The organism is Synechococcus sp. CB0101 (assembly GCF_000179235.2).
Classification (GTDB): domain Bacteria; phylum Cyanobacteriota; class Cyanobacteriia; order PCC-6307; family Cyanobiaceae; genus Vulcanococcus.
Genome location: NZ_CP039373.1, coordinates 2,080,877 through 2,190,731, shown reverse-complemented (window position 1 = coordinate 2,190,731; position 109,855 = coordinate 2,080,877). Strand labels below are relative to the sequence as shown.

General features: G+C 62.2%; 118 protein-coding genes, 5 tRNA genes, 3 rRNA genes and 1 pseudogene (1 of these 127 only partly in view). 54 read left to right on the top strand and 73 right to left on the bottom strand.

Translation table 11 applies throughout. The features are described from left to right. Positions 1 to 484: the 3' portion of a glutathione S-transferase C-terminal domain-containing protein gene (locus CB0101_RS11760; protein ID WP_029553108.1), read on the top strand. The gene continues 482 nt to the left of window position 1, outside the view; only the last 484 of its 966 coding nucleotides appear in the window; the start codon falls outside the window, past its left edge; the stop codon is at positions 482 to 484. After that, a complete protein-coding gene (locus CB0101_RS11755) occupies positions 481 to 1,122 on the top strand; it encodes a DUF2301 domain-containing membrane protein (RefSeq protein WP_010311173.1) in 642 nt (213 codons plus the stop codon). Before CB0101_RS11760 ends, CB0101_RS11755 begins: the two co-directional genes overlap by 4 nt. A gap of 965 nt (positions 1,123 to 2,087) precedes the next feature. On the opposite strand, the gene CB0101_RS11750 is transcribed toward CB0101_RS11755, so the two are convergent. Next, positions 2,088 to 3,068 (bottom strand): IS5 family transposase, encoded by a 981-nt coding sequence (locus CB0101_RS11750; protein ID WP_136643901.1) that lies wholly within the window; start codon positions 3,066 to 3,068, stop codon positions 2,088 to 2,090. Positions 3,069 to 3,701: 633 nt separating this feature from the next. Here CB0101_RS11750 and CB0101_RS11745 point away from each other — a divergent pair. After that, positions 3,702 to 3,902 carry a hypothetical protein gene (locus tag CB0101_RS11745; protein ID WP_010312797.1) on the top strand — a complete coding sequence of 67 codons (201 nt, stop codon included), beginning with the start codon at positions 3,702 to 3,704 and terminating at the stop codon, positions 3,900 to 3,902. Positions 3,903 to 3,977: 75 nt separating this feature from the next. Here CB0101_RS11745 and CB0101_RS11740 read toward each other — a convergent pair whose 3' ends face one another. Then, a complete protein-coding gene (locus CB0101_RS11740; RefSeq protein WP_136644115.1) occupies positions 3,978 to 4,154 on the bottom strand; it encodes a ribbon-helix-helix protein, CopG family in 177 nt (58 codons plus the stop codon). 295 nt (positions 4,155 to 4,449) lie between these two features. Next, positions 4,450 to 5,223 (bottom strand): site-specific integrase, encoded by a 774-nt coding sequence (locus tag CB0101_RS11735; protein WP_168187979.1) that lies wholly within the window; start codon positions 5,221 to 5,223, stop codon positions 4,450 to 4,452. 162 nt (positions 5,224 to 5,385) lie between these two features. Here CB0101_RS11735 and CB0101_RS11730 point away from each other — a divergent pair, with 162 nt between their 5' ends. Both CB0101_RS11730 and CB0101_RS11725 read left to right on the top strand, forming a co-directional pair. Beyond that, positions 5,386 to 6,933 carry a transposase family protein gene (locus CB0101_RS11730; protein ID WP_246833756.1) on the top strand — a complete coding sequence of 516 codons (1,548 nt, stop codon included), beginning with the start codon at positions 5,386 to 5,388 and terminating at the stop codon, positions 6,931 to 6,933. Between the two features lie 537 nt (positions 6,934 to 7,470). Beyond that, on the top strand, positions 7,471 to 9,429 hold the full coding sequence (locus CB0101_RS11725) for an ABC-F family ATP-binding cassette domain-containing protein (protein ID WP_010311184.1): 1,959 nt from the start codon (positions 7,471 to 7,473) through the stop codon (positions 9,427 to 9,429). Here CB0101_RS11725 and CB0101_RS11720 read toward each other — a convergent pair. Beyond that, on the bottom strand, positions 9,410 to 9,904 hold the full coding sequence (locus tag CB0101_RS11720; protein ID WP_010311187.1) for a hypothetical protein: 495 nt from the start codon (positions 9,902 to 9,904) through the stop codon (positions 9,410 to 9,412). The two genes, CB0101_RS11725 and CB0101_RS11720, sit on opposite strands and share 20 nt — an antisense overlap. Before the next feature lie 165 nt (positions 9,905 to 10,069). Here CB0101_RS11720 and CB0101_RS11715 point away from each other — a divergent pair, with 165 nt between their 5' ends. Next, on the top strand, positions 10,070 to 10,288 hold the full coding sequence (locus CB0101_RS11715) for a Calvin cycle protein CP12 (protein ID WP_010311189.1): 219 nt from the start codon (positions 10,070 to 10,072) through the stop codon (positions 10,286 to 10,288). 35 nt (positions 10,289 to 10,323) lie between these two features. Here CB0101_RS11715 and cgtA read toward each other — a convergent pair whose 3' ends face one another. After that, positions 10,324 to 11,313, bottom strand: a complete 990-nt coding sequence (cgtA, locus tag CB0101_RS11710) for an Obg family GTPase CgtA (protein WP_010311191.1) — start codon at positions 11,311 to 11,313, stop codon at positions 10,324 to 10,326. 39 nt (positions 11,314 to 11,352) lie between these two features. Between cgtA and CB0101_RS11705 the strand changes: the two genes are divergently transcribed. Beyond that, positions 11,353 to 12,597 carry an ABC transporter ATP-binding protein gene (locus CB0101_RS11705; RefSeq protein WP_010311193.1) on the top strand — a complete coding sequence of 415 codons (1,245 nt, stop codon included), beginning with the start codon at positions 11,353 to 11,355 and terminating at the stop codon, positions 12,595 to 12,597. A gap of 27 nt (positions 12,598 to 12,624) precedes the next feature. Here the strand turns inward: CB0101_RS11705 and CB0101_RS11700 are convergent, their stop codons facing one another. Together CB0101_RS11700 and CB0101_RS11695 are read right to left on the bottom strand one after the other, a co-directional pair. After that, positions 12,625 to 15,054 carry an endonuclease MutS2 gene (locus CB0101_RS11700; RefSeq protein WP_029553109.1) on the bottom strand — a complete coding sequence of 810 codons (2,430 nt, stop codon included), beginning with the start codon at positions 15,052 to 15,054 and terminating at the stop codon, positions 12,625 to 12,627. Positions 15,055 to 15,206: 152 nt separating this feature from the next. Beyond that, entirely contained in the window at positions 15,207 to 15,614 is a 408-nt protein-coding gene (locus tag CB0101_RS11695) for a VOC family protein (RefSeq protein ID WP_043718066.1), read from the bottom strand. Between the two features lie 78 nt (positions 15,615 to 15,692). On the opposite strand from CB0101_RS11695, the gene CB0101_RS11690 reads away from it, so the two are divergent. Both CB0101_RS11690 and CB0101_RS11685 read left to right on the top strand, forming a co-directional pair. After that, positions 15,693 to 17,024 carry an NHLP bacteriocin system secretion protein gene (locus tag CB0101_RS11690; RefSeq protein WP_010311200.1) on the top strand — a complete coding sequence of 444 codons (1,332 nt, stop codon included), beginning with the start codon at positions 15,693 to 15,695 and terminating at the stop codon, positions 17,022 to 17,024. Then, on the top strand, positions 17,021 to 17,224 hold the full coding sequence (locus CB0101_RS11685; protein WP_010311202.1) for a hypothetical protein: 204 nt from the start codon (positions 17,021 to 17,023) through the stop codon (positions 17,222 to 17,224). The genes CB0101_RS11690 and CB0101_RS11685 overlap by 4 nt, the downstream gene beginning before the upstream one ends. On the opposite strand, the gene CB0101_RS11680 is transcribed toward CB0101_RS11685, so the two are convergent. The 5 genes from CB0101_RS11680 to CB0101_RS11660 all read right to left on the bottom strand — a co-directional run bounded on the left by CB0101_RS11680 (position 17,178) and on the right by CB0101_RS11660 (position 20,800). After that, complete coding sequence (locus CB0101_RS11680; RefSeq protein ID WP_010311204.1) at positions 17,178 to 18,878, bottom strand: TolC family protein; 1,701 nt, start codon at positions 18,876 to 18,878, stop codon at positions 17,178 to 17,180. The genes CB0101_RS11685 and CB0101_RS11680 overlap by 47 nt on opposite strands. Next, the gene (locus tag CB0101_RS11675) at positions 18,878 to 19,120 is read right to left on the bottom strand and encodes a hypothetical protein (RefSeq protein WP_010311207.1); all 243 of its coding nucleotides are present in this window, start codon (positions 19,118 to 19,120) and stop codon (positions 18,878 to 18,880) included. The genes CB0101_RS11680 and CB0101_RS11675 overlap by 1 nt, the downstream gene beginning before the upstream one ends. Positions 19,121 to 19,131: 11 nt before the next feature. Continuing rightward, positions 19,132 to 19,377: a hypothetical protein gene (locus CB0101_RS11670; protein ID WP_010311209.1), complete on the bottom strand. Its 246-nt coding sequence runs from the start codon at positions 19,375 to 19,377 to the stop codon at positions 19,132 to 19,134. 81 nt (positions 19,378 to 19,458) lie between these two features. Further along, positions 19,459 to 20,460, bottom strand: a complete 1,002-nt coding sequence (gene hemB, locus CB0101_RS11665; RefSeq protein WP_010311211.1) for a porphobilinogen synthase — start codon at positions 20,458 to 20,460, stop codon at positions 19,459 to 19,461. 52 nt (positions 20,461 to 20,512) lie between these two features. After that, positions 20,513 to 20,800 carry a hypothetical protein gene (locus CB0101_RS11660; protein WP_136644113.1) on the bottom strand — a complete coding sequence of 96 codons (288 nt, stop codon included), beginning with the start codon at positions 20,798 to 20,800 and terminating at the stop codon, positions 20,513 to 20,515. Between the two features lie 78 nt (positions 20,801 to 20,878). Here CB0101_RS11660 and CB0101_RS11655 point away from each other — a divergent pair, with 78 nt between their 5' ends. Next, complete coding sequence (locus CB0101_RS11655) at positions 20,879 to 21,112, top strand: FeoA family protein (RefSeq protein ID WP_010311216.1); 234 nt, start codon at positions 20,879 to 20,881, stop codon at positions 21,110 to 21,112. Beyond that, entirely contained in the window at positions 21,109 to 22,908 is a 1,800-nt protein-coding gene (feoB, locus tag CB0101_RS11650) for a ferrous iron transport protein B (RefSeq protein ID WP_010311218.1), read from the top strand. The genes CB0101_RS11655 and feoB overlap by 4 nt, the downstream gene beginning before the upstream one ends. Before the next feature lie 21 nt (positions 22,909 to 22,929). Here the strand turns inward: feoB and CB0101_RS11645 are convergent, their stop codons facing one another. After that, positions 22,930 to 23,175, bottom strand: coding sequence for a hypothetical protein (locus tag CB0101_RS11645; protein WP_010311220.1), 246 nt, complete (start codon positions 23,173 to 23,175; stop codon positions 22,930 to 22,932). Between the two features lie 39 nt (positions 23,176 to 23,214). On the opposite strand from CB0101_RS11645, the gene CB0101_RS15770 reads away from it, so the two are divergent. Beyond that, entirely contained in the window at positions 23,215 to 23,340 is a 126-nt protein-coding gene (locus CB0101_RS15770) for a hypothetical protein (RefSeq protein WP_256360120.1), read from the top strand. Here the strand turns inward: CB0101_RS15770 and CB0101_RS11640 are convergent. The 4 genes from CB0101_RS11640 to CB0101_RS11625 form a co-directional block, all read right to left on the bottom strand. Next, positions 23,312 to 23,563: a hypothetical protein gene (locus CB0101_RS11640; RefSeq protein ID WP_136644112.1), complete on the bottom strand. Its 252-nt coding sequence runs from the start codon at positions 23,561 to 23,563 to the stop codon at positions 23,312 to 23,314. The genes CB0101_RS15770 and CB0101_RS11640 overlap by 29 nt on opposite strands. 71 nt (positions 23,564 to 23,634) lie before the next feature. Then, positions 23,635 to 24,606 carry a tRNA glutamyl-Q(34) synthetase GluQRS gene (gene gluQRS, locus CB0101_RS11635; RefSeq protein WP_010311226.1) on the bottom strand — a complete coding sequence of 324 codons (972 nt, stop codon included), beginning with the start codon at positions 24,604 to 24,606 and terminating at the stop codon, positions 23,635 to 23,637. 58 nt (positions 24,607 to 24,664) lie between these two features. Continuing rightward, the gene (locus CB0101_RS11630) at positions 24,665 to 24,940 is read right to left on the bottom strand and encodes an HU family DNA-binding protein (protein WP_010311229.1); all 276 of its coding nucleotides are present in this window, start codon (positions 24,938 to 24,940) and stop codon (positions 24,665 to 24,667) included. Positions 24,941 to 25,123: 183 nt separating this feature from the next. Further along, positions 25,124 to 25,813: an MBL fold metallo-hydrolase gene (locus CB0101_RS11625; RefSeq protein WP_010311231.1), complete on the bottom strand. Its 690-nt coding sequence runs from the start codon at positions 25,811 to 25,813 to the stop codon at positions 25,124 to 25,126. Positions 25,814 to 25,869: 56 nt separating this feature from the next. Here CB0101_RS11625 and CB0101_RS11620 point away from each other — a divergent pair, with 56 nt between their 5' ends. Next, entirely contained in the window at positions 25,870 to 27,948 is a 2,079-nt protein-coding gene (locus CB0101_RS11620) for a glycogen-debranching protein (protein ID WP_029553111.1), read from the top strand. Here the strand turns inward: CB0101_RS11620 and CB0101_RS11615 are convergent. Then, positions 27,948 to 28,018, bottom strand: a tRNA-Gly gene (locus tag CB0101_RS11615). The genes CB0101_RS11620 and CB0101_RS11615 overlap by 1 nt on opposite strands. A gap of 96 nt (positions 28,019 to 28,114) precedes the next feature. Here CB0101_RS11615 and CB0101_RS11610 point away from each other — a divergent pair. The 5 genes from CB0101_RS11610 to plsY are packed head-to-tail and all read left to right on the top strand — an operon-like array spanning position 28,115 to position 32,272. Further along, the gene (locus CB0101_RS11610) at positions 28,115 to 29,527 is read left to right on the top strand and encodes an MFS transporter (protein WP_010311234.1); all 1,413 of its coding nucleotides are present in this window, start codon (positions 28,115 to 28,117) and stop codon (positions 29,525 to 29,527) included. A gap of 9 nt (positions 29,528 to 29,536) precedes the next feature. Continuing rightward, positions 29,537 to 30,322, top strand: coding sequence for an ABC transporter permease (locus CB0101_RS11605; RefSeq protein ID WP_010311236.1), 786 nt, complete (start codon positions 29,537 to 29,539; stop codon positions 30,320 to 30,322). Further along, positions 30,319 to 30,714, top strand: a complete 396-nt coding sequence (locus CB0101_RS11600; protein ID WP_010311238.1) for a DUF3119 family protein — start codon at positions 30,319 to 30,321, stop codon at positions 30,712 to 30,714. Before CB0101_RS11605 ends, CB0101_RS11600 begins: the two co-directional genes overlap by 4 nt. Next, a complete protein-coding gene (locus CB0101_RS11595) occupies positions 30,711 to 31,631 on the top strand; it encodes a DUF3086 domain-containing protein (RefSeq protein WP_010311239.1) in 921 nt (306 codons plus the stop codon). The genes CB0101_RS11600 and CB0101_RS11595 overlap by 4 nt, the downstream gene beginning before the upstream one ends. After that, positions 31,628 to 32,272, top strand: a complete 645-nt coding sequence (gene plsY / locus CB0101_RS11590; protein WP_010311242.1) for a glycerol-3-phosphate 1-O-acyltransferase PlsY — start codon at positions 31,628 to 31,630, stop codon at positions 32,270 to 32,272. The genes CB0101_RS11595 and plsY overlap by 4 nt, the downstream gene beginning before the upstream one ends. Before the next feature lie 11 nt (positions 32,273 to 32,283). Here plsY and proC read toward each other — a convergent pair whose 3' ends face one another. The 6 genes from proC to der are packed head-to-tail and all read right to left on the bottom strand — an operon-like array spanning position 32,284 to position 36,993. Further along, the gene (gene proC / locus CB0101_RS11585; protein ID WP_010311245.1) at positions 32,284 to 33,099 is read right to left on the bottom strand and encodes a pyrroline-5-carboxylate reductase; all 816 of its coding nucleotides are present in this window, start codon (positions 33,097 to 33,099) and stop codon (positions 32,284 to 32,286) included. A gap of 17 nt (positions 33,100 to 33,116) precedes the next feature. Beyond that, entirely contained in the window at positions 33,117 to 33,671 is a 555-nt protein-coding gene (locus tag CB0101_RS11580; RefSeq protein ID WP_010311247.1) for a cell division protein SepF, read from the bottom strand. Between the two features lie 28 nt (positions 33,672 to 33,699). Further along, complete coding sequence (locus CB0101_RS11575; RefSeq protein WP_010311249.1) at positions 33,700 to 34,374, bottom strand: YggS family pyridoxal phosphate-dependent enzyme; 675 nt, start codon at positions 34,372 to 34,374, stop codon at positions 33,700 to 33,702. A gap of 6 nt (positions 34,375 to 34,380) precedes the next feature. Beyond that, entirely contained in the window at positions 34,381 to 34,647 is a 267-nt protein-coding gene (locus tag CB0101_RS11570; protein ID WP_010311251.1) for a PipX family protein, read from the bottom strand. Positions 34,648 to 34,683: 36 nt separating this feature from the next. Further along, positions 34,684 to 35,592 (bottom strand): CbiQ family ECF transporter T component, encoded by a 909-nt coding sequence (locus tag CB0101_RS11565; RefSeq protein WP_010311252.1) that lies wholly within the window; start codon positions 35,590 to 35,592, stop codon positions 34,684 to 34,686. A 36-nt stretch (positions 35,593 to 35,628) separates the two neighbouring features. Then, the gene (gene der, locus CB0101_RS11560; protein ID WP_010311254.1) at positions 35,629 to 36,993 is read right to left on the bottom strand and encodes a ribosome biogenesis GTPase Der; all 1,365 of its coding nucleotides are present in this window, start codon (positions 36,991 to 36,993) and stop codon (positions 35,629 to 35,631) included. A gap of 140 nt (positions 36,994 to 37,133) precedes the next feature. Between der and CB0101_RS11555 the strand changes: the two genes are divergently transcribed. Further along, the gene (locus CB0101_RS11555; RefSeq protein WP_010311256.1) at positions 37,134 to 37,517 is read left to right on the top strand and encodes a L,D-transpeptidase; all 384 of its coding nucleotides are present in this window, start codon (positions 37,134 to 37,136) and stop codon (positions 37,515 to 37,517) included. Positions 37,518 to 37,523: 6 nt separating this feature from the next. On the opposite strand, the gene CB0101_RS11550 is transcribed toward CB0101_RS11555, so the two are convergent. Further along, a complete protein-coding gene (locus CB0101_RS11550; RefSeq protein WP_010311259.1) occupies positions 37,524 to 38,003 on the bottom strand; it encodes a DUF1823 family protein in 480 nt (159 codons plus the stop codon). 28 nt (positions 38,004 to 38,031) lie between these two features. Between CB0101_RS11550 and dusB the strand changes: the two genes are divergently transcribed. Together dusB and CB0101_RS11540 are read left to right on the top strand one after the other, a co-directional pair. Beyond that, a complete protein-coding gene (gene dusB, locus CB0101_RS11545) occupies positions 38,032 to 39,027 on the top strand; it encodes a tRNA dihydrouridine synthase DusB (protein ID WP_010311261.1) in 996 nt (331 codons plus the stop codon). Beyond that, positions 39,024 to 41,105 carry a glycosyltransferase gene (locus CB0101_RS11540; RefSeq protein ID WP_010311263.1) on the top strand — a complete coding sequence of 694 codons (2,082 nt, stop codon included), beginning with the start codon at positions 39,024 to 39,026 and terminating at the stop codon, positions 41,103 to 41,105. Before dusB ends, CB0101_RS11540 begins: the two co-directional genes overlap by 4 nt. Here CB0101_RS11540 and CB0101_RS11535 read toward each other — a convergent pair. Continuing rightward, positions 40,987 to 41,739: a DUF4079 domain-containing protein gene (locus CB0101_RS11535; protein WP_029553113.1), complete on the bottom strand. Its 753-nt coding sequence runs from the start codon at positions 41,737 to 41,739 to the stop codon at positions 40,987 to 40,989. The genes CB0101_RS11540 and CB0101_RS11535 overlap by 119 nt on opposite strands. 13 nt (positions 41,740 to 41,752) lie before the next feature. Next, complete coding sequence (locus CB0101_RS11530) at positions 41,753 to 42,478, bottom strand: precorrin-2 C(20)-methyltransferase (RefSeq protein ID WP_010311265.1); 726 nt, start codon at positions 42,476 to 42,478, stop codon at positions 41,753 to 41,755. A gap of 106 nt (positions 42,479 to 42,584) precedes the next feature. Between CB0101_RS11530 and CB0101_RS11525 the strand changes: the two genes are divergently transcribed. The 6 genes from CB0101_RS11525 to CB0101_RS11500 all read left to right on the top strand — a co-directional run bounded on the left by CB0101_RS11525 (position 42,585) and on the right by CB0101_RS11500 (position 47,218). Beyond that, entirely contained in the window at positions 42,585 to 43,130 is a 546-nt protein-coding gene (locus CB0101_RS11525) for an acireductone dioxygenase (RefSeq protein WP_010311267.1), read from the top strand. A gap of 151 nt (positions 43,131 to 43,281) precedes the next feature. Continuing rightward, positions 43,282 to 43,500: a hypothetical protein gene (locus tag CB0101_RS11520; protein WP_136644111.1), complete on the top strand. Its 219-nt coding sequence runs from the start codon at positions 43,282 to 43,284 to the stop codon at positions 43,498 to 43,500. 191 nt (positions 43,501 to 43,691) lie between these two features. Further along, positions 43,692 to 43,943 (top strand): hypothetical protein, encoded by a 252-nt coding sequence (locus tag CB0101_RS11515; RefSeq protein ID WP_010311270.1) that lies wholly within the window; start codon positions 43,692 to 43,694, stop codon positions 43,941 to 43,943. Between the two features lie 126 nt (positions 43,944 to 44,069). Further along, the gene (locus CB0101_RS11510) at positions 44,070 to 44,588 is read left to right on the top strand and encodes an NAD(P)/FAD-dependent oxidoreductase (protein ID WP_010311272.1); all 519 of its coding nucleotides are present in this window, start codon (positions 44,070 to 44,072) and stop codon (positions 44,586 to 44,588) included. A 203-nt stretch (positions 44,589 to 44,791) separates the two neighbouring features. Continuing rightward, positions 44,792 to 46,135 carry an IS110 family transposase gene (locus CB0101_RS11505; protein ID WP_071778158.1) on the top strand — a complete coding sequence of 448 codons (1,344 nt, stop codon included), beginning with the start codon at positions 44,792 to 44,794 and terminating at the stop codon, positions 46,133 to 46,135. A gap of 42 nt (positions 46,136 to 46,177) precedes the next feature. Further along, positions 46,178 to 47,218, top strand: a complete 1,041-nt coding sequence (locus CB0101_RS11500; RefSeq protein ID WP_010311276.1) for an FAD-dependent monooxygenase — start codon at positions 46,178 to 46,180, stop codon at positions 47,216 to 47,218. Between the two features lie 352 nt (positions 47,219 to 47,570). On the opposite strand, the gene CB0101_RS11490 is transcribed toward CB0101_RS11500, so the two are convergent. From CB0101_RS11490 to CB0101_RS11455, 9 genes are all read right to left on the bottom strand, one after another. Then, on the bottom strand, positions 47,571 to 48,119 hold the full coding sequence (locus CB0101_RS11490) for a hypothetical protein (protein ID WP_010311279.1): 549 nt from the start codon (positions 48,117 to 48,119) through the stop codon (positions 47,571 to 47,573). A gap of 408 nt (positions 48,120 to 48,527) precedes the next feature. After that, positions 48,528 to 48,695 (bottom strand): hypothetical protein, encoded by a 168-nt coding sequence (locus tag CB0101_RS15450; RefSeq protein WP_010311280.1) that lies wholly within the window; start codon positions 48,693 to 48,695, stop codon positions 48,528 to 48,530. Beyond that, complete coding sequence (locus CB0101_RS11485; RefSeq protein ID WP_029553116.1) at positions 48,692 to 49,342, bottom strand: hypothetical protein; 651 nt, start codon at positions 49,340 to 49,342, stop codon at positions 48,692 to 48,694. Before CB0101_RS11485 ends, CB0101_RS15450 begins: the two co-directional genes overlap by 4 nt. A 17-nt stretch (positions 49,343 to 49,359) precedes the next feature. Then, positions 49,360 to 49,641, bottom strand: a complete 282-nt coding sequence (locus CB0101_RS11480) for a hypothetical protein (protein WP_010311286.1) — start codon at positions 49,639 to 49,641, stop codon at positions 49,360 to 49,362. Positions 49,642 to 50,795: 1,154 nt separating this feature from the next. Beyond that, positions 50,796 to 51,260, bottom strand: a complete 465-nt coding sequence (locus CB0101_RS11475; protein ID WP_010311294.1) for a hypothetical protein — start codon at positions 51,258 to 51,260, stop codon at positions 50,796 to 50,798. Beyond that, positions 51,257 to 51,493, bottom strand: a complete 237-nt coding sequence (locus CB0101_RS11470; RefSeq protein ID WP_010311295.1) for a hypothetical protein — start codon at positions 51,491 to 51,493, stop codon at positions 51,257 to 51,259. The genes CB0101_RS11475 and CB0101_RS11470 overlap by 4 nt, the downstream gene beginning before the upstream one ends. Before the next feature lie 179 nt (positions 51,494 to 51,672). Next, entirely contained in the window at positions 51,673 to 51,930 is a 258-nt protein-coding gene (locus CB0101_RS11465) for a hypothetical protein (protein ID WP_010311297.1), read from the bottom strand. A gap of 1,382 nt (positions 51,931 to 53,312) precedes the next feature. After that, positions 53,313 to 54,107, bottom strand: a complete 795-nt coding sequence (locus tag CB0101_RS11460) for a hypothetical protein (protein ID WP_136644110.1) — start codon at positions 54,105 to 54,107, stop codon at positions 53,313 to 53,315. A gap of 544 nt (positions 54,108 to 54,651) precedes the next feature. Further along, positions 54,652 to 55,332, bottom strand: coding sequence for a hypothetical protein (locus tag CB0101_RS11455; protein WP_010311308.1), 681 nt, complete (start codon positions 55,330 to 55,332; stop codon positions 54,652 to 54,654). Positions 55,333 to 55,812: 480 nt separating this feature from the next. On the opposite strand from CB0101_RS11455, the gene CB0101_RS11450 reads away from it, so the two are divergent. Further along, positions 55,813 to 56,166 carry a hypothetical protein gene (locus tag CB0101_RS11450; protein WP_010311310.1) on the top strand — a complete coding sequence of 118 codons (354 nt, stop codon included), beginning with the start codon at positions 55,813 to 55,815 and terminating at the stop codon, positions 56,164 to 56,166. 9 nt (positions 56,167 to 56,175) lie between these two features. On the opposite strand, the gene CB0101_RS11445 is transcribed toward CB0101_RS11450, so the two are convergent. From CB0101_RS11445 to CB0101_RS11420, 6 genes are all read right to left on the bottom strand, one after another. Beyond that, on the bottom strand, positions 56,176 to 56,955 hold the full coding sequence (locus CB0101_RS11445; RefSeq protein WP_136644109.1) for a hypothetical protein: 780 nt from the start codon (positions 56,953 to 56,955) through the stop codon (positions 56,176 to 56,178). A 105-nt stretch (positions 56,956 to 57,060) separates the two neighbouring features. Beyond that, positions 57,061 to 57,534: a hypothetical protein gene (locus tag CB0101_RS11440; protein ID WP_168187978.1), complete on the bottom strand. Its 474-nt coding sequence runs from the start codon at positions 57,532 to 57,534 to the stop codon at positions 57,061 to 57,063. Positions 57,535 to 57,842: 308 nt separating this feature from the next. After that, entirely contained in the window at positions 57,843 to 58,202 is a 360-nt protein-coding gene (locus tag CB0101_RS11435; RefSeq protein ID WP_029553120.1) for a hypothetical protein, read from the bottom strand. Positions 58,203 to 58,565: 363 nt separating this feature from the next. Beyond that, on the bottom strand, positions 58,566 to 59,300 hold the full coding sequence (locus tag CB0101_RS11430) for a hypothetical protein (protein ID WP_010311321.1): 735 nt from the start codon (positions 59,298 to 59,300) through the stop codon (positions 58,566 to 58,568). Between the two features lie 389 nt (positions 59,301 to 59,689). Next, the gene (locus CB0101_RS11425; protein WP_136644108.1) at positions 59,690 to 60,316 is read right to left on the bottom strand and encodes a hypothetical protein; all 627 of its coding nucleotides are present in this window, start codon (positions 60,314 to 60,316) and stop codon (positions 59,690 to 59,692) included. 95 nt (positions 60,317 to 60,411) lie between these two features. Continuing rightward, positions 60,412 to 61,107, bottom strand: a complete 696-nt coding sequence (locus CB0101_RS11420) for a response regulator transcription factor (protein ID WP_136644107.1) — start codon at positions 61,105 to 61,107, stop codon at positions 60,412 to 60,414. Positions 61,108 to 61,189: 82 nt separating this feature from the next. Between CB0101_RS11420 and CB0101_RS15445 the strand changes: the two genes are divergently transcribed. After that, complete coding sequence (locus tag CB0101_RS15445; RefSeq protein WP_010311326.1) at positions 61,190 to 61,363, top strand: hypothetical protein; 174 nt, start codon at positions 61,190 to 61,192, stop codon at positions 61,361 to 61,363. A gap of 360 nt (positions 61,364 to 61,723) precedes the next feature. Here the strand turns inward: CB0101_RS15445 and CB0101_RS11410 are convergent, their stop codons facing one another. Next, a complete protein-coding gene (locus tag CB0101_RS11410; RefSeq protein WP_136644106.1) occupies positions 61,724 to 62,371 on the bottom strand; it encodes an HD domain-containing protein in 648 nt (215 codons plus the stop codon). A 171-nt stretch (positions 62,372 to 62,542) separates the two neighbouring features. Between CB0101_RS11410 and mscL the strand changes: the two genes are divergently transcribed. The 6 genes and pseudogenes from mscL (at position 62,543) to CB0101_RS15765 (ending at position 68,948) form a co-directional block, all read left to right on the top strand. After that, positions 62,543 to 62,920, top strand: a complete 378-nt coding sequence (gene mscL, locus CB0101_RS11405) for a large conductance mechanosensitive channel protein MscL (RefSeq protein ID WP_010302940.1) — start codon at positions 62,543 to 62,545, stop codon at positions 62,918 to 62,920. 118 nt (positions 62,921 to 63,038) lie between these two features. After that, positions 63,039 to 63,857 carry a class D beta-lactamase gene (gene blaOXA / locus CB0101_RS11400; protein WP_371413629.1) on the top strand — a complete coding sequence of 273 codons (819 nt, stop codon included), beginning with the start codon at positions 63,039 to 63,041 and terminating at the stop codon, positions 63,855 to 63,857. 364 nt (positions 63,858 to 64,221) lie between these two features. Beyond that, positions 64,222 to 66,456, top strand: a complete 2,235-nt coding sequence (locus CB0101_RS11390) for an HAD-IC family P-type ATPase (protein WP_246833753.1) — start codon at positions 64,222 to 64,224, stop codon at positions 66,454 to 66,456. Positions 66,457 to 66,498: 42 nt separating this feature from the next. Continuing rightward, a pseudogene (locus tag CB0101_RS11385) lies at positions 66,499 to 67,606 on the top strand (IS3 family transposase). A 27-nt stretch (positions 67,607 to 67,633) separates the two neighbouring features. Continuing rightward, positions 67,634 to 68,134 carry a cation transporting ATPase C-terminal domain-containing protein gene (locus tag CB0101_RS11380; RefSeq protein ID WP_136644104.1) on the top strand — a complete coding sequence of 167 codons (501 nt, stop codon included), beginning with the start codon at positions 67,634 to 67,636 and terminating at the stop codon, positions 68,132 to 68,134. Positions 68,135 to 68,750: 616 nt separating this feature from the next. Beyond that, positions 68,751 to 68,948: a hypothetical protein gene (locus CB0101_RS15765; RefSeq protein WP_010311358.1), complete on the top strand. Its 198-nt coding sequence runs from the start codon at positions 68,751 to 68,753 to the stop codon at positions 68,946 to 68,948. Between the two features lie 67 nt (positions 68,949 to 69,015). On the opposite strand, the gene CB0101_RS11370 is transcribed toward CB0101_RS15765, so the two are convergent. The 7 genes from CB0101_RS11370 to CB0101_RS11350 form a co-directional block, all read right to left on the bottom strand. Continuing rightward, positions 69,016 to 69,198, bottom strand: a complete 183-nt coding sequence (locus tag CB0101_RS11370; RefSeq protein ID WP_010311360.1) for a ribbon-helix-helix protein, CopG family — start codon at positions 69,196 to 69,198, stop codon at positions 69,016 to 69,018. Between the two features lie 799 nt (positions 69,199 to 69,997). Then, positions 69,998 to 70,141 carry a hypothetical protein gene (locus CB0101_RS15440; protein ID WP_010311362.1) on the bottom strand — a complete coding sequence of 48 codons (144 nt, stop codon included), beginning with the start codon at positions 70,139 to 70,141 and terminating at the stop codon, positions 69,998 to 70,000. A gap of 31 nt (positions 70,142 to 70,172) precedes the next feature. Then, entirely contained in the window at positions 70,173 to 70,358 is a 186-nt protein-coding gene (locus CB0101_RS11365; RefSeq protein WP_010311365.1) for a hypothetical protein, read from the bottom strand. Positions 70,359 to 71,112: 754 nt separating this feature from the next. Continuing rightward, positions 71,113 to 71,478 (bottom strand): AbrB family transcriptional regulator, encoded by a 366-nt coding sequence (locus tag CB0101_RS11360; RefSeq protein ID WP_010311368.1) that lies wholly within the window; start codon positions 71,476 to 71,478, stop codon positions 71,113 to 71,115. A gap of 171 nt (positions 71,479 to 71,649) precedes the next feature. Beyond that, the gene (locus tag CB0101_RS15435) at positions 71,650 to 71,817 is read right to left on the bottom strand and encodes a hypothetical protein (protein WP_010311370.1); all 168 of its coding nucleotides are present in this window, start codon (positions 71,815 to 71,817) and stop codon (positions 71,650 to 71,652) included. A gap of 45 nt (positions 71,818 to 71,862) precedes the next feature. After that, the gene (locus CB0101_RS11355) at positions 71,863 to 72,063 is read right to left on the bottom strand and encodes a hypothetical protein (RefSeq protein ID WP_010311372.1); all 201 of its coding nucleotides are present in this window, start codon (positions 72,061 to 72,063) and stop codon (positions 71,863 to 71,865) included. A gap of 89 nt (positions 72,064 to 72,152) precedes the next feature. Beyond that, entirely contained in the window at positions 72,153 to 72,719 is a 567-nt protein-coding gene (locus tag CB0101_RS11350; RefSeq protein ID WP_010311374.1) for a recombinase family protein, read from the bottom strand. Positions 72,720 to 72,846: 127 nt separating this feature from the next. Here CB0101_RS11350 and CB0101_RS15430 point away from each other — a divergent pair, with 127 nt between their 5' ends. Continuing rightward, entirely contained in the window at positions 72,847 to 73,008 is a 162-nt protein-coding gene (locus tag CB0101_RS15430; RefSeq protein WP_010311376.1) for a hypothetical protein, read from the top strand. 128 nt (positions 73,009 to 73,136) lie between these two features. Continuing rightward, complete coding sequence (locus tag CB0101_RS15425) at positions 73,137 to 73,295, top strand: hypothetical protein (RefSeq protein ID WP_010311379.1); 159 nt, start codon at positions 73,137 to 73,139, stop codon at positions 73,293 to 73,295. 364 nt (positions 73,296 to 73,659) lie between these two features. Here CB0101_RS15425 and CB0101_RS11345 read toward each other — a convergent pair whose 3' ends face one another. The 3 genes from CB0101_RS11345 to CB0101_RS11335 are packed head-to-tail and all read right to left on the bottom strand — an operon-like array spanning position 73,660 to position 74,887. Beyond that, positions 73,660 to 73,944, bottom strand: a complete 285-nt coding sequence (locus CB0101_RS11345; protein WP_010311381.1) for a hypothetical protein — start codon at positions 73,942 to 73,944, stop codon at positions 73,660 to 73,662. A 5-nt stretch (positions 73,945 to 73,949) separates the two neighbouring features. After that, on the bottom strand, positions 73,950 to 74,168 hold the full coding sequence (locus CB0101_RS11340; protein ID WP_010311383.1) for a DUF3721 domain-containing protein: 219 nt from the start codon (positions 74,166 to 74,168) through the stop codon (positions 73,950 to 73,952). A gap of 8 nt (positions 74,169 to 74,176) precedes the next feature. Further along, the gene (locus tag CB0101_RS11335; RefSeq protein ID WP_010311385.1) at positions 74,177 to 74,887 is read right to left on the bottom strand and encodes a DUF305 domain-containing protein; all 711 of its coding nucleotides are present in this window, start codon (positions 74,885 to 74,887) and stop codon (positions 74,177 to 74,179) included. Positions 74,888 to 74,946: 59 nt separating this feature from the next. On the opposite strand from CB0101_RS11335, the gene CB0101_RS11330 reads away from it, so the two are divergent. Beyond that, positions 74,947 to 75,330 (top strand): MerR family transcriptional regulator, encoded by a 384-nt coding sequence (locus tag CB0101_RS11330; RefSeq protein ID WP_010311388.1) that lies wholly within the window; start codon positions 74,947 to 74,949, stop codon positions 75,328 to 75,330. 68 nt (positions 75,331 to 75,398) lie between these two features. On the opposite strand, the gene CB0101_RS11325 is transcribed toward CB0101_RS11330, so the two are convergent. The 4 genes from CB0101_RS11325 to rppA form a co-directional block, all read right to left on the bottom strand. Next, a complete protein-coding gene (locus CB0101_RS11325; RefSeq protein ID WP_010311390.1) occupies positions 75,399 to 76,145 on the bottom strand; it encodes a MauE/DoxX family redox-associated membrane protein in 747 nt (248 codons plus the stop codon). After that, the gene (locus CB0101_RS11320; protein WP_043718101.1) at positions 76,145 to 76,591 is read right to left on the bottom strand and encodes a DUF411 domain-containing protein; all 447 of its coding nucleotides are present in this window, start codon (positions 76,589 to 76,591) and stop codon (positions 76,145 to 76,147) included. Before CB0101_RS11320 ends, CB0101_RS11325 begins: the two co-directional genes overlap by 1 nt. 69 nt (positions 76,592 to 76,660) lie before the next feature. Continuing rightward, positions 76,661 to 77,941: a cell wall metabolism sensor histidine kinase WalK gene (locus CB0101_RS11315; RefSeq protein ID WP_010311396.1), complete on the bottom strand. Its 1,281-nt coding sequence runs from the start codon at positions 77,939 to 77,941 to the stop codon at positions 76,661 to 76,663. After that, on the bottom strand, positions 77,941 to 78,663 hold the full coding sequence (rppA, locus tag CB0101_RS11310) for a two-component system response regulator RppA (protein ID WP_010311397.1): 723 nt from the start codon (positions 78,661 to 78,663) through the stop codon (positions 77,941 to 77,943). Before rppA ends, CB0101_RS11315 begins: the two co-directional genes overlap by 1 nt. Before the next feature lie 102 nt (positions 78,664 to 78,765). Here rppA and CB0101_RS11305 point away from each other — a divergent pair, with 102 nt between their 5' ends. The 4 genes from CB0101_RS11305 to CB0101_RS11290 are packed head-to-tail and all read left to right on the top strand — an operon-like array spanning position 78,766 to position 84,735. Continuing rightward, complete coding sequence (locus CB0101_RS11305; protein ID WP_136644103.1) at positions 78,766 to 79,323, top strand: hypothetical protein; 558 nt, start codon at positions 78,766 to 78,768, stop codon at positions 79,321 to 79,323. Further along, positions 79,320 to 82,442: an efflux RND transporter permease subunit gene (locus tag CB0101_RS11300; RefSeq protein WP_010311402.1), complete on the top strand. Its 3,123-nt coding sequence runs from the start codon at positions 79,320 to 79,322 to the stop codon at positions 82,440 to 82,442. The genes CB0101_RS11305 and CB0101_RS11300 overlap by 4 nt, the downstream gene beginning before the upstream one ends. Before the next feature lie 6 nt (positions 82,443 to 82,448). Continuing rightward, complete coding sequence (locus CB0101_RS11295) at positions 82,449 to 83,648, top strand: efflux RND transporter periplasmic adaptor subunit (protein WP_010311404.1); 1,200 nt, start codon at positions 82,449 to 82,451, stop codon at positions 83,646 to 83,648. Then, complete coding sequence (locus tag CB0101_RS11290) at positions 83,632 to 84,735, top strand: DMT family transporter (RefSeq protein ID WP_010311406.1); 1,104 nt, start codon at positions 83,632 to 83,634, stop codon at positions 84,733 to 84,735. Before CB0101_RS11295 ends, CB0101_RS11290 begins: the two co-directional genes overlap by 17 nt. A 551-nt stretch (positions 84,736 to 85,286) precedes the next feature. Here CB0101_RS11290 and CB0101_RS11285 read toward each other — a convergent pair. The 9 genes from CB0101_RS11285 to aroQ all read right to left on the bottom strand — a co-directional run bounded on the left by CB0101_RS11285 (position 85,287) and on the right by aroQ (position 91,524). After that, positions 85,287 to 85,466, bottom strand: a complete 180-nt coding sequence (locus CB0101_RS11285; RefSeq protein ID WP_168187977.1) for a hypothetical protein — start codon at positions 85,464 to 85,466, stop codon at positions 85,287 to 85,289. A gap of 159 nt (positions 85,467 to 85,625) precedes the next feature. Then, positions 85,626 to 85,883 carry a hypothetical protein gene (locus tag CB0101_RS11280; protein WP_136644101.1) on the bottom strand — a complete coding sequence of 86 codons (258 nt, stop codon included), beginning with the start codon at positions 85,881 to 85,883 and terminating at the stop codon, positions 85,626 to 85,628. A gap of 141 nt (positions 85,884 to 86,024) precedes the next feature. Next, positions 86,025 to 86,318 carry a DUF1651 domain-containing protein gene (locus CB0101_RS11275; RefSeq protein ID WP_136644100.1) on the bottom strand — a complete coding sequence of 98 codons (294 nt, stop codon included), beginning with the start codon at positions 86,316 to 86,318 and terminating at the stop codon, positions 86,025 to 86,027. Positions 86,319 to 86,321: 3 nt separating this feature from the next. Next, complete coding sequence (locus CB0101_RS11270) at positions 86,322 to 86,570, bottom strand: galactose oxidase (RefSeq protein ID WP_246833752.1); 249 nt, start codon at positions 86,568 to 86,570, stop codon at positions 86,322 to 86,324. A gap of 248 nt (positions 86,571 to 86,818) precedes the next feature. Beyond that, the gene (locus CB0101_RS11260) at positions 86,819 to 87,505 is read right to left on the bottom strand and encodes a hypothetical protein (RefSeq protein ID WP_010311416.1); all 687 of its coding nucleotides are present in this window, start codon (positions 87,503 to 87,505) and stop codon (positions 86,819 to 86,821) included. 659 nt (positions 87,506 to 88,164) lie between these two features. Continuing rightward, a complete protein-coding gene (locus CB0101_RS11255; protein ID WP_136644097.1) occupies positions 88,165 to 88,920 on the bottom strand; it encodes a hypothetical protein in 756 nt (251 codons plus the stop codon). 41 nt (positions 88,921 to 88,961) lie between these two features. Next, a complete protein-coding gene (locus CB0101_RS11250; RefSeq protein WP_136644096.1) occupies positions 88,962 to 90,302 on the bottom strand; it encodes a site-specific integrase in 1,341 nt (446 codons plus the stop codon). 143 nt (positions 90,303 to 90,445) lie between these two features. Beyond that, a complete protein-coding gene (locus CB0101_RS11245; protein WP_010311423.1) occupies positions 90,446 to 91,081 on the bottom strand; it encodes a tRNA-(ms[2]io[6]A)-hydroxylase in 636 nt (211 codons plus the stop codon). Beyond that, on the bottom strand, positions 91,078 to 91,524 hold the full coding sequence (gene aroQ, locus CB0101_RS11240) for a type II 3-dehydroquinate dehydratase (RefSeq protein WP_029553127.1): 447 nt from the start codon (positions 91,522 to 91,524) through the stop codon (positions 91,078 to 91,080). The genes CB0101_RS11245 and aroQ overlap by 4 nt, the downstream gene beginning before the upstream one ends. 94 nt (positions 91,525 to 91,618) lie before the next feature. Between aroQ and CB0101_RS11235 the strand changes: the two genes are divergently transcribed. The 7 genes from CB0101_RS11235 to CB0101_RS11205 all read left to right on the top strand — a co-directional run bounded on the left by CB0101_RS11235 (position 91,619) and on the right by CB0101_RS11205 (position 98,031). Further along, a tRNA-Tyr gene (locus tag CB0101_RS11235) sits at positions 91,619 to 91,700 on the top strand. Between the two features lie 10 nt (positions 91,701 to 91,710). Continuing rightward, positions 91,711 to 91,782: transfer RNA gene (locus tag CB0101_RS11230), tRNA-Thr, on the top strand. A gap of 77 nt (positions 91,783 to 91,859) precedes the next feature. Further along, the gene (locus CB0101_RS11225; protein WP_010311427.1) at positions 91,860 to 92,465 is read left to right on the top strand and encodes a response regulator transcription factor; all 606 of its coding nucleotides are present in this window, start codon (positions 91,860 to 91,862) and stop codon (positions 92,463 to 92,465) included. Between the two features lie 3 nt (positions 92,466 to 92,468). Next, on the top strand, positions 92,469 to 94,541 hold the full coding sequence (locus CB0101_RS11220; RefSeq protein ID WP_010311428.1) for a sensor histidine kinase: 2,073 nt from the start codon (positions 92,469 to 92,471) through the stop codon (positions 94,539 to 94,541). A 49-nt stretch (positions 94,542 to 94,590) separates the two neighbouring features. Beyond that, positions 94,591 to 95,178, top strand: coding sequence for a hypothetical protein (locus CB0101_RS11215; protein WP_136644095.1), 588 nt, complete (start codon positions 94,591 to 94,593; stop codon positions 95,176 to 95,178). 11 nt (positions 95,179 to 95,189) lie between these two features. After that, positions 95,190 to 96,566, top strand: a complete 1,377-nt coding sequence (locus CB0101_RS11210; protein WP_029553128.1) for an aldehyde dehydrogenase family protein — start codon at positions 95,190 to 95,192, stop codon at positions 96,564 to 96,566. Between the two features lie 118 nt (positions 96,567 to 96,684). Then, on the top strand, positions 96,685 to 98,031 hold the full coding sequence (locus tag CB0101_RS11205) for a LysM peptidoglycan-binding domain-containing protein (protein ID WP_010311435.1): 1,347 nt from the start codon (positions 96,685 to 96,687) through the stop codon (positions 98,029 to 98,031). Here the strand turns inward: CB0101_RS11205 and CB0101_RS11200 are convergent, their stop codons facing one another. Next, positions 98,032 to 99,516: an ATP-dependent DNA helicase RecQ gene (locus tag CB0101_RS11200; RefSeq protein WP_010311438.1), complete on the bottom strand. Its 1,485-nt coding sequence runs from the start codon at positions 99,514 to 99,516 to the stop codon at positions 98,032 to 98,034. A gap of 10 nt (positions 99,517 to 99,526) precedes the next feature. Further along, positions 99,527 to 100,570, bottom strand: a complete 1,044-nt coding sequence (locus CB0101_RS11195) for a hypothetical protein (protein WP_010311440.1) — start codon at positions 100,568 to 100,570, stop codon at positions 99,527 to 99,529. Positions 100,571 to 100,680: 110 nt separating this feature from the next. Here CB0101_RS11195 and CB0101_RS11190 point away from each other — a divergent pair, with 110 nt between their 5' ends. The 5 genes from CB0101_RS11190 (at position 100,681) to CB0101_RS11170 (ending at position 103,683) form a co-directional block, all read left to right on the top strand. Beyond that, complete coding sequence (locus tag CB0101_RS11190) at positions 100,681 to 100,890, top strand: photosystem I reaction center subunit IV (protein WP_010311442.1); 210 nt, start codon at positions 100,681 to 100,683, stop codon at positions 100,888 to 100,890. Positions 100,891 to 101,013: 123 nt separating this feature from the next. Continuing rightward, a complete protein-coding gene (locus tag CB0101_RS11185) occupies positions 101,014 to 101,862 on the top strand; it encodes a DNA-formamidopyrimidine glycosylase (RefSeq protein WP_029553129.1) in 849 nt (282 codons plus the stop codon). Between the two features lie 21 nt (positions 101,863 to 101,883). Next, positions 101,884 to 102,567: a methylthioribulose 1-phosphate dehydratase gene (gene mtnB / locus CB0101_RS11180; RefSeq protein ID WP_010311446.1), complete on the top strand. Its 684-nt coding sequence runs from the start codon at positions 101,884 to 101,886 to the stop codon at positions 102,565 to 102,567. After that, on the top strand, positions 102,564 to 103,304 hold the full coding sequence (gene mtnC / locus CB0101_RS11175) for an acireductone synthase (protein ID WP_010311448.1): 741 nt from the start codon (positions 102,564 to 102,566) through the stop codon (positions 103,302 to 103,304). The genes mtnB and mtnC overlap by 4 nt, the downstream gene beginning before the upstream one ends. After that, positions 103,291 to 103,683 carry a DUF4440 domain-containing protein gene (locus tag CB0101_RS11170; protein WP_010311451.1) on the top strand — a complete coding sequence of 131 codons (393 nt, stop codon included), beginning with the start codon at positions 103,291 to 103,293 and terminating at the stop codon, positions 103,681 to 103,683. The genes mtnC and CB0101_RS11170 overlap by 14 nt, the downstream gene beginning before the upstream one ends. A gap of 259 nt (positions 103,684 to 103,942) precedes the next feature. Here CB0101_RS11170 and rrf read toward each other — a convergent pair. The 5 genes from rrf to CB0101_RS11145 form a co-directional block, all read right to left on the bottom strand. Further along, positions 103,943 to 104,059, bottom strand: a 5S ribosomal RNA gene (gene rrf, locus CB0101_RS11165). A 163-nt stretch (positions 104,060 to 104,222) separates the two neighbouring features. Then, positions 104,223 to 107,097: ribosomal RNA gene (locus CB0101_RS11160) — 23S ribosomal RNA — on the bottom strand. 477 nt (positions 107,098 to 107,574) lie between these two features. Next, positions 107,575 to 107,647, bottom strand: a tRNA-Ala gene (locus CB0101_RS11155). A 26-nt stretch (positions 107,648 to 107,673) separates the two neighbouring features. Continuing rightward, a tRNA-Ile gene (locus tag CB0101_RS11150) sits at positions 107,674 to 107,747 on the bottom strand. A 193-nt stretch (positions 107,748 to 107,940) separates the two neighbouring features. Beyond that, positions 107,941 to 109,425 (bottom strand): 16S ribosomal RNA (locus CB0101_RS11145). The 16S, 23S and 5S rRNA genes sit together here with 2 tRNA genes alongside, the layout of an rRNA operon. Positions 109,426 to 109,855: the final 430 nt, after the last annotated feature.

The window sequence follows — 109,855 nt, the reverse complement described above, 5'->3', positions numbered from 1 at the left end:
CGATCTGGCGCCAGCGGAGCTGAGCGCAGGGATCGAAGGCTGGCGGGAGCTGTTTCAAGGAGCCGTCAACGACGGGGTGTATCGCTGTGGCTTCGCTCGCAACCAGTCGGCCTACGACCGCGCCGAAAGCGAACTGTTTGCAGCACTGGAGCAAGCCGAAGCTGCCCTGGGCACGTCCGGGGCTGGGCCATGGCTGTGCGGCAACTGCCTCACCCTGGCGGATGTGCAACTCTTCCCCACCTTGATCCGCCTGGAGCTGGTGTACGCCCCGTTGTTCGGTGTGTCGCGGCGGCCCCTCTGGCAGTTGCCGGCCCTGTGGCACTGGCGCCAACGGGTGTTTGGGCTGCCTGGCGTGGCCGACACCTGCTGCGATCAGGCTTGGCGCCAGGACTACTTCGGCGCCCTATTCCCCTTGCACCCCTCCGGGATCGTGCCCGCTGGTCCGGCCCTGGCCACACTGGTGCAAGCACCGCCGCCGCCATGACCAGCTTCGAAGGGGTGTACGGGCCGTACAGCATCACGGCAGAGGACGAGCGGGAAGTGCTCAGCTACCGGCTGGCGCTGTGCGTCGCCGCCATCGCCCAAGTGGGTTTGTTGCTGCAGTGGCGCCAGCTCGGCGACGCCTGGCTCTGGCCGTGGCTGCTGCCCTTGCTGCTGGGGGTGGGCCTGGCCTTGCGCTGGATTCACATCTACCTGCGGCCCCTGCATCGGGCTCTGCAGCTCCTCTGGCTGCTGGGATGCGTGGGCTTTGCCGCCTTGGCCATCAGCGCCGGCCCAGGCGGCATGGCCGCTGCGGTAGCGGCCCATCCCGCCTGGATCTGGGCGATCGGTCCGTTCTTTGCCGCCCTGGCCGGCATCGGCTTCAAGGAGTTTTTCTGCTTCCGCCGCCCGGAAGCGATTGGGGTGACGCTGCTGCTGCCGCTGGCCCTACTCGGCGCCTTAACCGGCCTGCTGCCTCTCACCGCCACCGCCAATCTTCTTGGGCTCGAAGCCGCGCTGCTCCTGGTGCTCACCCTGCGCAAATTCCCGATGCCAGCGGCCGCCGATGTGGGCGATAAGAGTGTGTTCGCCTACTTAGAAGAGCAGCGACGAGGCAGTGGCAAGGACTCCGAGTTGACTTGATTTTCTCAAGTCAACAACCAGTTCTCAAAGTGTCACGCACCATCAGAGGTGTCGCCGAGATGCCTTGAACCGTCGTTTTTGAGTTCGTGAGGGACTTGGCGTTCGCGCCCTTCCAAACTCCTCTTCGATCGCCGCTGAGGCAAGACCTGAGATGCCTTAGGGACATTGAACCCTGCACCAGCAGTGCCTTCTTCCTCCCTCTCCTGCAAATACTGGTGATACAGGGGCAAATTCCACATCTTCAGGAGCACAGGGAACTCCACCTGGACTCCGCAATTCCTGGAATTACTTGAGGAGCACAAGAACTTGTAGGTATTCCGCGCGGGCAACCAGACCAGCAACGCCCCAGCACCACCACACAGAGGGCATTCCAACTTCCACTTAGGAATACCAGGAGACCCGACTGGCACTGGTTTCTTTAGGCAGCATTCAAATAGTCTTTGGCGATATCTTCTGTCTAAGAGGGTTTCCATATTGTCCTTTACTTACTGAACTGTTTTAGCATTTACCTTAAATTATTACAAGCACTCACTAATACCTAGAAGACTTGACAACCATAGAGATTTTATGTATAATTACCTTTGTCAGGTTTCAAGAACAAATCAGGATAGATGCAACACAAACTCTTATAAATATCTTTGTTAGGGATGGCATCAATATTGTCAATATTGAATAATATCACCTCCAGATGAGTCGCCGCAGGCGACATTGCGCGATAGCGCAATGAATAAAGATCAATTAAAATCATAAGGTGTTTTAAAGAAGATCTTAAAACCAATCGATCACAAGTACATCTAAGGAAACTCTGGACAAGCGGTGTTTGAGCGGCGGCAGCGAGCAGAAAGAGTGGTTTTGGCTGCAAATTGCCTCTGAGGCCATTTTTTGATGACCTTGGCTCACATATCCAGCCACTTTCGGCTGGTTTTGAGGCTAAATAGAGGTGTGCAGGCACACCAAGTCCCTGTTCACACTGTCGCGAGTAATTGTCGTCGGGCCTGGTACAGATTCGACAGTGCCGCAAGCACGTTGATTTTGCAGCGGTTCTTGGCCAAGCCTCGCAGCCGGGTCTTTTGAAAGCCGAACTGCTGCTTGATCACACGGAAGGGATGCTCAACCTTGGAGCGGATGTGAGCTTTGGCCGTCTCGATCAGATCCTGCACCCTCCCATCCGGGGTGTCAGGAAGAGCCCTGCGCGTGCCGGGCCGCATCGCCACTCTGAACTCCGCTGTCTTGCCAGCCATTTCTGGTCTCTTGGCGATGCCCTGGTAGCCAGCATCGCCGTACACCACCTCCTCATCTCCATGCAGTAGCTCAGCTGCCGGGGTGAGGTCGTGCACGTTGGCGGCGGTGACGACAACCGAATGGATCAGGCCTGAGTCCTTGTCAACGCCGGCGTGGACCTTCATGCCGAAGTACCACTGGTTGCCCTTTTTGGTCTGGTGCATCTCCGGATCCCGCTTCCCATCTTTGTTCTTGGTGGAGCTGGGCGCTGCGATCAAGGTGGCATCGACGATCGTGCCCTGACGCATGGTTACGCCCCGAGCGGCCAGGAGCGCTTTGACGGTGTCAAAAATCTGCTCACCCAGCCCATGCTTCTCAAGCAGATGGCGGAACGTGAGGATCGTGGTCTCGTCCGGGATCCGATCGCTGATCAGCTCGATGCCGGCAAAGCGGCGCATGGTGGGCACCTCGATCAAGGCCTCTTCCATGGCCGGATCGCTGAGGGAGTACCACTGCTGCAGCAGATGAATGCGCAGCATCGTTGCCAGCGGATAGGGAGGCCTGCCGCCTTTCTTGCTCGCCTTGGGGTAGTGCGGCTCGATCAGATCGATGAGTGCCTGCCAAGGCACCACAGCCTCCATCTCGGAGAGAAATTTCTCGCGCTTGGTGCGCTTCTTGGCCGTGGTCAGCTCATAGTCCGTGAAACCGAGCTGCTTGCCGCCCATCAACCCAGTCCTGGTCTGCGATTACAGGTTCATTTTCGCGCAGACGGGCTGGGTTTTCCAGAATTTCCCTAAGACAGCGACCATTTGAATAAACTCAAGGCAAACCCATTTGGAATCCACAATATTTACATCCTTCATCAAGACATCAAGCACCATGAATTCAATCAAGTCAACCCGAGAACAGATATCATTCAAGCGGCATGAGGCATACCTGCAAAGCACAAGAGATCAACTTTGCAGGCACTATCGATTGAACAAAAGTGACCTCATTAAATTCTTAATCAAGAAGGAAGCATACATCCTTAAACAACCACACGAGACCTGGGGTTAACAATGAGAAGCGAGAGTAAGAAGCAGTTGATTGAGATCCAGAAGAATGTGATCAGTCCTATTACCCACACGATTGCATTCAAAACTCCCGATGAGGTAATGGAGGCAGCACTTGATTGCTTCTGGAGACAACTCAAACAGAAGAAGTTGCTCTGAATGCCCTGGAACTTGCCAAGTCCCCATATGAGTACACTTCAAAATGCAGCATTATGCTGCGTAATACTGCAAATAGGTTATGCATTTAATGAATAAAGCATCAGGCATGTTTCCTATTAGGATAGTTACACGGGGGGGTGATATGCAATGATTGCTACGCGCTACAGAGCAAAGATGACCCCCTACGAAGTCAGCAAGAGGAACTTGCTGTCCAGATCGCCTAAACGAATCACGATCACCATTCCCCACTCCACCTTTGAGGCGATTGTCCAACGCAGCAATGAGGAGGGTCGTTCCCTAAGCAATCTGGCGGCATTCATCCTGGAGCAGGGCATCCAAAAGCAATAGGTTTGCCAATACCTACCACCTTCACCCTTCCCCAGCAGGTCACCCTGCTGGTTTTTTTATGTCAGAATTCAATTTCTAGCGATCCTGCAGATACTGATCCAGAATCTCAAGAATCAGTTCATCCAGCGACCTTCCAGTTGCCGCAGCATTTTCCGCAAGTTTTTTTAACAGCGCAGGGGGCAAGTCAATATCCAGTTTCTTCGGGAGTTTATCTGGATCAATTCGATACCTGCCATCATCACCCGAATCCATCTAGACAGATTTCTCCTGAGACTTGGTGGACAGTATAGCAAGATCGTAAGCACATTCCTTGTCAAGGTATGCGCGCATTGCATCTTGGATTAGTGTGACAATTTTCTCCCTCTTATGCAGTGCCAATATTTTTAGCGCAAGGTGATCGCGCTCATCCAGTGTAATTGTGACTCGACCCACGCAGACACAAGTGCATTGCGTTTCGATGCTACACACATGGTTTGTTTTTGATAATTTGATGCTTCTGCATCAATGCACTAAACCATCAGAGTGCTTCCCCATGCACCATCAGTCGTCATGACCACTCAACCAACTTCAATGCTCCAGTTGGTTTTGCGTACGTCTTGAGCAGTTCATCCAACCTGTGCCCCGCGATAGCAGCAACATCAGCAGGGGAATTTCCTGATGCAAGCGTGTGACTCAAGAAGGTGTGACGCTGAGAATAAAGTTTTCGATATTTAATTCCACAACTCTTGAGAGTTCTCTTCCATACACGCTCTAGCAGTGCATCGTAGAGATTGCTTCGCGTTCTTTTTGTCAAAAAGAGCAGTCCATAAGGTTGGTAAAGGTTCATCGCCTGCATCAGCACCTGGTGTTCCTGCAACATCTTGAGCACTCCAGTCGTCAAGGGAACAATCCGATGCTTCTTATTCTTTGTCTCACCCCACTGCCGCAAGACGTTGGAATCTTCCCGACGCTTAAGAGACTTGGTGATCTTGCACTCGGATTGCTCCCAATCAATGCAATCCCAAGTCAGACCAATGATTTCTGAGTTTCTCAAACCCGTGCTCAACCACAAAAAAAAGATCGGGTAGTACCAATCCTCATTGATCTTGAGATGCTCAAGAATCTTGGATACTTCTGCTCTGGTCAGGATGTCGTCGAACACGGAACGACTTGGAATCCTGATCCTGTGCCCCGTAAACGCCCCCTGCTCTGGATTGACTCTGCGGAATGTGCTCAAAACACCCAAGCGAGTCTGAGGAGCAATTCCACGATCTTCCATCCAAGTGAGGAATGCCGCTACCTCTGAGCGCGTTCTGAGCGGTCTTCCGTAGGTCTGAACCAACCGCAGAGCGTGACGCACCCTCCGCATTGCATCTTTAAAGCTGCTACTCCATTAAGGTTGTTGCATCACGCGTAGCAACTGCCCATGGACCCTCCACGGGTTGACACGCAAGGCGATCAGCCAAGCCGGCCCGGGACTTTGCGGGAACGTGAGCGGATTGCATTGGCGATCAGTGCGGCCTCAGAGCGTTACCGGAGCCTGAGCCGCGCTTGGAAGCAGCGCCTGTTGGATGAGTTGGAGGCGCTGAGCGGCTATCACCGCAAATCGCTGCTGCGCCGGTTGAACCAGCGAACCGATCAGCAGCAGAGCAGCCGGCGCGGCCAACACCGCCGCCGGTACGGCCCGGAGGTTGTTGAGGCGCTGGTACCGCTGTGGGAAGCCAGCGATCGGCTGTGCGGCAAGCGCCTGCATGCGCTGCTTCCGCAGCTGGTGGAATCACTCGAGCACCACGGTCACCTGCAGCTGGAGCAGTCGGTGAGGGCACGGGTGTTGATGATGAGCAGCGCCACGATTGACCGTCTGCTGGCCCCAGTGCGCCAGAGCAGTGGAGGCAATGGATGGAGACGCCCTCCCCGGGCCCACAGCGGTGTTCGCCGCCGCGTGCAGGTGCGCACGTTCAAGGGATGGGATGACCACAAGCAGCCCGGCTGGCTGGAGATCGATCTGGTGGCCCACTGCGGGGGGCGCCTGGAAGGTCGCTTCATTTGGACTCTGGTAGCCACCGATATCGCCACGGGCTGGAGCGAGAGCCTGCCGGTGATCACGCGCGATGGGGCCTCGGTGTTGGCCGCTATCCAGCGACTGCGGCAGCAACTTCCCTTCCCGTTGCGTGGAATCGATGCCGACAACGATCCAGCGTTCATGAATGCGCTGATGGAGCAGTGGTGTGATGCACCGGAGCAAGGGATCGAGCTCACCCGCTCACGCGCCTACCAGAGCAACGATCAGGCCTGGGTGGAGCAGAAGAACGGGGTGCTGATCCGCCGTGTGGTGGGCTACGAGCGCTTGGTGGGCCTGGAGGCCGCTCAGGTGCTAGCTGAGCTGTACGCGGCACTGCGGCTGTTCACGAACCTGTTTCAGCCGTCGTTCAAGCTCAAGAGCAGCGTGCGGGAGGGAGGCCGGATCAAGCGGCTGCACCACCCGCCGCGGACACCGCTGCAGCAGCTACTGCGTACCGGTGTGCTGGGCGAGCAGGAAGCCGCTGACCTCAGGGAGTTGAGACAACGGTGTGACCCTGTGGCGCTACTAGCCACGATGCGCAGCTGCCAGAGCCGGTTAGCGCTGTTGATCAGCGGCCAGCACGCCAACGCCATGGCGGGTGATCCGCTTGCCTGGAAATCCCCAGAAGAAGAAAAACGAGAGCTGGAGCGCTTTCTGCAGGGCTTACAGGCGCTGTGGCGCCAGAGCAGACCAATGCAGAAAAAGCCCAAACCGCGGCAAGGCCGCCGCAGCCGTGTGGATCCCTTTGAGGTTCATGCAGCCCTCATCCCCCAGTGGTTGGAGGCAGAGCCGGATGTGGGCAGCCAGGAGCTACTGGAGAGGCTGATCGCCTTGGCCCCTGAGCGCTATGGCCCCCAACACAAACGCACGCTGCAGCGGCGAATCAGGGATTGGCGCGTGGCCAGGGTGCAGCAGGCCCTGGAGCGTGCAGCAGACAGACCAGAACCCAAACCCTGGACAGAAGAGGGAGTGTTACCAAGCGTCAACTAAAGACGGTAACAAGTACTTGATGCAATGCGCCTCCCTTGACCATTGACACGCAGGAGTTCGGTCAGTCCTGCAACTAGCGATTGATCGGCAGAATCCTGAGGTACAGGGCGATAAGAATCAAGGGTATAATCCAGTTTTCCCAAACAATAATCTTCCCATATTTGAGCACTAAGCGTTCGCGCTCTTGCAATTGCAACAGGATCGCTATATCGACCCAAGCGATTAATGAAGCGATCTACTCCGTCGATCCGCACTCGTACCTGGATTACTCCATTATTATTGCGTAGCGACGGCGGTTTTCTCAATACGATTGATAGGTTCGTGATTGCAGTCCATTCTCTCAGAACCCAGTCTCTAAGCTGGTTTTGAGGGTTACAGTTATTAATTTGTCAACCCCTTTAAAGCATCGGTTGACTTGAATTCTGGATAATCCCAAAGACCACTGCCTGACTCCTGTTCTGGCAGAAGCGACCTCAGCGGAAGCGGCGATAAGAGTGTGTTTGCTTATCTGGAAGCTCAGCGGCAGCAAACCGGATCTTGAGCCTGATCAGCCTGGTGGATGTCCGCAAGGATTTCGGCATCCGCACCCTGTTTGAAGGCCTGAGCCTGCACGTGAGCGAGCGGGAGCGGCTCGGGCTGATCGGCCCCAACGGCGCGGGCAAATCCACCCTGATGCGGGTGCTGGCGGGGCTGGAGCCCCCGGGCGCCGGCGAGCGGCGGGTGCTGCCCCAGGCCCGAATCGTGCTGGTGAGCCAAGAGCCCGAGATGGATCCGGAGCGCACCGTGCTCGAGCAGGTGTTCGCCGAAAGCGGCGAAAAGATGCAGCTGCTGCGGCGCTACACCGAGGTGAGCGATGCCCTCGCCCACGCCCATAGCGCCGGCAACGACGACACCGCCCTGCTCTCCGAACTCGGCGAACTCAACGCCCGGATGGACCAGAGCCAGGCCTGGGATCTGGAGCAACAGATCCGGGAGGTGCTGCAGCGCCTGGGCATCGGCGACACCCAGCGCCGCGTGGGTGATCTTTCCGGCGGTTACCGCAAACGCCTGGCCCTGGCGGCAGCCCTGGTGGCCGACCCGGATGTGCTGCTACTCGATGAGCCCACCAACCACCTCGATGCCGACTGCATCCAGTGGCTGCAGGGCTACCTGCAGCGCTTCCGCGGCGCCCTGGTGCTGATCACCCACGACCGCTACGTGCTCGATCAGGTCACCAGCCGCATCGTGGAGGTGGATCGCGGCGAAGCCAGGAGCTACAGCGGCAACTACGCCTATTACCTGGCCCGCAAAGCCGAGGAAGACGCTGCCGAAGCGGCCAGCGAAGCCAAGTTGCGCAGCGTGTTGCGGCGGGAGCTGGAGTGGCTCAAGCGCGGCCCCAAGGCCCGCAGCACCAAGCAGAAAGCGCGCATCCAGCGCATCGAAGCGATGCAGGAGCAGCCCAAGCGCCAGGCCAAGGGGCAGCTGAGCCTGTCCACCAACCAGCGCCGCCTGGGCAAGCGCGCCATCGAAGCCGAAGACCTGGGGGTATGGGCCAGCGAGGACGCCCGGGCCAGCGGTGCCTCACCCCTACTGCGTGCCTTCAGCTACGACTTCAGCCCCGAAGACCGCATCGGGATCATTGGCCCCAATGGCTCCGGCAAATCCACCCTGTTGGATCTGATCGCCGGGCGACGCCAGGCCCATGCCGGCCGCATCGAGCTCGGCAGCACCGTGAAGCTGGCTTACTTCGATCAACACAGCCATCAGGTGCTTGAGGGCACCGATGCCGCCGGCCGCCAGCGCAAGGTGATTGATGTGGTGAAGGAGGCGGCCAGCAGCGTGGAGCTCGAAGGCTCCACCCTCAGCGCCTCCCAGCTGCTGGAGCGCTTTCTGTTCCCACCGGCCCAGCAACACCAGCCGGTGAGCAAGCTCTCCGGCGGTGAGCGGCGGCGGCTGCACCTCTGCCGGTTGCTGATCGAAGCGCCCAACGTGCTGCTGCTCGATGAGCCCACCAACGACCTCGACGTGCAGACCCTCACGGTGCTGGAGGACTTCCTGGAAGACTTCCGCGGCTGTGTGGTGGTGGTCTCCCACGACCGCTACTTCCTCGATCGCACCGTGGATCGGCTGTTCAGCTTCGAGAACGGCCAACTGGAGCGCTTCGAGGGCAACTACAGCAGCTATCTCGAGCGGCAGCAGGGCAAAAGCACCGCGACCAACAGCGCCAATGCAGCACGGCCGGCCGCCGCATCTGAGCCAGCCGAGGCCAGTGCCCCCGCCAAACCTGCGGCCACCAAAATCCGCCGACGCAGCTTCAAGGAAACCCGCGAACTGGAGCAGCTCGATGCCCAGCTCCCGCAGTGGGAAGCCCGCCGCGGCGAACTGGAGGGCCTGCTGGCCATAGGCGGCAGCGACTACGCCGCCCTGGAAGCCCTGAGCGCGGAGCTCTCGGAGCTGCTGGCGCGGATTGCCCGTGGCGAAGAGCGGTGGCTCGAGCTCAGCGAACTGGCTGGCTAGCGCTGCTGCGCCGCCGGCGCAGCTGATGGGGCAGATCCGTCGCAGAGGGCCGGCAGGACGCCGGCCTGGCCGTGAGTTCACAGCGCGGCGCTGGCGTGGGGCTTGAACCCAGCCAGGGCTGGCGGCGAATGCGACCGGTACGGGCCTCCTCCTCCTTGAGGGCCGTGGGTTTGTAGTCGTCCACGCCGCGCTGCAGCGCCATTTCATCGCCCATTCGCCGCAGGTAGAGATCCAGCGACCACTGCACCTGGTTGTGCTCGAACGCCTCGCAGGCCGCCTGGAGGGAACTGAAGCGCTGGCTCACCAAGCCACTGGGGGCACATTGCTTCCACTCGAGCACATCCTCAAAGCTGAGGCCAATGCGCCATTGACGCTGCTCGGAGAGGTAACAGTGATGCTCCGGACCATTGATCCAATACAGGCGATCGCGGTCGTCGATGAAATGGCGATCGCGGCGTTGGCGGATGCGTGTCATGGCCCCAGGAGCCTGGTGCTCTCTCCATAGCAACGCTGAAGCGAGCGCGCCGCAGGCCCGCGCAGCGGGCCGAAATCAGAAGCCCACCACAAACAACTCCTGCTTGGGGTGATAGCCCGTATGGTGTGCACGATGTCGAGCGGCCGAGCACTTCCGGCCTCCTCCATGAGCACCATCGACGAGCACATCGCGAAGGACAAATCCGAGATCGAAGCGGCACGCGCGGCCGGTGATCAGGGCAAGGTCCGTCACCTCGAAGAGGAAGTGAAGGACCTCGAGGAGTACAAGGCTCACCACCCCGACGACAAGCACGACCCCACCCCGCTTGAGGTGTTCTGCGACCTCAACCCCGACGCACCTGAGTGCCTCGTCTACGACGACTGAGTCGTTACCCCCGCGGCGTCACCCGGAAGCGAGCTTCATATCCCGAGCTCCTTCCAGGTGGCCGCCAGCAGCTTGTCCAGATTGGCTGAAGTCGCAGCAGAAATCGCCAGCACAGGCTTGCCGCAATGGGCGCTCGCCAGCTCGACCCGCTCCTTCAGCTCATCATCCAACAACAGTTCGGTCTTGTTGAGCGCCACCAGACAGGGTCGCTCCTCGAGCCCGTTGCCATAGGCCTGAAGCTCCTGCTCCACCACCTGCAGGTCGCGCACCACATCGTCGGAGCTGGCATCCACCAGGTGGATCAGCAGCCGAGTGCGCTGGATGTGGCGCAGGAAATCGTGGCCCAGGCCCGCCCCCTGGGCGGCACCAGCAATCAGGCCGGGGATGTCGGCAAACACGGTGCCATCGCCGGTGGGACGGCGCACCACGCCGAGATTGGGCACCAGGGTGGTGAAGGGATAGTCGGCGATCTTGGGCCGCGCTGCTGACAGCACGGAGATCAACGTGCTCTTGCCGGCATTGGGCAGGCCGATGATGCCCACCTCCGCCAGCAGCTTCAGCTCCAGCTGCAGGTTCCATTCCTCGCCATCGCGGCCCTCGGTGCACTTCTCGGGCGCCCGGTTGCGGTTGCTCAAGTAGTGGGCGTTGCCCAGGCCGCCGCGGCCACCAACCGCCACCAACAGCTTCTCGCCTTTGTCGGTGAGGTCGCCCAACAGGATGCCGGTGCGCAGATCGCGCACCTCCGTGCCGCAGGGCACCTTGATCGTGAGGCCGTCACCGCTGGCACCGGTGCTTTTGTTGGGCCCGCCGCGGCGGCCATCCACCGCTTCAAACAGCCGTTTGTATTTGAAGTCGAGCAGGGTCTGAAGGTTGGGATCAGCTTCCAACCACACATCGCCGCCACGGCCACCGTCTCCGCCGGAGGGGCCGCCTGCCGGCACATATTTCTCCCGGCGGAAGGCCACGATGCCGTCGCCGCCGCGGCCAGCCCGCACCGCAATGCGGGCCTGATCAATGAACTGCATTTGACCAACCCTAGGATCGGGCCGCCGTGTGGCCTGGTCTTGGCAGAGGTTCGCTTCCAGCAGGTCAGCAAGACCTACCCACCGCGGCGGGGCAGTGCGCCCGTGCAGGTGCTGCGCCAGGTGGATCTGCAGATCGCCGACGGCGAATTCCTGGTGCTAGTGGGCCCCTCCGGCTGCGGCAAGAGCACGCTGCTGCGGCTGCTGGCGGGCCTGGAGGCTCCCAGCGGTGGCGAGATTTTTGTGGGAGATCGCTGCGTCACGCACCTGCGCCCAGCCCAGCGGGATGTGGCGATGGTGTTCCAGAGCTACGCGCTGTATCCCCACCTCAACGTGGCCAACAACATCGGTTTCGGCCTGCGCCGGCAACGCCAGCGCACCCCCATCCAACAGCTGCAGGACGGCCTGCACCGCGCCAGCCGCAGCCTGCCCCAACCCCTGCGGATCGCCTCCGGCCGCGAAGCCCGCATCGAAGCGCGGATCCAGGAGGTGGCCGCCACCCTCGAGCTCGACCATCTGCTGGATCGCCTGCCCAAGGAGCTCTCCGGCGGTCAGAAGCAACGGGTCGCTCTGGGGCGCGCCATCGCCCGCCAGCCGGCGGTGTTCCTGATGGATGAACCGCTCAGCAACCTCGACGCCAAGCTGCGCACGGGAACCCGCGCCCAGATCGTGGAGCTACAGCGGCGCCTGGGCACCACCACCGTCTACGTGACCCACGACCAGGTGGAAGCGATGACGATGGGCCACCGCATCGCCGTGCTCAACCGCGGCTATCTGCAGCAGCTCGGCACCCCGGCAGAGCTCTACCAGTGGCCCAGCAACCTGTTTGTGGCCCAGTTCATTGGCAGCCCGCCGATGAACCTGCTTCCCGTGCGCAGCGTGGGATCCGGTCAGCTGCAACTGGGCAGCCGCCGCTTCACACCGGAGGGCCCGATGGCCGAAGCCTTGCTGCAGTGGCAACACAACGGCGGAGCCGAAGAGCTGAGCGGCGGTCTTCGAGCCGAGCACCTCAAGCTGGCGCCCTCCACCAATCGCAACCTGGCCGCCGAGATCGCTCACGTGGAAGGGCTCGGCAATGAGCAACTGGTCACCGCCCGCCTGCTGGAGGGTGATCACCTGGTGCAGCTGCGGGCCGAACCCGATCAACAGCTGGTGCCCGGCCAGAGCGTGCACCTCGAGGTGGATCCCCACGGCTGGCGCCTGTTCGATCCAACCGGCGAAGCGATCCCCCGCCCGGAGCCTGCCGCCACACCCGGACGCGAGCCGGTGCTGCCGCAGCTGGGCTGAGGGCAGCCAGGCGCGATCAGCAGCGGCTCATTTCAGCCAGATCACACTGCAGCCCTGGCCACCATCTCCCTGCTCGGCATCGCTGACGCGCTCCACGTAGGGCAGCCCATCAAGCCAGGCGCGCAGGCCGCGCTTGAGCTTGCCGGTGCCGATGCCATGGATCACCCAGGTGGGGCCGTTGGCGCTGCGCAGCACCTCCTCCACGGCCGCTTCGGCTTCATGCACCCGCATGCCGCGCACATCCACGGTGTTGCGCTCGGTGCGCACATCCGGGCTGCGGCCACCGAAGGCTTTGCGGCTGCGCACCTGCACCTGCGGCTTGCTGACCTCCGGCGGAGCGGGCTTTTCGCCGTTGAGGCCCTCGATCGCCGAGAGCTCCAGGTTGAGGCGCATCACGCCGCAGCGCACGGTGAGCTCGCGGCCATCAGCGGAGAGGGCCAGCACTTCCCCCGCCTTGCCCAGCGACAGCACCCGCACCCGATCGCCCAGCGCTGGGCGCCAGCCCTTGTGGTCACGCCGTTCCGGCTGGGGCCGGTGCTGCTGCTCCAGGGATTTGAGCCTCTGGCCGGCGCGGCGAGCCGTTTCGCCCAGGCTGGTGGTGTCCACATCGTGGCCCTGGCGCAGGCGGCGGATGATGCGCCGCACCTCTTTCTGGCCATCGCGGATCGAGCGCTCCAGCTGCTGGCGGCGCTGCTCCTGCAGTTCGGCGCTCTGCTCCTTCTGCTGCTGCCAGCGCTGCAGCAGTTCCTCGTGCAGCAACTCCGTGCGAGCCAGCAGCGCCGCAGCCTCCTCGGCCGCTTCCTGTTGCTTCTGCCGCTGGTTCTCCAGGCCGGCAATCACCTGATTCACCTCCCCTTCACCGCGGGGAGCCAACAGTTGTTGGGCTTCCTCCAGCACCTGGCCATCAAGCCCTAGGCGGCTGGCGATCGCCAGGGCGTTGCTGCGCCCGGGGATGCCCCATTGCAGGTGATAGGTGGGCGAGAGGGTCTCCACATCGAAGGCCACCGAGGCGTTTTCGAAGCGGGCGTCGTTGTATTTGAGGGCCTTGAGCTCACCGAAGTGGGTGGTGGCGATGGTGAGCCGAGCCCGCTCCGCCAACTGGCGCAACAGGGCAATGGCGAGGGCTGTGCCTTCGGTGGGATCGGTGCCGGCCCCCACCTCATCGAGCAACACCAGTGAGGCACCGGGAGCGGCCCCGAGATCGGCAGCGGCCGGGGGCAAGGCCTCCAGGATCCGGGCGATGCGGCGCACATGGCCGCTGAAGGTGGAGAGGTTCTGCTGCAGCGACTGCTCATCACCGATATCGGCCAGCACCTGGGCGCACCAGGGCAGCTGCGGTGTGCCGCTGCAAGGCAAGAACAAACCGGCACGGGCCATCAGGGCCGCCAGGCCCACACTTTTCAGGGTCACCGTTTTGCCGCCGGTGTTGGGGCCCGTGATCGCCACCACCCGCAAGCCCTCGTGCACCCGCACACTCACCGGCACCACAGGGTGGGTCCCCTCGCGGCGCTCCTGCCAAAGCAGCAGGGGGTGGCGCAGCCCCTCCAGCCGCAACGGTGCCAGCGGATCGGCGACCAGCTCCGGCCGCACCGCCCCCAGCCAGGCGCCGTAGCGGGCCCGGGCCAAGGCTGCATCCAACTGGAGCAGCACCTGCTGGAGATGCTCGAGCGCCGCTTGCTCGTCGCCCACCAGCGCACTCAGCTCCTGAAGCACGGCGCGCTCGGCTTCGCGCGCTTCTCCTTCGAGCTGCCGCAGCCGATTGCCCAGGGGAATCACCGCCTGAGGCTCGATGAACACGGTGCTGCCGGAGGCGGAGCTGTCGTGCACCAGGCCGGGCAACTGCCCGGCCAGCCCCGCCTTCACCGCCAGCACCGGCCGGCCGTTGCGCTCGGCGATCACGCTGTCCTGCAACAGGGCGGCGTAGCGCCGCAGCAGATCATTGAGCCGATCACGGCGCTCCTGGCGAGCGGAGGCGATCTGACGGCGCAGCTGGGCCAGAGGCGAGCTAGCTCGATCCGCCACACGGCCGCCGTCTTCGATGCAGAAGCGCAGGCGCTGCTCCAGCTCCGGCAGCGTGCGCAATCCCTCCACCATCGCTGTGGTGACGGGGCGCAGCTCCGCATCATCGATCTGGCGGCGCAGGCGCCGGGCCGTCGCCAGGGTGGTGGCCACATCCAGCAGCTCATCAGCCCCGGCCACACCGCCCTTGGCACAGAGCTGCACGGTGCGCCGAAGATCCGCCACACCCTGGAAGCTCAGGCCTCCTTCGGTGAGGCCATCGAGGGCCAACAGTTCAGCGGTCTGCGCCAGTAGCTCCTGACTGGCCTTCAGGCTGGGTGCCAGCGGCAACTCCCGGCAAAGGCTGCGGCCCGCCGTGGTGCCGGCAAAGCCCGCCACGTGCTCTCCGAGCCGGCGCCACTCCAGCAGCTCGAGAGCCTCGATCTGGATCGGGCTCAGCGGGAGGGGAGGGTGCGGGTGTTCGTCCGGGGCGGTGTCCGGGTCTGGATATCCATGGATATCCGGAGTTGGAGGGCACTCAGCCACAGTTCGCCCCAACCCGGCCTCGCCCCAATCCCCGGAAGAGTCCGCACGCACAGCCTCCCCAACCGTCACGCGCGACCTACAGCGATCGGTTCAGCACCGACGTTGGAGGGAAGCCCTTCGGCCGGCTCGTAAAGCATCTCCAGCCAGTTCCCCTCCGGATCCTGCATGTAGAAGGAGGCGGTGCCATCGCGGTGGTCATGCACCGGACCGCAGCTGTGCCCCTGCTGCACCAGCTGCTCGCGGATCCGATCCACCTCGCCCCGCTCCTGGAAGTGGAAAGCGAAGTGGGGGCCGGCGGCGCGGTAGTCCGGGCTCAGCAGGGCGATCCCTTCACCGCTGTGGGGCCACTGGACGTAGCACCAGTCGTCGGCATCCCAGGTGAGCCTTAGGCCCAGCCCCAGATAAAAAGCCTTGGCGCGATCCATGTCCTGCACCCGCAGGGCGACATGGCCGAGTCGGTGGGTGGAGGACATGACAGGCGTCAACGATCCTTCCATTGTCAACGCCGTCGTGCGCAATCGCGGGTGGGCCGGAATGATGGTGCGGGTGCGATGCCAGCGTTGAACCTCAAGCCATCCCTCCTGAGCCTGCGGGGCTGGGCGCAGCAGCAGGCCGCCGATCCCGATGGTCAGGTGCTGCTCAGCCTGATCAGCGTCGGCGGCCTTACCGCACTCTGGGCTCTGTTCTGGCCGGTGCCCACCGAGGTGGTCGGGCGAGGGGTGGTGATCGTGCCTGGCGGCGCCACCGTGCTCGACAGCCGCGCCGAAGGTCAGATCCGCGAGCTCAACGTGAAGGTGGGCGATCGGGTGCGCAAGGGGCAGCTGCTGATGGTGCTCGATCAGCCGGCACTGGAAAAACAGTTGGAACGCCAGGAGCGCGACCTGCGCGAACTCGAGCAAATCAACGGCGACCTGAACCGCCGCGACGCGATCCGCCTGGCGGCAGCCCGCGAGGTGCGCGATACAGCCCTACGGAAGCTGGAACGGGAGCGGCAACGGGTGCGCAGCCTGCAGGGCACCTATGCCCAGAAAGTGGCCGACTTCGCCCATCTCGCCAAAACGGAAGTGGTGGCCCCCCTGGGCCAGGAGGTGGTGGCCACCTCCGATCGCAACACCCAGCTGCAGGTGGAGCTCGATGAGCTCAACATCCGCGAAAAGGATGTGATCAGCGCCTACACCAAGGTGAAGCTCGACATCGACACCGAGCAGCAGCAGCGGCGCTTCCGCATCGACAACACCCGCCGTGAAGTGCGCGTGAGCGAGGCCCGCCTCAAATACGAGGGCAACCTCACCGCTAAACGCGACGGCAGCATCCTCGATCTGCAGGTGATCCGCGGCCAGACGGTGAAACCGGGGCAGCGCCTGGGCACCCTCGGCGCACCCGCTGCCACCGACACCAACACACAACCACCAGCGCTCCAGGCCATCGCCTACTTCCACCCCGCCGATGCCCGACGCCTGCAGCACGGCCAGGGCATTGAGGTGGTGCCCGACTGGCAGCAGCGCGGCCGCTTCGGCGGGATTCAGGGTGTTGTGGAACGGGTGAGCCTGCTGCCAGCCACCCCGGAAGACATCAACACCACCATGGGCAACCCACCCCTGGCCCAGTCGCTGGTGGCCAGTGGCCCGGTGATCCGCAGCAGCATCAAGCTGCTCACGAAGCCCAACAGCGACGACGGCTACCGCTGGACCCTCTCCAACGGCAGCAGCGTGTTTCCCATTCGCGAAGGCCTCACCCTCAAGGCGCACGCCTATGTGGAGTGGCGCACACCGATCAGCTATATGCTGCCGATCCTGCGCGATCTCACCGGTACCTACCGCACCCCCCGGCTCGACCAGCAGCAGGATCAACCCAGCCGACGCCAGGAGGGAACGCTGCCATGAAACGGGAATGGCCCTTTCTCGCCTTGGAGGTGCTGTTTCTGGTGGTGCTGCTGCAGAGCAATGCCCCGGAGGTGTGGTTTTGGTTCATCGCCCTGCTGGTGCTGCTCGGCTGGCGGAGCCTCGCTCTGCGCCAACGGCTAATCCAACGCCGCGCTACGGCTGAGGCTGCAGCTGCTGCACCAGAGCAGCCGGCAGCGTGATCGGCAGGGTGAGATCCTGCTGCGGCTGATCGGGCACCGGCTGCAGCTGCCGCAGCATGCGGGCATAGCTGAGGTTGGCGAGGGTGGTGGATTCGGCGATGCCCTCCATCGACCGGGTGAGCAGGGTGATCGTTTCACTCACGTCGGTGTAATCAGCCAAGCCCAGCTGGTAGCGGGCGCGGGCATCACGGAAGGCTTCCCGGGAGGCGCGATAGGAGGCCTCCGCCGCGGCGAGCTGGCTGAGCGACGCGCGGTAGTCGTAGAAGGCGGTTTCGAGCTCCTGGCGAATCTGGTTGCGTTGGCGGGCCAGCCGCTGCAACACCGCCTCGGCGGCGGCGCGACTCGCCTGGGCGGCTCCGCTCGACACCCCGGCATCAAACAAACGCCAGTGCAGGCGCAGGCCGGCCACCCAATCGGCGCTCTGACCAGAGAGCTGGGGAATGTTGGTCGCGGAGCAACAGCCCTCGAGGTCAATCACCGGCTTGGTAATCACATCCGTGCCACCACCGCCGGCGGCAAACAGGTTCAAACTCGGGAGCAACTGCGCCTGGCGGCGATCGGCCTGACGCATCAGCGCATTGCGCTCCGCCGCGAGCTGCTCCAGCGAAGGGTTGTCGCGCAGGCCGGCCAGCACCGTGGCATCCAGCGGCAAGGGCCAGGCCGGCTGCAGCTCCACCTGCGTTTCAGCCACCAGCAGGGTGCCAAAGGCCACGTTGAGCAGATTGGTGAGGGCCTGGCGGCGGCTCAGGCGCATGGCCTCGGCCTGCTCCTGGCGGAAGCGGCTTTGCTGCAGCGCCGCCTCCGCCCGCAACAGATCCAGCCTCGGCACGAGGCCAGCACCTTTGAGCGCTGCCACCTGGTCGCGCACCAAGCTGTCATTGCGCACCACCGCCTCACGGATGCGGAGCAACTGCTCAGCGAGCTGCAGGCCGTAGTACGCCTCGCTCACCTTCAGTTGCAGCTCCCGCAGAGCATCGCCGTACTGGCGCAGGGCTGCCGAGAGGCGCTGATCCTGTTCAGCCAGGGCGGCTCCCCGCTCGAAGCTGATCAGCTCCCAATCCATATCGAGGCTGCCCCAGCCGCTGCCGCGGTTGGTCTGGATGCGGCTCCACCCGTTCTGCTCCACCAGAAAAGCCGACTTGGGATTAGGCGCAGGTGGCGTGGTGACTGCGGGATACAGACCCGCGTTGTCCTGGAGCACCAGGTTGGTGTCGCTGCGCTGGGAGAACGCACCACCCAGGTTGAGCCCGAGCCGCGGCCAGAAGCGCCCTAGCACCGAGCGTTTGAGGCCACGCATCTGGGCGATCTGGGCGCGCCGCTCAGCCAGCTCTGGATTGTTGGCCACCGCCACCTCCAGAGCCTGCGCCAAGGAGAGCACCCGTTCTTGAACCTGATCGACAGCTGAGGCCGAGAGGGGCAAGGCAGCCGGATCGGGAGCGCGCAGGGCTGGATCCGCCAAATCGAAGGCACGCTCAGGCGCAACGGCACCAGGACTGAGCGCCCCATCCAACGCCTGGAGATCGCGCTCGAAGGCGGCCAGCGAACGCAGCAAACCCGGCGACGGTGGCAGGCCGCTGGGAGCTGCTGGGGCTGCCAGAGGCCCCATCGGCAACAGGGCGGCCCAGAGCAGCCCAGCCCAGCGGACGCGCAACATCACTTTGAGGGGCCTTGCTCAGGCACCGGCGGGGCAGCCTCCCGCCGGGCCGCCTGGGCCAGATCGTGGAGCCCCACGCTGGTGCGTGCCAGGCAGCCAATTGAAAAGCAGATACAGGCGCTGCCCAGCAGGCCCCAGTGAACCCGGCCGCTGTTGGCATGGATCTTGGTGACCATCAGCACCACCGCCACCGCCGTGGCCCAGGGAATGCCGATGATCAACAGCACCGAGGAGCGACTCATCTCAGCAGCGCTCAGTGCAGCACCAGGTGCTCGAGCTGTTGCTCAGCCGCTGTGCGGCGGCGGTTGAGCTGCGCCAGCACCCACGACACCTTGCACACGCAGCCGATCGAAAAACAGATCGAGGCGCTGCCGAGCAGGCCCCAGCCATGGCCATGCAGGCTGAAATCTTCGGCCAGCAGCAGGCGCAGGGCTAAAAGCGCCATCAGGCTCGCCGCCACCCAGGGGCCATGGACCCACAGCAGCAGATAACGGGCCATCGAACCTCACACGGCTGCCGGTGCCCCAGGAGGATCGCATTCCCAGGGCTCCACGCCAACCGTGCTGCCGCAGAACTCAGCTCAACCCTGACGCAGCCATTCAGCCGCATCACAGGCGTGATACGTAAGGATCAGATCGGCGCCGGCGCGCTTGAAGCAGAGCAGGGTTTCCAGCACCACAGCCCGCTCATCGATCCAACCCTTTTCGGCGGCCGCTTTCACCATCGCGTATTCACCACTCACGTTGTACGCCGCGATCGGCAGCTCGCTCTCTTCGCGCAAGCGGTGAATGATGTCGAGATAAGCCAGTCCTGGCTTCACCATCATGATGTCGGCGCCTTCCTGCTCATCGAGCTGGGCCTCGGTGATCGCTTCGCGGGCGTTAGCCGGATCCATCTGATAGGTGGATTTGTCCTTGGGGATCGGCTTGCTGGCCGCAGCACGAGGCGCTGAATCCAGAGCTTCGCGGAAGGGCCCGTAGTAGGCGGAGGCGTATTTGGCGGTGTAGCTGATGATTCCCACGTGCTCGAAGCCTTCTTCATCGAGGGCTTCGCGGATGGCGCCGACGCGGCCGTCCATCATGTCGCTGGGGCCGATCAAATCCGCACCGGCGCGCGCCTGAGCCACGGCCTGCTTGCAGAGGATCGCCACGGTTTCGTCGTTGAGCACCACCCCTTCGCCGCTGACGATGCCGTCGTGGCCGTCGCAGGAATAGGGATCCAGGGCGACGTCCGTCATGATCGCCATCCCCGGATGCACCTCCTTAAGCCGGCGGATGGCGCGGGGGATGAGGCCGCCTTCGTTGAAGCACTCGGCGCCGTCTTCGGTTTTGAGGCCATCGGCCACCTTCGGGAACAGCACCACGCAGCGGATGCCCAGATCCCAGGCGCGGCCCACTTCCTGCACCAGGCCCTCAAGGCTCCAACGCTGGCAGCCGGGCATGGCGCCGATCGGCTCGTTGCTGGCACCCTCGTGCACAAACAAGGGGTAAATGAAGTCGGCGGCGCTGAGGGAGGTCTCGCGCACCATCGCCCGCAAGGCAGGGGAACGGCGCAGGCGACGGGGGCGGTAAGTGAGCTCCATCAGGGCAGACGCAGGGTCGGCAAGCAGGGCCGGATCCTACGGAGCCCAGCCCTCAGCTCACATCCAGCTCCACCTTCACCACATCCACAGGCCCGCGCCCTTCGGCGTTGAGCTCTTTGGCGGCACGCAAGGCGGCTTCATGGGCATGAAACAGATGCGCCGACTCGGCATCCGCCACTTCCATCAGCGACTGACCGTCGGCGGCGATCGCCAGGAATCGCCCGCTGGCCGGCACCTGGATGGCATAGCGCTCCGGCTGGGTGCAGTCCTGGGGATGGGCCGGATCGAGGTGGGGCGACCAGAAATGCAGCACCGGCTTGATCAGCAGGCTCAATGGCATCACCGTAATCAATTTCGGCAAAGACGCCAGACCAGCAACACATAGGATATTGCAACTCATTCGCAATAGCGAGGTGCCATGGCTGCATCGCCCCGGCTGGTGGATCTGCCCACAGGTGCAACGGCCACGGTGGCGGCGCTCAACGCTGATCAGGGCCTGCGGCAGCGCCTTGAAGCGCTCGGCCTACGACCGGGACAAGGTGTTCAGGTGCTGCGCCGCGGCTGGTGGTCGGGCCCGCTGCATGTGCGCGTCGGCATGACGGAACTGATGCTGCGCCGCCGCGATGCCGCCCGGGTGAGCCTGACCGCGTGAGCACCGTTGCCGTTCTCGGCATGCCCAACACGGGCAAGTCGACCCTGTTCAACCGACTCACGGGCCATCACGCGCACATCGGCAACTGGCCCGGTCTCACGGTGGACCTGATGCAGGCCGACCTGGAGCTGGCGGGGCATCACCTTCAACTGATCGATCTGCCGGGCATCTACGACCTGCGCGGCCTCAGTGACGACGAAGCCGTCGTGCGCCGCTTCCTCGAGCAGACCCCGGTGGATCTGGTGCTGGTGGTGCTCAATGCCAGTCAGCTCGACCGGCAGCTGCGCCTGGCGTTGCAGGTGCAACAGCTGGGTTGTCCAGCCGTTCTGGCACTCAACATGGCCGATGAGGCAGCGCGGTTTGGGGTGCGCATCAACGCCTCGGCCCTCAGTGAGGCCGTGGGCCAGCCGGTGCTGCCCCTGAGCGCGAAGTACCGCCAGGGCCTGGACACCCTGCAGCACGCCCTGGTCGCTCAGCTGGAGACCAGCGAGGCAGGGGCGGCCTCGGTACCGGAGCAGCTGGAGGAGCGGCTGGCGGCCATGGATGCCGATCTCGACGGCGCCATGGCGGATCTGGTCAGGCGTTGCGTGGCTCTTCCAGAGCGCTGGCGCGACAGCCGCAGCCGGCGCCTCGATGCGGTGTTGCTGCACCCATTGCTGGGGCTGCCACTGTTCTTCCTGGCCATGGCCCTGATGTTCCAGGGGATCTACGCCATCGGTGTGCCCGTGCAAGAGGCGCTCGGCAGCCTGCTGGATCAAGTCGGGCAGGGGGTGCTCGAGCCCTTGCTGGCTCCGTTGCCGAGCCTGCTCCAGGGATTCCTGCTGGAGGGCCTCTATCAAGGCCTGGGCACGGTGATGGCCTTCCTACCGGTGATCGCCCTGTTCTTCCTGGCCATGGGCGTGGTGGAAGACAGCGGCTATCTCTCGCGGGCCGCCTATCTGATGGATGCCTTCATGGAGCGGTTAGGCCTCGATGGCCGCAGCTTTGTGCTCTCGCTGATGGGTTTCGGCTGCAATGTGCCGGCGATCCTCGGCACACGGGTGATGCGCGATCGGGGCCTGCGGCTGCTCTCGATGCTGGTGATCCCCTTTTCGCTCTGCTCAGCCCGGCTGAACGTGTTTCTGTTCATGGCCGCGGTGTTTTTCCCGCCCCGAATTGGGGGTCTGGTGATCTTCGGGCTGTATCTGATGAGCTTCGCGGCGGCGATGCTCACGGCCCTGCTGTTCCGCGGCCGCTTCCCCAGCAACGAACCGCTGGTGCTGGAGCTGCCGCCCTACCGGCTGCCCACCGCTGGCCAGGTGCTCAGCCGCTCCTGGAGCGAAGTGAAGCATTTCTGGCTCTGGTCGCGCCGCTTCATCATCCTGGGGGTGGTGGCGGTGTGGCTGCTCAACAACCTGCCGGTGGGGGTGGAACCCGCCAGCAGCGCCAGCCTGGCGGGGCGGCTCGGGCAGCTCATGCAGCCGCTGCTAGCGCCCATCGGCATCAATCCCAAATTGGCGGTCGCCCTGCTGTTTGGCTTCATTGCCAAGGAGATCGTGCTGGGGGGCCTGGCCGTGATCTACGGCCAGGCGGATCCCGGAGCCCTAGGCCGCGCCATCGCCAGCGATGTGAGCTGGCCTCAGGCCCTCAGCTTCATGGTGTTCACGCTGCTCTACACGCCGTGCCTATCCACCGTGGCGGTGATTCGCAGCGAATCGAAGCGCCTGGGATTCACGGTATTCAGCGTGGCCTGGTCGCTGCTGCTGGCCTGGCTGGTGAGCCTGGTTGTGTATCAGGGGTTGATGCGGCTGCTCTGATCAGCCCCAGCAGCGCACAGATCAGGTCCAGTTGCCACCGAACATGTCGTCGTAGCCCTCGTAGGGGTCGTATTCGGCCCAGCCGGGGCTGGCTTCATCGAAGAGGCCATAGCGGGCTGATTCGTCATCCATCAGCGTGTTGCCGGTGGGCTCGGTGTTGCAGGTGATGCCTCCCCCGGATGCGGGCTGGCAATCGGTGAACTCCACGCCTGCCTGGGCCGGCAGCACCGCGGCCCACAGCAACACAGGAACGAGCCAGCGAGTCATGGACGCCACGCAGGGTGCACTGAGATGATGGCGCCTCCCGTGAGCCTGAGCGCGATGTACACCGACTGGACCGCCGTTGCCCTGCTGCTGCTCACTGCGGCCCCGTTGCTGCTGGTGGTCGCCACCACCGCCTTCTTCATCTGGCGCCAGAAGTCGAAGCGCTGATCTCGGCGCGCGCCCCACGGGATACACGCTGACAGAGTTCGCTGGACGGGGGCGCCGCCGGATCCGGCAAGCCGAACACGGTTTCAAACACTGGGGTCTGGCCCTGCCCCAGGCACTCCAGGCAGGTGCGGTAGCCAGCAGCCTCGGTGCGCAGCACGCCGCTGCCGCCGCAGCAGCTGCATGTGCTGTCGACCCTCTTGGCCTCTCGCTGAGAGCTGGTCATCGTGAATCGCGCTGATGCCGTTCACTCTGGGGACTTTTGAGCGGATTGATCCCGAAGCCTTCCTTAAGCCTTCAGGCCTGCCGCTGAAGCGCGGTCTGCAGCGCCTCAAGGCTGCAGTGTTGCAAGAGCTCTTGGCTGCTGAGCCGGGTGCCAGCGGGCACCAACTGCAAACTCGCCGCCATCAACCCCACCACGCCAGGGGCATCCAGCCCTTGCGCCACCAAGCTGTCGAGCCCGAAGCCGCCATCGCGTTTGGAGAGCCGCTGGCCCTGCTCATCCCGCCACAGCGGCAGGTGCCAGTAGCGCGGCGGCTCACCAGCCAGTTCGTGCATCACGGCCACCTGCGGCGCCGTGGCACTCCAGAGATCACTGCCGCGCACCACATCGGTGATGCCCAGAGCCAGCTCATCCACCGCGGTGGCCAGGTGATAGGCCAGAAAGCCATCGGCGCGGCGCAACACCACATCGCCCACCTCCGTTTCGGCCTGGAGGCTGCCGCTGCCGGCCAACTGCTCAGGCCAGAGCAAGGCACCCGGCTGGAGGCGCAGGCGCCAGCTGGGCAGCCGCCCCTGCTGCGGCCCCCAACCTGTGGCGCGATCTCGGCAAAAGCCGGGATACACCTGTGTGCTGCCGTGAGGTGCTGACACATCCGCCAACATGCGGCGACTACAGCGGCAGGGGTAAAGCCGCCCTTGGCGTCGCAGGGCCGACAGCACGCTGGCGTACAGCCCACGCCGCTCGCTCTGGCGGATCAAGGGGCCATCCCACTCCAGGCCCAACCCCCTGAGATCGCTGAGGATCGAGGCTTCGGCGCCGGCACGGTTACGCGGGGTGTCGAGATCGTCGATCCGCAGCACCCACTCTCCGCCCTGCAAACGGGTGATCAGCCAAGAGAGCAGGGCCGTGCGGAGATTGCCGAGGTGGAGCCGACCGGTGGGGGAAGGGGCATAACGCCCTCGATAGCCCTGCCGGCAGGCGAGTTGGCGCTGCAGGTGGTCGGGCAACACGGCGCTGGGGCGGGCAGCAAGACGCCCCTCAAGCATCTCCCATCAAAAAAGGCGGACTTTCGGCCGCCCAACACGCTTGCTTGCGAGGCTGTGATCAGCCCTGCACGCGGTCCTTGAACAGCTTGCCGGCGGTGAAGGCAGGCACGCGCTTGGCGGGGATTTTGATCTTGTCGCCGGTTTTGGGGTTCAGACCCTGACGGGCAGAACGCTCGCGGGGCTCGAAGGAACCGAAACCAAGGATCGAGACCTTCTTGCCTTCCACCACGGAATCAATGATGGTGTCGATGGCAGCGTCCACCACCTGGGCGACGTCGGTTTTGGTCAGCTCAGTGCGGGCGGCAACGAGGTTGACGAGATCAGCTTTGTTCATCGGACTGGGGGAAAGCCTCTGGGTCAGTAGCAGCCGGGCGGCTCGGGAACACCGACCGCCACTGGGTTCAGCGCGCCAATGGTATGGGGGTTGGCAAGGGCCGGCAACCATCGGACCCCTTTTGCAGCCATGGTTTTGCCACTTTTGTGACCCTTCGAGCACCGAAGCGGCTCCAATCGGGGCTTAAACGGCGTGTTGATCGGCCAGGGCCGTCAGGTCGAGCTGCTGGAGCATCAACCGCGCCGATGGCACCAGCGCCTCACCCCGCAATGCCCCCAGCCCAGCCCCACTCGCCAGCCACTGCGGCTGCTCCGGCGGCAGCCAGGTGCGCAGGGTCTCGAGGCTGCGCAACCAGCGGCCCCAGTGGAAACTGCGGCGCGTGCGCAGCGGCCCCGCCTGCCCAGGCGCCAGGGGGCTCAACAGCCGGCCGCAGAACAGGATCGAGGCTTGCTCAGCCAGGAGCACCGCAGCACCGGGCGTGGGGCCGGGCGTCCACAACAACCGCAGGCCAGGCTCCAGCTCAGCGTGGGCAGCAAACGTGATCAGCTGCTGCACCCCCGGCAGCAGATAGGCCTCCTGCTCCTGCACGTGCACCGGCCAGCCCAGGGCCTCCTGAAACCGGCGCAAGCGGCCATGGCCATCCCGGCCCGTCAGCACGATGCAGCCGGAAGGCTTCTCCTGGAGGAAGGCCAGATTGGCGTCGTTAAACGCGGGGCAATCAACCAAGACCCCAGCTCCGGCCCCAGCCGGATGCTCTAGCCACCAGGCGCTGCCACCCTGGCTCTCGCGGCTCGGCGCAAACAACCAGAGCCCCTCCTGAACCAACCGCGGCGGGCGACCGGCGGGCGTGGGTTGTGCTTGGAGCCGTGACATCAGGGGGCAGGACCCGCAGACAACACCTAGCTTGTGGCAGCGGCCCCCTGGCTCCGGTGCGCACGATCCGACTGGGACAACCCTGGCCCCTGGGGTCAAGCGCCACCGACACGGGCGTGAATTTTTCCCTGGTGGCCCCGATGGCCACCCGCGTCGAGCTGTTGATTTTTCCGGCGGGCAACGCGCCGGAACCCGATCAAGTGGTGGAGCTCGACCATCACCACCGCTCCGGCGACATCTGGCATGTGGAGGTGGAAGGCCTCGGCATCGGCTGCTGCTACGCCTACCGGGTGTTCGGCCCGCTGCAGCCAGGCCGGCACGGCTTCAACCCCTCCAAGCTGCTGCTCGATCCCTGCGCCCGGGCGATCACCGGCTGGGATGTGTACCGCCGGGCTGATGCGGTTGGGGCGATGCCGAACACCGCCAGCTGCCTGAAAGGGGTGGTGACGGAGCGCGACCGCTTTGATTTCCGTGCTGCACCGCGGCCGCGCCACAGCTGGCAGCGCACGGTGATCTACGAGCTTCACGTGGGGGGCTTCAGCCGCGGCGCAGGCAGCCCGGTCAGCCCGGCCGCGCAAGGCACCTACCTGGGGCTGATCGAGGCGATTCCTTATCTCAAGGAGCTGGGCATCACCACGGTGGAACTGCTGCCGGTGATGGCCTTCGACCCCCACGATGCGCCAGCCGGCCGGCTCAATTACTGGGGCTACAGCCCCTTGAGCTGGATGGCCCCGCACCACGCCTACCAGCAGGGCGACGATCCGCTGCAGATCCGCCACCAGGTGCGTCAGCTGGTGAGCGCCTGCCACCACGCCGGCCTGGAGGTGCTGGTGGATGTGGTCTACAACCACACCTGCGAAGGCAACCAGGCGGGGCCCACCCTCAGCTGGCGCGGCATCGATGACCGCAACTACTACCACCAGAACGCCAAAGGCGATTACCTCGATGTGAGCGGCTGCGGCAACTCCATCGCCGCCAATCGCCCCCACTCCCGGCGGCTGATCCTGGAATCCATGCGCTGCTGGGCGCTGGAGCTGGGGGTGGATGGCTTCCGCTTCGACCTGGGCATCGCCCTCAGCCGCGGCGACGAGCTGGCCCCTCTCGATCATCCGCCTCTGTTTGAAGACATCGAAGCCGATCCCGAACTGGCGGATCTGAAGCTGGTGAGCGAACCGTGGGATTGCGGCGGCCTCTACCGCCTGGCTGATTTCCCAGCCCGGCGGGTCGGAGCCTGGAACGGCCGCTTCCGCGATGACGTGCGGCGGTTCTGGAAAGGAGATGACAAGAGCTGCTGGCCCATGGGGCAACGCTTGGCGGGCAGCCCTGATCTGTTCGGCGGCCAGCCAGCCTTGCTCGGCCGCAGCATCACCTTCCTCACCGCCCACGACGGCTTCACCCTGGCCGATCTGGTGAGCTACAGCCAAAAGCACAACCTCGCCAATGGCGAGGACAACCGCGACGGCGATAACCACAACAACAATTGGAATCACGGCGCCGAGGGCCCGAGCACTGATCCAGCCGTCACCAGCCTGCGGAACCGGCAGCTGCGCAACCTGCTCAGCTCACTGCTGCTCAGCCCCGGGGTGCCGATGCTGCTGATGGGCGATGAGGTGCGCCGCAGCCAGGGCGGCAACAACAACGCCTGGTGTCAGAACAACATCCTGGGCTGGATGCACTGGCAGCCGGATGCCGAGGATCAGGCCCTGCAGGTGTTTGTGCGGCGGCTGATCCACCTGCGGCACCACCTGGCGGACCTGCTCAACCCGGAGATCCCCCATCCGGAAGCGGGCAAGGCCCTGCGCTTTGATCAGGCCGGCCATCTGGTGCGCCAGTGGGATGGCGTGAAGCTGGGCCAGCCGGATTGGGCCGCCTGGTCGCACACCCTGGCCTGGAGCCTCAACGACCACGAGCGCGGCCCCCTGATCTGGTGTGGCATGAATGCCTATCACGAGGATCTGAGTTTCGAGATCCCCAGCTGCAGCAGCGGCTGGCGCCGGGTGATCGACACCCACCAACCCAGCGGTGACGACCTACCGACCGATGCGCCACCCATCGACGGGAGCAGCATCCCAATGGGCAGCCGCAGCCTGGTTCTGCTGGTGGCAGCCCCCCTGATGGAAGGGCATCAGCTGTAAGCGGGCTGCGGGAATCGAACCCGCATCATCAGCTTGGAAGGCTGAGGTTTTACCACTAAACTAAGCCCGCAACAGTACAAACGCTCTACAGCGCTCGCCTGTGGCCTGGCGCGCGTTGGGTTTCGCGCCGGTTGCAGCATTATGACCTGCGTTCGGAACAGGCCTGTTGTCCGCCGCCACCCCAAACGCCCCCGCCGCTCCCTTTGATGCGGCCAGCCTGCGGGGGGCCTCGCGGCTGCGCTTGCTGGTGGCCTACGGCCTGGGGGACGCCGGCACCGGCATGGCCGCCTCCCTGATCGGCTTCTACCTCTTCATCTTCTATACGGCGGCTGCCGGATTGCCCGCCTGGATGGCCGGCCTTGTGCTGATGCTCGCCCGCCTCTGGGACGCGGTGAACGACCCCGTGGTGGGTTGGCTCAGTGACAAAACCACCAGCCGCTGGGGGCCGCGCCTCCCCTGGATTGTGGGCAGCGCCTTGCCCCTGGGGGTGGCCATGGCCCTGATGTGGTGGCTGCCCCCCGGCAGCGACTGGGTGCGCTTCTGGGTGTTCGTGGCGGTTTCGGTGTTGGCCAACAGCCTCTACACCTGCGTAAACCTCCCCTACGCCGCCCTGGCAGCAGAGCTCACCACTGATGTGTCGCTGCGCACCCGGCTGAACATGGCGCGCTTCACCGGCTCGATCACCGCGGGGCTGGTGGGCATCGTGCTGGGGGGCCTGCTACTGCGCGACCACCAGAACCCGCTCAGCTACTGGAAGGTGGGTGTGTTTTCGGGCCTGATCATCACTGTATGCACCCTGCTGTGCGCCTGGGGCGTGGCGCCCTCAGCCCGCCACTGCCAGAAACCCCTAGCCGAGCGCGGCACCACGCGGCGCCTGATCAAACGGGTGCGCAGCAATGGGCGCTTCATCAAGGTGCTGGGGCTCTATCTGCTGCTCTGGTGTGCGCTGCAGATCATGCAAACCGCGGCGCTGATCTTTTTGCCGGTGGTGATGCACGTGCCGGAGGGATGGAGCAACTGGATCCTGCTGCCGTTTCAGATCAGCACCCTCGTGGGCCTGCAGCTGTGGACCTCGGTGTCCAACCGGCAAGGCCGCATTCGCGCCCTCTACTGGGGCAGTGGTCTCTGGGTGAGCGGCTGCATGGCCGCCATGCTGCTGGCGCCTCTGGATGAAGCGATCAGTCCGCTTGGGTCCCTTGCCAACGCCCTCCGCCTGGCGTTGTTGCTGGGCGCCATCCTGCTAGTGGGCCTCGGCGCCTCCACCGCTTACCTGATCCCCTGGGCCCTGCTGCCCGATGCCATCGACGCCGACCCGGAGAAACCGGCCGGCCAATACAGCGCCTGGATGGTGTTCACCCAAAAGATCTGCATCAGCTTTGCCCTGTTCTTCTTCGGCAACCTGATGAGCCTCAGCGGCTACGTGGCGTCCCGCGGCATGCTGCAGCCCGACAGCGCCCTGGTGGCGATCCGGCTGTGCATGGGCATCATTCCTGCAGTTCTGGTGGTCCTCGGCCTGGTGGTGATGCGCCGCTGGCCTGAGAAGGGTCTGCACCTGCAGCACCACCCCAGCGCTGGCTGACCCCCACCCATGCCCCAGATGTTCCGCCGCCGCCGTCTCCCCGCCTGGCTTCGCCCCCGCTGTCTCACGCGATTGGGCGAAAGCTGTCTGATCGGTGGGCAGGCCATGGCGGCCCTCGCCAAAGGCCAGGTGGGCATCAACGATCTGATGGCCGAACTGATGGAGGCCGGCCCGGGAAGCTTCCTGATCGTGATCATCACGGGCTTAGCGGCCGGCACGGTGTTCAACATCCAGGCCGCTTCAGAACTGGTGAAGCAGGGAGCCGGCAGCACCGTGGGCGGCATCCTCGCCCTCGGTCTGGCCCGTGAAATCGCACCGATCCTCACCGCCACCCTGGTGACGGGCAAGGTGGCTACGGCTTACGCCGCGCAGCTCGGCACGATGAAGGTGACCGAACAGATCGATGCGATCACCATGCTGCGCACCGATCCCGTGCAGTACCTGGTGGTACCCCGGGTGCTGGCGATGTTGATCATGACGCCCGTGCAATGCCTGGCGTTCTTCGCGGTGGCGATGTGGTCGGGCCAGGTGAGCAGCACCTTGCTGTATCAAATCCCGCCGGGGGTGTTCTGGAATTCGGTGCGCACCTGGATGGAGCCATCGGATCTGCCGGCGATGTTGCTGAAGGCCGTGGTGTTCGGCCTGCAGATCGCCGTGATCTCCTGCGGCTGGGGCCTCACCACCCGCGGCGGCCCCAAGGAAGTGGGCACCAGCACCACCGGTGCGGTTGTGATGATTCTGGTCACCGTGTCGCTGATGGACGTGGTGCTCACCCAGTTGCTGTTCGGCGAATGACCGGTTCTGAAGCGCCCCTGCCCGATCCCAGCCAGGGGGTGATCCTGGCGCCAAGCCCCTGGCTGCCCCTGGCGGTGGTGGCCTTGGGGCTGCCCTGCCTGCTGATCAACCTCTGGCTGGCGCTGGTGGTGAGCCTGTTCGGGCTGTTTCTGCTGATTCAGAGCCAGATTCTGCGGTTGCAATTCAGTGCCGATGCCCTGCTGGTGTGGCGCGGCAGCACGGTGCTGCGCCGCTTCCCCTACAGCGAATGGCTCAACTGGATCGTGTTCTGGCCTGCGCTGCCGGTGCTGTTTTATTTCCGTGAACAGCGCAGCATCCACTTTTTGCCGGTGCTGTTTGATGCCACCACCCTGCGCGAGCAGCTCAACCATCACGTGAGCGCCCAGCCATGAGCGACGACGTCTCCACACCTGCGCCCGACACCGCCAGCGAGGCGCCGCAAGCGGACTGGCAACAGCTGGCCCTGCGCGAACTGCAGCAGCAGCGCGATGCCCTGGAAGCCGAAATCAGCACGCTGAGCGCACGCCGCGATCAGCTCCAACAAGACATCAACAGCAGCTTTGCCGGCCAATCGGATTCGATCGCCCGGCGGGTGAAAGGCTTTCAGGACTACTTGGTGGGAGCCCTGCAGGAGCTGGCCGTGGCGGCCGAACAGATGGAGCTGGTGGTGCAGCCCCTGGTGGTGCAGCCCTCCCCCCTGGATCAGGCGGCGGCCCAGGCCGCCAGCAGCACCGATGCAGCGCCCGCCGCAGCACCGGCCGCTGCGGGCCTGTTCAGTGCCGATGAGCCCCTGATCCGCGAGCGGCTTCAGGGCTTCCAGGGCCAGCCAGATTTCTATGCCGACCCGTGGAAGCTGCGCCGCAGCCTGGAGGCCTCCGGGGCGAGCCTGCTCGAAGACTGGTTCCTGAACCAGGGCGGCCGCGGCGCCCAGCCCAGCAGCGGCAGCCGCAACCGCAATGCCCTGATCACCGCGGCAGCCATCTCGATCCTGGGCGATCTCTACGGCGAGCGCTTCCAGACCCTGGTGTTGGCCGGAACCCCGGAACGGCTGGGCGAGTGGCGCCGCGGCCTGCAGGATTGCCTGGGCCTGGCCCGCGAAGACTTCGGCCCCCAGAGCGGCATCGTGCTGTTCGAGCGTCCGGATGCCCTGATCGAACGGGCCGATCGCCTGGAAGAACGGGGCGAGCTCCCCTTCATCGTGGTGGATGCCGCTGAACCGGCTGTGGAGATCCCGATCCTTCAATTCCCGATCTGGCTGGCCTTTGCCGGAAGCCCCACCGAACTCGCCCTCGACGACGACCTGCTGTGACCGCACTCCTGCAAACCCCGCTGTTCTGCCTGCTGGCGGGCTATCTGCTCGGGTCGATCCCCAGCGGCTACCTGGCCGGCCGCTGGCTCAAGGGCGTGGACATCCGCAGCCTGGGCTCCGGCTCCACCGGCGCCACCAACGTGCTCCGGCAGTTCGGCAAGGCCCCGGCCCTGGTGGTGTTTCTGGTGGATGTGCTGAAGGGCACGGCTGCAGTGCTGCTGGCCAAAGCCCTGCTGCAGCCGCTCGGCATCACCGCTGAAAGCGACTGGTGGGTGGTGGCTGCCGGGTTGGCCGCACTAGCCGGGCACATCTGGCCGGTGTGGCTGGGCTGGCGCGGCGGCAAGGCGGTGGCCACGGGCCTGGGCATGCTGCTGGGCCTCACCTGGCCGGTGGGTCTGGCCTGCTTCGGCGTGTTCATGGCCGTGATCACGATCTCAAGGATCGTGTCGCTCTCCAGCGTGATCGCCGCGCTGAGCCTGCCGCTGCTGATGCTCGGCTCCTTTGCCAGCTCTGGCACCGGCCTCAGACCCGCCTATCTGGCTCTGGCGCTGGTGGCAATGGTGCTCGTGCTCTGGCGCCATCGCAGCAACATCGAGCGCCTGCTGGCCGGCACTGAACCGCGCATTGGCCAAAAGAGCTGAGGCTCTCGGCCTCAGCCCAGCTGGCGGCTACGTTCCGCCGCGGCCACCACGGCCTCGATCAACGCCGCGCGCAGGCCAGCGCTTTCGAGAGCGCGAAGGCCGGCAATGGTGGTGCCCCCGGGGCTGCTCACCATGTCTTTGAGCTGAGCGGGATGGAGCTGCTGCTCCTGCAGCAAGGCCGCTGTGCCAGCCAGGGTGCGCTGGGCGAGGTGGTGGGCTTGCACCCGGGGCAAGCCAGCCGCGACAGCACCATCGGCCATGGCCTCAGCCACCAGCGCCACGAAGGCGGGCCCTGAGGAGGTGAGGGCCAAGAAGGCATCCAGCTGGCTCTCCGGCAGCTGCAGCACTTCGCCCACCTGGGCAAACAGCTGCTCCACCCACTCCTGCTGGTCTGCCGACACCCCATCACCCCAGGCCAAGCCGGTGAGACCAGCGCGCACCAGACAAGGGGTATTGGGCACGGCCCGCACAATCCGCCAACCAGGGAAGAGGCGCTGCAGGCGGGCCAGGGTCACACCCGCCAACACAGACATGAGCAAGGGCGGCTCAACACCACTGGGGGCTGGAGCAGCGGCCGCTACGGCATCGAGTTGCTGCGGCTTCACCGCCAGGAGCACCGCAGCCGAGCCCCAGGCCGCCGCCGCCTCGGTGCTCACCTGGAGATCCGGGCGCTGGGCACGCAAACGCTCTGCAGAAGCCGGGGACGCCACGGCGGCCTGCACCACGGCCGCGTTGAGCTGACCGCTCTCCAGCAGGGGAAACAGCAAGGCCTGGGCCATCCGGCCCAGGCCGATCACCCCAAAGCTGGCGGGGGAAAAGCTGCTCAAGGGGCGGAGAGAGGCGCTCAGCCGACGCTAGCGCCGTAGGTTTCGCGGCCCCAGGCGGGAGCGGGCGCCGCCTCAGGCTCCTGGCTCACCTCACGCGACACCACGGTGGAGGCAGAGGGCTCTTCGCTGGCAGCGGTGGTCACGGTGACGCAGCTGGGAGCGAACAGGAAGATGCTTTCGCCCACACGCTCTTGATGGCCGTCGATGGCGAAGGTGCCACCGGCCACGAAATCCACGGCACGCTGGGCCTGATCCGGCTCCATCATCGTGAGGTTGAGGATCACGGTCTTGCGCTCGCGCAGGGCCTGGATGGCGCGGGGCATCTCGTCGAAGCTGCGGGGCTCCATCAGGGTCACTTCCGCCGCTGAGGAGGAGATGCCCGGCATGCCGATCACATTGCTGCCGGCAAAGGGATCAACGCTGTCGAAATCGCTGGTGAGAGCCAGAGCGCCGGGGCTGGTGGTGCTGCTGGTTTCCGGCACATCGCCGTGGTCGTAATCGAGCTCGTCGTCGTAGCCGTCGAGGTAGTCGTCACCGGAGACAACTGCACGCAGGCGGGAGAGCAACGACACCGTGAAACCTCGGTCTTGGCACTGGAACCTAGATAGCGTCCCACGCCGGCGCTGACAAGGGTTTCGGGCCGAAGAGGGCCGAGCCGATACGAACCCAGCTGCTACCAGCCGCTGCGGCCTCACGCCAATCGCCGCTCATGCCCATCGACAGCTGCTCCAGCCCCAGCTCCCGGGCCAAGGCAGCGCAGTCGTGAAACAGGCTCTGGCGCTCGGCTGCATCCAGCCCCAGGGGCGCCATCGTCATCAAGCCCACCAGCTGCAGCGCGGGCAATGCCTGCAGCTGAGGCCAGGCCTGGCGCAGCGCTTCGGGCTCGAAACCACCCTTGGCCGGATCCGGGCGCAGCTTCACCTGCAGCAGCACCTTCGGGCTGACGCCCTCCTCCTGCGCGATCCGAGCCACTCGCTCGGCCAGGGGCAGGGAATCCACCGAATGCAACCAGGCAAAGCGCTGCAGCACTGGCCGCACCTTGTTGGCCTGCAATCGACCGATGAAATGCCAATCGAGCCCCGGCAGGTCCGCCAACTCATCTTGCTTGGGGGCAGCTTCCTGAAGACGGCTCTCGCCGAAGCTGCGTTGCCCCAAGCCGGCCAACTCGCGGATGGCGGCGGCCGGGTGGCCCTTGCTCACAGCCAGCAACTGGGTGGAGGCCGGCAGCTGGGCGCGGATCGCGGCCAATCGCTCGGCGGCGGACTCAGGCACCACCGGCGATCAAATGAAGGTTTGATCGAACAGTTGACGCCAGCGCGCATGGGCTTGCGGCCCTTCCCGGCGGGCACGGGCGAGGTTTTGCTCCGCGAGGTGCCGCGCATCCATCAACGGAATCACCTCAAATTGAGCGCCGCGCTCCTGCAGGGTCACCACAAAAAACATGCGCTGGGCATAGAGCGTCGCGTAGAGATCACGCCCCTCAGCCACCTCGGCCACGCGGTAGAGCAACCCGAAGGTGGGGTGGTTGAGATAACGCTCTGTGCTCACGCAGCGCTCAATCGGTCTGTACCGACGGTGACCAAATCAGACGTCACCGTACCTCCACCGCAAACCGAGCAAGAGAACAAGCCCCAGCGCGGCAAACCATTGCAGCGCTGGCTTGGGCAGGGGATCGCGCAACAACTGAGCCGGAGCAATCCAGCGCCCGCCCTTGGCCATCAGCGCTTCAGCGCCCTGCTCAGCCCGCAACAACACATTCGCCAGCAGGCGCTCACCCAGAGCAAGCACCAGGGCGAGCGACCCCTGCAGACCCAGTTGGCGCAGGTTCACCGAGCGGGTGGCCACCGAGCGCAGCAGGTTCTGAAATTCCTCCTGGACCAGCGGCAGAAAGCGCAGCGACAGCAGCAAGGTGAACCCCAAGCGCTCCACCGGCACCCCCAGCCGCGCCAGGGGTGCGATGCACCAGCTCAAGCCCCACACCAACGCTTCCGGCGGCGTGGTGAGCAAGAGCAGATTGGCGCTGTGAATCACGGTGAACAGCAACGTGGCGCTGTTGAGCCCCAAGGCCGCGGAGCGGCGTGTGATCACCAGGGGGCCAAGGGGAACGGGCCCCAGTTGCACCGGCCCCCACCGCAACAACTCCCAGCGCATCCCCTGATCAGCAGGGGCCAGCCGGATCTCCTGCGGCGGCCGGTTCTGGGGCACCGCAGCGGCACCACCAGCGGGCAGAAGCGTGGCGAGCAGTCCCACCAGCAGCGACAACACCAGCAGCAACGGCAGGGTGCGGCGCCAGATCCGCCAGGACAGGCCGCTACAGGCGGTGACCAGCAGCAACAGACCCACCAGGGCCAGCCGCCACCAAGGACCCGCCAGGATCGGCGTGAGCAGGAAGGCCACGGTCCAGGCGAGCTTCAGCCGCGGATCAAGATCACGCAGCCAGCTGCCGGTGCCATCGACGTATTGGCCGATGGGGATTTGCCGTAACCAATCCATCAGGCGCGCACCGCCAGAGCCTTCGGCCCCATGGCCTCAGCGGCCGCGAGCCTGCTGTTTGGCCAGATCGCGCTCGGCATCGCGTTGCTGCTTGCCGCGCCAGAACAGCTTGAGCGGTGAACCTTCAAAGCCCAAGCCTTCACGGATCTGCCGTTCCACGTAGCGACGGTAGGTGTCGCCGAACAGCTTCGGGTCGTTCACGAACAGGGTGAAGCTCGGCGGACGCGTGGCCACCTGGGTGCCGTAGTAAATGCGGCCCTGACGGCCGCCGCGGCTGGTGGGGGGAGAACGCCAGCTCACGGCCTCCTGGAGAACTTCGTTCACCACCGAGGTGCTCACCCGGCGGCGGTGCTGCTCCACCGCCACGGCCGCAATCGCAAAGATGCTCTGCACCCGTTGGCCGCTCAAGGCCGAGGTGAACAACATCGGCGCCCAATCGAGGAAATAGAGCTTGGCGCGCAGCTCCTTTTCCATCGCCGGCATGGTGTGGGAGTCCTTTTCAATGGCATCCCATTTGTTCACCACCACCACGCAGGCGCGGCCGTCTTCTTCAATGCGGCCTGCGAGGCGCTGATCCTGCTCGGTCACGCCATCGAGCACATCGATCACGAGCACGCACACATCGGAGCGCTCAATCGCCTTAAAGCTGCGATTGATCCCGAAAAATTCAGGGCCGTAGTTCACCGAACGCTTGCGGCGAATGCCGGCGGTGTCGAGGATTTTCCAGGTATGGCCCTCGCGCTCGATCGTGGTGTCAATCGTGTCGCGGGTGGTGCCACGAATCGGGCTCACGATCGCCCGCTTCTCGCCGCAGATCGCATTGAGCAAGCTGGATTTACCCACGTTGGGGCGGCCAATGATCGCCAGCTGAATGGGCTCCTCACCGGTGAGTTCCTCGGTGGGAGGCAGGTGATCCACCAGCTTGTCGAGCAAATCACCGGTACCGGCGCCATGGATCGCCGAAATCGGATAGGGCTCACCCAGGCCAAGGCTCCAGAACTCGGCGGCCATCGACAGGCCCGCCTCCGGCGATTCGCACTTATTCACCGCCAGCAGCACTGGCACGTTGTGGCCGCGCAACCATTCGGCGATGGATTCATCAGCGGCGGTGAGCCCCTGCTGGCCATCGGCGATCACCACCGCCACGGAGGCCTCCGAGAGGGCCAAGTTGGCCTGCTCGCGGATTTCGGGCAGGAACTCGCTGTCGTCGTCGAACACCAGGCCACCGGTGTCGACAACCTTGAAGTGGCGATCACGCCAGTAGCCGTCTTGATAGGTGCGGTCCCGGGTTACGCCGGGCTCGTCGTGCACGATCGCCTCACGGCTCTTACAGAGACGATTCACCAGGGTGGATTTGCCCACGTTGGGGCGGCCAATGATGGCAACGACCGGCAGAGCCAAGCGGGTATCACAACAACTGTCGTGACTTGACCCTACAGGCCGGCGGAAGCGAAAAACTTTCTGCCGTCGCAGGATGCGACACGTCGAGTCTCGCTAGCAGAAGGGTGTTCTGAGCCCCGCCCCTGCGGCGGCCTGCCTCGATGGTGGAACTGATCGCCGCAATCGTGGTCGACCTCTCCGACCAGAAGCTCTACGTCTACAACCCCCAGCAGGAGCTGGTGCGCACGGTGCTGGTGAGCACCGGGAAAGCCACCACGCCCACACCGATGGGCAATGGCCAGGTGTACACGAAGCACCGCAGCGTCACCATGCGCGGCCGCACCTATGTGGTGCCCAACGTGCCTTACACGATGTGCATTACCGAAAACGAACTGATCTGCCTGCATGGCGCTCCCTGGCAGGAAGCGGCCGGGCAGCGCTTTGGTGTCGCCCGCAGCAGTGGCTGCATCCGGATCCCCAGCCCCCACGCCCGCTGGCTGTTCGAGAACACCCCCATCGGCACCCCGGTCACGATCCAGGCCTGAACGGCTTCAACTGATGGGCAAATCGCCCGGGTGGCCCGCCACCGGATCGGCGGGCTGCTCCCGCAGCTCCGGCAGCGGACCGCTCTCCGGCAACGGCTCACCCCGCTGGGCCAGGTGCGCCAGCAGCCAATTCACGGCGGTGGCCCGGCGCGTGCGGCGCGGGTAGAGCTGGCCGATGCGATACCCGCCGAAGCCAAGCTGCTCCTTGAGTAACTGCTTGTGCTCTTTCGGGATGGAGCGCGTGAGCGCCACCGAGGGCGGCCGTTCGGCAATGAATTGTGGTTCGATCGGAAACGACTCCCGCCAGCCGGCTTCCGTAGCCGGGCCCGCGCTCCAGCGGCCGGAGCCGTTTGGCTCATAACCCAGGCGCGGCCAGATCAGTTCACACACGAAGCGGTCGCTGGTGCGATCGGCCAGCACCGCTTCCAGCAGCGCCCGGCTTAGGGGGAAGGGCACAGGAGCGGTGGCGGCTTCGGCGGGGGGCATCGGCCTGGAGTCCGACAATCGGATCACCATGATCACCGCCCTACCTCCTCTCCAGCTCGCTGGCCGCGGCACCGCCCGCCAGCTGCGCTGCCGCGTGCTGCAGTCGCCCCTGGCGGGGGTGAGCGATCGCATCTTCCGGGGCCTGGTGCGGCGCTGGGCACCGGATGCGCTGCTGTTCACCGAAATGGTGAATGCCACCAGCCTCGAGCTGGGCCATGGCCTGATCAAGGTGGAGGAGCTGGCCAGCGAGCCCGGCCCGATCGGCGTGCAGCTGTTTGATCACCGCCCGGCCGCCATGGCCGATGCGGCCCGCCGCGCCGAGGCCGCCGGCGCCTTCCTGATCGACATCAACATGGGCTGCCCGGTGAAGAAGATCGCCAAAAAGGGTGGCGGCAGCGGCCTGATCCGCGACCCCAGCCTGGCGGCCCGGATCGTGGAAGCCGTGGCCGCAGCCGTGGCCATTCCCGTGACGGTGAAAACACGCCTGGGCTGGTGCGGCAGCAGCCTCGATCCAGTGGGCTGGTGCCGCGAGCTCGAGGATGCTGGCGCCCAGCTGCTCACCCTGCACGGCCGCACGCGCGAGCAGGGCTTCAAGGGCCAGGCCGATTGGGATGCGATCGCCGCCGTGAAGCAGGCGCTGCAGATCCCCGTGATCGCCAACGGCGATGTGAACTCCGCCGACGACGCCCTGCGCTGCCTGGCCCACACCGGCGCCGATGGCGTGATGGTGGGCCGCGGCGCGATGGGCGCCCCCTGGCTGGTGGGCCAGATCGACGCCGCCCTCAGCGGCCGGCCCGTACCGCCCAGCCCCGGCGCCCTCGAGCGGATCCAGCTGGCCAGCGAGCAACTGCAGGCGCTGGTGGCTGCCCGCGGCGACCACGGCCTGCTGATCGCTCGCAAACACATGAGCTGGACCTGCACCGGCTTCAGCGGAGCGCCGCAGCTTCGCCACGCCCTGATGCGCGCTCCCACCCCCGCAGACGCCCTAGCGTTGCTCCATCACGCCGCGACCCAGCTGGGATGACTGCGGAGCTGTGGCTCCCCTGGCTGGCCCTGCTGTGGCCCCTGTGGCTGAGCCGCCGGCCTGAGGCCCGTTGCCCGCTGTGGATGCGGCGCAGCCTGCTGATGCTGCTCGGGCTGCTCAGCCTGAGCTATCTGCACTGGCGCGTCACAGACAGTCTCAACCTGAGCTCTGCGCTGGCCGCGGCCCTGAGCGTGCTGTTGCTGCTGGCCGAGGGCTGGCTGCTGCTCAGCGGGCTGTTGCCGTTGCTGCTCGCTTGGCGGCGTTTCAGCGATGGCCGCCCTGAAGCAGATGCGGCCCAGGCCCAGTGGCAGGCCAGCAGCTGGCGGCCCACGGTGGACGTGCTGATCCCCACCTGCGGCGAACCCCTGCCGGTGTTGGAGCGCTGCCTGCGGGCCTGCAGCCAGCTGAGCTATCCGCACAAGCAGCTGTGGGTGCTTGATGACGGCGGCCGCGCCGAGGTGGCTGAACTGGCCGCCCACTACGGCGCCGGCTACCAGCACCGGCCGCAGCGGAGCCACGCCAAGGCCGGCAACCTCAACGCCGGGCTGCCGCTGGGCAGCGGCGAGCTGGTGGCGGTGTTCGACGCTGATTTCGTGCCCCAACAGCACTTTCTCGAGCGCACGATCGGCCTGTTGCTCGATCCGCAGGTGGCGCTGGTGCAAACCCCCCAGCACTTCTTCAATGCCGATCCGGTGATGCGCAACCTGGCCATGGAGGCCTGGCTGCTGCCGGATGAGGAGAGCTTCTACCGCTGGATCGAGCCGGTGCGCAGCGGCTGGGATGCGGTGGTGTGCGCCGGCACCAGCTTCCTGGTGCGCCGCGCCGCCCTGGAAGACGTGGGCGGCTTCGTGGAGCAGGCCATCTCGGAAGACCTAGTCACCGGCATGGTGCTCGCCTCCCGGGGCTGGAAGCTTCGCTACCTCGGCGAAAAGCTGAGCGCCGGCCTGGCCGCGGAAACCATGCTGGATTTCGTGCGCCAGCGGCAGCGCTGGGCCTCCGGCACCCTGCAGGCCCTGCGGCTGCGGCAAGGCCCGCTGCGGCTGCGGGGGCTGCGCTGGGGCCAGCGCCTGGCCTATCTGGAAGGGGCGCTGCACTGGTTCAACACCGTGCCGAGGCTGCTGTTGCTGCTGATGCCCCTGTGCATCGGGCTGCTGGGGATCTCGCCGATCCGGCTCACCACCACAGCGGTGCTCGGCCTCCTGGCGCCCCTGTGGATCGCCCTGCTGCTCAGCACCGGCTGGCTCAACCGCGGCAGCCGCCATGCCCTGCTGGCGGATTTGCCGGGCTGGGCCCTGGCCGTGCCCCTGGCCGCCACGGTGCTTGCCAGCCTCTGGGGCCGGGTGCAGCCGTTTCGGATCACCCCCAAACACCGCGAACAAGGCCAGGGAGGCATCGCGCCGGTGCTGGCGTTACCGCTGCTGGTGCTGCTGGGCCTCAATGGCCTCAACCTGTTCTGGATCCTGCGTTCTCTGGCCTCAAACGGCAGCAGCAGCGCCGGCGCCTGGCTGGGATTCCTCTGGGGCAGCCTCACCCTGCTGGGTTTGCTGGTGGCCCTGCGGGCCTGCCACGACCCTGCCGCCGGCGACCCCACCCCCTGGCTGGCACTCGCCCTGCCGGCCACGCTTCATGCACGGGATCCCCAGGGCCAGCTGCATCACTGTTTGGCCCCGATCGAAGCCCTGAGCGAACGGGGCGCATGGCTGCGCAGCCCAACCGATCTCGGCGAGGGCTGGAGCCTCGAGTGCCTGCAGATCCACGCCCTCAACGGCATGGAGCTGCCGCTTGAACCGCACCAGTCGCTGCCAACGGGGAACCGCCTGCTGCTGTGGAGCACCCGCGAGGCCGCCAAGCCGGCGCGCGAGCGCTTCATCCAGTGGCTCTACAGCCGCCCCCAGGGCTGGCCCGAGCGGCAGGCACCACCGGAATGGCGCGCTCTGGGAGCGTTGCTGGCCCGGCTGATCAGGCCAACTCCGGTGCCCCGCTTGAGCCTGGTGCCGCAGCAGCTGGAGCATCCGCCGGCTCGGGGCAAACGCGGTTCTGAAAGTCGCAGCGGTAAATCGCCGGCTTCTGCCAGCTGAGCGGGATCTCGAGCAAGTCGCGGCTGCCGGTGATCGCCTGCACCGCCAGCAGCACCATGATCAAGAGGTTGCTGGCGATATGCAGGCGGCGCCAACGCAGGTGGCGCGTGATCTCGGGGCGGGCCGCCATGTTGAACAGCAGCAGCCCCGTGAGCAGCACGCCGCTCCAGTAGTGGGAACTCCAGAAGGCACCGCTGAGGGGGTTATCGGAGAGCCGCCAGATCTCCGCCTGACTGCCCAATCCCAACAACCCCGCCCAGGTGAGCAGGGTGAAGCTGGCCCGCAGCGCCGGTTGCTTCACCTTGAGCAAGGCCAGCAACGCCACGAGGGTGCCAGCGGCCACCAGCATCAGCAGGGCAAGGCGCGCCGCACCACCGGCGAACACAGCCCCCGGCTCCACGGCCTTGCTGATGAAGGAATAGACGAGCGCGATCAAGACCGCCACCACGACCCCGGCGGTGAGCCAGCGGCCGTGATCAGCGTGCTCGCGCGGCACCGGCGCCGGCTGCTTGGTGATGCCCAGGCGCTTTTCCCGCACCAGGATGCCGAGCCGGATCGTGGCCCCCACCACCGGATACACAAACAGGATCACCAGCACCGGGTGGAGCAGGGAGAACCAATCGATCGGAGTCATCGCGGCGCCTCCTTCAGGGCAACACCGCCGGCCAGCCCTGGCGGATCAACAAGAGCGAAAAATAGGGCTGCTCAGCTGCGCTGACCGCCGCCGCCCTGGCCACCAGCTGATCGGGCCAGCCCACCCGCTGGGCAAACAGGCTCTGCTCCAGCAGGCCTCGTTCCGCGAGCAGCGGCTGCACCCAACTCCAGCGGTGCCCCAGTTTCAGCAACGCCAACACGGCTCCAGCGGCAGAGGCCTGCTCGAGCAGCAGCTCAAACTCCGCCGAAGTTTCAGGGGTGGGACGGATCCAGAGCGGTTCCTGCTGTAAGGCCAACGGCCAGGGCATGCCCAAGCTGGAGGCTGCAGCGGCGGCGGCGGCCGCGGCCGTAATGCCGGGGATCACCCGAATGGGCAGCTCCGGGTGCTGCTCTGCCAGGGCCAAGAGCACGTATGAACAGCTGGCGTAGAGGGAGCTATCGCCCTCGCATAGCAACACCACCCGTTGGCCAGCCCGCACCTCAGCGGCCAACGCCGCGGCCGCCGCATGCCAGGCCTCCCGGCGTGGCTCCGCTTCCGCCACCATCGGGAAGAGCAACGGCAACCGCCTCTGATCGGGCCCAATCCAGGGGCCGGCGATGCGCGCAGCCATGCCGTCAGCATCGAGGCGCGTCACCGGATAGGCCACCACGCCAGCCGCTTCGATCGCCCTCACCGCTGCCACGGTGAGCAGCTCAGGGTCACCAGGGCCTACCCCCACCAGCGTGAGACCCGCCGCCGCTAGTTCAGAAGCTGGAAGGTGATCCAAACAACAGGGGAGACGGACAGCCGCCTTTCTAGGCTGCAACCACAGGCGGCATGACCCGATGAGTCATCTGCAGATCTTTCCGGCCAGCGGCAGCCACCCGCTCCCCAGCTTTGCCAGCAACGACCCAGCCCTCATCGCTGCCGAGCTAGCGGAACGGGGCATCGGCTTTGAACGCTGGCCGGCCCACCAGCCATTGCCGGCAGGCGCCAATGCCGATGCCGTGCTGGCCGCCTACGCCGCTGAGATCGCGCGGGTGCAGTCGCGAGGCACTTACCCCACCGTGGATGCGATCCGGATGTTGCCGGATCATCCCGATCGCGAAGCGCTGCGCCAGAAGTTTCTGGCCGAACACACCCACGCTGAAGACGAAGTGCGCTTCTTCGTGGAAGGCCAGGGCCTGTTTTGCCTGCACATCGGCAACGAGGTGCTGCAGGTGCTCTGCACAGCCGACGACTGGATCAGCGTTCCCGCCGGCACCAAACACTGGTTCGACATGGGCAGCGCCCCGCAGTTCTGCGCCATCCGCTTTTTCGACAACCCCGAAGGCTGGGTGGCGCAGTTCACCGGTGATGCGATCGCCGAGCGCTATCCCCTGCTCACCTAACGCCGGCCGCCGCCCATCTGCTCCCGTTCACCTGAAACACCCTGGAACTTCCCCACCTCCTCATCTGGCACAAAACGTTTGACCATGCAATGGTGAATCCATCGAGAGAAACCACGCTCCGATTCACCTTAGCCATCCGAAAACGGAAACCATGACCAAGAAAGAAAACCCTGATCACAACCCACAAACTCTCAACCTCACCAACGAAGAGCTCGAGGCCGCAACCGGAGGCGCCGGCGAATTGGGAGAGCTCCTCAACGAGTATTTCAAAGAACACGGGATTGATCCCCATTCAGAGGAGTACCGCAAAGAAGTCGAGGAGTCTTTAAAACAAAAGAGAGGCGCAGGAAGCCAGACTGTATTCAGCTGAGATCTGCAACCCATTCCAAGCCTGCAAAGCCCGCCCCAGCAGCGGGCTTTTGTTTTGAGCTTTTCCACCAGACATTCCCCGAAACCTCACCGGCCATTCATCTGGTTCCCCGAACTCAGCCCTGCGATGGTGACGCCATCGAGAGGAACACACCTCCGATCTCACACCCACCACCCCACAGGGCTAACAGCATGACGATCAACACCAGCGAACTGAACACCCCATCCATCCAAATCCCCTTCCAACTCTCAGACGACCAACTCAGCGGAATCACTGGCGGGAAGCGGCGAGGCGCCAACCGTGGCGGGCGCAACAACAAGCCCAAGAGCAACGTCACATGGATCGCACCCGTCTTCTTTGGAAATCCGCAGATCCCGCAACCCTCGCCCAGCCCTGACATCAACGATCTCTTGGATCCTTCCAAGCTGCCGATCCAGCTCTAAAAATGCTGCACTGATTGGCAGCCAGACGGATTATCAGACGGCTCCAGCATTCCCAAAATGAAACGGAAGTTGCAATGAGCAAAACGGTTTCTTGATCAGCCTTGGCGAAGATCTGAAGCAGCCGTGATGTCACAACCGGTCTTGGTGGTGGGAGCAGGGCCGGTGGGCCTCACCCTGGCGCTGGCCCTGCGTCAGCAGGACATCGCCGTTCGGGTGGTGGAACGGATGGAGAAGCCCACTGAGCTCTCCAAGGCCCTGGTGATCTGGCCGCGGACCCTGGAGTTGTTCGATCTTCAGGGCTGCGTCGAGCCCTTCTTGAAGGCTGGGATTCAGGGCCACGGAGCCCGGATCCAGGCCGGTCAAAACCTGCTGGCGGCGGTCTCCTTTTCCAAGGTGCAGAGCGCATTCCCCTACGCCTTGATGATTCCCCAGAACCGCACGGAGGCGGTTCTGACCCAGTTGCTGGCGGAGCGGGGCGTGACGGTGGAACGCCAGGTGGAACTCAGCCGCTTCACCGCATCAGACGACGGCGTGACGGCTGAACTCAGCCGGGCGGATGGCAGCAAGGAAACGTACCAGTACAGCTCTGCACGCCCTCGCGTCCGAAACACCCACGGCCAAATCCAAAGCCCATGGCCACACTGAATTTGGGGAGGCCGGGCCATGACCGATGACATCTTTGGAGGTTCGACCCCGAAAGGAAACGTGGTTTGGGTTCCCACAGCGCTCCCTGCCCTGGCGACAACACTGCTGGATCCTTCTACTGGTGTTGATCCCGATTAGGAAATTGTTCACTTTTTTGCGTGGAACCTGCCAGGCCTCCCTTCTTCATCAGAAGTCGCAAGCCAATGCCAGATGCCTCTCGATCACGTCGCCGACGTGCGCGCCTCAAAGTAGTCAACCCAAGATCTGCTGGAATTGATATTGGGAGTCGATTCCATGTTGTTGCCATACCCACAGAGCTCGATGACGAGCCACTGCGTAAGTTTCTGAGCTTTACCAGCGACCTGAAGCGAATGGTCGAGTGGTTACTCGCTGTCAACATCACGACCGTAGCGATGGAGTCGACCGGAATCTATTGGGTCCCTTTATACGAAATACTTGTGGCTAACGGCATTGAAGTCTTTTTGGTCAATGCTCGTCACGCCAAAAATATACCAGGCAGAAAGACTGATATCAATGATGCGCAATGGCTCCAACAGCTCCACAGCTATGGCCTTGTTCGAGCAAGCTTTCAGCCTGATCCCTGTATTGCAAAGCTCAGGGCCTATTTTCGGCAGAGAGACGTCCTAGTGCGCTATCGCTCCTCGCATCAGCAACACATCCAAAAAGCCCTGATGCAGATGAATCTGCAATTGCATCACGTGGTAAAAGACATCACTGGTCTGACGGCTCGCAGGATCATTGATGCCATTCTCTCTGGTGAACGAGATCCCAAAAAGCTTGCTGCACTGCGTGACCGACGCTGCAAAGAGTCTGTGGAGACTATTGCTGCTGCCCTTGATGGAAACTATCAAGAAGAGCACCTATTTGAACTCAAAGTCGCTGTCGAGATGTTCGATGTTTACTCGGCAAAGATCCAGGAGTGCGAACTGGCTGGGCAGTCAGTGCTCCAAGAGCTGGCTGGAGATGACTACGTTGAACCCGAGAGACAAGCTAGCGACAGTCGAATCAAGGGAAATGGCTTCTCGTTTAATCCTCAAGAACTGATTAAATCACTCGCAGGCCACGACCTATTGGCTCTTCCTGGCCTTGGCCCCGCGACGGTGATTACCTTGATCAGTGAGTGTGGTCTCGACATGACACGCTGGCCAAGCGCCAAGCATTTCGTCTCCTGGCTTGGGTTGAGCCCGCAAAACAAGATATCCGGAGGGCGTGTGCTGTCCTCACGCACAAGACAGGGAACAACAAGGGCCGGAAGTGCCTTTTGGATGGCAGCAGTTCCACTCAGTAGGACAAGCACGGCGCTGGGTGCATTTCAGCGACGGTTGTCTGCGCGAGTGGGCAAAAGCAAGGCTTTGATTGCCACGGCACGAAAGCTGGCCATTCTTTACTACAAGACCATTAGATATGGCATGGAATTTCAAGAACACGGAGATTTGGCTTACCAGCAGGCATCTCGCGAACGTCAAATCCATGGTCTGGAAAGACGTGCAAAAGCACTGGGTTACCAACTGGTTGCTACCGGCTGATAGGCGGAGATCCCTGATGGCCGTGGGTGTTTCTTAGGAACGATGGAGTGCGGTTACTTGCTGGGCTGTGATGGTGCCCACAGCGTTGTGCGCCATCAGCTGGGTCTGGCCTACAGCGGCGAAACCCTGGAATCGAATTGGGTTCTGGCGGACGTCAAGCTTGATGGCCCTGCAGCCTCCGACCAGATCGCCGTGGTCTGGAATCCCGAGGGGATCCTGGCCCTGTTTCCGATCGTCGGAGACCGTTTTCGCATCATTGGCGATGTCTCGGGGACGGAGGCGGCCGACCCCAGCCTGGAGCAGGTCCAAAGGCTGGTGGTGCAGCGCTTGGGATCGGGCTTCCGTGCGCACGATCCGATCTGGCTCAGTCATTTTCGAATCAATGAGCGCAAGGTTGATCGCTACAACGTCGGGCGGGTCTTTTTGGCAGGGGATGCGGCCCACATCCACAGCCCAGCTGGGGGCCAGGGGATGAACACCGGGATGCAAGACGCGTTCAACCTGGCTTGGAAGTTGGCCCTGGTGCTGCAGGGCAAGGCGGGGCCGCAGCTGCTGGAGACCTATTCCCCGGAACGCAGCGGGATTGGCGATCGGGTGCTGCGCAATGCCGGAGTTTTGACGCGGGTTGCTCTGGTGCGGCAGCCCCTGCTGCGTCGTCTGCGGAATCTGGCGTTCACGAATTTGGGCCGCAGTCGTCGTTTCCAACGCCGCCTGGTGGAGCAGCTCTGCGAGACCGATCTGCACTACCGCGGCAGCGCCCTCGCTCCCGTGCTCGGCCGATCAGGAGGCGGACTGAGGCCCGGCGAGCGCACGCCGGATCTGCCTTGCCAGGGCCCCAATGGCCAGACCCGTTTGCACGCACTTCTGCGCTCAGGTCGCTTCGTGTTGTTGTCCATTGGCGCGCCCCTGCCGCCGATTGAGACTGACCTTGCCGGCAATTGGCTGGCCACGGCTAGTGCAGAGCCCCAGCTGGGTTATGTCGCTGGCCAGACCTATCTGATCAGGCCGGACGCTTATCTCTGCAGTTGCACCCCCAGCGCAGAGCAGGAGCGCCTTGTGGCCCTGTGGGATCAGTGGCGCTGAGGCAGTGAACTGATCAGCGTGTTTGGACCCCAACCGAATGCATGCGCACGTCTTGAGGATCAGCCAGGTCCCCTGTCAAGGCAAGGGTTTCCACCGCCGCCAATTCCTGGAGCCGCGCCACCGTGGCCTCACGGCCAAAGCGCTCTTCGCACAAACACCAATAGAGGCCGAAGTGGTGCAACTCCGTTGCACGGGAACAGACTTTAGAACCGTGTGGCGCAGATGTGGCAGCGGTGAACCCGCTGAACCAAAACGAAGTAGTTCGCTCACCTGCCCAAGTAAAGACAGAAGTGGTTCGGCTCACCACTGTCTGTTCGGTTGGACAACTGGATCCCTGCCGCGGGGATTGCCGTCACGAGGTCTCGCCTGACGAACCACTGACGACCCACTTCCCGATCCCTGACCGCTTCAAAACAAACCCCAACCGCTCCTCCCTGCTGTTCCAACCGTGCAAGGTCGAGTTGCTCACCCCCAGCACCTTGGCGAGAGTGGAGGTCGTAAGGATGTAGCCCTCAGTCGCCGCCTCCTTGAGAAGGCGATAGGGCGCCAGCGGATCCTCCCTGGGCGGAGGTGCCACAACCTTCACCGCCTCGGTCACCGCCTCCGCCAAGGATCGCACCACCCTCTCCTGCGCCGGGGCAATGGTCAGGTGAACAGTGTCAGTCGTATGTCCGACGTCAATCGTCTGTCCGTCGTCCGTCAGTCGGCCAACCACTGCCGCCTCAAGGTCCTTGAGCCCGAACCCCTGAGAGATATGCCAGTGGGCGGCGTCCAACGTGAAGACGTCCTGCGTAGCGAAGAAGGTGCGGTTAGCTCTCTTGGATCCAGTCACACCGACCGCACCCATGCGGACATAGAGGGTCTGCTTGGAGATGGCATACCGAGCACAGGCCGCCTTCACCCCAAGCTCTTGAGTGGGCAATGGGGGGAGCCCGCTACTCACGGGGTCATAGGGCGGCAATGAGACACGGCTACTAACCATCAGTCGTCCGTCAGTCAGGTGTCACCCATTGGTATCAAGAACGCCTTGGGACACTGACGTCCCAGCGCCTCCGCCTTGATCCCAGGCACGCCCGACTTGGCCGACGGCTAAAGCTGGAGCCCGTGAGCCCAAGGGGAGTCGTGATGGACAGTCGCCTGCTGAGGGTGGACGACGGAGCCACGTCGCCGCCCAGGAGACCACGGGTGGACACTTTTTTCTGACTTAGTTCCTTTTCTTTCCGGCTTTTTTGAGAAACCAGTTTTTACACGCAAAGCAAGTAAAGCGTGGAGAAGTAAGGAACTCCCTAAAAGTGTGGGCCACTAGGAACTAACTCAGGAAAAAGTGTCCACCACTGGTGTCCTCGTACAGGTCCAGCAGTCTGACCAGCGCCGCAGCCAGGGTCGTCGTCCCCTCCTGCTCCTTCACGTGGACCAGCCGCTGGAGATCTCGCTCGTCCAGACCCAGCTTCACCACCTTCCGTCCTTCGACCTTCACTTCACGGCCCTCCTCAGCTCTCGTCGTCCGGTCTTTCCGTTGTGGGTGACTTTCCACTCACCCGTCTCAACCAGGTGCCTCACCAGCGCCTTCGCCAGCTTCGACGAACAGTCCAGCGCCTGTGCGAGTTCCTCACGGGTGGTGCCTTCCAACTCGTCCGGTGGGAGCAACTTCGTGACCTCGTCAAACAGCTTTTCATCAGCAACCACCAGCCACTCGGTGCTCTGCTGGCGGTCCTCCCACAGCAGGCGACTGACCCACTCGGGTTTGTCCGCCCAGCTCGGGAGGCTCGCCGACCGTCTCCGAGCCTTCTCGAGTGTGGGAGCCGCTGGGCCCTCACTCCTCGGCCTTCCCTGTGAGACCGTCTCCAGCCTCACCCAGCCCTTCTCAAGCCAAGCCTGTGTGACTCGTCTCCAGAAGTCGAGTAGGAGCCGACCGTCCTCGTGTGACGACCAGCCAACTCCGTGCTTCTCTTCGAGCTCCAGCCTGACTGCCCAGGTGTGGGTGTTCGGCCAGACCTGGCGCCACTTCTCTCGTGGGCGAAAGCCTTCCGCACTGCGCCACTCAAACAGCAGGCCAAAAGCCTGCTTCTCAACACCCCCTCTGAGGGTCGCTTCTTTGAAGTGCTTGTAAGCGTTTCCAGTCACAGCTGGCACTCTATACCTTAGCTAAGTGTTGCTTCTAAGGTCGTAAAGTACTCCAGAAGTTCTGAAAGATAGAACTTCAGTGGCTTGACCTTCTCGCTGAACAGTTCCCTGAAGTCCTCCTTCGTCTCCACGCCATTGTTCTCCCAGTCGAGGGCGTCAAAGAGGCCTGAGTTCAGCTGATAGAGCCTATAGGGGACGTCGCTGGGCCATCCGACTTGTTCCTCTAGTCGCGAGAGGGACGCCAGACGGCCAAACTTCGTGTTCTTGACTCGTTCGATTGTCGCTGCGCTGAGTGCCACGTTACTCTCTCCCGTCTTTCTTGTTCGACCTCACTGAAGAGGCCTGATTGCTATGAACTAGTTTAGTCAATATCGAGACTTGATCACCCTTATTAGGCCGATATTGCTCCGCATCCGACCCGCCTCTCCCAGTCGGTCAGCGGCGGTGCATCCAGATTCTCTGGGTTCCGCCACTCGCCCACTGGGTGATCCCATCGCCCCTCCTCGACTGTCGTCAGGAAATTCCAGCAGGCCTCGCTGCTGTAGCCACCACGGAATCGGCGAGTCTGCTCACTCCCCTCCTGCACAGCCAGCAGACCATTACTCACGGAAGTGCGCTCGCCGAAGAACTGAAGCCTGTATCGCTGATCGCCTTGTTTGTGGGTGTACACCCCCTGTGTCTCAAGGGTGTGATGTAGTTGGTAGCCGTCCACTCGATCGACTCGGTTGAACGAGAGTCTTACCTCGCCCGAATTCGTCATCTCTGTCAGGCGAGCTGAACAGTCCGTCGCGTACGACCTGGTTTCTTCTCAGATTCCTCCTGAACCCACTCCGCCTTACGCCGTTCGCTCTCCTTCCTCAGCTCCCACTGACGCCGTCTGTCCGTGTTGGTGGTGTAGAAAGCGTGCCAGTCCTGCCCCTCTCGGGAGTTCTCGGTCACTCTGACCAGCTCGAAACCACCCAACTGACCACTGCTGATCGTTGTGTAGACGTCATTGAGGGCTGCCCCTCCCAGCCTGTTCGGGGAGAAAGTCTCGACCGAACCGCATCGGAATCGAACGTAGCCAAGGAGTTGTCCGTTGCTTCCCAAAATCTTGTAACTTCCGTCCTCCATCGCTTCATCTCAGCACTGAGTCTTACGGTTTTACCCGGCCCCTCAGATGTAGGCAGCACCTAATCGGACGTCCTGGCTCACATCGCCCGCCTCCGCCAGCGCGATCGCTGCGTCCAAGTATTTCAGTGCACCCAACCCATCCTTCCGGCGGTGGAGTTTGTACTGCTCCATGAGGAGCACGTACTGCCGGTCATCTCGCCCCCTACTCTCTACCTCACGTTTCATCTGAAACCTCCTAAATTCCTGATCTAGTCTCTAACCTACGACGTCCTCAGATCTGTAGAAATAGGGGGGCTGGAGCCAGTTCTCGAGGCTGGCCACATCTTGCCCTGTCTGTCGCCTAAATGGTAGCCACGGCTCTTCTCCTCACCTCGATGTAGCTGTATGCCCAATTCTCATCCGCCGGGATCACAAGAACGACGGCTGAACACAGTGGCATAGCTTCGTCATTCTCACGAGCAAGGGCGTGAGCAACGATCGACTGACGGTAGCCGGCGAACTTCAACCGGAGCACCTTCCCGAAGTCCGAATCGACCCACCTCTCATCGATCGGGAATCGCAGCGGGAGATCCCACAACGCCACTTCTTCAAGACGACCACTCGCCTCGTCGAAGACCAGAAGCTGATCGCCTTGAATGAAGTTCCTGTTGATGAGATGCGGGCGCTCGGTTAGGGCGACGTTCAGCGCCTGACCCCACGTCCTCTTCGCCTCTGCCATCCGTATCATCAGCTCTTCCTCCTCATCGTCTTCACCTCCGAGGATCTCGTCGATGAGTCTTTCGAATTCCAAGTCTTCCACGCTCATGACCGTCGCTGCTGCCGGCGCTTTTTGGCTGCAGATTCGCTCTCCTCAAGCCGCTCTCTCAGTGGTTTGAGATTCGCCCTCTCCTTCAGCTGCATGAGCACGTGCGCCGTGTTGGTGCTGTCGACCTCCTGCTTGCCGTTGTTGGTCCCGTCGTCTTCGTCGGTGTTGAGGAGGCTTTCGGCCAACTCCTCACCCTGCTTCAAGCTCTTCCATGCCATCTCAGCTGTCTCCAAGTAATGATTGAGTGAGTGTGTTCAGGACGAGTTCCCAGCACCCGTCCGCTGTGTTTGGTGGTGTCAAGCCCCTGGAGCGCAGCCACGACTCGGTCTTCTCCCGCTGGACGTAGCCCTCCCAGCCACCATTCCGTTTCGCCCTGGCCGCTTCCAAGTTCGGTGATCTGAACACTGTGACCTCACACCGACTTCAGGAGAGTGGTGAGTTCCGAGGTTGCGTACGAGTCCTCAGGGTTCTCAACCAGGCGCTCTGCCGCTGCTGCGAGGGGCTCGGAGAGGTACATCTGACTCAGGGCGAAGCGACGCTCCTGAGTGATCAGGGTGGTGTAGAGGGAGACCAGATCCTTGTAGTCCCGTGGGGCTCCGTTCTGCCGGACCTCCTCGACGTACTCGCCGAGCTCCTCCAGTGTCCTATCGAGGCGGCGCTGGAGGCTCACCAGCTTCGCTTCAGTTGGGCTACTCACGGGAGTTCCTCCTTCAGGTACTGGGTCAGGGCGAGATTCACAGCATCACTCTGAGTGAATTTCTTCCTCCGACGGAGTGGTCCCTCGACCTGTTCGGCCTGTCTGAGGGCGACCAGCCTGTCGAGTTGTCGTGCCATGTGTTCACTCACCTTGGCGCTTACGACCGTGTCTCGTGTTCTCAATTCTCTCAGGTAAATGGTGTACCTCCAGTTCTTACCCGGGCTTTGCCGGATAAGCGCTCATTCCTTCGAATAAGACACCAGGCCTTGAGCCAGTTCGCCGAACTGGGCTAGGGCCCAGTGTTCGAGAGATGCCACTACTGAGTTAAGTCCTAACAGGAGCGAGTGCTCCTCTCAGCCACACACCAAGGAGGTTTCCAGTGGCACCTCTCTTCGAACAAGAAGCTTTTGTTCGGGACCTTAAGGAGCATCGACTGTGGTCGCTTGAGTGGGTTTCCGAGAACGGAGTCGAAGGACCCTTCACCTACGCCGTCCTGCGTAAGCGAGAGGGTGGCGGTTACGAACAACTCGGCGAGTTTAAGACGGCTACACAGGCCTTCGAGGCTCGTCGTCAGCTCGTCGCTGAGCGTGGCGACCCCAAGTTCTTTCTCCGTTGTCGGAGAGTCCCCCAGTTCGTCGAGAAGGTCGGTCCCAACCACCCCGATAGCCGGGAGGATCTCGATCGTTGGAGGGATGCTGCTCGTACGGGTGACCCCAGCCTCATCACTGATGACGAACGACCTGCCTTCACCAGTTGGGTGAGCCGTCAGGACATCCCGTTCTGACTACGATGAAATCGCCCGTCTGGCGCCGTGTTGGCCACAACCAGTGGGTTGTTCTGGGGACTGATCTGGCCCTGATCTACTGCCCAGTCAACTGTCACTTCTTGGCATTTAGAGGGGGTCGTCCCCTCTTTCAGGTCCTCACCCTCGAGGAGGCCACCCAGTACCTCACCGATCGTGTCCTGTGTGGGGAGCTGGAGTCGTGAGGACCATCGTCGAGACCCTCACGGAGCTCTCCCGTCCGGTCGATCGTCGTCACGTCAGGACTCGCCGCCAGGGAGGTAGGGAGATCTCCTATCTCCCCTGGCCGGTGATTTGTCGGTGTCTCCACCACCGGGCTCCGGGTTGGTCCTGGACTCTGGTCTCTGTGTCTGAGATCGGCGAGTGGGTCTCTGTCACTGGTCGTCTCACAGTCCCCTGTTCGGATGGTGTTCTCTCGTGGGATGCCGTGGCCTCCGAGCCACTGAGTCACGCTGGTTTCGCTCCACCGATTGAGACGGCCGCCTCCTCGGCTCTGAGGCGTGCTGCTGGTCTCTGTCTTCTTGGGCTAGAGCTCTGGGAGATCGACTGACCTTTAGATCACTGCCAAGCCCAACAGAGCGAGCTGAGAGGCTATTTCTTTTCCGTCCAGTGAGGCCCACAGGTACTTCGGTATCTGTCGGCTTCTCTGGTACTTGGCCATGCCTGTTGGGTTCGATATGTGGCCAGTAGACAGACAGATTCTCTTCCTGTGTAAGGCCTTGGCCCCTTTCCTGGCTCCTGCCAACACTTTCTCCCTGTTCTTTGGGTCATGAAGGCCGACTCCCATCTCCACTGTCTTCTTGGCTGCCAGGCTGGCCGCTCCTGGGGCGTGAATACCGACTCTCAGCTCTGTTGTTCTATGTCCTCCCCTCCTTCTCATTTCGGGTATGTGGGCTCCAACTCCTCTCTCGGCTGATGTCAGACCGCCTATACGGCCTCCCTCTACCACCTTCTGACGTTTCGCCGGGTCATGTACTCCAGTCCTCAGCTCAACCGTCTTCAGCCCACCCTTTCGACTGACGCCCGGAGCGTGGGCTCCAACCTTCATCTTGATCCCAGCACTGCCTCCTTGTCGGTTGCCTTCTCGGACTCTGTCTTTGTTACTTGAGTCGTATACACCAACTCCTTTCTCGTATGTGGCCTGTCCGCCTGCCTTAGCTCCTATCACTGACCACTTCTCAAGGAGGTCATAGAGCTCGAACCAGTTCTCACATAAGAAGCCCTCCCTGTCCAAGAAGTCTCTGACATCTGACGAGAAAACACAACAACGTCCGAAGTCCTCTGACTGGTACAGGTCGTGTATCAGGTGATGTCCTCTCACAAGAGGGACTGTCTGAGTTCCACCCATACAGCTCGGTATTGGGCTGTGAGCCTGGTTCCACTCGTAATCGGGGTCTCCTGGAGCCAACAAGTCTTTCTCGTACAAGCGGAGTACGTGACCGAGGTAGTGTGTGCTTTTCAAGTCGTTCTCTTCTTTTTAACAGTTTAGCGAAACTTGGCTCTGGAGTTGTACGGCGGGTGAGCCACCAGAGGCTTCTCCGTGGCCACCAGAGGCGCCGAAGTTGAGGTGGTGAGGGTTACTGCGCCCCAGCCACCGAGCGCTCCTTTGCGTCTAACTGGTGGACACTTCTCTCTGACTTAGTTCCATTTCTTTCCGGCTTTTTTGAGTAAACACTTCTCTCCACGAAGACAGGCAAACATGGGGGAAGTTTGTAGTCGTCCCTAAGAGGTGGTGAGCCGTTAAAAACTCTCGCAACTTTTGGACCTAAATCAACACCCGACCTGGTTCGTTCTCTGACTTTCGTAAGCGGACCACCACCCAGGTGGTGGCCTGTTTACGCTTTTTCTAAAAAGGTGTCCTAAGGAAGAAAGCCGCCCGAAGGCGGCCTCTCTTACCTAAGTGCTCCCACTCCGTAGTCGGTTGGTAGCGCCAACGAGTTGAGTGCTGTTAGCAGCCCCGCCTCCTCTGTCGGTGGTGCTGTTGGCTCGTCCTCAACCAGCTGCTGACTCGTTTCGCCAGTGACTTCCTCAAACAGTGCGAGGTGGACTTCACGTACGAAGTCCTCGTAGTTGAGGTCCTTGTAGGCCGTCTCAACGTGGTGGAAGCCGTCGTCTTCGTCCCACAGTTCGTACAGCTGCTCAAGGAGTGGGCGGACGCCCCTCAGTAGGGCTTGTGCCTGTTTGGGGGTGACTGCCGGAACTTTGTAGGTTCGCTCCTTCAGTCCGTCCCTGACTCTCTGGAGTCGTGCTGGCTGGACCCAGTGCGGTGGTGCCACGTCGTAGAGCGCTGGTAGCCGAGAGGGTCGGCGTTGTCCCAGTGCTTTGAGCGCCACTTCTACCGAGGTGTAGCCCAGGTCCTCAGCCTTTGCGTCAAGGCTGGCACTTCTCCTCGCAGCTTTGAGGACTGCTTTAAGTGCGTTTGTGGAGTTCAGTCCCGTCGGACTCGCTCCAAGCTCCACAGCCACGTCGCACAACGTCTCGGCGACTGCTGCGGCTTGTTCGAGAGCTTTGAAGCCCTCTCTGTAGTGTGTGTACACGTTGTCAAGTTGCGGTGTTAGGAGAGCCGTGCCCACCGCTGAGCTGACCCTCCGTAGTTAGTACAGCTGCGCCTGCTGGAGGTAAACCAGTTTTCTGAGAAGCGTAAGTTGACCACCAGGCCGGTGGTGGTCTGTTTACGTTTTTCTAGAAAGAAGTCCTAAGGTCTAACAGCACTTCGTTTGTCCTGAAGCCACCTGGCGTGGGACTTTGCTGTTGGAAGTGCGAAGGTCCGCTTGAAGTTCTTCTCAAGTACTCGTTCCGCTTCGGTCTCCACACAGTAGGAGTTGCCTTTCCACGGCTCCCTCCAACAGGCTTCGAGCCACTCTCTCTCGTTCTCTCGAACCACGTTCTTTCTCCCTCACAAGGAGTTTTACCTAGAGCTAGTTTAGCGACCCTCCAGTCTCTGAAACCACTCACGAACTGGACCAAGGCCCTGTGTTCTTTTCCCTCAAAACACTGTGTAGTACCAACAGGTGGCAACCGCCGCCGAACTAGGACCCAACCGAGGACCACACGTGACCAAACCCGTCGACTTGACCACTCTCAACTTGTGTTCTGAGCTGGCCAAGAAAGCCCTTAAGACCTCCGTTCAGAACTTCGAACAGCAGGCCCTGGACGCAGGCAAGAGAGGCGAGTACCACTCCGCCGAGCTCTACAAGCAGTGGGCTTGGGCTCAGGACTTGGCGGTACACACCGTCTCCAACGCCCTGTTCGCCCTCTTCTGTGAGGCGTCTGAGCGGGGTGACTTCGCGGTGCCAGCGCTTCGCCTGGTCGAGAGGACTGAGTTCCCGCGCACGGAGGAGGACCGCCGACTGGACGACCTTCAGGTGGAGCTCAACTCCGCTCAGCCCTCCCTAGACCCTGCGTAGTCGTAGTCGTCAGCGCTCTCGCAGTTCCTCTACGGCGGGCTCCGGAACTCTCCGTCCCGTCCTCTTTACAGCGGCACCGCTAGACCTGAAAGTTGTGTACTCGAAGCTCTCAAAAAGCGGGGAGTAGCTCTCTACTTCGTCCTTAGCCAGCTGGACTCGGTACTCTCTCTCAGCTCCTACCACCTCGTTGTGGTACGCAACGTTTCCAACGTTGCCTACAAACCCGTCGTGAAGTGAGACCCAAAGCAGACTGTTTGTAGTCTTAGCGCCTTTCTTCCCGCCTTTCTTTCCGTTCTTAACCGCGTTTACCGACTTCCCTTCTTCGTTCTTCTCTCTGGTTGCGGCTTCGCCGGCTTTCACAGCGGTGACTGACTTCCCCTCTTCGTTCTTCTCCCTGTGTAGGCGCTCAGCGGCTTTCACCCCGTTCACCGACTTTCCGTTCTCGTCTTTCTCTCTGTGTGTTGCCTCTGAGGCTTTCCTTGAGCGTTCTTTTCGTACTACTTCCGGTGTGTCGTGGGCGTTCTCCCAAACTGTTCCTACGTACAGGTGTAGTGGGTTTGTACACCAACCGTTTTTACTGTGGTGCCCACAGAGGTGGGCGCAACACACTTTTTCAGTACGCCAGTCTGCTACGTCGTCTTCAACACCTAAAAGAGTTAGGAGGGCCTTTCTGCCGGCTTTCTGCCTCGCCCCGCCTTTTACTCCGTCCAGAACACACGCCGTGCTTAGGTCAACGTGTGCGGTTCTCTCTTCTCTTGAAAGTTGTAAGTACTCTGCGAGTTTCTTCACGTTTGTTGCTCAGTGTTTAGGGGTGAGAGGAGTCCCAAGGGTCAGAGCAACCCAACTCCTCTCAGTCCTTAAACAGCAACCAGCACTGCGAAGTACACCCCCTACTCACCGCAAAAACCAACCCGCCTCACAGAGAGTGGAGACCACCGAGCCTCCGTCCTCAAGACTGACTACCAGAAGCTCCTTTGGGCTTCGTAAGAAGCCGGCTCTTGCCTTCACAACAAGACCAGTGAGTTGGTCAGCAGTGAGCACAGCTCCACCTTTTCTGTCTGCGACTACCTCGTCCCACACTCTCGCCCACTCCTCTCCTTCGGGGCCGTTAGCGAGGGTTTCCCACGCCGCTTCGAAGCCCTGCTCGGCCCTTAACAGGAGAAACCTCTCGAAGAGCTCGGAGGACGCCGCTGACGACGTTGGTAGGTGTGTCGGTAGACCGCCGAGCGAGGTTGTCACGGCCTTACCTTCCAGCACTAGACCCACGGGGAGACTGAGGTCGAAGGCTTCTGCCACTTCGACTCCCCTTGCGGAGACGGCGAACTCCCGTTTGTGACTTCTAACGAGCTGGTCAAGGCGGTCTTCCAAGGTGGTTGTCTCCTCCGTCCGTACGCTGTACTGAACAAGCTGTTCTAGGCCCCAGGAGGCCGCTGTGAAGGACTTAACTCGACTCAACGACGAGCCACAACGCTCCTCTCGGGAGACCAACTACGGGACGAAGCTGAGGTTTTCGGCTCCACCGGAGCTACTGAAGCGACTTGAGCGACTCCAGGCGTACCACTCTCGGACGCAACAACCGACGACGTTGACGGCAGTGCTTGACCGAGCTTTGGCGGCCTACGAGGCTGAGTTAGAGGCGGTAGGAGCACTGCCGCCTCTGGACTGAGTTGGCCTTCTCAGTCGAACTTCGCCAGTTCCTCTTTCACCTCGTCGAGAGCCTCTTCGAAGGCCGCGACGTTTTCCGTCTTGACGTTCACACAACCTTCCTCGTCTTCCTCAAGGTCCCTCAACTCCTCAAGTGCCTCGAGGAGGTCGTTGACTGCTGAGGAGAGGTCGAGGGTGTCGGCTTCCTCAGCCTGTGGGCCTAGGCCTTCGTACTGACCGAACAGTTCGTCGGCGTACCTCAGACCAGCCGACCAGAAGTCATACGTCTCGTCCGGGTGGGCCCGCCACGCCTCTCCCACGTATGTGAGGAGGTTTCTCAGCACTCGGAGTGCTTCTTCCTTGTAAGTGGTGTCGCACACTGTGGTGACCACGTTAGTTTTCCTCTTGGTTGGGTGTGTCTATTAACTCAGCCATTGAGCTTCCTATTTCCCATTAGCAACTTCGTGGTTTTTCATTGAGGAACGTGTCGAAAGCGAAGGCTTCGTTTTTGTGTTCCGACTAGTCCGGGAGGTCGAGTTTGAAAAGCTTGCAGTTCAGGCTGCTGTCTTTGCCATCGACCTCCTCCTCCTCTTCAGAGCCGAGGTTGCTCTCAAGTTGAAGTCGAGACTGAAGCTCTTCTCCACTCAGAGAAGTCTCGATCAGGGAGTACTAAGTCAGCCGATCGTCGCAGCTCTGGCCAGAAAGTGTTTTGCCACATGTGTTTTCCCTGTGACTGTTGGTTGGCTTTGATTGACTCAGACGACAACAGCACTGAAGGCTCTATCAATCGCCTCAATGGCAGCGGCCCTGCTTTCAGGTGCCACCTCCCGCAGGGACTCAATGGCCTCATAAAAAATGGCGAAACTCGCGCTGAGCTCTTCCATCCCCGGATAACCGTTAAGGCTGTTATTGGTTGATCTAGAGCGCATACACAAGACCTCCAACTCAATTTCAGCCTTTTCGCCGTTGTTGACGAAGAGATCCCGACTGTCCTCGTAAACAGCTTTTAGACCGACAACTTGTGAGCACAACATGTCCTTCAGCCGTGCCTCAGAGGGCGGCGCAGAAACGCCCTGGTCGTCTTCGAACTCTTTTAGCTCGTCGTTCACCCTGTCCGACGCAATCCAAAATGGCCACAGCGTCTCAGCCCTTACGCTCTCGCACCCATCCTCGTCCTCCTCGAGCTGCCGCAACTCCTTAACAGCTTCAAGGAATTGCTTGACGAACAAAGAGAGGCTCCTGGTGTCGCCTGACCCACACAAAACCAATAGTTGATCGACGTACCCCAGTCCAGCCTCCCAGAAGTCGTAGGTTTCGTCGGGGTAGGCCCTTTGAGGCTCCGTCAGCTCAGTCACGAGGAACCTCAGGGCTCGAAGTGCTTCCTCTTTGTAGGTCTCGCCGTAAGAAGTGACTGTCACTTTGCACTCTCCATTGATGTTTTGGGTTGATGGTTGATGGCTGGCCCTGGCCAACTCAGCTGCCTGAGTCATGTCAGAGCACGAAACACTCAAACGAGAGCTCGTACTCCACCAACTCAGACCTAAACGTCGAAGACTGTTCCCTCGACCCGTTCAGAATCGCCTGATTCGCCGAGCATTCCATCCGACTTTCGTCGGGTTTGGCACCGGCTCTCTCCCGCCGAATACACTTCCTTTCTCGACCACACAGAAAGGATGATCGTCGATCCCGATAGAATCAAAGCCTTAGCAGACTGATTGGCTCGGGCAATCACCCTTCTGAAGCAATCTCACTCGCTTTGGGCCACATCCTTAAACGAGGATGTGGTTGTCGTCAACTGCTGTCGGCCTTTCCCATTTGGCCCGGCAAATAGTAGGTCTTTGGCTAGTACAGCCCAGGGTCGTATTGCCAGGTTTCGCCATCAGGATGAACGCAAGAGATTCCCAATAAGCTGGTCCATAGCACTGCCACGAGCAAAGCCAATACCAGAGACAGCTTGTTCTTTGACAATCTTTTGCGCAAGCTCTCTGCCGTATTCATCACAAGCACGCTCAAGCACCTTTTGAATTGTTCTAACAGGAACCTTTGCTCCTACCGAATTGAAATGCGGACACCCAAATGCAGAAGCAACGAAACGGGTGAGTTCATTAAAAGCTTCTTGTGGTGGCACACCCTCGTGGCTTTTCCTTAGCCACTTGAGCTCTCCAATCAAAGGACTAGCCAACCTCCAATCCCGGACCCGGTCAAGACCAACAAAAGCCCCATCTCTTACTACAACATCAAAGACATACTCACACTTTCGATCCATCGGCCCGCCAGGATTATCCAGCTTCCACCTGAAGATCTCCTCTCTTCCAATTCTTGCTAGGATATTTCTGCTTGTTCCTAATGGGCTTTCTGCTAGCGGCCTGTCAGCTTTCCCAATGGGCTGCCAGACGCAGTCGGTAAAGACGCAGTCAAAGCCAGATTTATTATCCCCCATGAGCTCTTTCACCCTTCCCCTTACAACGATGAGGCGATCATCATAATCTGAAAGATTGTTGGACATTTGCAATGAACCCTTGGTTAACATGTTGTCCTCTTGGGACTTACGATTTATATTTGAATGGTGTAACGAGTTTCATCCGACTTTCGTCGGGTTCTTCAGCCCCCTACAAACCCGTGCTCTATCGCCCATGCCGCCGCTGCAGCTCGGTTACTGACCTGGAGCTTGCTCAGGATTGAGCTCACGTAGTCCCTGGTGGTCGTCTCGGCGATGAAGAGCTCGGCGGCGATCTCCCGGTTCTTCTTCCCCTTGGCGAGCAGGGGCAGGATTTCCCTCTCTCTCTGGTTCAGGTCGTTCCAGGCGGAGCGACTGCCTTCGGGGTCTGTCGCTAGGAGCAGCCTGTCGAAGTACTTTTCACCCCTGGTCACGGCCAGGACGCACTCCAGGACTCCACCGCGACCCAGGCTTCCCCCTGCGGCTACTCCGTCGTAGACGTCTCGAATGGCGGGGTTGTGCGCGTAGGCCACCTGAGAGTTGACAAGGAGTGTTGCCCTCGTGTCCGGCTTCCTCTCCTTCAGTCGTCTGACCAGCCCCACCCCGCAGTCCCGACCAATGCCGTCCACCAGGAAGAGCAGTGTGGGGCCGGGTGAGGAGTCCACAAGGTCCTCCACCTCCTTCTCCGTGCAGCCGGCGCCCAGGAGGTTGCGGGCACCCAGCTGCCTGAAGTTCAGGACGAAGAGGTAGGCCTCGTAGGGGGCGTTGCTCCCGAAGACGAAGGAGAAGCCCTTAGTGGCATCGAGGGCGGGGCTGACGTCCCAGAGGACCTGGTTGTCGAGAGGGGTGAAGGGCACCATGAAAGCGATCGTGGAGGGGATTGATACTTGCTGACTAACCCACGGCATCCTCTTGATCGGGAACATAACGGGCTTGTTCGCAATGCTCTGCCCTGACTCCGATGGCATCAAGGCCTATGGCCATGAGCGGATCACCACCCCCATCGGGCGCCGCGGTAAGCCCGTCAAAAAGCTCCGCCTCATTCCTGCAGAAGATGCCCATGCCATGGCCCGGCATTTCCAGGGCCCAAAGGGCACCACGGTCTCCGTGATCTGAGCCACCTCTGGAGGTTCCGCCTCACGCCGGCCGGTCTGGCGGCCGGTTTTCTCAGTGCTGACGCAGGTTTTGGCGGAGTGTGATTTGCGGAACCTGGCGCGCACCAGAGGCTCTTGGCATGGTGAGAGATCCAGGGTTCCTCTCCCAGAGCCGGTCAGAGCTGGAGCGTTTCGTGGCCGACGTGGAAGCGGAATTCAGCCCTGCAGCGCGCCCTCAAGCACTGCCGCTCCCGCAAGGAACTGATCCTGGCGGCACTGCGACTGGGCTACCGGATCACGCGCATTGATCTGCAGCGCGCGTGGCAGGAGGAGCAGCTGGAGCCTCAAGGACCTGCTGAAGCGAGCCGCTGAACCTCGCTCTTCATCTCTCCGCCTGGCGCTCCGCGTACCCCGCTGCCCACACGGCAGGAGCGAGCCCGTCGGGCACGATCCGTCGGTAGCTCTCGCTGGCGAGCACCTCACTTAACGCCTCACCGAGCCGTTCCACCGAACGGCTCCCCGGTAGGCGGTGCTTGAGCTGTTGATGCATCCGCAGCAGATACCAGGCCGATCCCTCCAGCCCCGCGTTGAACTTGCTCCACATCGCGGGATCGCGGCGGGCATCGAGCACCATGTCGCCGGCGTTGTGGGCCTTGTCGGCCGCTGTCACCAACAGCGAGGCCTCAGGCTTGTGCTCCAGAGAGGCGATGTAGCTGGTCTTGCGCAGTAGCCAGGGCTCCTTCTCCCCTCCACCAGGCGTGCCGTTGGTGTCGGTGCAATCGCGCACGATGTCGGCCACGGCACTGCCAAAGCGTTCGGCGATGGAGGCGTGGCTCTGGCCGGCGTCCTCAATCGCGTCATGCAGCAGGGCGGCAATGGCTTGATCTTGTGTGCCGCCGTCTTCCCAGACCAGGGCGCTGACGCTGATCAGGAGGGAGATGTAGGGGATGGGTTTGCCTTTGCGGCGCTGGTTCCGGTGGATCTGCTCAGCCCAGAGCAGGGCTTCCCCGTAGCGGGCGCTCACACTCATCGAAGCCTTGGCTGATGGGTCTCCATCCTGCGGCGGCCTGGCTGGTTTTTGGTTGTGCGCTGCTCAAGGCAGCTCCATCCAGCCGCAAACCCGGTTGCAGATCTCAAGCGCCAGCGGATCGCGCCGGCATCATGAGCTCCGATTCCCGGCCAAGCAGCCACACGACACGCCATGAGCCGCACACGCAACTTTCTGACTGACTTCCGAGCCTTCATCAACCGCGGCAATGTGGTTGATCTGGCTGTGGCCGTGGTGATCGGCGGGGCCTTCGGGAAGGTGGTGAATGCGGTGGTGACTTTGGTGATGGATTCATTGCTGCAACCTGTTCTCAAGGCGGCGAACGTTGACGCCATTGCCAGCTGGCCAGCCGGTGAGGTGCTGGTAGCAGCGATCAATTTCCTGGTGATTTCATTTGTGGTGTTTTTGATCGTGCGCTCGATCGAAGCCCTGCGGCGCAAGGAAGAAGCCGTTGCGCCACCCGACACTCAGGCCCAACTGGCCGCAGCGGTGACGCGCTTGGCGGATGCCCTGGATCGCCGCCAGCTCTGAACCAGGCCCGGTGTCGTTCTCTCCCCAGCGAATCCGGTCTGGCGGTCTGTTTTCTCATGCCTTGATCAGGAACGATGGCCACAATGCCTGCATCAGGAGGACACGAATGGCAGGTGGTTTGCGGTCTTTGCTGGCTGGTGTAGCCCTCACGCTGATCCACGTCACACCCGCTGCTGCGCTCACCTGGAGAGAGGAAGCGCGCTTGCAACCACTGTTTGAGAAGGCTGGTGTGGAGGGCACGTTCGTGGTGCTGGATGAGCGCAAAAACCTGTGGCGCGGGCACAACAGGTTGCGTGCAGAGCAGCGCTTCTCTCCTGCTTCCACCTTCAAGATCCCCAATAGCCTGATCGCCCTCTCGCTTGGGGTAGTGGCCAACCCCGATGAGCTGATTCCTTACAAGGGTGATCCCAACCCGTTCATGCGCGAGTGGCTAGCGCCGATGGGGATGCGCGGCGCGATCAAGGTGTCGAATGTGCCGCTGTATCAGGAGCTGGCCCGGCGGATTGGGTTGCAGCGCATGCAAATCGCCCTGCAGCAGTTGCACTATGGCAATGTGAAGATCGGTGATGACGTCACCACCTTCTGGCTGCGCGGGCCGCTGGTGATCAGTGCCCTTGAGCAAACCCAATTCCTCCAGCGCCTGGCCAAACGCACGTTGCCGTTCCCTGTGGTCGCCCAGCAGCAGGTGGCTGAGATCACGCGCATCGATGGCGGCCCTGGCTGGAGCCTGCACGCCAAGACCGGCTGGCAGAACGCTCCCGGCGCCGGTGTGGGCTGGTGGGTGGGTTGGGTGCAAAAGGGCGATCGCATCACTCCCTTTGCGCTCAACATCGCCATGAAGGGCAGTGACGATGCCCCCAAGCGTGAGCAATTAGGTCGGCGCAGCCTGCAGCTGTTGGGAGTGTTGCCTGTTGATGATCAGAAGGCGGCACGTTGATCCAATTCCTGCACGCTTGTGCGCCTGGTTGTCTCAATGCTGACTCTGGTTCTGTCGGAGAGTGGTCTACGGAACCTGGCGCACCCCAGAAACCCTTGGCATGGTGAGGGTGTCTGGGCCCCCTTCCCATGAGCTGATCCTGGCGGCGCAGCGACTGGGTTACCGGCACACGCGCCTTGATCTGCAGCGGGCCTGGCAAGCGGAGCAGCCGAAGCACGAACGACAAGCATGCGGCTGAAAAGTCGAGTTCTGGCCGTGTAGCACCCGGTTCAGGCCATGGCTTCAGCGATGTTGCAGAGGATTGCGGCGGCAGCTTCAGCCCTGACCTTGGGTGCGCTAGGGCAGGGCTCCCCCTCGCTGTCGCATGGAACTGAACGTTGGCCAAGCCCATGCGCAAAGCAGCAGTGTTGTGTTGCGGTCACTCGAGAGTGACAGCTGTTCAGGGTTAACGGAGCAAGAAGCCCAGCGTCGTCTCCTTATCGATGGCCCAAATCGCCTGAAGGAGCGAAGTGGTCCATCCCAGTTGCTGCGCTTCGTGGGGCAGTTCAACAATCCCCTATTGATCACGCTGCTTCTTGTTGGAGCGGTGAAGGCGTTGATTGGTCATCCGCGTGATGCCGCTGTCATTATCAGTGTCACTGTGATTAATGCGGTGATCGGCTTTGTTCAAGAGAACAAAGCGGAAGGAGCCATTGCTGCACTGGTGCAGGCAGTACGTACCGATGTCGATGTGTTGCGCAGCGGAGTACCCCAGCGGATCGATTCCGAAATGTTGGTGCTTGGTGATCTTGTGCGCCTTGAAGCAGGGGTCAAGGTTCCAGCAGATTTGCGATTGGTGACCACGCGAAATCTGCATACCGATGAATCGGCACTGACGGGGGAATCGTTACCGGTTGCCAAAGGAACAACAGCTGTCGAAGCTGATGCACCGCTGGCTGAACGCATTGGTATGGCCTATGCCGGGACCTTCGTCACTGCGGGCCAAGGTGTTGGGGTTGTGGTGGCCACAGCGGATGACACGGAGGTCGGCGCCATTTCTTCCGCTCTTCAGGAGCAGATCAGCCTCACCACACCGTTGACGCGCCAATTTTCTCGGTTCAGCCGCACCCTGCTCAAGGTGATTGTGGTGATGGCAGCGCTCACCTTTGTAGTGGGCGTGGCCCGTGGACGCGGCGCCGACGAGATGTTTGATGGTGCCATTGCTCTTGCAGTAGGCGCGATCCCCGAGGAGTTACCTGCGATTGTGACCATCACGCTGGCCATTGGCGTGAACCGCATGGCAAGGCGCAGAGCGATCATTCGCAAGCTGCCGGCAGTTGAAGCACTCGGTAGCACCACAGTGATCTGCTCGGATAAAACCGGCACCCTCACCCAAAATCGGATGACGGTGCAGCATCTGTATGCGGGGGGCGCGCTGTATGCCTTGGAAGATTTGTGGCCAGACAACGGCGAGCCCGTCCGGGTGGGTCGTGGTTTTAATCACCACAACCTGGCTATCGAGGAAACGCTTTTGGCTGGGCTCCTCTGTAACGATGCTCGACCCAGCGAAGACAACGCCTTCATCGGTGATCCCACAGAGACAGCCCTGCTCGCAGCGGCATCTTCCGTGGGAATGGATCATGGTCAGGCCCACGCCCTGCATCCCCGCCGCGATGCGATTCCGTTCGAGTCGGAGCAGCAGTTCATGGCCACGCTGCACGGCAGTGAGCGGATTCTGTTGAAAGGATCTGTGGAAGCGGTGCTGGCCCGTTGCAGTGCACAGCTGGATGAGTGGGGCCAGGTTGAACCGCTCGATCGTCAGGCGATCGAAGCTGCCGTCTCAACAATGGCAGCCCAAGGAGAGCGGGTCTTGGCGTTTGCGATTGGCAAGGCCCATTACGAGCAGGAGCAGCTTGATCATGTTCATGTCGATGGATCACTGCGATTTATTGGACTGCAGGGGATGCAGGATCCCCCTCGCCCTGAGGCGATCAGTGCAGTGGCGGCCTGTCAGGCAGCCGGAATTGCCGTGAAGATGATCACCGGTGATCACCTCGAAACCGCGTTAGCGATTGCGCGCCAGATCGGCATCAGCGATGGTCAGAGGGGATTGGATGGGCAACAGTTGGCGGAGCTCAGCCCGGATGCATTGCAGGAGCAGGCGGAGCAGGTCAACGTGTTTGCACGGGTGGCGCCAGCTCAGAAATTGGAGCTGGTTCGCGCCCTGCAGGCCAACGGTCATGTGGTGGCGATGACCGGCGATGGCGTGAACGATGCACCAGCGCTTAAGCAGGCTGATATCGGTATCGCCATGGGATATGGCGGTACGGAAGTGGCGCGGCAAGCAGCCGACATGCTGCTGACTGACGATAATTTCGCCACGATCAAAGCAGCTGTGGAAGAAGGTCGCACGGTCTATCTGAACCTTCGAAAAACCCTTGCTTTTGTATTGCCGGTGAATGGTGGTGCTTCGATGACCATCCTGCTGGGCGCGATCCTTGCAACACCTTTACCGGTGACGGCTTTGCAGGTGTTGTGGTTAAACATGGTTTGTTCGCTCACTATGTCGCTCGCGCTTGCCTTTGAACTGGCGTGGCCCCTAAAAATCGGTCCAGGGTGAATGAGAGTCCTCATCCGGCCAGACTGGGCCGGGGACTCCACCATGAAACGAACCCGCCACACACCCGAGCAGATCATCCGCAAGCTCAAAACGGCTGACCAGTTGCTTGCCCAGGGCCAGACAGTTGCGGACGCCTGCCGAGTTCTCGAGGTCTCCCAGCCCACCTACCACCGCTGGCGGCAGCTCTACGGCGGAATGAAGGCAGAAGAGGCCAAACGGCTCAGCCAGCTGGAGAAAGAGAACGCCCGGCTCAAAAGGCTTCTGGCGGAAGCAGAGCTCGACAAGGCGATGCTCAAGGACCTCGCTGAGGGAAACTTCTGAGCCCGGAGCGTCGCCGGCGGGCCGTCACAGTCCTGCAGGAGCGTTACCGGGCATCCCAGCGGAGGGTCTGCCGATTGGTGGGCCAGCACCGCAGCAGCCAGCGCCATGTCGGCAAGGTCGCCGATCTTGAGGAGGCCAAGCTGAGGCATCGTCTCCGCGAAATCGCAGCTGAGCACATCCGCTGGGGCCGGCGCATGGCCCACCGCCTGTTGCGGCGGGAAGGCTGGACGGTGAACCACAAGCGGGTGCACCGGCTCTGGCGCGAGGAGAACCTGCAGCGGCCCACCCCCGCAAGCAGAAGAGGGCACGCCCGGCTGACGGCTCGGTGCGACGTCACCAGGCTGAGCACCCGCACCAGGTCTGGGCGATGGACTTCCAATTCGACGCCACGGCCGATGGCCGGCGGCTCAAGTTCCTCAACGTGATCGACGAGCACAGCCGTCTCTGCCTGGCCATCCGGGTGGGCAGGCGCTGCAAGTCCAGAGACGTCGTGGCGGTGCTGGAGGAGCTCACCAGCCTCTACCCAGCCCCAGCGTTCATCCGCAGCGACAACGGGCCCGAATTCATCGCCCACGCCCTCAAGCGCTGGAGCGAGAACAGCGGCACCACCACGGCCTACATCGAACCAGGATCACCGTGGCAGAACGGGTTTGCCGAGTCGTTCAACAGCCGGTTCAGGGATGAGTTACTGAACACCGAGCTGTTCACCACCGTGAGCGAGGCCCAAACCTTGGCTGATCGCTGGCGCTGGGAGTACAACACCTTGAGGCCGCATTCAGCCCTCCAGGGGCGTACGCCCCTGGAGGCAGCTCAACCAGCTGCTGCATAACCACCCACTCTCATTGCGCCTGGACCAATGAAGGGGGTCACGTCAGAACCACCGTCTCAAGCCTTGATGCATCAACCACCGCGGTCGCCTGGTCAGCCACTCCTCAGTCCTCCTTTGATCCGGCGAGTGGTTTTGGTGTCGTTCTACAACTGGGTTGTGATCTTTGGTCTCTTTTTCTGGGCCGAAAGAACAACTGGTGATCTGGCGTTGGCTCGCACGATGGCTGTCCAGGGCTTGGTGTTAGCACATCTTGTATACCTTGTGAAGGTCAGTCACTGGGGTTCGTTGATGTCAATGCTCCGCAGAACTACTTGGCTCTCCTGGCGGCAAGCACCTGCTGTGCCACTCGGGATCGTCGCCACGCTGATCGTTCAGATGGTGTTCAGCCAGAGCAGCTGGATGAATCGCTTCTTTGGTACACATCCACTTAGCATCGAGCAATTTGGCTTGTGTATGATTCCGATAATCTTGATGCTCCCTGTTGCTAGTGTGGCTCAGAGACTTGATCCAGAAATTGCCGTTCCTTGAGGTTCTGCCCATGCTCAATACCCTGAGGATCTGCTTGTAAGACAATTCCGTCGATGCAAGGCCTAGGTATGATCCTGGCTTTAGTGATGAGCAGGGATCCGCAGTGGATCTTGAGGTTGCACGTTGATTGTGCCAGACAAGGTAGAAATACTGCATCCTGCCAGGATCATCGAGCATCACTTTGGGTGGATCTCCTCTATGCCCTGATGACAGCCTGCATGGATCAATTCTTTGAGATCCTGCTCTCGCTGGCGCTTGTACAGCGCAGACTCGTCTCATGGGTGACTTCATCCCAGGCATGAGTGCTCTGCATCGGTCGGATCACCCTGCAGCACTCATCAGTTCTCGGCTCTTGCTGGTGATGAAGCCTTGATAGTTTCAACTCATGAGCTTGTTCTTCGGTGGAAGCCAGGCTCGTTCCAATCAAATTCTGATCAAGCCCGAGGTGGTTGTGACGTGACCCCCTGTCTCAAGTCCACAGATGGGCAGCTGTTGCTGTCTTGATCGCTTCGGCTGGCATGACTCGCCGAAGTCATCGAACGCAAGGCCCATGTTGAAGGCGCCAATAGCTAATGAGAACGTTTCGCTGTAACCTTCATGTCTATTCTGATGTGCAATGCTTGGCATGCACCGCACGCGTATCGTGTCTCTCTCGAACCTCGCCCAGAATATACAGAGCATTAGCTCTACCAAGCGCATTACCATCACGATTCCCCATGGAGTTCTCGTAAAGCTTCTGGCACGAAGCAGCTCAGAAGGCCGCTCGCTCAGCAACCTTGCCGCGTTTATCCTTGAGCGCGGCGTTGATCAGTAGATCAGGATCCTGGCTTGCCTTGGGGCAATGGTGGCAATTGCCGTCATTGCCCTTGAGTTGATTGCGGCTAATATTCGCCTAGCTCCTTGTCTAGGGCTTCAAGGATTAATTCGTCGATGGATCGGCCGGTCTTCAGGGCAAGCCTCTGAAAATGCTCGGCTAGTTCAGTTGGTAAGTCAATCGAGAGCGTCTTCGGGAATTTTTCTGGATCGAGTTTGTATGGCTGCTCTGAGGGAAATTCGCTTGTCATGCAGGATCCTCCGGGCGCTGACTTTCGATGTAAAGATCAAATCCCCCTTCTCGTTTGAGGTATTCAACAAGTGCTTCTTGCACTAAGACGTTGATCTTCTCATTCTTTTGCAAGGCAAGCAGCTTTAGTGCCAGGTGATTCCTGTCACTCAGCGTGATTGTGACACACCCCATTTACGTGTTTGCAGTTCATGCGAAATGCTACTAAGAGGCGCTGTTTTCTACATTTAGTGCTTTTGCAGCAAAGTGCAAAAGCACTAAACCTGCGATCGAGGGCCTTGGGGCTCCATGGTTGCTCCTGCTCGGAGGGGCAGGGAATCGGGCTTGGAGCCTGGTTCTAGGCAGGAGGAACAGAGTGGATGCCTTGGGTGACTTGTTGGGAGATGAATCGAAGGGCACCTATCGCTTCTTCTATTCGGTTTTGCGATTTGCTCTGAAGGCGAGATGGGCCGCCGGCTGTCTCGGTGATTCTGAGCGCCGGCCAACGGGGAGCGATCACGACTCCTGAGCCAAGCCTCCTTCGCTTGTTGCTCTCGGATTCCGGTGGCCGTGTTTGTTGCTAATGCGCTGCAGCAAGGCTGATACACCTTTGTCAGGGCAAGGGTGTAGCGTGCTGCGCGACTTGAGCTCGTTAGTTTCTCTAGATCCTCAACATTGCGCTGCACAAAAGGTGTCTTGGCGGTGCAGTTCTGCTGTATAGAGGTAGATGCACTGCTATGTGCAGTGTTCATAGCGTGGTTGTACTGACTTCAGCCCCTATGGCCGATCTCATCGACATTCGCTTGCTGACAGTTTCTTGCTTAGAGCAGGCTCGCCTGGCTCAACATCTGTCGCCAGGCCTCTCGCACGTCGATCTTCTTGATCGCACCGCTGCCGCCATCAGTACCCTTGTCCCCCGCTTGCCAGACGCCGTTCTGGAGTTCGCCATTAACGAGGTTGGCCAACTGCTCAATGCGTCACCGGTCTGATCCGAAATCAGCGGTTCTTGCGCACGAAGCTCGAAGGCCTAGAGCGATCGATCGCATGGCGCCCATGGTCGGGTTCTTCTGCCTGATCGGTATGGGTTTGCTTGTGATCGAGCTTGCGCTCCTCATCGGGTTCCCAGGTCGTCTCGTTCTCCGGGTCTGACTCCGGCTTGAACTGGTGATGAGTGGCAGACATCGTCGATCGCGTCGCTGCGTTCATCCAAGGCTCTGTTTTCCACCGAGGCGGGCCTTGCTGCGGATCAGCTAGCGGAATCCATCAAAAAGGCGCCCCGTAGCGGGCGCCTTATCACCGGTTGCGGATGGTCACCTTGGCAGTTGGGATGCCCTCCGGTCGGGTGCCTGTGGTTCAACGATCACGATGGGTTTGTCCCCGTGGTTGTCTCCCTGCCGTGTCGCGGCAGGGATCGAAGGGCCGAGTGACGGCACTGAGCAGAGATGCTCAAGGCTTGGCCTGCTCAGTTGTTCACTCCGCCTGGGTTATGCAGCCCAGGTTTTGACGGTGGGGAGTTTGTGGGTGGCATATGACTCAAGCTCTACGGGATGGCGCTCACGCCGCGCCATCGAGGACAAGGTTTGTGCTGGTGTTGGACGCATGTCGAGCGCACCTCCGTTGTGCGCACCGGCTCGGGTGATCCCTGGCCGGACTCTGTTGGAGGCAGAGGTGTCGGGGTGGTTCCCGCTCCTCCCCTCAATTTCACGTTACGCCGATTGGTGATGAGCTGTGGCTGCGCAACGGTTCCTCTTCCCGAACATCGTGTCGCAATAAAAAACCCCCGGCACCTAGGCCGAGGGTCCTAAGAAGTAGCTGAGTAAGGGGGGCTTGGCGCTCAGCGGGGTGCTGCGTTCAGGAGCACCAGATCGACACTTGATCTCGCTGAGCGTTCACCGCCAGCTCGTGGAATGGATACGCATGATGCCCAGAGAGAGCCTCACTCCTCCTCGTCCACACCACCCACGGGGACCAGGCGCACCTGCTTGCGGCCGAGCTTGATCTCAAACTCATCGCCGGGCTTGAGGTCGAGCATGGCGGTGTAGGCCTTGCCGATCAACAGGTTGCCATTGCCCTGCACGGTGGCGGTGTAGCTGAGCTTGCGGCCACCCTTGCCCCGGCCCACGCCATCGCTGCCCAGGCTCAGACCTTTGGCTTCCAGCAGGGCTTCATAGAAGGCGGTGAAATTCAGGCGCTCGCCGCCATCTTTCTTGGTGCTCACGTAGCCGCAGCTGCGCACGAGGTCTGATTTGGACACATCGCCCAGCTCTTTCACTTTGGCGAGCAGGTCAGAACCGGTCAGCATGTTGGGGAAGGAGATTGCTGCACGGACAGTAACAAATGCAGTGATGGATCTCCAGATTCATCCCACCTTTTGATGCCACTAAAAAAGGAGGCCTCCTCAGACCTCCTTGAACAAGCAGTCGTCATCCTCTGCTCTGGCTTGGTTGTAACACCCCCTGTGGGCTTGATGCCATCAAAGGCTCTGCAGCAAGCGCTCCAACCGCACCAGTTGATAACGGTTGGCTTCTGTAGGCAGAGCGTTGTACATCGCCCAGCACTGGCGCAACTGGGCTTCCAATCCGAGCCGCACATGGTGATCGCTGTGCAGGGGGATGGTCGCCATGGCGGGAGTGAAGGTCATAGGTGATCTGGAGCAACTGCTGGAAGTGTTCCCCGCTTTGGCACGTCAGCTCCTTGGGCTGATCTCTATCCACAAGCCGCTGCCGGCGCCCTCCACCATCCAGCGGCGCCCCCAGTTGCGCTCGGAGTAGCGCTGGCCCGCTCCGCCGCCAATGGACGTGTTCACGTAGCCGCCGTTCACCAGATCGGCTTCCCCGTTGGGGTCATGCATCAGGAACTGGCGCTTGGCTGGATCCCAGCCGATCACCAGGCTTCAGTGACCGCCGCCTATGGGCGCAGCGTGAGGGCCCTTATGAAAAGAACCCAGATGGTGAGCCATGGTCACTCACTTTCTATTCACGCCTTCTTCCCATACCGATGCGCGGTAGCCACTGAGATGCCACAGACCTCCGCCACCTCCCGATAGCTCCTCCCCTCTCCCCTCAGCCGCCTCACCAGCTCTCTTCTCCCTGCAGACAAGAGCGGTCTTCCTCCGAGCTTCCCGCCAGTCCTCCGACGGTGCTCCACCGACTCCCTGGTCCTTTCCTGAATCAGGCTCCGCTCCACCTCGGAGAGTCCGGTGAGTAGTCCGACGACTAGAGGCGCCATCTTCCCGAGTGCCGCTGTATTGAGGAGACCGTCCAGCGTCCTGACGAAGACTCCCCTCTCCTGAAGCTCTGCAAGCCCAGCCACCACCTCACTCTGTGTTCGCCCCAGGCGATCGAGCTTGGAGACCACCAGTGTGTCCCCCTTCTGTAGAGAGACGAGTACCGCCTGAAGCTGCTGCCGTTTGAAAGCCGGGACAGTGCTGCTGACCTTCTCGCCGAATACCTCCTCGCAGCCGGCCTCTCTCAGAACGGCGAACTGCTGCTCGAGGGTCTGTCCCTCAGTACTGACCCTGGCGTAACCGACAGACCGTCCCACCCCGTCTCAACCGTCTCTGGTGCGCCTGTACCACTTTACTGCCGTTCGTTTTGCGGTCGCACTCGAACTGAGCGACCGAACGGGTTTTTGAACAAGATTTTAAGGAAAACAAGATCACCCTTATCTCGTGCTCAACCGCCGCCCCGGCCGCAAGCAGTGGAGCTACTCCATCGACTGCAAGGAAATCGAATGCCAACTCAAGGCCCGCCAGAGTTATGAGCAGCAGAGCGGCCTCGCCAGCTACAGCCTCGGTGCAGCGTTCTGGGAGGTGCGGGCGAGCAAGAGCTGACACCCCACCCCACTCCGCCAGCCATCAAGAGCCCTGGGTGACGGCCCGGGGCTTTTCGCTGCACCAATGACCCTGCATCCACCCGCCACACCAGGCCTGGCTACGACGGGATCAGATGCCTAGGTGCCATGGGGCTGCTCTACGAACTGGTGGTCGAGACGGCTGACGCCACAACAACCGTTCAGATCGAAGCCAACAGCAAAGAAGAAGCGCTGGAAACTGGCCAGGAGCTCTATCCCGGCTGCAGGTTGGCGCTGGTGAAACCGGAACCAGGCGAACAGCTCTAAGCAAAAACGGCCAGGCAATCAAAAACCCCCGAGCAATGCCCGGGGGTCCTGAACCAATCAACAGTCCAATGGCTGTAGATGGTCGAAGCTGCTGGCGTTGGCGCCTGGGGCCGAACGTTCCAGGTGTGGGTTTTTTGCTCTCCTGGGGCACCTGTGGCGGTGCAAACGGAGTGTCGATCAGTCAGGCGCACAGGTTGAGGACCTTCCTCTTGCCCGGCTGAACGACCGGCCCACGGTTGGGTGAAGACTATTGGAGCAGGGGCCTGCAGTCAGCGTGCTTCTGACAGATAGCGGGGTGGCGTGTCGTCCATCCGGGCGCCTCCTGTTTAGAGGAACGCGCCACGACTCAAGACCGAGCCTGCCTCTACCGCTCGCTCATGGATCGTCGTGGGCGCGTTAGCAGAATCCCCACTCCGGAGACGATCACCACGAGCGTGGCTAAGCCCAACAGGATCGAGTAGTAGGGCTGGAGATTCAACGGTCCAAATCGGCCCGTGTGGATCTTCAGCAGCCAGAAGGCATCAACTCCCTGCTCGAGCAACAGGCTGTAGAGCGATCCGCTGGCTGCGGTGAGCAGGAGTGGCGCAGCGGCCAGGGGAACCAGGAGCTGATGCAGCCGTCGGGCTCGCTGCGTGAGAGATCGCGACATCGGCCTCATTCCTCCCGCAGTTCTTTATGCAACATCGCCTCATCGCTGCAGGGCATCCACTGACCGTTGTTCTGATGCACACCCTTGCAGCCCAGCTGTTTGGCGCGCTGCTCGGCCTCCGCCTGGGTGACGTAGAGACCTCTGCTGTGGGACCAGCCGGCCTCAGGGCTGAACAGCCATGCCAGGCAGATGGCCACAGCGGCGAGGGCTGAACGGTGACGCACACGCTGATTCACAGGGAAAACAGTGCGTCGTACTTGGTGTAGGCCGGTTTATTGAGGCCGTCGTAGCGGAGCATGCGCCGCAGCTCGATGATTTCGCGCCGCTGGGCCACGATGATCTCCCGCGCCAGACGGCGGATCGTGGGGTTGCGGCTCTTGCGCAGGGCGTCGTGCGCCATCTGCAAGGCTCCGCCGTGGTGTTCGAGCATCCCCTCAAGGAACCAGTTCACGCGTGTTTCGGTGCTCGGTGCCGATCCAGCCATCTGCATCGCTTCGATCTGCGCAGACGACATGCGCCGCAGCGCCGCAAGGCTGTTGGGGTTGCCGCCGGGGGGCAGTGTCACTGGATAAACGGGCGCTTGGGGATACCAGGCCTTGCGCCATTGACCCATCGCCTTGATCTCACGGGCTTGCTCGTTCCAAATCGTGTTCGCCAGAGCCCCCACCCCCGGTGAGCCCACGTTGAACACAAACTCACTCATGCGTAGCGCGCCGGTGTGGTGCTGCACCATCGCGTCGATCCAACGCAGGTCGTAGGTGCTTCCGGCTGGGCCCACGTCATGGCCATGGCTGGTGTGGTCGCCGTGGTCGCTCGCGCCGCTTGCCGGCATCGGAGTGGCGTGCTGGCCGTGATCGTGGTGGTGGTGTTCATGGCCTGATTGAGCCAGAACAGGCGGCGCGAGCAGGGCGGCAGTTGCCGCGAGAGCAAACAGGTGGCGCATGGCCGGCTTCACAGTCCACCTACGATGCAGTCTCCTGTAGGAGGAGAGTCAAGAGGTTGATGGGTGCAGTGGCGGATGTTGAGCTGCTCAAGATCGGTGCGGTGGCGCAGCGCTCGGGCGTGCCGGTGAAAACCATTCGCTTCTATTGCGATGAAGGCCTGCTGCAGCCTGCATCGCGATCGGAGGGGCGCTACCGCCTGTTTGATCACAGCGTGTTCGCCGAGCTGGCGCTGATTCGCAACCTCAGGGCGATGGATCTTCCCCTCAGTGCGGTTCATGGCGTGCTCAGCGCGCGCCGCTCCGGGGTGTGCACCTGCGCTGATCTGCAGGCCACGATCCGCGGCAAGCTTGGCGAGATCCAAAGCCGCATCGAGGATCTGCAGACCTTGGAATCGGATCTGCAGACGATGCTTGCCAGCTGGCAGTCCTGCGGAGGTCGCTGATCTTGGATCGGCCAACCGATGGCTGGAGCCGGGCTGTGTTCCATCAACGACCGATCAACTGGAATCCTCTATCCCCAGAACATCCCGAGCATCGCCGCACCCATCAGAGTCATGATCAGATTTTCGGCAAAACTCACCACGCCAAGCGGTGTGCGCGTGTTGCCGCCCACGCAGGCGCAGTTGAGGGCGAGGTGATCGATGAACACCGCCTTTCCTACCGACACCATCCCCATCCCGCCCAACAACACCGCCACCGCTCCCACCAGCCCATCCAGACCGAAGGGTGACGGCGGCGTGAGCATGCCCAGCCCCACCAATAGTTCGATGCCTGGGTAGAGCCGACTCCAGGCTCGCCAGCGCTGGCTGAGCAGGTCGTACTTGAGGAAGCTGGCGGCAAATGCGGGCACATCCATCAGCTTGAGCATGGCCAGCAGAGCGATGGCCAGGCCCATGAAGCCGCGCACACCCACGCCAAGGGCAAGGGCCATCAAGGCCGCGGTGGCAAACACGACAATCACCGGTGTGTAGCTCACGTCTGCTCGCTCGGCCCGACCCCCCAGCCGTGCCGCCAGATCGCTGTAACCCCCGATTCGTTCTGAACCGCTGAACACCTGCGGGGTGGTGCTCACACCGTGGGTGCGTTTAAACGCCTCCACCTCCTCAGGGCTGCGCAGGCGGTGGTCCTCAAACGCAATGCCCTGGCTCTGCAGCAGGGCCACCGCCCGCAGCCCCCACGGGCAGGCGTGATCAGCCGTGTCCATTCGGTAGAGCCGCACATCGCGCAGAGCTGCGTCGCTGATCGGGGTCTGCTCCATCAACCCTTCACCGTCTGAAACGGCTTGATCACCCCTGTTTTGGTGAAGGTGAACACGGTGTAGGTCTCCCGCCGCAGCGTCGACTCCATACCGGGTGAGCCCAGGGGCATGCCGGGCACAGCGATGCCAGCCACCTTGGGGCGCTCCTTGAGCAGCTTCTGGATCGCCGACACCGGTACATGGCCCTCAATGACATAGCCGTTGATCGTGGCGGTGTGGCAGGAGCTGAGGGTGGCGGGAACGCCATAGCGCTGCTTGATCACCGTGAGGTTGTTCACGACGTGGTCCTGCAACGTGAAGCCGGCTTTCCTGATGTGATCGAGCCAGCCCTTGCAACAACCGCAGCTGGCGGAGCGGTAGGCCGCCACTACCTCTGCGGCATAACTCTGTGCGGCGGCTGCGACGGAGAGGCCCGTCAGAGCGAGGGCCAGGGCGAGCGTGCGCATCACGGAATCAGGCAGCTCCTTCAACCGTAGTGTCTCCAGCAGGTGGAGAGTCAAGGTGATTGGCTTGATTCAGCCTGCCGCTGGCAGCAGTGCCGTGAATGTGGCCCCGTGCCCCGGTTCTGACGCCACGCGGATCTCTCCCCCATGGCGATGGGCGATGGCCTGGGCGATGGCCAGCCCCAGGCCGCTGCCACCGTTCTGACGCGAGCGATCCGGTTGCAGGCGTGTGAAGCGATCGAAGATCCGCTGTTGATCCTCCAGCGGAATGCCGGGGCCCTGATCGCGAACGCTCAGAGCCAACCAGCGGCCCTGGCTCTGCAGGCGCACATCAACCGTTCCACCACAGGGTGAGTGCTGCAACGCATTGCTGATCAGATTGATCAGCAGCCGGCTCAGTTCCCGCTCGGTTCCGCGCAGCGTGGTGGTCTCTGCTTCATGCGCCATCGACACGGCCTGCTCGGATGACACCGCGATCTCGGACCAGTCCTCCACAACATCCGCTGTGATCTCAGCAAGGTCGCAGAGCTGCATCGGTGTCTTGGCGCCGGGCCGCTCCAGGCTGGCCAACAGCAGGAGATCGGCGATCAGCTGCTGCAGCCGTTGGCCCTGAGCCAGAACCCGCTCGATTCCCGGTTGGGCACGTTGGGCCTCGGCGACAGCGAGCAGGTTGGCCAGGGGCGTGCGCAGCTCATGGGCCACGTCCGCGCTGAATTGCTCCTGACGCCGGTAGGCCTCGATCAACGGTGCCATCGCCTGGCCGGCCAGCCACCAGCTCGCAAGCGCGATCACCACCAACGCGAGCGCAAACACCCCGTGGCCGAGCCACCACAGGCGTCGTGCCTCTGCCTCCAGGCCAGCGAGGCTGCGGCTGAGGCGCAAACTGCCCCAGTCCTGCTCCTGATCGCCATGGGAGCGGTGCAGCACAACGCTGGTGGTGAGCATCAGCGAACCGGGGGTTGTCTCCCGAGATGGGGGGGATGCGGCCACGACCTCTCCCTCACCGTTGAGGATCTGCAGCTGAAAACGTTCAGGATCGGTGACGCCGAGCGCATGGCGCTCGATCAAGGTCGTAGGCGAAGGGCAGGGGCTATCCGCCAGGCAGAGCCCGGGCAGCACATTGGCCAGTGAGGTGGTTCCTGCCGAGGGCGGAGGGAGCACGGGCTTGAGGCTGTCGTGCAAGGTGCCGGCCAGGTTGACCAGCTCGCTCTGCAGGGCTTGCTCCTGGGCCTGCAGCAACAGCCGGCCCATCGAGAATCCCGCGGCATAAAGGATGCTCCCCATCACGAGCAGGGAGAGTCCCGCCAGCCGCAGGCGTGCACGCCGGATCAAGTTGTGCTCAAGCCCTGCCATCAGGTCGGCTGCAAGGCGCTGCCCGTGGCGGCTGGATCAAAGCGATAGCCGCGGGAGGGCACGGTGGTGATCGGCGATGGCAGACCGTGATCGGCGAGCTTGCGGCGCAACAGCCGCACCTGCGCAGCCACCACATTGCTCACCGGGTCCTGATGCAGGTCCCAGAGCTGGTTGCGCAAGCGCGAACCGCTGAGGATGTCTCCGGAGTGCTCCATGAAATAGGTGAGCAGCTGCAATTCCTTGGCCGAGAGCGGCACACGTACCGCGCCAGTTGCCGCCTGAACCGTCAGCTCGCTGCGGGAGGGATCCAGGCGGTAGCTGCCAACCTGCAGCTGTGGTTCGCGATAGCCCGGATGGCGGCGCTGCAAGGCACGCACCCGGGCGAGCAGTTCCTCCATGGCGAACGGCTTGCTCAGGTAGTCGTCCGCTCCGGCATCGAGTCCTTCCACCCGGTCGGCGGTGCCATCGCGGGCCGTCAACAACAACACAGGCACGGTGAAGCCTGCGGCGCGCAGGCGCCGGCAGAGCTCAACACCACTGAGCTGCGGCAGCATCCAGTCCACAAGCGCCAGGTCGTAACGCGCCAGATCACCACTGAGCAAAGTCCAGGCGGAGAGGCCATCGCTGCAGTGGTCCACCACATGGCCCTGCTGCTCCAGAAGGGCGACCAGGGCTTCAGCGAGATCCGGCTCGTCTTCCACCAACAGGATCCGCAGGGGCATGGGGCGCGGCTCAGATCGCCCAGAGGCTAGGTGGGGCAGCCGATTTCATCTGTTTTTCATCGCGCCTGCGCCATCCTCCGCGCAGTGTTGTTCTGTCCAGCCTTGATACAACGAATTGTTCAAGGGAGTGCCGCCGCTCTGGTCGCCTCCACGGCGTTGCTGCTGACGGCCCCTGCCTGGTCCCACGTGGGCCATGGGGATGAATTCCAGCAGCAGGGGGATGTGCGCCAGGTGAAGGCCAACACGGAGGCCGATGCTCTGTTGGGCGTGACCACGGCCAAGCCGCAGTCAGGTGCCGATGGGCTGAGCCTGCCCAGCAGCGCCGTGGTGGATGCCGATGGCAAGCCTTTGGTGTTCGTGAAAACGGCCACCACCTACGACCCGGTCTTCGTTCAGACCGGTCCCACCCTTGGCGATCAGATCGTGATCACCGAGGGCCTCGATCCCACCGACGACGTGGTGGTGAACGGAGCCCTCTCGCTGTATGCCGAATCGAAGAAAACGCAGCAGGCTGAGCCCTCCCCCGCTGAGGCCAGCGCCGATCGCCCAGCTGATCAGACCAACAACAAGGCGCCCCTCATCGGTGTTGGTGTTGGAGCAGCGGCCGTGGTGGCTGCCGGGGCTGCGCTCACCCTGCGCCGCAAGCAGCAGGGCGAATGATCGAAACGCTGCTCAACACCACCCTGCGCTTCTCCATCGCCCGCCGCTGGCTGGTGGTGGTGGCCGCCGTGGTGGTCAGCCTTGCTGGCCTGGTGATGCTCCGCCAGATGCCGCTGGATGTGTTCCCGCAGTTCGCCCCACCGCAGGTGGATGTGCAGATCACAGCTGACGGCCTGTCGCCGGAGGAGGTGGAAACGCGCATCACCCTGCCGGTGGAATCGGCGCTGAATGGCATCGCCGGCGTGGAGACCGTGCGCTCCTCCTCCAAGGCGGGGCTCTCCATGGTGCAGGTGGTGTTCAACCAGAACGCCGACATCTACCGGGCTCGCCAATCGGTGTCCGAGCGGATGCAGCAGGTGGAGGCCCAGTTGCCGGCTAATGCCGCTGCGCCGGAGATCTCCCCGTTGGTGTCACCCCTGGGCACGATCCTTCAGTACGCCTTCACGGTGGAACCCGGCGGCACCACGTCGCTGATGGATCTGCACCAGCTGGTGCTGCGCTCCTATCGCAACCCGATCCTGGCGGTGCCTGGGGTGGCGCAGATCACCGTCTACGGCGGTGAGGAAGCGCAGCATCAGGTGCTCCTTGATCCGCAGGAACTGCAGGTGAAAGGGGTCAGCCTCAAGGCGGTGATGCAGGGGGTCTCGGCAGCGATGTCCACCAGCCCGGGAGGCTTCCTGGTGGGCGGCGGCCAGGAGCGCCTGATCCGGCCTCTGGCTCAGATCCAGCAGACAAGCGATCTGGCGGATGTAGCGGTGACCGATCAGCAGGGCCGACCTGTGCTCCTCTCCACCCTGGCGGAAGTCAAGCGAAGACCGGCTTTGAAGCGGGGGGACGCCAGTTTCAACGGTCAACCGGCGGTGGTGCTGATGGTGATCAAGCAGCCGGATGTGGATACGCCAACGGTCACCCGTGCGGTGGAGCAGCGCATCGCTGAACTCAATCGCACCCTGCCGACGGATGTACGGGTGAGGCGCACCTTCCGGCAGAGCAATTTCATCGACACCGCGCTGCGCAATGTGAGCGAATCGCTGTTGCTCGGGATTGTGATCGTGTCGCTGGTGATCGTGGCTTTTCTGATGAACTGGCGCGCCGCCGTGATCACCCTCAGCGCCATTCCCCTATCGCTGTTGGTTGGCCTGATGTTGATGAAGGCCTTCGGCCTGGGCCTCAACACCATGACCCTGGGCGGTTTGGTGGTGGCGATCGGCTCGGTGGTCGACGACTCGATCGTCGACATGGAGAACTGCTACCGCGGTCTGCGCCGCAATCAGAGCAGTCCCACACCACGGTCGCCGCTGCAGGTGGTGTTCGACACCTCGGTGGAGGTGCGTCAGCCGGTGCTGTTCTCCACCCTGATCATCGCGGTGGTGTTTGCCCCGATCTTCTCGCTCACGGGGGTGGAGGGCCGCATCTTTGCGCCGATGGGCCTGGCCTATCTCTTCTCGATCGGTGCCTCCACCCTGGTGGCGGTGACGCTCTCGCCAGCTCTCTGCGCCATTTTGCTGGCGCCGGTGCAACTGCCCCCCGAGAACACCTGGATCGCCAACCGCTGCGAGCGGATCTATCGGCCCTGGCTGGCGATGGCCCTGGCGCAACCGCAGCGCCTGCTCGCGATCGCCCTGAGCCTGGTGGTGGGCACCGCGCTGATCCTGCCCAGCCTGGGCCGGGTGTTCCTGCCGGAGTTCCGCGAGCAGTCGCTGGTGAATTCGATGGTGCTCTATCCAGGTGTGTCGCTGGAGATGACCAATCGCGCCGGCCTGGCGCTGACGCGCTCGCTGCAGGACAGCCCGCTTGTGGAGTGGGTGCAGCTGCGCACCGGCCGCGCCCCCGGCGATGCCGACGGAGCCGGGGTGAACCTGGCCCACGTGGATGTGGAGCTGAGCGCCAAAGCGATGGACAACAGGCCCGCCGCGATTGCGGAACTGCGCAAGGCCTTCCTGAAGATTCCCGGTGTGGCCCCGAACATCGGTGGCTTCATCTCGCACCGCATGGATGAGGTGCTCTCCGGTGTGCGCAGCGCCATCGCCATCAAGATCTACGGCACCGATCTGGCGGAGTTGCGGCGCCTCGGCGAAGCCGTGGTGAAGGTGGTGGAGCCGATTGAGGGGGTGGTGGATCTGCAGCTTGAGCCGCAACTGCCCATCCCCCAGATCCAGATCCACTACGACCGCCCCCTGGCGGCTGCCCTCGGGCTGAGCATCGAGGACTTAGCCCAGGCCGTGGAGATCGCTCTCAACGGCAAGGTGGCGGGCCACGTTGTGGAAGCCGGCGTGCGCAGCGATGTGCTCGTGCAGCTCAATGCCGCCAGCCGCAGCAGTCTCGACGCCATCCGCGCCCTGCCAGTGGCCTTCTCCAATGGTATGACCGTGCCCCTAGGCAGCGTGGCCTGGGTGGAGGAAGGTCTCGGCAACAACATCGTCAACCGGGAAGATGTCTCCCGCCTGATCGTTGTTTCCGCCAACGTGAGCGGTCGCGCTCTGGGTTCGGTGGTGCGCGATATCCAGCGTGCCGTGGCTCGCGAGGTTCGCCTGCCGCAGGGCTACGCGATCCGCTATGGCGGTCAGTTCGAATCAGAAGAACGTGCCACAGGCAGCCTGGTGCTCTACAGCCTGGTGGCGGCCGTGGTGATCACGTTGTTGATGATCACGGCCGTGAAATCACTGCCCGCCACTGTTGCGATCATGCTCAACCTGCCGCTGGCACTGGTGGGTGGTGTGGTGGCGGTGCTGCTCAGCGGAGCGGTGTTGTCGGTGGCATCGCTGATCGGCTTCATCACGTTATTTGGTGTGGCCGTGCGCAATGGATTGCTGCTGGTGGACAACTACAACCGCCGCCATGCCGCTGGTCAGCCCGTGCACACCGTGATTGAGGAGGGAAGCCTGGAGCGTCTCAACGCCATCTTGATGACGGCGCTGTCCTCGGCTCTGGGAACGCTTCCTCTGGCTGTGGCCTTTGGCGCCGGTAGTGAAATCCTCCAGCCGCTGGCGGTGGTGCTGCTCGGCGGCCTGATCACCTCCACCGCTCTCACCCTGCTGGTGATCCCGGCTCTCTATGCCCGTTTCGGTCGCTGGTTGCTCCCCACGCCGCAGCTGTCATCGCTCTCTTCAGACCTCTGATCCGCTATGGCCAACACCCTTCTGCGAACGATCGCCATGTTCACCGGAAAGCTCGATGCCAGCCCTCCCAGGGCCTGGTGGAACGCCAACCGCGCTGTGGCCTTGCCCGTCGTGTTCGGGGCGTCTGTGCTGCTTGCCTTCGGCCTCGGCCGCCACAGCCGATCACCGAACAGCACAACAGCGCAAACCGAATCAGCCCAGGTTTCAGGGGAGAACCGGACCATTGCCCTCACGCAGCAGCAACTGCGCCAGGCGGGCTTGACGCTGATCCGGCCTGAACTGAGCACCACCATCGAGCGGCCGATCACCGGATTTGTGGAAGCCCAGGTGGGTGCACGCGCCCAGGTGGGGATGCCGGTGGCGGGCCAGGTGATGCGCTTGCTCGTGGCTCCGGGACAAAGGGTGCAGGCCGGAACTGTGCTGGCCGAGGTGCGTAGCCCGGAGGCGGCAGCGATCCGCGCTGAAGCCGACGGCTCCGCTGCAACGGCGCAGTCGCTGGAGCAGCAGTATCAGCGGGCCCTGCCGATGGCACGCCAGGGTGCCCTGGCCTGGCATGAGCTCGAAACACGGCGGATCGCCAGCGTGAAGGCGAGCACAGATGCCCGCTCGGCGCAGGCGAGGGTCCGGGCCATCGGTTCTCCCACCAGCGCTGGTGTTCTCCAGATCCGCAGCCCGATCGCCGGCACGGTGGCCGCGCTGGATGCCACCCCGGGATCGGTGTTGCAGGCCGGCAGTGATCTGGCGGAGATCACCGATACATCGGGCCGTGAACTCCGCTTCATGGTGTCGCCGCTGTTGGCCGCCAACCTGAGAAGCGATCAGGTGCTGCGCGTGACAGCAGGAAGCCAGGAGTTGCGCGCACGGGTGGTGGCCGTGGCGCCGGATTCCGCCAGCACCAACCGCGTGATGATCGTGCGCGCCATGCCCGTGTCAGAGGCTTTACCCCCCGCTGGCACAGCGGTGACGGCCTTTGCCCTGGTGCCGTCGAGCGAGCGGCAATTCACCGTGCCGCGGCAGGCGGTGCAACTGCTGAATGGTGAGCCGGTGGTTTATCGCTATCAGCGCGGCTCGGCCCAGCCGGTTCGGGTGGTGCTCGGGCCAGCCCGATCGGATCGGGTGGAGATTGTGCAGGGGTTACAGGGCGGTGAGCAGATCCTCAGTGGCAACACGGCTGTGTTGCTCCAGGGCGATGCGCCTGCACGCTGATTCGCAGGCGCGAGCCCAGTGGGCCGGGCTGATCGCTGCCGTGCTGTTCGGTTGCAGTGCTCCAGTGATCAGCACGCTCACGAACGCAGGCTCGGCCCTCAGCCTGGCTGGGCTGCTCTATGGCGGTGCGGCCTTGGTGCTTTGGCCGCTGCGCTTGGTGCAGCCCACGGCGACGCAGGAATCCCCTGTGCAACCGAGCGATTGGAAGGCTCTGGCGGCGTTGACCTTGCTAGGCGGGGTGATCGGCCCTCTAGCCCTGGTGCATGGCCTGGCTCTGTTGCCCGCTGCCTCCAGTTCGCTCCTGCTCAATCTGGAAACGGTGTTCACCTTGTTGATTGCTGTTGTGATCGGCAAGGAACATCTGGGCCAGCGTGGCTTGCATGCCGCTGCGCTCACCCTCGCCGGCGCCGCCGTGCTCTCAAGCGGATCGCTGGCAGGAAGCACCTGGCCTGGCACCGCGTTAATCGCTCTGGCCACCCTCGCCTGGGGCATCGACAACAACATCAGCCAACGGTTGTCGCTCCGGGACCCATTGCAGATCGCCAGCTTCAAAGCGATCGGAGCCGCCCTGCCGATGCTCGCGCTGGCGTGGGCGCTGGCGTGGGCGCTGGGGGAGCGCTTTCCGGCGCCTGCCCAGATGGCTCTGGTGCTGCTGAGTGGAGCGCTGGGCTATGGCCTCTCGATCTGGCTGGATCTGTTGGCACTGCGTGCCCTTGGTGCTGCCCGGGAAGCCGTGATCTTTGCCACGGTGCCGGTCGTTGGGGCGCTCTTCTCTGTGGTGGTGTTGCGCAACGCGCTCACCCTGCCATTGGCGATGGCCGCAGGACTGATGGTCGCCGGTTTCGTTCTGCTTCTCAGGGACGAGCACAGCCACAGGCATCACCACGCGGTGCAGCGCCATCACCATCGCCACCGCCATGACCCGAACGACCCCGATCCCCATCACAACCACGCCCATCCTTCAGATCCTCAACGGGCTCAACCAGACGATCGGCCGTATTGGCATGCCCATGAACATGAGCACGAGGAGCTTGAGCACAAGCATCCCCACCTGAGCGACGCACATCATCGTCACAGGCACCAATGAGTACGCTTCCCAAAGTCTTTTGTGGTCATCAGTGGTGTGAAGCTGATCGCTTGCTTGATTCCTAAGCCCCCGCGAATTACCTCTGCAAACGTGATGCAACGAGGTCTTCAGAATTAATGCCAGGTTCAATCAAAAACCCCCGAGCGATGCCCGGGGGCTTGAACCAATCAACATTCCAATGGCTGTAGATGGTCGAAGCTGCTGGCGTTGGCGCCTGGGGCCGAACGTTCCAGGTGTGGGCTGTTTGGTCTCCTGGGGCACCTGAAGCGGTGCGAACGGAGTGTCGATCAGTCAGGCGCACAGGTTGAGGACCTTCCTCTTGCCCGGCTGAACGACCCGCCCACGGTTGGGTGAAGACTGTTGGAGCAGGGGCCTGCAGTCAGCGTGCTTCTGGCTGGTAGCGGGGTGGCGTGTCGTCCATTCGGGCGCCTCCTTGGTTGATGCACACAGATTCGCCCCGCCCATAGCGCTGGGCAATCGGGATTTACACGCATTGCCTTGGTGGCCGAGTGGGAGCAGGGTGGTCTTTGGCTTGTGCCTCTGGCCTGGGTCTACGTGGTTAGAGCGCGCTCCAGTAGACAGGCCGCGAGATTGCTCAGCGAGCGACCCTCCTCAAGGCTGCGGCTTTCAAGGTCGCGGAAGGTGCTGTAAGGGATCGTGATGGTGATCCGCTTGCTCGCTCGACTGGATCGCGACTCTCCGCGACAGTCAGAGGGATTTGCGTAGGGCAAGGACAACCTCTATAGCTGAAATCTTTACTTTGTTTTCCGGTTGAGCCCATCACGCCTGTGGCTTCACAAAAGGTCTCGCATCTGATGCATGGTGGCCCGATCCAAACAGGTGATCGGAGTTACGGCAGCGATGCAGCAGAGCGCTGCAGTCTGCAGCCTTTATTCAGGTAGAGAGGGTGCATCATGCGATCGAGCATCCTCGACAATCTCCACGCAGGATTGAGAAAGAATGTGCTCAATCAGTTCTGGCAGTGAGCGATGACTGCGCCCTGCCTGCCTCATCAATTTCTCCAGCAACTCCTCAGGAAGATCAAGCTCAAGCCGCTGCGGCATACGGCTTGGATCAAGTTGAAAGCGAGGATCCTGTTCGCCTGGAGCTAACTGGAATGGAGGCATTTCTATGGAGGCGTAGGCCATTGGTGGAGATCAGCTGGCTATAGCAACGGCTGCAGTCCTTATTTTTGGGAGCACGAAACTAAAACGTGACCAATGCTCTTCAATGGCGCGCTATGAGTTTCTTAACGCCCGGGCTTAGGCGGTGCACGAGGTGTCGCGTGTTCAGCGTCCCCATCTCGGCTCCAGCAGTGGCGGTGGTTGCCATTGCGGCGTGCACGGTTTCCACCCCTCCGCCAGGCGCTGACGCCAGAGCTCAACCGCTCGCTCGCGGCTGAGGCGCACACGCCGCTGCAGCAACGGCACTGCTTGATCCCGCAACACCTGGCCGCTGGTGATCTCCAGCTCCTGCTGCCACTGATTCCAGATCGCGGGCTTGAAGTGCAGGACTTGGCGGCCATCACTCAGCCAGCCCTCAGCCGGAGCCGACGGAATCCGCTGACCCTTCTGAACGAACACCCCTCAGCCCGCCTCCGGCGCCCAACCCCGTTGGCGAACCATGTCATCCGTCCAGCCCTGGCAGCGGCGGATCAGGTGTTCGCCCTGGGCGATCTGGCCGCGGTGCAGCTGGCAGGTGAGCACCGGGATGCACTCGGCTCCGGCGTGGTGCCTGAACCAATGGCAGGTCATGCAGACCTTGCGGCTCCGGCTGGGGCGCAGGACGCCCACGTCCAGATACGGCCAGGTCTCGCAGTCACTGCTTGCAGTCACCGCGGTGGGCCGGATTCGAGAAGCAGCCATCAATCTTCTCCATGCGTACACCTGTACTAGCAGGGATTGGGCGGGTTGGCTCGGGCTCTTTGGGCATCGACTGCCTCTGTCAGCCACGCCCGCTGACGACGTCGGAACCCTTCTGGGCCTCACACCATCCCCTTTGCTCGCCTTCTTCCGATCACTTCTGCCTCTAGTCCCAACCCTGCTGCCGATGCTCAGCTGGACAACCTGCTGAGACAGAACACCTAGAAGCCTCGGCCCGGCTTCGGTCCTTGCTTCTTCTTTATTTTCCCTCCCTTCACTCGGAGTTCCTTGAAGACGCTGACTCCTACTCGGGCTTCCTGCTTTACGACGAGGGTCCTGGAGAAGGCAGCAAGCTCCTTACTGAACCTGTCGAACGCCTCGTTGGTTGAGAGTGTGGAGTCGAGTGGGGTGTAGAGGAGGACTGCTTCACCCGACTTACCGAGTAGCTCCTCAACCAACTTCTCCCAGAAGGCGTTCACCTCCGCACCGCTCCCCAGTTGATTCTTCTCATGTTCTCGGCGGAACACCTTCAGCCGTCCGTACAGCGAACTCACCAGCCGGCAGTCCAGCTCTTCTGGGAGCACCAGGCCGAAGTCCTCAGAGCCGTCCGCTCGCCTGTAGCGCTCTACTCGGAACACCTTCTCCAGCCGTTTGAGGAGCAGGGAGGTTGGGTTCTCACGGCGCCACTCGTTGAGCGTCTTCACCGGGACTCGCACCCAGAGGTGGTCGGTCGTGTGAGCGGGGACCTCAGCGAGAGGTGTGTCCTTGCTCTCCTCAAGAGGGACTGGCTTCCACACACACTTGACGAAGAGGAGGTCCCAGCTGTTTTCAACAAGGTGTGTGGCCTCCTTCAGTAGCCCTCTCACGAGGACGTACGAACCTTCGTAGGGGCGAAGTTCCTCTCTCACGGTCAGGGCTCTGGTTGCTGGAAGGCCTCCGTTAATTTTTTCAGACGTTCTGGCCAGTGTTCTCTTAGGAGCCTTAAACCGCGGCGTGGGCGTCCGTCTTCAGTCGTGAGCCTAAAGCTCTCGTAGAGGGTGTGGAGTTCGGCGTGTTCTTCAGGCGTGAGACGAACTCTGGCGTCGTCGGGCTGACCCAAATGTCTGTTGTGAGCGACGACTGGACCCGCAGAAGCCACAAAGCCGTCAAACAGTGAGACCCAGGCCCTCGTAGCAGTCTCTCGTGGTTCGTTGCACTGAGTGAACCAGGCGTGTCGAGGGTTCGTACAAGTCCTCTTCCCCTTTTCAGGATTTTCACAGAGGCTGCGCTAGCGACGTTGCTCTTCCTCAAGTGCCCAAGGTCATCTTCTAGGCCCAGAAAGTGACACTGCCCCTTCCGACGTGGGCCGCGCTTATGGTCGTACTCGCAAGGTGTGGTGAGGTCGATGTGTTTGCACCGTTCCTCAGCCAGTAGGAGAACGCACTCGGAGAGCTTCATAGTGTGAATAAGAGCCGAACACTGCTACGAGGGAATGAAGCTGGCAATGATTCCATCGAAAACCTGTGCTCATGAGGCATCTCTTCAACCGACGCAACGATTTCCCCATAGGTTCAGGAACGCTCATCACTCACCTAAGCGGTCCGCACAGGCCATCTTTGACTACGTAGCGCCTACCACCACTCTCAACGACCGTGGTACCGCTCTTCTCAGCAGGCCTGTATAGGGCTGCCAGCTCCAGAACCCTCTCGTAGGAGCTCCTGGGGCGCCCTGAGGAGTCCTCCAGGCCCGAAACAATGACTGCTGCGCCAGCGTGAGAAGAGCCTCCAGGATCTCCAGAGAGTCGCGTGGGTGATGCCCCACGCGGATCGGCCTTTAGCTCCTGCTCCTGTCCCAACTCATCAACACAAAAAGAATCGCCCCCTGTGCCAGAGGTGGAGATGGATGCAGGTGTTAGAGGGGGTGTATTGGGAAAGGACTCCCGATGTCCATCCGTGTGGACTGGACGATCGCAGTCGATAGACCTTGCTGTGTCCTTCTGATTGCTCTCATCTGGCTCCTCCTCGATCCGAGCGGAAGGACACCAGTGGCTCCACCAGTAGGAGTGGTCCCATCGCGACTGACTCAGCTTCGCCCGAACGAAAAGCTTTTCATCAGCAATTCTCTTCAGCGAGCGCTGGACCTGCTTGTAAGACGACTGAATGTCCCGGTGTTCCAGGTACCCGAGCATGTCATCCGCCGAGAGCTTGATCCAGGCTCGACCCTCGATCAGGCGACCTCCCTTACCCTGAGCGGCTTTACGGAGCCACATCTTAATAATGTCAGCACAGATATAATCCAGAGGCTTTAGAGGCATTGACGCATAGACACTGGCGGCGAGCCCCATTTTACCAAGCAATTCCCAATAAAGTGGACCAATAATCCCTGTCAGCGAAGCTCCCAGGGCTCCGACACAACCAGTCCAATATCCTGCAACTCCTGAGGAGTGTTGTCCCTCCAAACCTGTCGAATAACACCCTCATTCTCCATCAGAACATGAGAGTAGACATTGGTGAGTTCCTGAATGGAATGCCCAAGCGTCTTGGCGACCAGGTACGGAGGCGCTCCCGACTGCAGCCTCTGAGTTGCGAAGTAGTGACGAAGGGAGTAGAGATCTGGCTTGAACCGTGTGAACTTCATCCGCCTCAACAACTCCCTCCACTGAAGCCTCAGAGAATCCATATACGGGGGCTTGCCGGCTCGGATTCCGTACTGATCTGCAAATACATAATCGTCTGGACCACTGAAACGACTCCAGGCCTTCAGCGCCTTGAGGTACTTGCCTCCAACCATCGGGACCGAGCGCTCACCGGTCTTCGTTTGCTTTCTGATCTTGAGGATAGCGACGGTCTTTGGCGTGGGCTCTTTCTGTGAGAGAGAAACAGTAACCAGCACGTCCTTGAACTCGACATCTCTCCATCGGAGACTCCCCTGCTCTTCGCCCGCCAATTCGTGTGGGCGGCACCCTGAGGCAGCAGCGACCAAAACGAAGAACCGGAGCAACTCTCGCCGTGACCGTTCCAAGTCCTGATTGACAACCTTCGGCATCTTCTCCCTGGCCTTGGCAGCACCCAGTCCCCAATCCCTGAGATAAAGACCGTCCTCGGTGTCAGGAGCGACAAAGTCCTCCAGCTTCCAGACCAGAGTGTGAAACTCCTCTGAGGTGAAGGTCTCTGTTCGCCTGGACCGCTGGGACTTCGGGACCTTCACGAACAGTTCTGGCACGACCTGACACCCGTACTGTCGGGAGAAGCGACAGAAGTTACGGATCAGGCAGCACTCAGCCCGAATCGTGTCCAAGGCTGCCCCCTGTCTCCCTCTGTAGGGGATGAAGGCGTCCCAGTCCTTCTGAGTAATGGTGGATATGGGCCTCTCGAGACCGAACATCTCGGTCAACACTCGCTGCAAGAAGCGGACCTTGTACCGAGCGTTATCTACTGAGCGGATCTCGCCCAGAAGCATCCGCTCGTCCTGGTGCTCCTCATAGTGAGCGAGGCACTGGGCAAGCGTTGAGGCCAGCACCTTGTTCCCAGCCATCTGAGCGGCACGGGCATCGAGCGTCAGTCGCTCCGCCTCTCTCAGAGCCAGGGACTTGTCCGAGGTCTTCAGAGACTTGCGGATCCGCCCCTCACCTTCCACCCAGAGGCAGAACTGCCAGGAGCCTCCCTCCTTCCGTTGGTAGATCCGCCCACCGCCGATGGTCGGTGTGGCATTCAGTTCCTCAGCCATCTCCCCGCCACACGTGACGTACGTGGCATGTGCCACACGAGTTGTGCCACACGAACGGTGTGGCTGTCATGTGGCAGAGCCTTGTCCCTACTGAGACTTCAAACCCGTGTGGCACGAATGTGGCACGGACTTTGTGGCACAGATCAGCGTGTTTGGACCCCAACCGAATGCATGCGCACGTCTTGAGGATCAGCCAGGTCCCCTGTCAAGGCAAGGGTTTCCACCACCGCCAACTCCTGGAGCCGCGCCACCGTGGCCTCACGGCCAAAGCGCTCTTCGCACAGACACCAATAAAGACCGAAGTGCCGGGCTTCGCTGGCCAGCAGTTCTCCATAGAGCGCCCGCAGCTCGGGATCGGGGCTGTGGGCCGCCAGCAGCGCCATGCGCTCATGGCTGCGGGCCTCGATCAGGCCCGCCACTAAAAAGGAATCGAGCCTCCGCTCCGGCTCGCCTTTGCGCACCGAAGCCGTAAGAGTGGCGCCATAGGCCGGTGCCGGCAGGGGGCGCAAGGGGATCCCGCGACGCTGCAACAGCTGGAGCACCAGCTCGAAATGTTCCAGTTCCTCGCGGGCCAGCGGGCTCAGGGCGGCCCCCAGGGCTTCATCGGAGGGATAGCGGAACATCAGCTGCAAGGCCACACCCGCCGCTTTGCGCTCGCAGTGGGCGTGGTCGATCAACACCAAATCCGGGCGGGCGTTGGCCTGCTCCAGCCAGCTCGCGCTGCTGGCCGCGGCCAGCCATTTCACGCGGGCTGTGGGGTTGTCCAGCAGAGCGGTCATGCCGAGGCCTCTTGGCGCAGGCGCTGCACCAGCCCCTGCAGGGCCAGGCCATAACTGGCGGCCCCGAAGCCGCAGATCACCCCGACGGCCTTGTCAGCCAGAACGGAGTGATGGCGGAAGGCCTCACGGGCATGCACGTTGCTCAGGTGCAGCTCAACGAAGGGAATCGCCACACCCAGCAGGGCATCGCGGATGGCGATGGAGGTGTGGGTGAACGCCCCGGCATTGATCAGGATTCCGTCCACCCCGCCCCGGGCGGCATGGATGCGATCGATCAGCGCACCTTCGTGGTTGCTCTGGAAGCAGTCCAGCTCCACGCCGAGCCCTGTGGCCTGGCGAGCCAGCTCGGCTTCGATCGCCTCGAGGGTGTCGGCTCCGTAGAGGCCAGGTTCACGCAGCCCCAACAGATTGAGGTTGGGTCCATTCAGCAGCAGCACCCGCATCGCCAGCGCCGTGGATCCGGCCTTCAGTGCCCCGATCGTAAGGAGCAGGGCCAGGGGCAGACCCACCGGCTGGTAAGTTCTTGGGGTGTGGTTCGGGTCGGTGCCCGAGTGGTTAATGGGGGCGGACTGTAAATCCGCTGGCTCTGCCTACGTTGGTTCAAATCCAACCCGGCCCACCTTCCACATGCCCTTGTAGCTCAGCGGTAGAGCACTCCCTTGGTAAGGGAGAGGTCACGAGTTCAAGTCTCGTCAAGGGCTTTAAAAAAGACAGCCAAAAGTTGTTCAAGGCTGCTTAATCGTGCAGTCTTTGAACACTCTTTTCTGCATCCGGCTGGATGACGGCATCACCATCCACGACAGCCCAGGTTCTGCGCTGCCTGATCGTGGAAGACCAGGTGATGTTCCTGCAGCTGCTCCGCTCGATGCTGGAGGCCGTCCCAGGCCTGAGCGTGGTGGCATCAGCCACCACCCAAGCCGACGCCATCGCCTTCTGCCGCAGCGATGATCCGCCTGATCTCGTGATTCTTGACCTGGCCTTACCAGACGGCGATGGTCTAGCCGTGGCCCAAGCCTTGGCGGAGCATCACCCAAACCCTCAGGTGGTGGTGCTCTCCGGCCAAGCCAGCAGCTTTGTCTGCCCGGCGGCGTTGCAACCCCTGATCGCAGGCGTGGTCGACAAAACCTCCGCGTTCCATCAGCTCACCAGCGTGCTGGAGCGCTGCCTGCCCCAGAGCGCTGAACCCCTCACGCCCCGCCAGCAGGAGATCTATGGCCTGATCGGCCAAGGGCTCACCAACAAGGAAATCGCCAAGACCACCAACCTCTCCATCGCCACGGTGGAAACCCACCGCAAGGCCATCGCCCAGAAGCTGGGGGTGAGCGGTGCAGAGCTGGTGCGGCAAGCCTCGCTTCTGGGCCGCCTGAACACCGCGGAGAGCTGAAGAATGGCTGCACGCTTTCGGATCCCAAGGCCCAAGCGACTCGCCAACCGGCTGGCGGTGGTGAGTGCGCTACAGCTGCTGCTGGTCACCGGCGGCTTCAGCCTGCTGAGCTACAGCCTGGGCCGGCGCAACGGCCTGGAGCTCAGCGAGGGCTACCGCCAGAACGCCTCGGTGGTGGATCTCTCGATCCGCCTCTCGAGCAAGCTCAGCTACCCGATCTGGATCAACGATCTCAACCTCAACTGGCTGAAGGCCGACCCGGCACGGGAGCGGAACGTGGCGGCGATCAGCGAGCGCTTCTGGAACCAGATGCGGGTGTTCCCCGTGGATTACATCAACATCGGCCTGGCCGATGGCGCCTTCGTCGGCATGGAGCGCACGGCCGAGGGTGAGCTGCTGCTCAACGAAGACACCCCCCGCAGCGGCAGAGGCTCCATGGCGGTCTACGCCATGAGCGCCCAGGGCCAGCGCGGTGCGCTGCTGGAGCGGATCCCGGAGATGAGCGCCACCCATGAGGAGGCCTGGTACGTCGACACCGCCAAAGCCGGCAAGCCCAGCTGGAGCTCGATCTACGCCTGGGAGGACCAGCCAGAGGTGTTCTCCATTTCCTACAACGCCCCGCTGTTCGGCCCCGATCGCAGCCTGCAGGGCGTGGTGGGTGTGGACATGGTGCTCAGTCAGCTGAGTACCTGGCTGCAGGGGGTCTGGAAAAACCGCGAGGGGATTGCCTTGATCGTGGAACCCAATGGGGATCTGGTGGCTTGCTCGCTGCCGGAGCTCACCCTCACCAAGCGGAGCGGCAGCGTGGAACGCGCCAACCTGCGCGATCTCTCCAACCCGCTGATCCGCGAACTCCGCCAGGCATTCCAGTCCGCAGCGCGTCAACCCGGTGAGCCCAGCCCCGCGGTGCGCGCTCGGATCAATGGCCAGGCCTTCACGGTGCAGGCAAGCCCTTGGGGCCAGGAAGAAGGGCTGAACTGGACCCTGCTCACGGCCCTGGCCGCCAGTCCCAGCAATGTTGCCGCCGAGCGCAGCAGCGCGCTGGCCCTGGTGGCAGCGGCGGCGGCGTTGGCCGGGGCCGTGGTGCTGATCAGCCGGCAGATCCGAGCCCTGCTCGACCCCCTCGATCAACTGGAATCCGCCTCCCGCGAACTGGGTCACGCCCTGGCCACACCCAGGGCCACCGCCGACTCCGCCCTGCACTTCCAGAGCGGCCTCAACAGCACAGCTGGCGAAGAGCTGATCGCCCTAGATGGCGCCATCAGCGAGCTGGTGGAGCGCTACAACGCCCTCACCGCCAACCTGCAGGAAGCGCAGGAACGCGAGCGCTTCCGCGATGCCCAGACCCTGGCCCTGCTCAAAGACAAGTTGCGCAGCAGCCTCCAAGCCGCTGCGGTGGCGCATGAGATCAATCAACCCCTGAGCGTGCTGCTGCTCAACAGCCAACTGCTGCTGGATCGGAGTCAAAAGCCCGATCGTCCGGAGCTACCCGAGAGCTGGCAAGCCCAGCTGCTCAGCATCCGCCAGGAAGCGGACCGCGTGGTGCTCACCATCGAGAAGATGCGTGCATTGCTGCGCAACGTGCAAACCGAGCACCAGCGCCTCGATCTCCGGGAGGTGGCGCAGAGCGCGTTGCTCTATGCCCGTTCCGGCGGCCCCCTCAGCCGCCTCACGGTGGACAGCCTGGAGCTCGATCAGCAGCAGGAGCCCGCCTGGATCGATGGCGATGCCGTTCAGATCCAAATCGCCATCGTGAACCTGCTGCGCAACGCCGCTGAGGCCCTCAACAGCCAGGCAAACGGTGAGCCCTGGATCGGCATCAGCCTTCAGCGCGAAGGCGAGCACTGGTGCCTCTCGGTGAGCGACAACGGCCCCGGCCTGCCGCCCCAAGCCTTCGACGACACCCCTCTGGAAACCACCAAAGCAACCGGCAGCGGCCTGGGGCTGTTTGTGGTGCGCACCACCATGGAGAACCACCACGGCCAGCTGCGCTGCGGCTCCAGCCCCCAGGGTGGCGCCAGCCTGGCCTTGCTATTTCCGGCCCAAGCCGCTCCTCTACCCACCACTGGGGATTGAGCGAAACCACCCCCCAATTGCAGATTTTGCATAGGGAGGGATGGTTCCCATGGCCGACATCCTGTTCGACGGATTGCCCGTGCTCGATCTGCTGGAGATCGCCCCCAGCACCAGCGTGGTGGCCCAGATCACCCAACGGGACCAGAGCTCCATCTCCCGGATCTACCGGCAGGTGAGCCGCCGGCTTGGCCTGGAGTTCCGGAAACACACCGACGGCCGCTACCGCGCCAGCGCCAATCAGGTGCTGCTCGAAGGCCTGCGACGCTCCTGGCAATGGCTGCGGTTACAGGCCAGCCCCGCCGAGCCGCGCTGGCTCGCCTGCGGCCATGCCGGCCAGGTGCATGCCGCCTTGCAGCCCACCCTGGTGCAGCACTGCAGCCATCCCCAGCAGATTGAAGCGCTGCTGCTGGAGCGGGTTCTCGATCTAGCGGTTCTCACCTTGCCCGAGGCGGTCGCCCCCCGATCCGACGGGGAACTGGTGGAGATCCCCCTGTTGCGCCATGCAGGGGGCGTGGATCGCATCGCGGTGCGGCGCGACCTACAGGATCAGCCAGCTCTGCAGGCACTGATTGAGGCGCTGCAACGGCAGGCACAGCAGCATCTGCGGCAACATCCCGAGCAGGAATGGTTGGGCTAGGCCCGCCCTCAATGCTGCTTTCCACCCCCATTGCCGCCATGCGGCAGCCCGTGAGCGACGGTGCCACTCGCCCGCGCAGCTGGCGCCTCGAACAACTCGATCGCCTCGAGCGCGCCATCGCCGAGCGACGCGATGCGGTGCTCAAAGCCCTGGCGAGCGATCTCGGCAAACCACCGGTGGAGGCCTACTTCGAGCTGGTGGCCGTGCAGCAGGAAATCCAGCTGGTGCGCAGCCGTTTGCGCCGCTGGATGGCGCCTCGGGCTGTGGGTCTGCCGGTGTTCTTGCAACCCGGCCGCGCCGAAGTCATCCGGGAACCCCTGGGCTGCGTGCTGGTGATCGGCCCCTGGAACTACCCCTTCCTGCTGAGCCTGCAACCGCTGGTGAGCGCCCTGGCAGCGGGCAACACCGTGGTGCTCAAACCGTCTGAACACGCTCCGGCCACCAGCGCGTTGATCGCCGATCTGATCGACGCCGCGTTTCCCACCACCACGGTGCAGGTGGTACAGGGGGATGGTCCGGTGGCTCAGGCCCTGCTGCAGGAGCGCTTCGATCACATCTTTTTCACCGGCGGCGAACGGGTGGGCCGGCTGGTGATGGAAGCCGCGGCGCGCCATCTCACCCCGGTGACGCTGGAGCTGGGGGGAAAAAGCCCGGCGGTGGTGCTGCGGGATGCCGATCTGGAGGTGAGCGCCCGGCGGCTGGTGTGGGGCAAATGCCTCAACGCCGGCCAAACCTGCATCGCCCCTGACTATCTGCTGGTGGATGAGGCGGTGGAAACCCCCTTGATCGAGCGACTCGGCGAGCGCATCAGCCAGTGCTTCGGCGACGATCCCCTGGCCTCAGCCGATCTGGGCTGCCTGGTGAATCAGGCCCAATTCGAGCGGCTGCATGCCCTGCTGGAGGGGGCCCGCAGCCGCGGCCAGGTGCTCTTCGGCGGCCAGAGCGACGCCAGCCGCCGGCGCATCGCGCCCACCTTGATCCAGGTGGACAACCTGGACGACCCCTTGATGCACGAAGAGCTGTTCGGCCCCCTGCTGCCGGTACTGCGCGTGAACGACCTCAACGAAGCGATCGAACGGATCAATCAGCGTCCCAAACCCCTGGCGCTCTACTTATTCAGCAAGCAACGCGACGCCCAGCAGCAGATCCTGGAGCGCACCAGCTCCGGCGGCGTCTGTTTCAACGATGTGGTGATGCACGTGAGTGTGCCCGACCTGCCTTTTGGCGGCGTGGGCAACAGCGGCATGGGGAACTACCACGGCGAGGCCGGATTCCGCACCTTCTCGCACGAACGCAGCGTGCTGCGCCGCCCCTTCCGGCTGGATGTCCCCTTCCGCTACCCGCCTTACGCGGGCAAGCTGCCCCTGGTGCGTCGACTGCTGGGCTAAACGCTCCCGGAAACGGAGCACAATCGAGCGCCCAGCCTGATCACCAGGCCTTATCAAACAAGGGCTGGCGTCACAGGCCAAGGCCCGTATGGTGCCTCCAGCCGAACGCCCACGCCCCATGCGCCGCCGCTCCGCTGCTGCACTCGCCCTGGCCCTGTTGCTGCCCCTGCCGGGCCTAGCCGGAGAGGTCGTGGTGAAGCCGGGCGAGACCCTCTCGGAGATCGCCGAGCGCTACGGCACCAGTGTGCAGCGCCTGATGCAGCTCAACAACCTGCGCAGCCCGCAGGATCTCTGGGCCGGCAGCCGCATCCAGGTGCCCGGCGCCGGCGGCACCACCAGCCGCGGGGGCGGAAGCGGCAACTACACCGTGAAACCGGGCGAAACCCTCTCCGAAATCGCGGAGCGCTACGGCACCAGCGTGCAGCGCCTGATGCAGCTCAATGGCCTGCACAGTCCGCAGGATCTCTGGGCCGGCAGCCGCATCCAGGTGCCGGGTGCCGCAGGCGCCAGCAGCGGTGGGGGAACACGCACCACCACGGTGAAGGCCAACTACACCGTGAAACCTGGCGAAACCCTGTCCGAGCTGGCGGAGCGCTATGGCACCAGCGTGCAGCGCCTGATGGAGATGAACAACCTGCGCAGCGCCCAGGACCTCTGGGCCGGCAGCCGCATCCAGGTGCCCGTCACCCGCACCGCAGCCGCACCGAAGCCGGCCGTGAACAAAAACGCCACCCAGCACAAGGTGCAGAGCGGCGAAAGCCTCTCCGTGATCGCCAATCGCTACGGCGTATCACTGCAGAACCTGATCGCCATCAACGGCATCAGCGACCCCAACCAAGTGGTGGTGGGCCAAACCATCAAGCTGCGCGGCACCCCGAAACCCGCCCCCAAGCCGGCAATGAAACCCGTGGCGGCCAAGCCCAAGCCGGCACCCAAGCCCGCCCCAGTGGCGGCTAAACCGGCAGCCCAACCCACCCCGAAACCTGCCGTCGCCGCCCAGCCGGCAGCAACGCCTGTGGCCAGCAAGCCCGAGCCGAAGCCCGCTGTCGCCACGGCAGCACCAGCCGCCGCCACCACCGTTGCAGCCAAGCCTGAAACGAAACCAGAGCCCAAGCCGGAACCGAAGCCCGCGGCGAAACCCGCCGCCACTCCGGTGGCTGCGAAGCCAGCTGCCAAGCCTGCGGCCACCGCTGCAAAACCCGCCAAGCCAGGTAAGCCCTCGGCCCCAGATTGGCGCAATTACGGCCCCCTGCAGGTGGACTGGGCCAATTGGCAGCCGATGGGTGGCAGCTACGTGGCCCCGAGCCTGAACAGCGATGGCCAGCCCCTCTACCTGGCGATCAATTGCAACGCCAAGCGGCTCAATGCCACGGGGCAATCGGGCAGCTGGAAAACCTGGGATGCGCCCCAGAGCGATTTCGAGCACAAGCTGATTAACGACCTCTGCACCGCCAAGGGGGGCTGATCAGGCCGCCAGCCTGAAGGGCCAGGGCTGCCGCAAGAAGCGGCGACCAGCCGGGCGCAGCCAGAGGCGCTGGCTGCCGTCATCGCTCTCGGCGATCAGGTCTTCCTGCACCAGACGGCGCGCCAACCAACGCCAGCGCTCCACCTCCTCGCCTTCGGCCTGAGCGAGATCGTCGCCCAGGCTGCGCAGATCCACACCGCCCCGCTGCTCCAGCAGGGCCAGCACCTCAGCGGTCTGCTCCGACCAGTCGCTCAAGGCGGGGCGCTCCGTGCAGCGATCACAGCGGCCGCAGGGCGGCACCAGCTCACCCACTGCCAGCAGCAACGCCTGCTCCCGGCAAGCCGGGCCTTCCGCCACCGCTTCCATGCGGCGCAGCTGCTGCTGGGCCAGCTCCACCCGCTGACGCTCCTGGGGATCACTCACCGATTCCGCTGATGCGCGGATGGCCCAGCCCAGGCTGGTGCGGTCCTCTGGATCGAAGAGCACCAGACAGCACGCCGGCAGGCCATCGCGGCCAGCCCGACCGGATTCCTGGAGATACCCCTCAGGGCTCGCCGGCAAATCGAGGTGCAACACCAGGCCCACATCCGGCCGATCGACGCCCATCCCGAAGGCCACCGTGGCCACCAACACCGGCGCCGCATGCTCCTGGAAGTGGGTGAGGGCAAGGGCCCGGCTCTCCGGATCCATCCCGGCGTGATACGCGATCGCCTCAACGCCGGCATCGCAGAGCCGCCGCGCCCAGCTTTCCACCGAACGGCGGGTGCGTGCGTAGATCAGCTTGGCGCCTCGGGCTTCCGCCAGGGCCTCCAGCACCTGCGGCATCGGATCAGCCGGCCGCCGCCGCATCGCATAGGCCAGATTGTCGCGACGGGCAGAGCGCACCTGGATGAGCGGGCGCCGCAGCTCCAACATGCGAATCAAATCAGCCCGTACCCGAGGTGCCGCCGTGGCACTGAGGGCCACCAGCGGCACGCCTGGGCAGAGCCGACGCAGCTGGCCTAGGCGGCGGTAGTCGGGGCGGAAATCGTGGCCCCAGGCGCTGATGCAGTGGGCTTCATCGATGGCCACGCCCACCAACTGCCCCTGCTCGTGGATATCTTCCAGCAGTTGGCGGGTGGCCTCCACCTGCAGGCGCTCGGGTGCCAGATAGATCAGCCGCAGCCGGTTGCTGCGCACCCGGGCGATCAGATCGCGGCGGCGGGCCGGATCGAGCCCCCTATGCAAACAGGCCGCCGGAATGCCGCGGCGCTGCAGGTGCTGCACCTGATCTTCCATCAAGGCCACCAGCGGCGAAATCACCAGCACCAAGCCGCCACGCACCAGCGCAGGCAGCTGATAACAGAGCGATTTGCCAGCGCCCGTGGGCAGCACCGCCAGGCAGTCGCGCCCTTCGAGCATCGCCTCCACCACCGGCCGCTGGCCGGGGCGGAAGCTTGCCCAACCGAAATGCTCCTGCAGCGCCTGCTCCAGAGGATCCGCCATCAACCCGGCCTCAGCCGGCCTGGGCCATCACGGGGATCGCGGGGGCCTCGAGTTGATCCGGGGCCTCCTCCACCAGCTGCAGCCGCACCCGCTTACCGCCTGCCAGCTCCCCCAACGACACCCGCAGCGTGTTGCCGCTCAGGGTCTGCAGGGCGGTGAGTAGTTCCCGCAGATGGGGGGTGCTGCTGCCGCTCTCCACCCAAAGGCGCTCCTGCAATCCATTCAGACGCCGCCAACTGGTGTGCAACTTGAGAACGGCCGATTCCAATGCCTGGGCTTGACCCACCGCGTCGGCCAAGAGCCCAAGGGCATCCAGGCGCAGCGCTTCCTGCATGGCTTTATCAAAATCGAGCTCACCCTGCTGGAAGGCCCGCACCGACAGCCCCGCTTCAGTGGCCTTGCTCAACCAGCGGGCGGTGCTGGTCACATCCTTCACGCGCTCCAGCTCGGGCTCATCGCGCAGCACCTTGCGCAGGTCTTCCTGCTGTTCATCCGGCAGCTTGGCCAGCTCCTTCACCAGGGGCGCCACCGCCTTGGGGGGCAGCAGATTTTCCGCTGTGCGCTGGCGGATCTCCTCCGGCAGTAATGGGCTGGTCGCCGCCGTGAATTCATCGGTGAGCTGACGCACCTGCTTGCGGGTGATCTGCTGCCCATCGTTGGCGGCCTCGCCGATCATCAGCTGCACCTCGGGGTCGGCCTGGGCCGTTTCCATGAAGGCGCGCTTGGAGAAGTTGTTCACGCTGGTTTCTTCCAGCACGCCTTCGCCCAGCATCTGATCGGCCGATTCCGCCAGTTGGATCAGGGCGTAGGCCCGGGTTTTGCTGATCTCCTGCTCCCGGAGCCACTGCAGAAAGCCGGCCCCGCGGCCCTCACCACCACGGCGCTCGCGATCGCGCACCGCCTTGAGAATCCGCCCCCGCCAGATCTCGGTCTGCAGATCGAAGCGATCGCAGATGGCCCAGGCTTCCTCAATGCGTGCCAGGAACTCCATCGAGCTGATGGTGTCGCTCTCGGGATCCGGCAGATCGAGGCTGAAGGATGGGGCCTCGGCCATTGGGATGCGCTCAGGGAAGGTCGATGGTGCCACGTTTCGTGACGGCCGGTGAGAACACCCGCCCAGCGCGGGTACATTCCCTCTGACAGCCACCCTTTCTTTGCGCAGCGATGGCCATCTCCCGCGGCGACAAAGTGCGCATCAAGCGTCCTGAGTCCTACTGGTTCAACGAAGTCGGCACCGTTGCCTCGATCGACACCTCCGGCATCCGCTACCCCGTGGTGGTGCGCTTCGAGAAGGTGAACTACAACGGCGTGAGCGGCTCCGAAGGCGGCATCAACACCAACAACTTTGCTGAGAGCGAGCTCGAGAAGGCCTGATCCTCCGAGTCGTCTGCAGCAGCAGCCTTCCCCTTGAGCCCCGGTCTGTTCCAGGCCGGGGCTTTTGCGTGGTGAGCAGCACCCCTCGTGGCAGTCTGTGGCCCTGAAGCCATCCAGCTGCGCGTGCCTGAACTGCCCGAAGTGGAAACGGTGCGGCGCGGGCTGGAGCAGCAGGTGAGCGGCTTCGAGATTGCCCGTGTCGAGGTGCTGCGGGCCCGAGCGATCGCGTCACCGCCCTTACCGGAGCTCTTCTGCAGCGCCCTGGAGGGTTGCACCGTGCAGCAGTGGCTGCGGCGGGGCAAATACCTGATGGCCACGCTGCAACGCGGCGGCGCCGATGCAGGCCATTGGGGCGTGCACCTGCGCATGACCGGGCAGTTCCTATGGATGAACACCCCAGCCGAGCCCTGCCGCCACACGCGAGTCCGCATCTGGAATACCCAGGAGCAAGAACTGCGCTTTGTGGACCTGCGCAGCTTCGGAGAAATGTGGTGGGTGCCCCCAGGAGAACCGCTGGAGTCGGTGATGACCGGCCTACGCCGGCTGGGGCCGGAACCCTTCAGCACCGACTTCAGCGCTGAGCACTTAGCCGCCAAATTGGCAGGCTCAACCCGGTCGATCAAAACGGCCCTGCTGGATCAAGCCTTGGTGGCTGGGGTGGGCAACATCTACGCCGATGAATCGCTGTTCATGAGCCGGATCGCACCGCAAACACCGAGCGGACAGCTGGCACCAGCCCAGCTCAAGCGGTTGCACAGCGCCCTGGTGGAGGTGCTCGAAGCCAGCATCGGCGCAGGCGGCACCACATTCAGCGATTTCCGTGACCTCACCGGCACCAACGGCAACTACGGCAATGCAGCGTGGGTCTACCGGCGGAGTGGTGAACCGTGCCGGGTCTGCGGCACTCCCATACAGCGCGACAAGCTGGGGGGCCGCAGCAGCCACTGGTGCCCCAACTGCCAAGCTGCTTGATGGTGCCTGCGTTGTGGACCCATGGCCAATGCCAACACCACCGCCCTGGCCTCGGCGCTGAGCAAAGCGATGGCCAACATCCATCAGCGTGGCTGGTGTGATGGAACCGGCGGCAACTTCAGCTGTGTGCTGGAGCGCGATCCAGTGGTGCTGTTAATGGCACCCAGCGGGGTCGACAAGGGAAGCGTCGCCCCCCGTGATCTGATTCAAGTGAGTGAAACAGGCTCCGTGGTGGCGGGCAAAGGAAAAGCCAGCGCCGAAACGGCCCTGCACCTGGAAATCGTGAACAGCTGCGGAGCGGGGGCGGTGCTACACACCCATTCGCAGGCGGGAACACTTCTCTCGCAATGGGCCCTACAGCAGGGGAGTGCCGGCCAACCCCTGGAGCGTGGTCATCTTGAATTGCGCGATCTGGAAATGATGAAGGGACTCGAAGGCGTCAAAACCCATGCCTGCAGCGTGCAGATACCCGTGTACGCCAATGATCAAGATCTCGATTCCCTCTCCCTAAGAGTGCGGCCGGTATTGGCTGATGCACCCCATGGCGTGCTGATTGCAGGCCACGGCCTCTATGCCTGGGGCCGCAACCTTGGCACCGCTGTTCGCCATCTCGAGATCCTGGAGTTCCTGCTGGAGCAACGCTGGCGTCAGTTGCTGCTGGAGGCATTGGTGCAGCGTCCGCAAACCGCATCAGCAACGCCATGACCATCACCCACCTGCTGCTGGATATCGAAGGAACCACCTGCCCGGTGAGTTTTGTAGCGGACGTGCTCTTCCCCTATGCCCGAGCCGCGATCCCAGACTTTCTGAACACCCACGGCCAGGATCCCGAGATTCAGCAGCTAGCAAACGACGTGGAGTCAGCCTGGCGCAACGATTCCTCAACCGAGGCCGTGGCCCTACTGCAGGTCTGCCAAGAGCAGCAGGGCGCTGCGCGTGTTGCGCCCTACCTTCAGCACTTGATCGATCGCGATGTGAAGCTCACAGCGCTGAAAGATCTGCAGGGCCGGATCTGGCGTTCTGGTTACGCCAGTGGAACTTTGGTGGCGCCGCTGTTCAGCGATGTTGCTGAATCACTACAACGCTGGCATCAAGAAGGCTTCACGTTGGCGGTGTACTCGTCTGGATCTGCTCCAGCACAACAACTGCTATACGGCCACAGCACAGCGGGCGACTTAAGACCTCTCTTCAGCCACTGGTTTGACACACGCATCGGGTCCAAACAAGAGCCCGCGAGCTACAGCGCAATTGCCGAGCAGATGAAGGCAGCCGCGCAGCAGGTGCTGTTCATCAGTGATGCCCTGAGCGAGCTAGAAGCAGCTTCAGCAGCTGGCATGGCTGTGCTGTTCAGTGATCGCGAGGGCAACCCAGGGCGAGACAGCGGCAGGTTTGAGAGAATCAACGATTACCGCAGGCTCAATCCCGCGCATGGCCCTGAGTGATCGTGACCAGGAGATTCTCTCCATCAATCAAGCCATGCTCGACAGCGTGGTGAATGGCGACTGGAGCCGTTATGCCACCTTCTGCGCGGCCGACCTGAGCTGCTTCGAGGGGGAAACCAACGGACACTTGGTAGAAGGCCTGCCCTTCCACCAGTACTACTTCAACCTCCCGGCCGGCGATGCACCCGCCACAGCCGTGACGGTGACGATGGCCCGCCCGCACCTGCGATGGCTCAGCGATGACGCCGTCGTACTCAGCTACACCCGCCTCACCCAACGGCTCGCTGGCGGGGAACCGATCACAGCCAGCTGCTGCGAAACCCGCATCTGGCAACGCACCAACGGCAGCTGGCAGCAGGTGCACGTCCATCGCAGCTGAGCAGAGCTGTTTGCTGAATCCGCCGAGATCCCAGCAGGTGAGGAGGATTCCCATCCATCCAGCCTGCTGGTCTTCTGCCTTTGGGGTATCTGACTGATTCAGTACTGCGTGGATGGTCTTTAGCAATTGCGCTACAGCCTCACCTCCCCGCAGCCAACAAAAAAGCCACCCTGTCGGGTGGCTTCTCTGTCTCATCGCTCCAATCGGCTGATCAACAGCAGCAACTAGAACGTGAGATGGCTAGAGCAAAGAGTGTTTTACCTGGCATCGACCTATTTTCTCAGGGGGCTACCCCCCAAATATCGTCGGCGCTGCATCGTTTCACAGCCGAGTTCGAGATGGATCGGAGTGGTTCCAATGCGCCATGGACACCAGGATAGAAAACTTGGGTGACAAGCTTTCAAAGCATTCTTCGCTCTCAGGTGAACCCTGAGAACTGCATAGGTTACAGACCAGTCCGTCTGCCTGCTGACGCAGGTGTTGGAGGTCCGCTCTAGAAGACAAAGATCTCGCCTTTTTCAAGGTTTGAGAGCTGAGGTTTGGTCAAGCCCTCGGTCTATTAGTACTCCTCTGCTTCACGCATTACTGCGCTTCCACATAGAGCCTATCAACGGGTGTTCTGCCCGTGACCTTACTGGCTTAAGCCATGGGAATACTCATCTTGAGGTGGGCTTCCCACTTAGATGCTTTCAGCGGTTATCCACTCCGCACATGGCTACCCAGCGTTTACCGTTGGCACGATAACTGGTACACCAGAGGTGCGTTCCTCCCGGTCCTCTCGTACTAGGGAGAAATCCTCTCAATATTCCTGCGCATGCACCGGATATGGACCGAACTGTCTCACGACGTTCTGAACCCAGCTCGCGTACCGCTTTAATGGGCGAACAGCCCAACCCTTGGGACCGACTTCAGCCCCAGGTTGCGATGAGCCGACATCGAGGTGCCAAACCTCCCCGTCGATGTGAACTCTTGGGGGAGATCAGCCTGTTATCCCTAGAGTAACTTTTATCCGTTGAGCGACGGCCCTTCCACGCAGAACCGTCGGATCACTAAGGCCTACTTTCGTACCTGTTCGACTTGTAGGTCTCACAGTCAAGCTCCCTTCTGCCTTTACACTCGTCGGCTGATTTCCAACCAGCCTGAGGGAACCTTTGCGCGCCTCCGTTACCTTTTAGGAGGCGACCGCCCCAGTCAAACTGCCCACCAGATACTGTCCGGTCCCCGGATAACGGGTGACCGTTAGAACCCTAGCTCGCAAAGAGTGGTATCTCACCAGTGGCTCACCATCACCCACAAGCAATGGATCAAAGCCTCCCACCTATCCTGCGCATTGCGAGCCCGAGCACAATACCAAGCTACAGTAAAGCTTCATAGGGTCTTTCTGTCCGGGTGCACGTAGTCCGCATCTTCACAGACAATTCTATTTCGCCGAGCCTCTCTCCGAGACAGCGCCCAGATCGTTACGCCTTTCGTGCGGGTCGGAACTTACCCGACAAGGAATTTCGCTACCTTAGGACCGTTATAGTTACGGCCGCCGTTCACCGGGGCTTCAGTCGTTAGCTTCGCTTGCGCTGACCAACTTCTTTAACCTTCCGGCACTGGGCAGGCGTCAGCCCCCATACATCGTCTTGCGACTTAGCGGAGACCTGTGTTTTTGGTAAACAGTCGCCTGGGCCTATTCACTGCGACCAGCTCGCGCTGGCACCCCTTCTCCCGAAGTTACGGGGTCATTTTGCCGAGTTCCTTAGAGAGAGTTACCTCGCGCCCCTCGGTATTCTCTACCACCCCACCTGTGTCGGTTTCGGGTACAGGTAATCATGCCTTAACGGGTATAGGGCTTTTCTTGGAAGCTTGACGTCACCAACTTCGCTTCCGTAGAAGCTCGCACTCACGCCTCAGCTCAAGCTGTTTTCGCCAGCTCTCAACGCCTCGAACGCTTGGACCGGTAACCAACATCCGGATTGGCTAGCCTTCTCCGTCCCCCTTCCCAAAACATGATCAGTACAGGAATGTTGACCTGTTGTCCATCGACTACGCCTTTCGGCCTCGCCTTAGGTCCTGACTAACCCTCCGCGGACGAGCCTGCCGGAGGAACCCTTAGGGTTTCGGGGAATGGGATTCTCACCCATTTTTTCGCTACTCAAGCCGACATTCTCACTTCCATGCAGTCCACGCCCGCTTACGCTAACGCTTCACCCCACATGGAACGCTCCCCTACCATTAAACAAGTTTAATCCGCAGCTTCGGTACAACGCTTAGCCCCGTTCATTTTCGGCGCAGGATCGCTCGACCAGTGAGCTATTACGCACTCCTTTGAGGATGGCTGCTTCTAGGCAAACCTCCTGGTTGTCTGGGCAATCCCACCTCCTTTATCACTTAGCGTTGATTTGGGGACCTTAGCTGGCGGTCTGGGCTGTTTCCCTTTCGACCATGGAGCTTATCCCCCACAGTCTGACTGCCTAGTTACACACAGGGTATTCAGAGTTTGTCTCGATTTGGTACCGCTCTCGCAGCCCGCACCGAAACAGTGGCTTTACCCCCTGCTGGAGCACTAGACGCTACGCCTCAACGTATTTCGGGGAGAACCAGCTAGCTCCGGGTTCGATTGGCATTTCACCCCTAACCACAGCTCATCCGCTGATTTTTCAACATCAGTCGGTTCGGACCTCCACTTGGTATCACCCAAGCTTCATCCTGGCCATGGTTAGATCACCCGGGTTCGGGTCTATAAACACTGACAATCGCCCTATTCAGACTCGCTTTCGCTATGGCTCCACCATTCCCGGTTTAACCTGCCAGTGCCTATAAGTCGCCGGCTCATTCTTCAACAGGCACACGGTCACCCGATCAGTCGGGCTCCCATTGCTTGTAAGCTCACGGTTTCATGTTCTATTTCACTCCCCTCCCGGGGTTCTTTTCACCTTTCCCTCGCGGTACTGTTGCGCTATCGGTCACACAGGAGTACTTAGCCTTACGAGGTGGTCCTCGCGGATTCACACGGAATTTCACGTGCTCCGTGCTACTCGGGATACAGCTAGCTCAGTTCAATTTTCGAATACGGGACTTTCACCCTCTGTGGTGCGCCATTCAAACGCTTCTTCTAATCTCCCTGATACACGTTGCTGTCCCACAACCCCGATGGTCGAAACCATCGGTTTAGGCTCTTCCCCGTTCGCTCGCCGCTACTGAGGGAGTCGTTTTTACTTTCCTTTCCTCCAGCTACTAAGATGTTTCAGTTCGCTGGGTTGGCTCGCACCGCCCTATGGATTCAGGCGGCCGTTCTAGGGGTTGCCCCATTCGGAAATTCCCGGATCAAAGCGTTTTTCCAGCTCCCCGAGACTTATCGCAGGTAAACACGTCCTTCATCGCCTCTGTGTGCCAAGGTATCCACCGTGAGCCCTTTGTAGCTTGACCAAATTAATCCTCCTAACGCTTCAGGCTGTTGAGGCCTATTCTCTCGAATTTGGCAAGCAGCTTCGCTATTGATCGGTCTCCCAATCTGCAAGCGGCTCTGCCGCAAATAAGGATCAGACTCCCGTCGGCTCGGMGCCGTTGGAAGAACGCTAGAAGGTCTCGGCTCTCAAAAATAGAATCACGACATAACATCAGCTTTGCAGCTTYTGTCATCTCGCCTCTATGAGATGCTTTGTCTTTCCAGACTCACCTATGCAGTTGTCAAGGTTCTGCTGAATCTCATTGAAAAAGCCCCTCGCGAGGCTCCTTCGCTGAATCCAGCATCAGATCAACCATCTCAACCTTGATCCTTGGATCAAAGACTGGGGAATGATCTGAGGCTGAACTCCACTCGATCTCTCGAGTGCTCTTGATCAGCGAACAACGTCTACCTCACCTCACAAGAATTGCTTCCTGCTTCAGGAGTTCAGATGTTAGTGGAGGTTAGCGGACTCGAACCGCTGACATCCTGCTTGCAAAGCAGGCGCTCTACCAACTGAGCTAAACCCCCAATTGATCCATCGCTGGACCTTGGCATGGGCCATCCTGGACTTGAACCAGGGACCTCACCCTTATCAGGGGTGCGCTCTAACCACCTGAGCTAATGGCCCAGGAAGTGAACCCTCTATGGGGTGACCTAGACAACGTTTAGGAACTAAAAATCAAGACTTGAGCATGAATGACTTACCGAGGTATCCCATTCATCCCAACCTTGAAGTTGAGGTACCGATCGACCTTCGAGATGACAGGATCATGGCCTGAGAATAAAGTACTCAGACATCACGATCAGTTGTTGTCTCCCTGTTAGGAGGTGATCCAGCCGCACCTTCCGGTACGGCTACCTTGTTACGACTTCACCCCAGTCATCAGCCCCACCTTCGACATCCTCCTCCACAAGGGTTGGAGTAACGGCTTCGGGCGTGGCCAACTTCCATGGTGTGACGGGCGGTGTGTACAAGGCCCGGGAACGTATTCACCGCAGTATGCTGACCTGCGATTACTAGCGATTCCTCCTTCACGTAGGCGAGTTGCAGCCTACGATCTGAACTGAGCCACGGTTTATGGGATTTGCTAGCTCTCGCGAGTTTGCTGCCCTTTGTCCGTAGCATTGTAGTACGTGTGTAGCCCAGGATGTAAGGGGCATGATGACTTGACGTCATCCACACCTTCCTCCGGTTTATCACCGGCGGTCTCGCTAGAGTGCCCAACTAAATGCTGGCAACTAACGACGTGGGTTGCGCTCGTTGCGGGACTTAACCCAACATCTCACGACACGAGCTGACGACAGCCATGCACCACCTGTCACTGCGTTCCCGAAGGCACTCTTCTGTTTCCAAAAGATTCGCAGGATGTCAAACCCTGGTAAGGTTCTTCGCGTTGCATCGAATTAAACCACATACTCCACCGCTTGTGCGGGCCCCCGTCAATTCCTTTGAGTTTCACACTTGCGTGCGTACTCCCCAGGCGGAACACTTAACGCGTTGGCTACGACACCGAGGGGGTCGATTCCCCCGACACCTAGTGTTCATCGTTTACGGCCAGGACTACAGGGGTATCTAATCCCTTTCGCTCCCCTGGCTTTCGTCCATGAGCGTCAGTTATGGCCCAGCAGAGCGCCTTCGCCACTGGTGTTCTTCCCGATATCTACGCATTTCACCGCTACACCGGGAATTCCCTCTGCCCCTACCACACTCTAGTCTTACAGTTTCCATTGCTGAAATGGAGTTAAGCTCCACGCTTTAACAACAGACTTACAAGACCGCCTGCGGACGCTTTACGCCCAATAATTCCGGATAACGCTTGCCACTCCCGTATTACCGCGGCTGCTGGCACGGAATTAGCCGTGGCTTATTCATCAAGTACCGTCAGATCTTCTTCCTTGATAAAAGAGGTTTACAGCCCAGAGGCCTTCATCCCTCACGCGGCGTTGCTCCGTCAGGCTTTCGCCCATTGCGGAAAATTCCCCACTGCTGCCTCCCGTAGGAGTCTGGGCCGTGTCTCAGTCCCAGTGTGGCTGATCATCCTCTCAGACCAGCTACTGATCGATGCCTTGGTAGGCTCTTACCCCACCAACTAGCTAATCAGACGCGAGCTCATCCTCAGGCGAAATTCATTTCACCTCGCGGCATATGGGGTATTAGCGGCCGTTTCCAGCCGTTATCCCCCTCCTGAGGGCAGATTCTCACGCGTTACTCACCCGTCCGCCACTAACCCGAAGGTTCGTTCGACTTGCATGTGTTAAGCACGCCGCCAGCGTTCATCCTGAGCCAGGATCAAACTCTCCGTTGTAGTTCAAGTCCTGTTGACTTCACCTCATCAGCAAGCTGCTTCGGCTCATCTCAACTTGAATTGCTCATCACCCGCTCGATCCACTGGCGCAGATCTCACAGTTGGAGCCACTCCCTCTGACAGAAGCGTTCAAAGAGTGCAAAACAAAATTTCTTTCGTCTCGACTTTCCAGGATCTCAGATCCGGTCGTTGCTCCACCTCCTGCACACCGACACATTCAACAACCGTGAGAGTCATCGATCGTGTAAAGCAGCAGGCTTCTGCAACTTAAAATTTTTGACGGGACCTCACACCTTCACTGCTCTTTGCGGCCAACCTCCCACAGCCTCAATACCCTCTCGAGTGGATCCTGCAGGCGGCTGACGCAGTGAAAGCGTCAGTTCCTAAACGTTTCAGTTGTCCAGGTGCTCCAGAAAACAAAACCTGCCTC

Bases quoted from the DNA above. Each gene is read 5' to 3' on its own strand.
- CB0101_RS11755 (WP_010311173.1), top strand. From the start codon at position 481: ATGACCAGCTTCGAAGGGGTGTACGGGCCGTACAGCATCACGGCAGAG.
- CB0101_RS11750 (WP_136643901.1), bottom strand. From the start codon at position 3,068: ATGGGCGGCAAGCAGCTCGGTTTCACGGACTATGAGCTGACCACGGCC.
- CB0101_RS11745 (WP_010312797.1), top strand. From the start codon at position 3,702: ATGATTGCTACGCGCTACAGAGCAAAGATGACCCCCTACGAAGTCAGC.
- CB0101_RS11740 (WP_136644115.1), bottom strand. From the start codon at position 4,154: ATGGATTCGGGTGATGATGGCAGGTATCGAATTGATCCAGATAAACTC.
- CB0101_RS11720 (WP_010311187.1), bottom strand. From the start codon at position 9,904: ATGACACGCATCCGCCAACGCCGCGATCGCCATTTCATCGACGACCGC.
- CB0101_RS11715 (WP_010311189.1), top strand. From the start codon at position 10,070: ATGAGCACCATCGACGAGCACATCGCGAAGGACAAATCCGAGATCGAA.
- cgtA (WP_010311191.1), bottom strand. From the start codon at position 11,313: ATGCAGTTCATTGATCAGGCCCGCATTGCGGTGCGGGCTGGCCGCGGC.
- CB0101_RS11695 (WP_043718066.1), bottom strand. From the start codon at position 15,614: ATGTCCTCCACCCACCGACTCGGCCATGTCGCCCTGCGGGTGCAGGAC.
- CB0101_RS11690 (WP_010311200.1), top strand. From the start codon at position 15,693: ATGCCAGCGTTGAACCTCAAGCCATCCCTCCTGAGCCTGCGGGGCTGG.
- CB0101_RS11685 (WP_010311202.1), top strand. From the start codon at position 17,021: ATGAAACGGGAATGGCCCTTTCTCGCCTTGGAGGTGCTGTTTCTGGTG.
- CB0101_RS11680 (WP_010311204.1), bottom strand. From the start codon at position 18,878: ATGTTGCGCGTCCGCTGGGCTGGGCTGCTCTGGGCCGCCCTGTTGCCG.
- CB0101_RS11675 (WP_010311207.1), bottom strand. From the start codon at position 19,120: ATGAGTCGCTCCTCGGTGCTGTTGATCATCGGCATTCCCTGGGCCACG.
- CB0101_RS11670 (WP_010311209.1), bottom strand. From the start codon at position 19,377: ATGGCCCGTTATCTGCTGCTGTGGGTCCATGGCCCCTGGGTGGCGGCG.
- hemB (WP_010311211.1), bottom strand. From the start codon at position 20,460: ATGGAGCTCACTTACCGCCCCCGTCGCCTGCGCCGTTCCCCTGCCTTG.
- CB0101_RS11660 (WP_136644113.1), bottom strand. From the start codon at position 20,800: ATGCCATTGAGCCTGCTGATCAAGCCGGTGCTGCATTTCTGGTCGCCC.
- CB0101_RS11655 (WP_010311216.1), top strand. From the start codon at position 20,879: ATGGCTGCATCGCCCCGGCTGGTGGATCTGCCCACAGGTGCAACGGCC.
- CB0101_RS11645 (WP_010311220.1), bottom strand. From the start codon at position 23,175: ATGACTCGCTGGCTCGTTCCTGTGTTGCTGTGGGCCGCGGTGCTGCCG.
- CB0101_RS11640 (WP_136644112.1), bottom strand. From the start codon at position 23,563: ATGACCAGCTCTCAGCGAGAGGCCAAGAGGGTCGACAGCACATGCAGC.
- gluQRS (WP_010311226.1), bottom strand. From the start codon at position 24,606: ATGCTTGAGGGGCGTCTTGCTGCCCGCCCCAGCGCCGTGTTGCCCGAC.
- CB0101_RS11630 (WP_010311229.1), bottom strand. From the start codon at position 24,940: ATGAACAAAGCTGATCTCGTCAACCTCGTTGCCGCCCGCACTGAGCTG.
- CB0101_RS11625 (WP_010311231.1), bottom strand. From the start codon at position 25,813: ATGTCACGGCTCCAAGCACAACCCACGCCCGCCGGTCGCCCGCCGCGG.
- CB0101_RS11605 (WP_010311236.1), top strand. From the start codon at position 29,537: ATGCCCCAGATGTTCCGCCGCCGCCGTCTCCCCGCCTGGCTTCGCCCC.
- CB0101_RS11600 (WP_010311238.1), top strand. From the start codon at position 30,319: ATGACCGGTTCTGAAGCGCCCCTGCCCGATCCCAGCCAGGGGGTGATC.
- CB0101_RS11595 (WP_010311239.1), top strand. From the start codon at position 30,711: ATGAGCGACGACGTCTCCACACCTGCGCCCGACACCGCCAGCGAGGCG.
- CB0101_RS11565 (WP_010311252.1), bottom strand. From the start codon at position 35,592: ATGGATTGGTTACGGCAAATCCCCATCGGCCAATACGTCGATGGCACC.
- CB0101_RS11555 (WP_010311256.1), top strand. From the start codon at position 37,134: ATGGTGGAACTGATCGCCGCAATCGTGGTCGACCTCTCCGACCAGAAG.
- CB0101_RS11550 (WP_010311259.1), bottom strand. From the start codon at position 38,003: ATGCCCCCCGCCGAAGCCGCCACCGCTCCTGTGCCCTTCCCCCTAAGC.
- dusB (WP_010311261.1), top strand. From the start codon at position 38,032: ATGATCACCGCCCTACCTCCTCTCCAGCTCGCTGGCCGCGGCACCGCC.
- CB0101_RS11540 (WP_010311263.1), top strand. From the start codon at position 39,024: ATGACTGCGGAGCTGTGGCTCCCCTGGCTGGCCCTGCTGTGGCCCCTG.
- CB0101_RS11535 (WP_029553113.1), bottom strand. From the start codon at position 41,739: ATGACTCCGATCGATTGGTTCTCCCTGCTCCACCCGGTGCTGGTGATC.
- CB0101_RS11525 (WP_010311267.1), top strand. From the start codon at position 42,585: ATGAGTCATCTGCAGATCTTTCCGGCCAGCGGCAGCCACCCGCTCCCC.
- CB0101_RS11520 (WP_136644111.1), top strand. From the start codon at position 43,282: ATGACCAAGAAAGAAAACCCTGATCACAACCCACAAACTCTCAACCTC.
- CB0101_RS11515 (WP_010311270.1), top strand. From the start codon at position 43,692: ATGACGATCAACACCAGCGAACTGAACACCCCATCCATCCAAATCCCC.
- CB0101_RS11510 (WP_010311272.1), top strand. From the start codon at position 44,070: ATGTCACAACCGGTCTTGGTGGTGGGAGCAGGGCCGGTGGGCCTCACC.
- CB0101_RS11505 (WP_071778158.1), top strand. From the start codon at position 44,792: ATGCCAGATGCCTCTCGATCACGTCGCCGACGTGCGCGCCTCAAAGTA.
- CB0101_RS11500 (WP_010311276.1), top strand. From the start codon at position 46,178: ATGGAGTGCGGTTACTTGCTGGGCTGTGATGGTGCCCACAGCGTTGTG.
- CB0101_RS11475 (WP_010311294.1), bottom strand. From the start codon at position 51,260: ATGAGCGTGGAAGACTTGGAATTCGAAAGACTCATCGACGAGATCCTC.
- CB0101_RS11460 (WP_136644110.1), bottom strand. From the start codon at position 54,107: ATGGGTGGAACTCAGACAGTCCCTCTTGTGAGAGGACATCACCTGATA.
- CB0101_RS11430 (WP_010311321.1), bottom strand. From the start codon at position 59,300: ATGACTCAGGCAGCTGAGTTGGCCAGGGCCAGCCATCAACCATCAACC.
- CB0101_RS11425 (WP_136644108.1), bottom strand. From the start codon at position 60,316: ATGTCCAACAATCTTTCAGATTATGATGATCGCCTCATCGTTGTAAGG.
- CB0101_RS11420 (WP_136644107.1), bottom strand. From the start codon at position 61,107: ATGGTGCCCTTCACCCCTCTCGACAACCAGGTCCTCTGGGACGTCAGC.
- CB0101_RS15445 (WP_010311326.1), top strand. From the start codon at position 61,190: ATGCTCTGCCCTGACTCCGATGGCATCAAGGCCTATGGCCATGAGCGG.
- CB0101_RS11410 (WP_136644106.1), bottom strand. From the start codon at position 62,371: ATGAGTGTGAGCGCCCGCTACGGGGAAGCCCTGCTCTGGGCTGAGCAG.
- mscL (WP_010302940.1), top strand. From the start codon at position 62,543: ATGAGCCGCACACGCAACTTTCTGACTGACTTCCGAGCCTTCATCAAC.
- CB0101_RS11390 (WP_246833753.1), top strand. From the start codon at position 64,222: ATGGAACTGAACGTTGGCCAAGCCCATGCGCAAAGCAGCAGTGTTGTG.
- CB0101_RS11380 (WP_136644104.1), top strand. From the start codon at position 67,634: ATGAAGGGGGTCACGTCAGAACCACCGTCTCAAGCCTTGATGCATCAA.
- CB0101_RS15765 (WP_010311358.1), top strand. From the start codon at position 68,751: ATGCTTGGCATGCACCGCACGCGTATCGTGTCTCTCTCGAACCTCGCC.
- CB0101_RS11370 (WP_010311360.1), bottom strand. From the start codon at position 69,198: ATGACAAGCGAATTTCCCTCAGAGCAGCCATACAAACTCGATCCAGAA.
- CB0101_RS11365 (WP_010311365.1), bottom strand. From the start codon at position 70,358: ATGTCTGCCACTCATCACCAGTTCAAGCCGGAGTCAGACCCGGAGAAC.
- CB0101_RS11360 (WP_010311368.1), bottom strand. From the start codon at position 71,478: ATGCTGACCGGTTCTGACCTGCTCGCCAAAGTGAAAGAGCTGGGCGAT.
- CB0101_RS15435 (WP_010311370.1), bottom strand. From the start codon at position 71,817: ATGACCTTCACTCCCGCCATGGCGACCATCCCCCTGCACAGCGATCAC.
- CB0101_RS15425 (WP_010311379.1), top strand. From the start codon at position 73,137: ATGGGGCTGCTCTACGAACTGGTGGTCGAGACGGCTGACGCCACAACA.
- CB0101_RS11345 (WP_010311381.1), bottom strand. From the start codon at position 73,944: ATGTCGCGATCTCTCACGCAGCGAGCCCGACGGCTGCATCAGCTCCTG.
- CB0101_RS11335 (WP_010311385.1), bottom strand. From the start codon at position 74,887: ATGCGCCACCTGTTTGCTCTCGCGGCAACTGCCGCCCTGCTCGCGCCG.
- CB0101_RS11330 (WP_010311388.1), top strand. From the start codon at position 74,947: ATGGGTGCAGTGGCGGATGTTGAGCTGCTCAAGATCGGTGCGGTGGCG.
- CB0101_RS11325 (WP_010311390.1), bottom strand. From the start codon at position 76,145: ATGGAGCAGACCCCGATCAGCGACGCAGCTCTGCGCGATGTGCGGCTC.
- CB0101_RS11320 (WP_043718101.1), bottom strand. From the start codon at position 76,591: ATGCGCACGCTCGCCCTGGCCCTCGCTCTGACGGGCCTCTCCGTCGCA.
- CB0101_RS11315 (WP_010311396.1), bottom strand. From the start codon at position 77,941: ATGGCAGGGCTTGAGCACAACTTGATCCGGCGTGCACGCCTGCGGCTG.
- rppA (WP_010311397.1), bottom strand. From the start codon at position 78,663: ATGCCCCTGCGGATCCTGTTGGTGGAAGACGAGCCGGATCTCGCTGAA.
- CB0101_RS11300 (WP_010311402.1), top strand. From the start codon at position 79,320: ATGATCGAAACGCTGCTCAACACCACCCTGCGCTTCTCCATCGCCCGC.
- CB0101_RS11295 (WP_010311404.1), top strand. From the start codon at position 82,449: ATGGCCAACACCCTTCTGCGAACGATCGCCATGTTCACCGGAAAGCTC.
- CB0101_RS11290 (WP_010311406.1), top strand. From the start codon at position 83,632: ATGCGCCTGCACGCTGATTCGCAGGCGCGAGCCCAGTGGGCCGGGCTG.
- CB0101_RS11280 (WP_136644101.1), bottom strand. From the start codon at position 85,883: ATGGCCTACGCCTCCATAGAAATGCCTCCATTCCAGTTAGCTCCAGGC.
- CB0101_RS11255 (WP_136644097.1), bottom strand. From the start codon at position 88,920: ATGGGGCTCGCCGCCAGTGTCTATGCGTCAATGCCTCTAAAGCCTCTG.
- CB0101_RS11250 (WP_136644096.1), bottom strand. From the start codon at position 90,302: ATGGCTGAGGAACTGAATGCCACACCGACCATCGGCGGTGGGCGGATC.
- CB0101_RS11245 (WP_010311423.1), bottom strand. From the start codon at position 91,081: ATGACCGCTCTGCTGGACAACCCCACAGCCCGCGTGAAATGGCTGGCC.
- aroQ (WP_029553127.1), bottom strand. From the start codon at position 91,524: ATGCGGGTGCTGCTGCTGAATGGACCCAACCTCAATCTGTTGGGGCTG.
- CB0101_RS11225 (WP_010311427.1), top strand. From the start codon at position 91,860: ATGACGGCATCACCATCCACGACAGCCCAGGTTCTGCGCTGCCTGATC.
- CB0101_RS11220 (WP_010311428.1), top strand. From the start codon at position 92,469: ATGGCTGCACGCTTTCGGATCCCAAGGCCCAAGCGACTCGCCAACCGG.
- CB0101_RS11215 (WP_136644095.1), top strand. From the start codon at position 94,591: ATGGCCGACATCCTGTTCGACGGATTGCCCGTGCTCGATCTGCTGGAG.
- CB0101_RS11210 (WP_029553128.1), top strand. From the start codon at position 95,190: ATGCTGCTTTCCACCCCCATTGCCGCCATGCGGCAGCCCGTGAGCGAC.
- CB0101_RS11205 (WP_010311435.1), top strand. From the start codon at position 96,685: ATGCGCCGCCGCTCCGCTGCTGCACTCGCCCTGGCCCTGTTGCTGCCC.
- CB0101_RS11200 (WP_010311438.1), bottom strand. From the start codon at position 99,516: ATGGCGGATCCTCTGGAGCAGGCGCTGCAGGAGCATTTCGGTTGGGCA.
- CB0101_RS11195 (WP_010311440.1), bottom strand. From the start codon at position 100,570: ATGGCCGAGGCCCCATCCTTCAGCCTCGATCTGCCGGATCCCGAGAGC.
- CB0101_RS11190 (WP_010311442.1), top strand. From the start codon at position 100,681: ATGGCCATCTCCCGCGGCGACAAAGTGCGCATCAAGCGTCCTGAGTCC.
- mtnB (WP_010311446.1), top strand. From the start codon at position 101,884: ATGGCCAATGCCAACACCACCGCCCTGGCCTCGGCGCTGAGCAAAGCG.
- mtnC (WP_010311448.1), top strand. From the start codon at position 102,564: ATGACCATCACCCACCTGCTGCTGGATATCGAAGGAACCACCTGCCCG.
- CB0101_RS11170 (WP_010311451.1), top strand. From the start codon at position 103,291: ATGGCCCTGAGTGATCGTGACCAGGAGATTCTCTCCATCAATCAAGCC.